Here is a 114,353-nt window from a genome sequence, read left to right on the forward strand (position 1 = left end):
CTATCGCCACGAGGACACCGAACTGCTCTGAACCGGGCCACGCCCGGCACAGCCTAGGCGATCGCCTGCTCGCTGGAGAACCTGTCCGCCAGGGCGGCCTGCAAGGCTTCGGCGATGCTGGTCGGATTGAACTTCGCCAGGAAACCATCTGCCCCCAGGGCCAGGCCCTTGTCCCGGTTGGAGGACTCGGACATGGAGGAGTGGAGCAATACCTTGACCCCGTCGAAGCGCCGGTCGGCCTTGATCTGGCGGGTCAGCATGAAACCGTCCATTTCCGGCATTTCGATGTCGGTGATGATGAAGGGCATGGTCGTCTCGATCTTGCTGCCCGACGCCTCGGCGGCCTTGGCGATGGCGTCGAGGCGCGTCCAGGCCTCGCGGCCGTTGATCGCGAATTCGGAATTGAGGCCGAGCTTGTCGAGGATTTGTTGCAACTGGTTGCGGGCGAAGGCACTGTCGTCGGCGAAGAAGACCTTAAGGCCCGGCGGGAACGGGCGCTTGGCGAAGGCGGTGGTGGGAAGGTCCACCACGTCGCTCTTGCCCGAAATCATGTGCAGGATCTGCTCAACGTCGAGAATGGACACCAGGCGCCCGTCGGCGAGTTCGGTGACGCCGGTCACCTTCGAGTTGCCGGACAGCATGTCGGGCGGCTGATGCACGTCGCTCCAGTGGATGCGGATGATGGTTTCCACCGACGACACCAGGAAGGCCTGGGTCGAATGGGAAAACTCGGTGACGATCATCAGCGGCGTCGTTGCCGGCGGCGGATTGCCGGTCAGGGCGATCAGGTCGATCACGGGCACCAACATGCCCCGCAGGGAGGCCATGCCACTGACGAACTGCTGGCTTTGCGGCGGCTGGGTGATTTCCACCCGGGGCATGACCTCTTTTACCTTGAAGACATTAATGCCATAAGTGACATCGGAACCCACCTTGAAGAGGAGAAGTTCCATGCGATTGGTGCCCGCCAGGTTGGTGCGGGCATCCACCGAGTCCAGAAGGTTCTGGTCGCGGCCGGAGGTGGTCGGCAAGTGCGCTGTCATCATCGTTTCCCTGAGGTAAGCCTTTTGCAGGGCCTTAAGCCCAGTATAGTCACGCTCCGCCCCGGCCATGGCCGGGGGACGTAAACTTCGCCCCACGCCGCCCTTCCGCCCACGCCCCATGACGTTTGCCACCCTCGGCCTGACCGAACCCCTGTTGCGCACCCTGGCCGACCTCGGCCAGCAAATCCCGACCCCGGTCCAGGCCAAGACGATCCCTGTCGCGCTGGCGGGCCACGACGTGACGGTGCAGGCGCAAACCGGCAGCGGCAAGACCGCCGCCTTCGCCCTGCCCCTGCTGCAACAGTTTCTGGGCAGGGGCGACGCCCTGGGCAGCAATGAAGTGCGCGCCCTGGTGCTGGTGCCCACCCGGGAACTGGCCCGGCAGGTGGCCGAGCAACTGCGCCAGTACGGCCGCCAGCTGCCCCTGCGCCTGGTGACGGCCCACGGCGGCGTCAGCATCAACCCGCAGATGATGGCCCTGCGTCCCGGCGCCCACGTCCTCGTCGCCACCCCCGGGCGCCTGCTGGACCTGCTGGCGCACCGGGCCCTGGTGCTGGATCGCCTGTCCCTGCTGGTGCTGGACGAGGCGGACAAGCTGCTCGACCTGGGTTTCGCCGACGAAGTCGGCGCCCTGCTGGCGCAACTGCCGCGCCAACGCCAAAGCCTGTTTTTCTCCGCCACCTTCCCTCCGCCGGTGCGCGAGCTGGCCGCGCGCCTGCTGCACCAGCCCCGGCACATCGAGAGCGCGGCCAACGCCGCCAACTCGCCCGACATCCGCCAGCGGGCCATCGTCGTGGACCCGTCGCGGCGGACCCAGCTGTTGCGCCACCTACTCCAGACCGAAGCCTGGCGCCAGGCCCTGGTTTTCGTCGCCAGCCAATACGCCTGCGAACTGGTCGCCCACAAGCTGGGCCGGGCCGGCATCGAAGTCGCCGCCCTCCACGGCGGCCTCAGCCAGGAACGCCGCAACCAGGTGGTGGCCGACTTCCGCGCCGGCCACCTGACGCTGCTGATCGCCACCGACGTGGCGGCCCGGGGCCTGGACATCGCCCAACTGCCGGTGGTGGTGAACTACGACCTGCCCCGCGCCACGGCGGACTACATCCATCGCATCGGCCGCACCGGACGAGCGGGCGCACCGGGGCTCGCCATCAGCTTCCTCGACGCCGACAACGAGGGGCATTTCCGGCTGATCGAAAAACGCCAGGACCAACGCCTGCCCCGGGAACAAATACCCGGTTTCGAACCGACGCTGGCGCCGACCGTGCGGGCCGACCGCGCCCCGGCCCTGGCCGACAACGATCCCAACCACCCGGCCAACGGCGGCATCAAGGGCAAGCGCAAAAGCAAGAAAGACAAGCTGCGGGAAGCCGCGGCCCGCAACGGACCGGCGCCGACGACGGAAAGCGAACCGGCATGAACGCAGCGGACGACAGCACGCCGGGCCGCCGCATCTGGGTGGATGCCGACGCCTGCCCGGTGGCGGTGAAGGAAATCCTGTACCGGGCGGCGCAACGCACCCGACTGGTCCTGATCCTGGTGGCCAACCAGTGGTTGAAGGTGCCCGCCTCGCCCTATATCCGCGCAGTGCAGGTACCCCAGGGCTTCGACGTGGCCGACCGCTACATCGCCGAGCGGGTGGCGCCCGGCGACCTGGTGATCACCGCCGACATTCCCCTCGCCGCCGCCGTGATCGAACGCCAAGCCCTGGCCCTCAACCCGCGCGGGGAGCGCTATGACGGCAACAACATCGGCCAGTTGCTGGACCTGCGCAATTTCATGGACACCCTGCGCGCCAGCGGCGTGGACACCAGCGGCCCCGCCGCCTTTAGCGCGGCGGACCGGCAAGCCTTCGCCAAACAATTGGACCGCCTGCTGGCGGCCAAGTGAATGCTGCGACGGATCTCAGCGCACCCGCAGCAGGCGGGCGTTGAGCACCATGTTTTCCAACACCAGCTTGGCGATGGTGGCTGCTGCCATCAACTCCCGGTCTTCCACCGGCAGGTGGCGGTAGGCCCCCGAGTCCAGCAACTCCGCGACGTTAACGCAGGCCAAGCGGCGCAGGTCGTCCTCGTCGAAAGGCAGGTCCGCGTAATCGATCGGGTCTTCCGACTCGATCTCCAACAACAGGTCCAACAATTCCTTGGTGCCCATGCCGTCGCCCTCCATGACCGGATGGGCAAAGTATGCCCGTCCCGGAAAAAAACAAAAGACGATGACGGGGCCTTTGCCCGGGCAAATCCGCTTTTTGCAACGGCCCCCGGCTAGGCGGTGCGGGCCTCGCTGAGGGTGCGCAGCAGGCGGTCGAAGCGGTCGCCGGCCAGGGAGACGCCATCGAGGATGTTGTCGTCCAGTTCGTCCTCGAGGATTTCCTCGCTATCGAGGCCGCTGTCCCCGCCATAGCCCATGCGCTGCATGGTGCCGCGCAGGCGGTCGGCGAGGAACAGGGCCAGGGCGCGGAAGAAGCGGTGGCCGAAGGCCGGGTCCGCCGCCAGTTTGGCCTCCAGGGCCTTCTTGTCCACCTCCAGCACCACGCACTCGCCCTCGGCGGCCACCGTGGCGGAAGGGGGCGCCCGGTCCACGAAGGACAGTTCGCCGATCAACTCGCCGGGGCCGACGCTGGCGATGTGGCCCAGCCCCTTCACGGTGATGCCGAGCCGTCCCTCCAGCAACACGAACAGGGACTGCACCGGCTGGCCCTGGCGCACGATCGCGGTGCCGGCATCGATGCGACGCTTGATGCCGTTGCGGGACAACCAGTCCACGTCCATGTCGTCCAACTGCCCCAGGATGTAAAGCACCTTGCGCATGACACAACTCCTTCGCTAAAAAACCTGACGCCGCGCCAGTTCGGCGAACACGCCGCTGCCCGCGCGCAACTCCGCCACCGTGCCGCTTTCCACCAGCCGTCCCTGACTCATCACCAGCACCCGATCCACCGATTCGATGGTGGTCAGCCGATGGGCCACCACCAGGCGGGTGATGTTGAGGGTCTTCAGGCTTTCGGTGACGATGGCCTGGGTGCGGTTGTCCAGGGCGCTGGTGGCCTCGTCCAGGATCAGGATGCGGGGCTTGCGCACCAGGGCGCGGGCGATCATCAGCCGCTGGCGCTGACCGCCGGAGAGGGTGCCGCCCCCCTCCATCAACACCGTGTGCATGCCCATGGGCATGGCCCGGATGTCCTCGTCCAGGCCCACCAGGCGCGCCGCTTCCCAGGCATCGGCAAGGCTTGCCTCGTCCTGGCCGACGATGTTGCTCAACACGCTGCCGGGCAGGATGCGGCCGCTTTGCAGCACCACCGCCACCTGGGCGCGCAGGGCGTCCAGGTTGAGGCGACTGGCCGGCTTGCCGTCGAAAAAGATTTCGCCCTGGCTCGGATTCTCCAGCCCCAGCAGCAGCCGCAACACCGTGGACTTACCGCTGCCGGAAGGCCCCACCAGGGCCGCGAACTCCCCGGCGCGCAGGGTGAAGGACAGATCCTGTACCACCGGCGCCGCGTCGGCCTGGTAGGCGAAGCTGACCCCGGCGAACTCCACCGCGCCGTCAAGCACGCCGGGGGAGCTGCGCCCCGCCTGGTTTTCCGGCGGCGCCTCGAGGATGGGCTTGGCCCGCTCATAGAGGGGCAGGGCGCCGAGGGTGGCGGTGAGGCTTTGCACCAGATGGGTCATGGCGCCGAGGAACTGGCCATAGGCCGCCTGGAAGGCCAGGAAGGAACCGGCCCCCAGCATCTTCACCTCGCCCTCGCTGTCCACCAGGGCCTTGAGGGCGGCCTCGGCGGCGGTGCTTTTCATCAGCCAGGCCACCGCGGCGAAAATCGCCACCGTCGCCAGGGGCGGGAACAGGGCCTGGAACACCGCCTGGTCGGCGGCGAGTTTCTGGGCGCGGACGAAGCGCCGCTTCTGGTCGGCGTAATGGCCGGCCCAGGCACCCACGGCGCGGTCCTGGGCCGCCGCCACCTTGAGCTTGGTGACCCCGGTCACCAGTTGCAGCACCAGGCCTTCCACCTTGCCGCGATTTTCCGCCTGGGCCCGCTCGTGGCGCAGTTGCAGGATGGTGAGGGCGACGGTCACGGCCAGGGAAACGACGGTCAGACCCACCGCCACCAGGGCGAGGCGCACGTCGTAGGCGAACAGCACGCCCAGGCTGACGAAGGAAAACACGCCCCCCACCAGGGCCGCCACCGACGAGCCGGCCAGCAGCTGGCGGATGGCCTGAACGCCGAGCACCCGGTCCGACAGGTCCCCCGCCGTGTATTGCTTGAAGAAGGTGGCGGGCAGGCGCAACAGACGGTCGAACAGGGCGGACTGGAGGCCTGCGTCGAGACGGCCCTCGATGCGCAGCAGGGCCACGCCCTTCACCAACTCGAAGGCGCCGGTGCACAGGGCCGCCGCCACCAGGCCGCCCACCAGCACCGCCAGTTGTCCCCGGTCGGCGGCGGGAATGATCTCGTCCACCAGCAGGCCGGTGCCCACCGGCACCAGCAGGGCGAGCAGGGCCGCGGCCAGGGATAGAACCAGGAAACCCTTGAGGTCGGGCAGGCTGGCGCCCAGGCCCAGGTGCAGCAGGCTGCGCCAGCGCAGCCGACCGTCGGGCAGGCGCGGATAGAGCATCACGCCGTCGGCGGCCAGGGCGAGCGCGCTGACCTCGTCCACCTCGCCGCCCTGGTCCGTGGCCGGATTCCACCAAGTGTAGCCACCGCCGGCACGGGGCAGCAGGGCCACCGGCTGGCGGCTGTCCTGGGTCCAGCCCAGCAGGGCGCCGCTTTCCCGTCGCCACCAATCGCCCCGCAGCAGCACGCCGCGACTGCGCAGACCCGAGGCCTTGATCAAAATGTCGAGACGACTGCCGCGCAGGTAACGCAATTCCTCCAGTCCCGGCTCGCGCACCTCGACGCCGACGTTGTCCGCCACCCGGCGCAGGGCCTGGAGCAGGGCATCGCCGCCGGCGCTGGGCAGGTTGACGCGGGCCTGGGGCAGCACCGCGTCCACCAGTTGACCGAGGCCGCTGGACAGGGCGGCGCGGGAACGCTCGGCGCGACGTTGCAGGCGGTCCGCCTGCTGGGCACGGCGCCGAGCCACGAGGCGTTGCACCAGGATGGCCGCCAGGCCGTGGAAGTCGGCCAGGGCCGCGACCACGTCGGCCCCCAGAGCCTCGCTGCCACGCAACTCCAGCTCCGCCTCCTCGGTGGCCTGCAACCAGAGGCTGGGTCCCAGGGGCAGGGGGGCGCTGCCGGCTTCACGCAGAAAGTCCACATCGTCGAGCAGGCGCAAACGGCCCCGGCTGACGCGGCACCACAGCAGCCGTTGGGCGCTGCCCACCAGCACGCCGTCCTGGGGCAGCAACAGGCTGCCCTCGGCGGCGATGCGGTCGCAGCGCAGCACCGGCGCCTCCTGCAAGGGCACCATCAGGGCTTGCAACCAGGCGTCGATATCCCGTGGCGCGGGCGCGGCCTCGGCGGCGATGCGGCAGGCGAGGCCGCCCACGGCAATAACGCCAACGTTTTCCGCGTCCTGGCTTGCCAGGGGCAGGGGGAAGAACACTTGGCCCGGCCCGACCCGCAGCAGGAACACCCGGGCACCGTCGCCGCGACCAGCGTGCACCGGCACGGCGAAGAGGTCCACGAAACCCTGTTCGACCCGCCAGGGATGATCAGCCTGCCACAGGGCCAGGGGTTGGTCGGCGTTCAAAATGATCGTGCTCATCAGCGGCCCGCCCGGATCAAGTCGGCATAGGCCCCGTCCCGGGCCACCAGGCTGTCATGGTTGCCCCGCTCCACCACGCGGCCATGGCGCAGGACGATGATCTCGTCGCAGTCGCGGATGGTGGACAGGCGGTGGGCGATGATCACGCAAGTGCAGCCGCGCCGGCGCAGGTTGTCGTCGATCTGTTTTTCCACCACCGGATCGAGGGCGGCGGTGGCTTCGTCCAGCACCAGGATGGAAGGATCACCCACCAGGGCCCGGGCCAGTTCCAGGCGCTGGCGCTGGCCGCCGGAAAAGTTCATGCCGCCCTCGGCCACGGCGGCGCCCAGGTGGCCGGGCCGGGCCATGATCTCGGCGTGGATCTCGGCATCCTTGAGGGCCTGTACCAGGGCCGCCTCGGGCACGCTGTCGTCCCACAGGGTGAGGTTGTCGCGCACCGTGCCCTCGAACAAAAAGATGTCCTGGTCCACGTAGGCCACGGAATTGGCCATCAGGTCGGGATCGATCTCCGCCACCGGTCGACCGTCGATCAGCACCTCGCCCTGCCAGGGCCGGTAGAGACCGCAGAGCAGGCGGCCCAGGGTGGACTTGCCGCTGCCGGAAGCGCCCACCAAGGCCACCCGCATGCCCGGCGCCAGGCGCATGGCGAAGTCGCTGACCAGGGCGTCCTCGCAGGGGTTGTAGCCGAACACGATGTCGCGCATTTCCACCCGGCCCTCCAGCCGCGCCACGCCGGCCTGGGCGACAGGAGGCTTGGGTTCCGGCTGACCGAGCACGTCGCCGAGCCGTTCCAGGTCGCTGGTCACCGCCTGCAAGCGGCTGCCCAGGCCCACCAGGGACGTCATGGGGCCGGTGAGGGAGCCCATCAGGGTCTGGATCGCCACCAGGGAACCGATGGACAACTCGCCGCCGATCACGCGCAAACCGCCCAGGCCGAGGATGGCGGCGGTGGTCAGGCTGGAGAGCAGGGCCGGACTGGCGTTGAGCATGCCGTCCTGGAAACCCAGTTCCTGCTGGGTGCTCAGGGCCTGGGCCTGGTAGCCGCTCCAGGCGGCGAAGGCGGCATTCTCGCCGCCGCCCACCTTGAGGGTTTCGATGGTGACGATGGTGCTGGCCGTGGCGCCGAGCAACTTGCCCTGATCGTTGGCCAGCTTGCGATTGAGGTCGGTGCGACGGCGCGACGCCAGGCGCAGCAGGGCGATGTTGGCCAGGGTGGCGGCGACGCCGAGGCAGGCCAGGGTCAGGTCGTAGCCGGCCATGGCGATGACGTAGAGCAGGGCGGCGGACAGGTTGAACAGATTGGTGGACAACTCGCCGGAGAGCAGTTGCGCCACCCGCTCGGTGGCGGCGAAGCGGTTGGCCAGGTCGCCGCTCTGGCGCGGCGTGAAGAACTCCTGGGGCAGGCGCAGCAGGCGGCTCAGGTAGCGGGTCGCCATCACCGTGGACAAGCCGGCCTGGAGCCGCACCAGGGCGTGGCGCTGAAACCAGGTCAGCGCCGTCTGGAACAGACCGGCGGCCAGCAGGCCGAGACAGAGGGGAACCACCCAGGTCTTCATCTGCTGCACCAGCACCTGGTCCACGAATTGTTTGGAAAGGGCGGGAATGACGATGCCAGGCACCGCCAACATGATGGACAGGGCCGCCACGTAACCCAGGGTGCGACGCGCTTCGCCCAGGTGATCGAACAACTGCCGCCAACCCCGGGGCGGCTGGCCGCCGGGCTGGAACTCGGGCCCCGGCGTAAAGGCCAGCACCACGCCGGTGAAGGATTCATTCAGCTCCGCCAGATCCACCTGGCGCGGCCCCAGGCTGGGATCGTTGAGGTAGGCCTTGCCGCCGACGATGCCCTCGAACACCAGATAGTGGTTGAAGTTCCAGTGGATGATGGAGGGCAGGGGCAGGCTGGCGAGCTGTTCCGGTTCCTTCTTGAAACCCTTGGCGTTCAGCCCGTTCACCCGCGCCGCCTTGAGCACGTTGGAGGCCTTGCTGCCGTCCCGGGACACGCCGCATTCCAGGCGCAACTGTTCGAGGGACACCCAGCGCCCGTGGTAGCCGAGGATCATCGCCAGGCTGGCGGCGCCGCATTCGGCGGCCTCCATCTGCAACACCGTGGGCGTGCGCACCCGCGTTCCGCCCTCGCCCTTGGCGCCGAGGTTCAGCCGCGCGCGCTGCCCGCCCAGGAAAGCGACGATGGCGTTCGCCGCGCCGCGCAGACGCTCAATCACCGCTGAACACCTTGCGCAGGAAGGGCAGCACCAGCTCGATGGGACGTTGCTCGCGCACCGTGATGGCGGCATCCACCGTGGTGCCGGTGGTCAGTTCCACCTCGGCGCCCCGGCCCGAGGTCCAGGCGTAGCCGCTGGGGGTATCGGCCGGGGTCAAGTCGATGCGGGCCTCGTAGGGCGCGCCGGACTTGGCGTAACCCGCCACCAGGCTTTCGTTCTGCACCACGGCGGCCATGCCCTGCTGGGTGGCGGGGAAGGCGGCCACCTGGGTCACCTTGCCCAACAACATGCCGGACTCTTCCTTCTTCACCGTAGACGGCGCCACCCGGGCCACCATCGCGGTCTTCACTTTCTTGCCGTGCTCGGTGGGAATGTAGACCACCGCCTGCAAGCTGCCGCCCCGGGTTTCAATCCCCACCAGGGGCTGGCCGGTACTCACCACGGCACCGTCGGCCACCTTGATTTCGGTCACCCGGCCATCGTCGGGGGCCAGCACCTGGGCCGACTCACCCAGGGTCGTTTTCAATTCCTCGGCCCGGTGGCGGGCCTCGGTGGCGCTGTTTTCCTTGCGCGCCAATTCACTGTCCATGGCGGCCTGGGCCGTGGCCTCTTCCGCGCTGAGGGAAATCAACTGGGCCTGGGCCTCCGCCGCCTCGCGCTTGGCCTGGCTTAGTTCGTTGCGGGTTTCCTGGATGCGCTCCGCCGTGGCGAAGCCCATCTGCAACATCTCCTGACGGTTGGCCACCTGCTTTTCCAAGTAGGCGATGCGGGCCTGGGCCGAAGCCAGTACCTGCTTGAGGGCCGTGGCGCGCTGACGCAGGGTGTCGCGCTTGAAGGCCAGTTCCTTTTGCAACTGGGCGCGGCTGCGCGCCAGGTCCTTGTCCAGTTCCGCCGCCATGGTGGTGGCGTGGGCCAGGCGCTGTTCCGTTTCCACCTGGCGGATGGTGGCCACCGGCTGGCCCTTGCGTACCCGTTCGCCGAGCTTGACCGAGACCTTTTCGACAATGCCGCTGGCGGGGCTCATGGCCGCCACCACGCGGCCCCCTTCCGCCACCAGAATGCCCTTGGCCGGCACCGAGGTGGGAATGCGGCCGAAGATGCCCCAGCCGAGGACGAACACCAGGATCAGGGCGAAGGCCGCCAGGGCCAGCCAGGAACGCGGATCGGCGATGGTGACCAACTGGTCCAGCTGGTCGGGGGAGGACAGCCGCTCCAGGGCGACCTTGCGGAACAGGCGATCTTGCAGGTTGGCAGACATGGGGCTTTCCTATTCCAGCTCGGCGCCGAGGCCGAACCAGTTGCTCCGGGCCCGTTCCAGGTGGCGGGCCGGATCGTGGATGGAGACCGGCAGATCGAGCCGGCGGGCGGTGAGGGCGCCGGTGGCGGCGATCAGCTGAAAGGCCGCCACCACCTCGTCGCGACGGGCCTGGGCCAGGTTCACCTGGGCGTTGAACAGTTCCTGCTCGGCGTTGAGCACGTCGAGCAAGGTGCGGGTGCCCATGCGCTGGTACTCGGCCTGGGCACCCTGGTAGGCCACTTCATTGGCCTTCACCGAGGCCTCGAAGCTGCCCACCCGCGCCCGCGCCGTGAGCAGGCCGTTCCAGGCGGTGAGGGCACCTTGGCGGGCGGCCCGGCGGGTCGCCTCCAATTCCTCGCGACGCTGCTCGACACCGAGGGCGCTGCCGCGGATGCGGGCCTGCTGGGTGCCGCCGGCGAAGAGGGGCATGGTCAGTTGCACGCCGACCTTGCGCTCGAAATAGTCGTCCACCCCCACCGCCGAATTGGTGCTGCGACTGCCTTGGGCCTGGAGGCTGATGGTGGGCAGCAGGGCGGCCCTGGCTGCGTCGTTGCTGGCCTGGTCGGCGGCCACGTTGCGTTCCGCCGCCACCACCGCCGGCGCTTCCGTCACGGCCCGCTGCACGGCCTCGGCCATGGAAGCGGGCAGCAGGGGCAGCTTGGCGGGAAACACCAGGCTGCCCGGCGCCTGGCCGATCACGGTTTCATAAACCGCCTTGGCGGTATCGAGGGACTCCAGGGCCACGTCCAGGTTGGCCTGGGCGTTGGCGCGCCGCGCCTGGGCCTGGGCCAGGTCGGTGCGGGTGGACAGTTGACGCTGGAAGCCGGCCTCGGCTGCCGCCAACTGTCGTTCCAACACCTCGGCGTTGCGCCGGCTGTGGGCCACCACGGCTTCCGCTTGCAGCACGTCCATGTAGGCCTGGGCCGCCGTCAACAGAATGTTCTGTTCATTGCCCAGCAATTGGGCGCGGCCGGCCATGACCCGTTCCTCCGCTGCCTTGATGGCGTTGTTGGCCTGGCCGAAATCGAACAGGCGCTGCGTCAGGGAAATCGTGTTCTGGCGGCCGTCCAGGGTGGTGAGGGTGGTGTCGTTGCCGCTGCGGATGCGGCTCGCGGTGCGGCCCGAGGTGGTGCTCAGGCTGAGGTTGGGGCGCCAGGCGGCCACCGCCTCGGCCACCGATTCGTCGAGTACGCCGACGCCGAGACGGCCGGCGCGCAAGCTGGGGTTGCTGGCATAGGCCACGGCCAGGGCCTCGCTCAGGGTCTCGGCGCGGACCGCCGTCCCGCTTGTCGTCAGGAACAGAACAACACAGACAAAAAAACCGAAACGACGCATGAGGTGAAACCCGGATCGGAGACCGATGAAAAAAACAAAAGCCCGTGCAAGGTTTTTGCACAGGCGACGGGCAGGAAACCCTATTCCGGACAGACTGGCTTGCGCCAGTCGACCGCTAGGAGATCGGGTTCACCCAATCTTCACATCGGCTGACGTTTTCATCCGGCTTGTCGGCGTCGAGCCGGCGGCCACTTTTTCAAGCTGGCTGTCGCTCAACTCGCCGTCCTTTTCCGGGATCGGCTGGATGTCCTGCTGGGGTTCAATCTTGTCGTTCATGGTCTGTTCCTTTTGGCTGCTATCGGCCGGATGAAGGGCAAGCCCTCCATTCCAGCCCCATGGAAAACGCAGGGAATGCTCAGTCCCGACGCTTGCCTTCGAGACTGACGGGCCCACGGATCTGGCTGCTGGTGCCCGCGGCGACCTGCTCCAACTGAGCATCATCCAGCTCACCATGGATTTGTGCAGGCACTTCCACTTCCCCTAGCTTGGTTTTCTCTTCATTGTTCATGACCATCACCTGATCCAAAATTATCCGTGGTGCCTAGTAGTGATTCTTGTGTTTGGCATAGTGGCCGCCACTACCCCCTGCGGCGACTTTTTCAAGTTCGCTGTCCTTTAACTCGTCATCCTTCGCCTCGATTTCATGGTCCAGCGTCGGTTCCGCGGGCTGCTTGGTTTGGTCCTGTTGATTCATTGTTTTCCTTTCGCGCTTTCCATGGGTGATAGTGAAGGCTTACCGGGGATGACGGTCGCCATTTTTTTGGGCCGTCGATAATCTGCCGACAAAATGTCAGCCTCAGTTCATGTTCTTGGGAAGGTTGCTACTGCTGGGGCCATGGGACATCGGTGTCGAGCCAGCGGCGACTTTTTCAAGCTGGCTGTCGCTCAACTCGCCGTCCTTTTCCAGCATCGGTTGGATGTCCTGCTGGGGTTCAATCTTGTCGCTCATCATCTTTCCTTTCAGCGCTTAGATGGAACCAATCACGCGGCGGCGATGGACAGCAGCCACCTGCACCACTGGCCATCACTTCCAATATTCACGCATTTTTTTGTCTGCCGCTCGCTGCTCAGGCAGCACAGTAGAGCCAGCAGCCACCTGCTCCAACTGGCTATCGCTCAACTCGGCCTTGTCTTGGGATAGGGCCTTGCTTGCTTGTTCTTCTTGCAATGCGGATTGGGGCTTTTGGTTCATGGTCATCGCTCCTATGGTGCCGATGGCGTCAGTTGCGGCGGGCAAAGTTGTCGCTGGCCTTGGGATCATTGCTATCCAAAGGCGTGGCGCAATTGGGCCGGGAACCGGCGGACACCTTTTCCAATTGGCTGTCGTTCAATTCGCCGTTGATCTGGGGCTGCTCAGGCAGGGTCTTGGTTTGTTGCTCATTGCTCATGACTGCTCCTTGTTGCCGTAAAAATAGAAAACTCATGGGGGGGCTTAGCCGCCGTTGTTGCCGTCGGAGCCGCACTTCTCTACGCCATAACGATTCACGTAGCAGGTCGGGGTCTGGCCGCCGCTGGCACCGGCGGACACCAGTTCCAGGTCGGCGTCGGACAATTCGTCGTTGGCCGCCTCGGCACCGATCACCGGCGGCAACACCAGCACGCAACGGTCGTCGCTCTCCTCGATCACCTCCAGCTTGACCCGGGGATCCCAGTTCACGCCGAGGAATTCCTTGAGGGCACCCTTGGGGTCGGCCTTGAGGGCGGCGCGGAAACGCAAATCCTGCTGGGCCTTGAACAGGATGGCCCGTTGCACCGACAGGCGGTTCTCCAGCAGTTTTTCGGGATTCAGTGACAACATCGTTCAGCTCCTTGTGGGCCCGGTGGGGAATGCATCAGGGATCACACGACGGCCGCGCTGTAACACAAAAATCCGCGAAAGCCGGTATCGTAGAACCCTGCGTTTTGACTGGGACCGATTCTGCGCAGCCCACGTCACAGGATCGTCACAGGCCGCCGTTGCTGGCATTGAAGGGCATGAAACACATCACACAAAGAAGCATCTTGCGCACGCTGGGCGGCTGGCGCTTGGAAATCGACGGATCACCCGCGGCCGGTCCCGGCTACCGCAAGGGGCGCGGCCTGCTGGCGTTTCTCTCCCTGGAAGAGGGCTGGCATTCCCGGGAAAAACTCGGCGACCTGCTCGCCATCCGCTCCCCCGGCCACCTGCGCCAATTGCTCTCCAACCTGCGCGGCGCCCTCGACCTGCCCGACGGCACCGCCGGCCTGCTGGTGGAACACAACCTGGTCCGCCTCAATCCCGACTATCCCCTCTGGCGGGACACCGCCCTGTTCCTCGCGCCGCCGGCCAACGGCAAGACCGACGCGGCCACCCTGGCCTTGCTCGATGCCCAGATCGACCTGTACGGCGGCGAATTCCTCCACGGCCTGACCCTGCCCGACTGTCCCGACTTCGAGGAATGGGTGGAAACCCGGCGCAACCAATGCCAGCGCCACGCCGTTTCCCTGCTCGACCAGGCCCGGCGCCTGGCGGAAGGCAGCGGCCAGAGCGAGCGTGCCCTCGGCTACGCCCGCCGCCTGGCGGAGCTGGACCCCTGGAACGAAAACGCCCAGCGCCAGGTGATCCGCCTCTTGGCCCTGGCCGGCAACACCGCCGCCGCCCTGGCCCAATACGACGATTGCAGCCGCATGTTGGAGCGGGAGCTGGGCGTGGCCCCCGATGTCGAAACCGAGGACCTGGTAGCCCGCATCCGCGCCGGCAAGCTCCAGGACGAGCAGGCCCCGGCGGCGGTGGCGACCACCGAGCGGCGCCTGGTGACGGTGCTCTGCTGCGACCTGCACCTGCCCGACGCCGAGGACGTGGACCTGATCGCCGAAACCCTGGCGCCCCTGCGTCAGCGCTGCCAGGCCCTGATCGCCGAGGCCGGCGGACACCGCATCGTCAGCCAGGGCAGCCGCCTGCTGGCCTACTTCGGCTTTCCCCTGGCCCGGGAAAACGCCGCCCGCCACGCGGTCCAGGCGGCCCTGGCCATCGTGCGCGAAACGCCCGCCGGCGTGGGCTTGCAACTGGGCGTCCATAGCGGCCCGGTGATCGTCGATGCCCGCGCCGGCGAACCGGACATCGCCGGCGTCGCCTCGTCCTGGGCCATCGCCCTGGCCGAGGCCGCCGCCCCCGGCAGCCTGTCCATCAGCGAGCCCACCCGCTGCCTGGTGCAGGGCTACTTCCATTGCCAGGCCCTGGGCGACCTGTCGTCGCGCCAACGGCGCGACCGCCTGCCGGCCTACCGCGTGCTCGGCGAAACCGGCGCCGTCACCCGCCTGCAAAGCCGTTCCGAACTGGGCCCCCTGGTGGGCCGCGAAACGGAACTGGCCGAGTTGTTGAGCCTGTGGCAGGAATCCCGCCAGGGCCGCCATCCCAGCCTGTTGATCCGGGGCGACGCCGGTATCGGCAAATCGCGCCTGGTGCACAGCCTCATCGAGCGCCTCGGCGACGAGGCCCACGACCTGCTGGAAATGCGCTGCCACCCCGAGTTCAGCCAGACCCCCTTCCATCCGGTGCTGACCCTGCTCTCGGCCCGCTTCGGCTTCGCCCGCGCGGACGACGACCGGCAGAAGCAAGACAAGATCGCGGCCTACCTGGCCGGCGTCGCCGCCATCGTCCCGGCGCCGGAGGAAGCCCTGGCGCTGCTCACCGACGTGTTGCACCTGCCGCCGCCGGCCAACGCCGCCGTGCTCGACCTGCCGCCGCAACAGCGCAAGGAAAAGACCGGCGAGCTGTTGCTGAGCCTGATCCAGGGCCTGGCCCACGACCGCCCGGTGCTGCTGATCCTGGAGGACCTGCACTGGTGCGACCCCTCCACCCTGGACCTGCTCACCCGCCACGTCCATCGCAAGTTCGGCGCCCCCGTGCTGACCCTGATCACCACCCGCCCCGGCCTCGACTGGCAAGCGGCGGACGCCATCCTCGATCTGCCGCCCCTGGCCCCCGACGACACCGGCGCCCTGGTGCACCACCTGGCGGGCAACCTGTCGCCGGCCGCCCAGGCGCGCATCGTCGCCTGGTCCGACGGCATTCCCCTGTTCGCCGAGGAAATGGCGCGCATGGCCGCCCCCGACCACGATGGCGCCCAGGACACGCCCCTCACCCTGCAAGAACTGCTGGCCTCGCGCCTCGACGCCACCGGCCCGGCCAAGGCCACGGCACAACTGGCCGCCGCCCTCGGCCGCGAGTTCGACACCGAGTTGTTGAAGCAGGTCTCGCCCCTCTCCGCCGAGGCGGTGGACCAGGACCTGGCGCGGCTCCTCGGCAACGGCCTGATCCTGCCCCTGGCCCCCGGCGCCCACCAGTTCAAGCACGCCCTGATCCAGGACGCCGCCTACCAATCCCTCGCCCGCAGCCAGCGCCAGGGCCACCATCGCCGCATCGCCGAGGTCCTGGCGGCGGATGGCGGACAGGACGCGCCGCCGGAAGTCCTGGCCCGCCACCTGACCCTGGCCGGCGACCTGCTCGCCGCCATCCCGCAGTGGCTGCGGGCGGGCCGCTGGGCCGCAGCCCACTCCGCCAACCAGGAAGCGGCGGACCACTTCGAGCAAGGCCTGGCCCTGGTGGCGCAACTACCCGCCTCGGAACACCAGGTGCGGCTCGAATTCGCCCTGCAAGAAGCCCTCGGCACCCTGCGCGTGGCCCTGCTCGGCTACGGCTCCCAGGGTGCCCGCGACTGCTTCGCCCGGGCCGAGGCCCTGAGCCGCGAAGTGGGCGACGACGCCGCCTCCTTCCCGGTCATGTTCGGCCTCTGGCAGGGCGGCCGCTCGGTGAACCTCACCGCCGCGCCCCTGGAATTCGCCGCCCGCCTCGACCGCATCGCCCAGTCCTCCGGCGATCCGGCCCACCGCCTGGTGACCGACTACGCCTACGGCAACAACCTGTTCTGGCTGGCCCGCTACGACGACGCCCGGCACCACCAGGAAAGCGCCCTGGCGGCCTCCGACCGGGTCAGCGGCAACCACCTGATCGCCCACTACGGCGAGGACTCGCGCATCCTGGCGCGCAGCTTCCTGGCCTGGACCCTGTGGTTCCAGGGCCATGCCGATCAGGCCCGACAACAGATGGAACGGGCCATGGCCGACGCCCGCGCCGGCGGCCACGCCCACAGCCTCGGCTTCGCCCTCACCTTCGCCGCCGTGCTCAACCGCCATCTGGGCCTGCCGGCGGAAACCGCACGGCTCTGCGCCGAGCTGGGCCAGTTGGCGGAAAAGCACGGTCTCTCCCTCTGGCTGGCGGCGGCGGCCACCGTCGGCGGCTGGGCCCGGGTGGCCCTGGGCGACCCGGAAGGCCTGCCCCCCATCCTGGCCGGCGTCGCCGCCTCGCGGGTGGCGATGCGCCTGGTGGAAGCCACCTTCCGTTCCTTCCAGGTGGACGCCCAACTGCGCCTCGGCCAGCACGCCGAGGCCCTCGCCGGGGCGCGGGAAACCATTGCACTGGCCGAATCCTACGAGGACGTCTACCTCCTGCCCGAGCTGCTGCGGCTCCAGGCCAACGCCCTGGCCGCCCTGCGGCCCGACGACGACGAAGTGACGGCGCTGTTGCGCCAAGCGCTGACCACCGCCCGCCAGCAGGGTGCCAAGATCCTCGCCCTGCGCTGCGCCTGCGACCTGTGCACCGTGCCCGCCACGCCCGCCGAGGACGCCCAGGACCTGCTCGCCGCATGCCGCGCCGAATGCCGCGAAGGCGCCGACACGCCGGACCTGCAACGGGCCGACGCGCTGCTGGCCACCGTACCGGGCTGAACACCGTCCGGCCATTTGCGAAGATCGTCCCGTCTCCCTGCGCCTGATGCGCGAGGGAGTGGCCTGGCCCTTGGGGCTTGCCAGCGCTGGAGACTTTCTCCCCCCTCACCCCTGCCCTCTCCCGCGAGGGGAGAGGGGGCGTGCTTGCCATGACTGTCACACTCGGTTCCCTCTCCCCTTGTGGGAGAGGAACAGGGTGAGGGGAAGCCGCCTTGGCAGGTCACGATGTCTTGGGCATCGCTGACTCCCTGGGTACCCGTTCGTGCTGAGCGTAGCCCGCGCAGCGGGCGAAGTCGAAGCACTTGGCCCTTAGACTTCGCCCATCCTGAGTTCGGGCGAAGGGCCCGGGGCGGACGCTGACTTTAGGCGGAGGAATATGTCGTTCCCCTGTTTTCCATTGCCAGGATCGCCGCCGCCACCGCGACGCTGATCACGGCGCGCCGGGGTGAATCGCCCGAGGTTGTGATGGATTTGTGATAGCCCTCCCGTAGGCTGTTCCCTCCCCATCTTCCACCGCTCCGTCGCCGTGATCGCCGACACCACCTACACCATCGCCCCAGTGCGCCAGCGCGACGGGCGCCTGGCCGCCCTGACCTACCCCCGCTGGCGCAAGGTCCTCATGCCGGACGCCAACGCGGAAGACACCGGCCTGCGTCCGCCCTTCGCAGCGATCGCCGCCTGGGACAGCGACACGCCGCTGGGGCTGGCCCTCACCATCCACGACGCACAATGGCCGGCGGCGCGGCTGGCGTCCGTCTTTGTCGTGCCCGCGCATCGCCGACGCGGCATCGGCCTGGCCCTGCTGGCGGCGGTGGAGCAATACCAGCGCGAGCAGGGCAAGGGCGAACTCATGGCGCTGCACACCGACGGCCTGCCGGCCCGCGTCGCCTTCGAGGCGCTGCTGCGGGCTGGCGGCTGGGACGCGCCGCAGCTGTACCGCTTACGCCTGGCGGGCCGCGCCGACTGGGTGACGACGGCGGAACGGGACTGGGCGCCCATCCTCGCCCGCTTGCAGCGTCAGGGCTGGTCGGCCACGCCCTGGGCGGCGGCGGACGAAGCCGACCTGGCCCGGGTGGACGCCCTGGCCGCCACCGCGCCGGAGTTGATGCGGCCCCTGCCCGACCAGCCGCGCTATGAAGCCAGCAGCCTGCTGCTGCGCCGCCGGGACGAGGTGGTGGGCTGGATTCAGGCAGTGGAGGAAATCCAGCCGCGCCACATCCTCTACCCGGTGGGCTACGTCATCCCCGAACTGCAACGCAGCGCCTGGCTGGTGGCGGGCCTGGTCGCCGCCTGCCGGCGCCAGATGGACGCCCTCGGCGGCGACAGCGTCTGCCACTACGAAACCGCCGCCGACAACAAGGCCATGCAGGGCATCATGCTCAACCGCCTGGCGGATCGGGACGGCCTGCTCACCATCGACCGCCAATACGAGAGCCGAAAAATCCTGGCATGAAGCCGCGTCCGGTCGTCACGCCCACCATCCTCCAATTCGAAGTCAGCGAATGCGCCCTCGCCGCCCTGGCCATGCTGCTGGGCCACCAGGGCTGCGCCGTGGGCCTGGAGGAACTGCGCCAGGCCGCCGGCGTCTCCCGCGACGGTATGCCCCTGCCCCGACTGCGAGCCCTGGCAGGCCACTACGGCTACCGGCTGCGGGTGTTCCGCCGCGAGCTCGACGACCTGCGCCGCGTGCCCCTGCCGGCCATGGTCTTCCTCAACTTCAACCACATGGTGGTGGTGGAGGCGGCGGACGACCGAGGCCTACAGATCAACGACCCAGCCGGCGGGCCGCGTCCCATGACCTGGGACGAAATGGACCGGGCTTTCTCCGGCCTGGTGCTGACCCTGGAACCCGGCACCCTGGCCCGGCGCCAGCCAAGCCAGGCCGTGCCCTGGCCCCTGCCCTGGCCCGCCCCCTGGACCCTGGCCGCGCTGACCGCCTTGTTCGGCGCCACGGCGCAAGCCCTGGCCGTGGTCAGCGCGGGCGCCGCTCAAGCCGGCTATCTCGCCGCCGCCGCGCTGGGCCTGGTCGCCACCCTCGCCGCCCTGCTCTGGGGCCGCGACCAATTGCGCCGCCGGGGTCGGGACTGGGCCTGGCGGCGACTCGCGGCCCAAGGGCCGGCCTATCTGGTGCACCGTTCCGCCGCCGTGCGCCTCAGCCTGCTGGCCGCCCCCGGCGCCCTGGCCGACCTGTGCGGCGGCGCGGCCGGCCACAGCCTGTTGGCGCTGCTCGCCGGCCTGCCGCCCCTGGCCGGGCTGGCCTGGCGCGCGCCCTGGGCGGCGGCCCTGGTCGGTGCCGCGCTGCTGGCCTTGGGCCTGGCCCAGCGACACCTTCACCTGCACCGGCGCAGCCCCTGGCGCCGCGCCCAGAGCCAAGGCCAGACCGAGGGCGTGCTCGGCCCCCATGAACTCGCAGTGCTGGAAACCCTGCAACTCTCCGGCCACGACGAGGACGCCCTGATCCGCCAATGCGGCGCCATCGCCCGGGGCAGCGAAGCCAGCCACGACGGCAACCGCGTCGCGGCCATCGGCCACGCCCTCACCCTGGGCGTGGCGGCGGCGCTGCTGGCAGCCACGGCCATGCTCTCGCCGGCGGCGGAACGATGGGCCAACCTGGCCCTCACCGCCCTGGTGCTGGCGCCCTGGCTTTGGCTGGACGACCTGTTCCAGGCCCGCCTCGCCCTGCCGGCGCTGCACGCCGCCCTGGCCGACCTGGCCGCGCCGCCCCTGGCCGCCGACGGCGTCAGGCCCCTGCCCATCGTCGGCCGGCTGGCCCTGGTGAACCTGAGTTTCGGCTACGGCCAATTGACGGCGCCCCTGTTCGACCAGCTCAACCTGGACGTGGCGCCGGGCCATTGTCTGGGCGTGGCGGGGCCGCCGGGCAGCGGCAAGACCACCCTGGGCAAATTGCTGGCGGGCAACCTGACGCCCCGGTCGGGCCTGGTGGCCGCCGGCGGTCCGGTGCTGCGGGTGGGCAGCGAGCCCCTGCTGTTCGCCGGCAGCGTGGCCGACAACCTGCGCCTGTGGCAAGAGGGTTTCGCCGACGCCGAATTGGACGACGCCCTGGCCCTGGCCGGCCTGACGGCGGAAGTCGCGGCCAGGGGAGGCCTCGCGGCGACGGTGGAAGAGGGCGGCCACAACTGGAGCGGCGGCCAGCGACGGCGCCTGATGCTGGCCCGGGCGCTGCTGCGCCGACCGGCGATCCTGGTCATCGACGAAACCCTGGACGGCGTCGACCAGGACAAGGAAGCCGAGATCCTGCGCCGCCTGCGGCAACGGCACATCACCGTGGTGTTGATCAGCCAGCGCCGCCTTTCCCTGGCCCACTGCGACGAACGGCTGTGGCTGGGCGCGGCGGACCAGGGTGCCGAGAGCCCCGCCGCAAACGACCCCACCGAAGCGAACAGCGCCAGCGCCGCCCAGCCCCCGCTGCCCGCCGAACCCGTGGACCCAGCCGTGGACGATCCCCTGGCCCAACCCCTGACCGCCGCCGCCCGCGCGGCCCTGGCCGGGGCGGCGGCGCGCCTGGGCGTGACCTTGCCGGCCCTGCCCGACCATGCCACCCTCTCCAGCGCCGCCGCCAGGGCCGGCCTCATGCTGCGCCCCCTGGCCCTGGGCGGCGAACCCCTGCCCGCCGATCCCGGCCTGCCCCTGCTGGTGCTGGACGAGGACGGTTGGCGCCACCTTCCCCCCGGCAGCCACGTGCAGTCGTCATTGGACAGCAGCGCGCGCTACTACGGCGTGCATCCGCGCCACGGCGCGGCGCGGCTAGCCACCGCGCAGGAAGCCTGGGGCGCGCTGGCGGCGGCCATCGCCCAATGGGGCGGCTGGCTGCTGGTGGCCTGGCTGTTGGCCGCGCCGTCCCTGCCCGGCCTGCTGGCGGCGGTGATCGCCGTGGCCCTGGGCAGCGCTTGTCGACAACGCATCGCCACCCGCTGGGACCTGTTGCTGGCCTTGAGCCATGGCGCCAAAACCTGGCACCGGGCCCTGGGCTGGTCGGCCCACTGGGTGCATCAACGTCCCCTGGGCCTACTGGCGACGGCGGTGGCCGGCGACACAAATCTGGCCCGGCAACAGCCGCCGCGCCGGCAGCAACGCCTGGTGGATGCCCTGGCCTTGACGGCGGCCCTGGCCCTGCTCGGCATCCAGGCCGCGCCCTGGCCGGGGCTTTTGCTGCCTTGGCTGCTCACCGTCCTGGTCGCCCAGGCGGCCCTGGAACGGCGCGAGCAGCAAGCCCGGGACGAAGGCGAGGACGCGCGGATCGGCGCCAAGCGCTTCCTCCGCCTGGTGGTTGGCGGCCTGGCGGAGTTCCGCGCCCTGGGCGCCGCCACGTCCCTGCACCAACAATGGCTGGCGCGCAGCGCCGCCGCGGACCGGGCCGACACCTGGCGTCAGGCTTGCCTGCTGGGCCGCCGCGCGCTGCGTTTGTTTGCGCCCCTGGCGGCGGCCTTGCTGGTGACGACGAGCCCAACGGCAACGGCGTCCCTCGCCGCCCTGGCGGCCCTGGCCGCCGTTGCCGCCGGACAGCTGGGGGAAAACCTCGGCGCCCTGGCCGAGAACCGCCGCCAAGCGCGGCGCTGGGCCGCCGTCCTCAACGGCCCCGACGAGGCCGGTCCCCAGTCGGCGCCACCAGGCCGCCAGACGCTGACCTTGCGCGACGTGCATTTCGCCTACGACGGCCGCCCCGTGCTGGAAGGCATCAACCTCAGCCTCGCCCCCGGCGAGGTGGTGGCGCTGACGGCCCCCACCGGCAGCGGCAAGACCACCCTGCTGCGTCTGCTGCTGGGCTTTTATCCGCCCCAGCGGGGTTGCGTCACCTACGGCGGCCAGTCCCTCACCGACCTCGACCGCCGCGCCCTGCGCCGGGATTGGGGCGCCGTGCAGCAGGACGAAACCCTGCCCGCCGGCCTGCTGCGGCAAGTGCTGGGCGGCCTGCACCCGGGCGCCACGCGCCGCGCCTGGCACGCGGCGGCCCAGGTGAATCTGGCGGCGGACATCGCCGCCATGGCGATGGGCATGGCGAGCCCCAGCCACGCTGATCTGCTTTCCACGGGACAACAACAAAAGCTGCTGCTGGGCCGCGCCCTTGCGCGCCTGCCGCGCCTGCTGGTGTTGGACGAAGCCCTCTCCGCCCTCGACGACGCCAGCCGCCGCCAAGTGCTGGCCGCCGTGCGCGCCCAGGGCGCGAGCTGCGTGGTGGTGACCCACGACCCGGACACCCTGGCCCTGTGCGACCGGCAATGGCTGTTGCGCAAGGGACGACTGGAAACCCGCGCGACGCAAAGCGCCAGCGCCGACAGCGACGTCGCGCCGAGGGATGCCATGACGGATGCCGTCACTGAGGCCGCCACCACGGCCCCCACCATGCCGCCAGCCCTGGCCGACCCCGACGCCGACCACCCACTCTATCGTCGCCGCGCCTTGGCCCTGGCCGACAGCGGCGCCCGCCTCGACCAGGCACCCCGCTTGCCGCCCTGGCCGGCCCTGGCCTTGGCGAGCTTATTGCTGGGTGTGTTGCATGGCTGATCCCTTCGCGCTCCTCGCTGTCGCCGCGCTGGTGGCTGCGCCTTTCGTGGCCGCCGCCATCCTCGCCTTCGCCGCCGCCGCCAAGGCCATCAACGCCCGCCCGGCATTGGCGGCCCTGATCGAACTGTGCCCCTTCCTGCCGCCGGCCCTGGCGCGGGCAATGTTGTTGCTGCTGGTCGCCACGCAAGGCGGACTGGCCCTGCTGCTGGTGCTGGCGCCCTCGGCTTTTGTGGCGGCGTGTGCCTTGCTGTTGCTGGTCGGCCTGATGAGCCTCAGCCTCGCCGCGCGCTGGCGCGGTGTGCGCAGCGATTGCGGCTGCTACGGCCGCTTTGCCTGGCTCGGCCCGCGACTGGTGTGGCTGTTGGATGGCGTGCTGCTGTTGTGCCTCTCCGTCGCATTGCTCAACCTTGATCGGCTGCCTAGATTGACCACCCCATCCATGGCCTGGCTGATCGCCGTCGTCTGCGCTGGAGCTTGTGCGGCCCTGACGGCGCAGTCCTTGCGCCTGGGGCGGCTGTGGCCGCGTCCACCGTTCCTCAGCGGCGCCCCCTGGCCCGCCCTGGCGAATCACGCCGGGTTGCGCCCCGGCAATGCGGGGGAGCAATACACCGTTTTCCTCAGTGAAAGCTGCGCCCAGTGCGGCCGCATGCTGCGGGTGCTGCAACTGGCGCGGGAAATGAATCTGCTGCCGGACACCCGGCTGGTGATGAGCGAGGGGCAGTCGCTCTATGACAATCCGTTTCCCCTCACGCTGTTGCCGCCAGCCCGCTTCAACCGACTGGTGGACAGCGTGCCCCTGCTGGTGGTGAATCGCGGCGACAAGGTCGAAGCCCTCTGGCCCGGCCAGCTACCGCCCGCCCTGGTGGAGCAAGTGCGGCAAGGCCGCGCCAAGCAAAAAGAAAAAACTCAGGCCGCGCCGCCGGGGTGATCGTCATCAGCCTTCGCCGCAGACGACACCGTCACCGTCTCCACCAACAACACGTCCTTGCCCTCCCGCACCACCACGGCCTCGCCTTCAATCACCTCGCCCCCATCGGTCGCCCCCGCCGCGTCCTGGGCTTGCGCCATCTGCGCCGCCATGGCCTGCTGCCATTGCTTCATCTTCCAACGTAAATAGAACCACAGGCCGGTGCCAAGCAAAAGCAAAGCGGGGATCAGTACCAGGGAGAACATGAAGGCCAGGGTCAACGCCGTCGCCGCGACGATGAGGGAGAGGAGCTTGGCGAAGAGGGTGGGTTGGTTGGGGTTGGGAGTCATTGGAAGAGATTCAGAATAAGAAACATCAGAGGAGAACGCTCTAAAAGAATGATCATCTTGAGAGTGGCCTTTCTTTTATTGTTCGATTTAGAAATTTGAGAAAAATCTAGACTTCAGTAAGCGCCTATGCACTTGCTGCCGTTTGATCGAGAGCTACTGTGCTTTTGCTGTCAGCTAGAAGTGCTGCTGGTGAGCCATAAATTTAGTTTACGTGGTGACAGGCTCATGACGTAAGCCAGAGGCGAATAAAGGGAATAATTTTGTTTTTTATCGAAATAAAATAGTTAATGTGATACATTAATATATGTAAGTTGGGTTTGAGAGACTCGTTATGATTGAGGCCATGCGCTACGAAGAATTCAAGCGGCAGCTAGGGAAGGCAGGGGTTACTGCCCGCGAGTTCGGTGAACTCGTCAAGCTTCACCCGAAATCAATCACCAACTACTCACAGCGGGGAGAAGTGCCCTCACATCTAGCTGTTATTGTGACGTTGATGGGCGAAATGGCGGAGCATGGAGTGGATTTCAGGAGCGCGCTGTCCCGCATCCAGATCGCTCCTAATAAACCGCGTGGCGCTGTGGCTAAAGGGCGATTTGGTGGAAACAAACAAACTAGCTGAATACGATTCGTTGGCTTTAGCACATAAGTCCAACCCTAATCTCATCGATAGCCGCCTGGGACGCATCGACTGGAGCTTTGCCCGCCGGGCCAAGTCGCCGAGCATTGAAGCAATTCATCCTTATCCCGCCAAGTTTATCGGCGACATTCCTCGTGCATTGATTGAAACGCTTCCCATACCTCGCGGTACTGCTGTACTTGATCCATTCTGTGGATCAGGAACATCGCTTATGGAGGCACAACGGGCTGGTCTCAATGGTATTGGCATTGATCTCAATCCGATTGCTTGCCTAATTTCGCGCGTCAAGACATCCCTTTTGCCCGGAGGATTTGCAGAGGTAGTACAGCAGGTCATATCAAGTGCCCGGAACATCCAGTCGTTGCCCGCACCAGACATTCCAAACGTCGATCATTGGTTCAAGCCTGATGTGCAGACTGCTATTGGGGCACTGGCACAGGCGATTGCATGCCCGGCATACGCTTCATGGCACGATCAACTCCGACTTGCTCTTTCAAGTATCTTGGTCCGTGTCTCAAACCAAGATAGTGATACGAGATACGCCGCCGTCGAAAAAAACGTGGCGTACAAGGATGTGTTCGACGCATTTAGTCTTGCCGCATCCAAACTTGAGAAAGCACTTTTGGATCGCACATGGACATTGCCAGAAACTCATGTACTCGAAGCGAATACTCTTGAGGTCCTCCCGTCTGAAATCCCGATGGACGTTGGATTGGTGGTGACATCTCCTCCATATCCCAATGCTTACGAGTATTGGCTATATCACAAGTACCGTATGTGGTGGCTTGGCTTTGATCCAATTACAGTGAAAGAAAAAGAGATTGGTGCTCGCGCACATTTCTTTAAGAAGGACCACCACACTGCCAAGATGTTTGTGGATCAGATGAAGGGAACATTTGCGCTGATCAATAGCGTGCTAGTTAAGGGTGGCTACGTTTGTTTTGTTGTCGGCAGATCGAAGATACACGGGGAAATCATCAATAACGGCGACATCATCTATCAAGTTGCTACAGAAGTTGGTATGGAACCAGTATCCCGATTTGAGCGCGTAATCAGCGCAACTCGTAAATCTTTCAATCTTTCTCATGCAAACATCAAGACCGAGACAGTTCTTGTGTTTCAGAAAATTTAAACACCAAATGCAACTTGCTTGGCATAACTACAAATACTACCCCTATGAGAAAGATCTGGCTCTACGGGAAATTAAAAGTCTGCTGTCCCCCGCTAGTATCCAAGTTGCCGAGGATGTAGTTCAATTGGAACGCCCAACGCGTCCCGATTTAGCGAGCAGGTTGGTCTATTTCTCCGCAGCATCCCAAGATGGTGTTCCGCCAATTCAAACGCAACAAAGCCTTCTTGAGCGTGTGAATGGTAACGGAGTAAGTCGCCAGTCCACAAGATATTCCGCGCATGGCTTGCACGAATACAAAGGCAAGTTCAATCCTCAATCAGCTAAGGCAATGCTGAACATTTTCGATGCCCAACCTGGGCAACTGGCACTTGATCCGTTTTGCGGAAGTGGCACGTCCTTAGTAGAGTGCGCACACATGGGAATTAGCTCTGTGGGCACCGACATCAATCCGATGGCGGTGTTCCTGGCGAACGCAAAGCTGAAATCGCTAGGGATGCCCGCAAAACAACTATTGGCATCTGCAATACAAAGCATCAAGGTCGCAAGGCGCTCGCGGGCAGTACCGAAACTTGCGGGGGAGCGCGGCGAATACCTTCGATCATGGTTTCCTATGGAGTACCTTCCTGCAATCGAAAGGCTGCGGCAGTCAATTGAAGATAACGCTGGAGACGGTGCCCCGATACTCTTGGCTCTGGTATCCAATCTATTGCGCGACTATTCATTGCAAGAACCGCATGATTTACGTATTCGCCGCAGAACTTCACCATTTCCTGAGATGCCATTCCTTGATGCTTACGAGGATGCGGCACGAACTTATTTCACTCGGCTTGCTGATGCGCAGCAGACCCTTGGCGTGGCTGACCCGGATTCAAAAGCTATCCATGTTGATTGCAAGAAGGCCGATAACCATCCCAATCTTCAACCTGAGTCATTTGATCTTGTGCTGACAAGTCCTCCATACGCAACCGCTTTACCGTACATCGATACACAAAGGTTAAGTCTTGTTTGGCTCGGACTGCTTCCCCCTTCTGACATTTTGACCCTAGAAGCGGAACTCGTTGGCAGCCGTGAAATTCGAGGGAGAAACAAGAAGGAATTATTGCAAGCACTTGAGGCTAACGAGGCCATGCTGCCAGAACGCGAATACGAGCTTTGCGTTCGATTACAAAACACGCTTAGCGGTGATGATGGGTTCCGGCGACAAGCCGTCCCGCGCCTACTCTATCGGTACTTTGCCAGTATGGCTGACGCATTTTCTTCTATCAGAAGATTAACGAAGCCGAACGCGCCTTTTGGGTTAATCGTGGGTGGCAACCATACTGTACTTAGTGGTAGGCGGTTCGATATTGATACGCCGGCTCATTTGGCGAACATCGCTACTACCCGAGGTTGGCAGTATGTGGAAACCATCCCACTCCAGGCTTACCAACGCTATGGGCTGCACATGAATAACGCAACCAGCACGGAGGCTCTGGTCATTCTTCGTTCCCAAGAGACATAGGAACGATTACCAGCTCGGCGAAAAACCTGATGGCAGCCAGCAAGCACTTTTCCCGACAAGCTGTTTTGCGGTCTTTGCTCCATTGAAAAGCGCATCCGCGCTTGCATAGAGTGCCGATGTCCTCTCTAAGAAAGACAGTCGGAACGTTGGAGCTGCTGCGGTTGGCCATTCAAGAAACGCTAAATCACCGGCCTTTGGTTCAATCCATTTGTTCTTGGCTATGGCTAGGGCAATATCGCTGACTGCGGACTTAACAACGACAAGCCGGATATTCTGACTCGACTTTTCCCCTGCTATGTATCCATATGCCTGAACACTTGTAGCTGTTGGGGCGGCCGTTACGCTTCCGCCATTAGCAGCAACATATCGTGCTTGAATATCGAAATTGGCCCACGGGCGACTCCAATCGCCACCTACGCCAAACCGTAGACTAGGAACTGTAGGGATGGGCAATGTAATGTTGTTAGTTCCAATTTTTCCAGTAAATAGCCGGTCGCTATCCTTTGTAAGCGTAATTATGATACCTACCGCATGCTCAGGTAGAGGTGTTCCCGAGAGCGCATTTGTTCCTAATGTTGGTGCCGTGGCAGTTGGATCAAAAAGGAAATACGCAGGGAAACCTGGCTTACTCTCCGACTGCTGATTAGCGACCGTAGCAACTGCAACAACGGGATATGCAGCGGCCTGAGAAGCGGCAATTGGCAGTGGCGTACCACTCGAGGGAATAGAAGGCAGTTTGCACAAGGGTTGCAATCTATGTTGCGCTAGCTTACCCGCTTTATCGCCTTTCCCTGTAGATGCTACTTTGGGTTGAGGTGCAAGAGCCAATATGCCATTCGCTACAAGATCATCGAGAACCTGAAGGCTGCTCACGATAGTCATACCTTTGCGCGCCTCAGAAAACCAACTATCAATTGCAGCTGCAATTTGCGATAGCTGTTGAGGATCATCACCTTCACGCGTATCTAGCGCTATACCGGCCTCCACATGGACAGACAACCCGCGAGTGGTCAAATTCGCTGACCCAACGAATGCCGCTTCTGATCCGTCATGACGTCGAACGTGATACGTTTTTGGATGGAAAAAGCCGCCATTGAAACTTACAACGCCGAGTTGGGCGCCGCTTCTCGGAATTCCAAGAAGCGTAGCAAGGCCCGTTACGTCGTCTCGTAGTGTGCACCCATCATTCGATCCGATAAGGATCTTAGTTGGGAGGTTCAGCTCGGTGCCTTTAGCTAGAGCTGGAATAAGAAGACCAACACCCTCAAGCGAAAAGAAACCAGTTTGAACGCGTAGCTCAGATATCGCCTCGCTGAGAGCATTTTCCAACCAGTACGCTAGAGTATTGCTGGCAAGCCGTGATCCGGTGTCAAGATACTTCACGCTCCCCATGCCCCTGAGTCAGTAATTCCGGGACGCTAACTTTAAGTGCGCGCGCAAGAACTTCGAGAGTATTCAAAGTGATATTGCGCTCTTCACGCTCTACCGAACCAATATAGGTTCGGTGGAGATCGCAAAGGTCGGCCAACTTTTCTTGCGAATAACCATGGGTCTTGCGAAATCTACGTAGATTTTCCGCAAGGACTGCTCGCAGTGAAGGGCCTGGGCGTCGAGGCATCGTCGGAACATATTAATTGGAATCATAATTGTTTCTGACCGATGACTATAAATCGACAGACTATGAGTAGCGGTTATGCCGCTAAGATGGCCCAATTAGCAGAGGTTTACCTGGCTGCTAGCACTTCCCTTTGTACGACTGCTACATAGCATAGCTCTGGAAATATGGATATTTTCTTGCTTGATGTCCCGGTGCACGATTTCTTGCGCTACCAGGAACATTACGACGTTGACCTGTTGCTCATTTAAGGAGAGAACCTCAGCATCGGGGATATTTGCCAAAACCTTGTAGGTTCTCATTCATCATGAGAGCTCCATACAAATCGATCAGCTGGATACGTTTTCGATTACGAGAAGGAACCGTCTGAATTTCCCGCCCAATTGGATAATCCTACGAGTTCCGCACGTGATGCATTGGCGCCCATTTTACTGCCTAACTGAAGCTCCGAAGGCCGCACGCCCATCAAATCGGCCAGAAACCTCCTGAGCTCATCCGTCACCGCATAAACCGCCAACCGCGGCGGCATGACCGTGTGACCCCGGATCGGAAAAATTCCCACCTCCGCAAGAAGATTGCCGAGCTTTTTGGAGCTGGTCCGCAAGCTGGCCGCCATATCCCGCCGATACACATGGGTCTGCCGGAACCGCTCCACGTCCTCGATCCGTACCCGGGACCCCAACTCCCGTGCGTTGCCCAGCTTCTCCGCAGAGACATAGCCGTTCTGACACAGCCAGTAGGCCATCTGTTGTTTGATAGCGAGATACCGAGCCATTTCCGGGATCGTCATCCAGGTCAGCTTGCCCTTGTTCAGACCCGACCACCAGGTTTTCAATTGCGCCCGATCGAAGACCCAGCCGGACAAGCCGACCACTCCTTCCAATACAGACTGGGGTTTCACGCTTCCCGACTTCACCACTTCCACCAGCGTGGCCACATGTTCCGTGGTCCATGTCCAGTACCGCAAAACATGGCCCAGGGCCACCTGATGTTCCTCGGGGATCGTTTCCACCGGCAGACCCTCGGTCAAGGCGAGCAGGGCTTCCACTTCGTTCCGCGGAACACACCAGGGCATGGGACCCCGAGGCGCTACCCGTCTGGCGGTGGGAAACAGCAGCTTCAGGATGCGGCGCATGCGCAGCTTCCCCAGCCCCAGCATCTCCATCGCCGTGTTCATGGTGATCTCGTTGTCGAGCTGGGCCAGTACCCCGTCCAACTGGTCCCGCCGCACCACCATGAACTGTCGGCCAGTGCTGCTCACGGATTCCTGCCCTTCAAGGAAACCATCCCGCACCATGGCCCGCAGCTTGTTGGGCGACACGCCGATCTCCCGGGCCGCCGCCTGGGCGGGGATCCATTGGGCCTTGGCCAAGAGCTGCTCTGCCAGACGATTGCGCTTGCTCAGGCCGCCTTTCCAGTGCTGGCTCAGCCATTGCTCGAAGGCATCCCGCACCGGACTGAAGGCAGCCTCCGACAGACCTTTGTACAAATAATAATGGGCCTGCTTGAAAGCCCCCTTGAGCCCTACCTTGTCCCCCTCCACCAGACCCTGCATCCGGGTCCAACTGTTCTCGAAGGCCTGGGGCCACTGGACCAGGATTTCTGCGGCCAGGGAGGACACCGGCCAGGAAGCCTGCATCGAGAAGGCCTGCCGGAGTTTCAAAGGCTTCGGCCCGGAGATGGGATCCATGTAGCCGCCCAGGTAACGCACCAGGCGCTGCACCTGTTCGAGATTCATCCCGCTCAGGACGGGGAAGTCCTCACCGGTGTCCCGGCCCAGCAGTCGGTTCTCCAGGTACCCGGCCAGACGCAGAACGCTGTCCGGTGCGGATTGGAGGTTTTCTTGTCGAAGGTCGGCGCCGCAGGGGCAGCGTAGTAAGTGCTCCCGGCGCCAGGGTATCGGCTGGCCGCAGGAGGTGCACTGGTCCACCAGCCACACCCCATGGTGGGGGCAGGCGTCATGGAACATGAGTTCCCAACTGGCCTGCCACACCGGTGCCTCCATCAAACATTGCGGACAAAACCGCGCCAGCCGTTGGTTCCAGATCCGGCCCTTGTCCTGGACCAGCTCCGCCATGCGGTGGACGTGGGCGTGGAGGTCCGGGTCCAGGGCTGCGCTGGGCAACAGATGGTTCTGCTGGAGCCAGACCGGGGCGTAGCGGGCCCCCAGTTGTTTCAACTCATGCAGGCTAAGGCAATTGGCTTCGGCCAGGCGCAGCAAATAGCCTTGGGGGCCTTCGCTGCGGCCCGGGGTGGGACGGACCAGGAGGTCGGGAATGGTGAGGGGATCACTAAAAGGGGGTCTGATGTCGTTCATTTCGGGTTTCCTTTGGAGAGGTTCATGCCGAGTTTTCTGGCGACGGGGGAGCCGACGAGGTCCTGGCGGGTGTGGAGTTGGAACACCTCGCCGGGTTTGTCGAGGGCACGCAGGAGGGATTCGGGATGGAAGGGATTGAGCCGTTCCGGCACGTCCCGCCAGACCCGATTCCGAAAACCTGCCGCCAGGGTGTCCAGGTCGAGGCGGTCCAGTCCGGCACTGGCGGCCACGGAGACCGCTCCCTCCAGGATCTTGATCACATAGTCCATGAGGCCGTAGCTGCCCACATGGATGCGCCGGGCCAGGTTGCTTTCATACAAGGGGGTCTCGGGCGGGATGGGCAGGTAGGTACCTAAGGACTTCAGGACACCGCGGAACTCCTGGAAGTCCTCGTCCTGGTCGAAGGCAAAGGGCGCCACCCGGATCCGCGCAGAGAAACGCCTCGCCAACTGCTCATTGCTGTTCACCACCGCTTCCGCCGCCGGCAGACCACAGGCCACCATGCCCACCCTGGTGGCCTCGAGGAAGTTCTTCAGCCAGTCGGTGACATCCCGGAAGGCATTGAGACTCGGGGCGTAGAAAAGATGCTGGAACTCGTCGAGCAACACCATCTCCACCCCGCAGCGGATGAAGAGCTCATGGATACGGGCGGTCATTTCCGGGGCGGTGCCCCGGTGGGCCTTCTTGTAACCCAGAGCTTCCAGGATGGCGCTGGCCAGACTGCGACTGGTGGGTGAAGAAGGTACCGAGACCAGCAGTACCGGGATATGGGTGCGTTCCGTTTCATGGACCCGCGGAAAACTGTCCAGATAGGCCCGCACCATGGTGCTCTTGCCCGCCCCGGAGGGACCGGTCAGTAGCAGGCCACCGCCGACACTGTGCTTGCGCCGGCGCACATGGAGTTCCGCCATGGCGTGCATGGCTTCCTGGTAGCGCCGGTGGGGCAGGGGATCCAGAACCAGCTTGAAGCCCTGGCCGGGGAGATCGGGATGGACCCGATCCCCAGGGGCATAGCGTGATAGGAGGGTGATCGGATCCATGGTCATGCTGCCTCCGCGTTGCCGAAGTCCGGCAGGTCGTCATCCAGGCCGGAGGGAAGATCCTCGGGTGGTTTCTGCTTGGCGGTCTTCACCGGCTTGCGCACATCGGCCAGGGGGTCGCCCCCTTGCAGCACGGCCTCCGAGTCGTGCATGGCGACCTTGGCGCCGGTCTTGCGGTGGCCCATCTTCTTGGCTTTGAGGGCTTCCTGGATCAGCTCCTCGATCTCGGCCTTGGCCTGCAGCAACTGCGGCGACAACACATGGTCACCAAAGCGCTTGCGGGCCCGTTCCCGGACCAGGCGATGGATTTGTCGGGGCAGGTCCTGGGCGTACTCCATGAGCTTGGCCGGGACCTTGAGGTACTCCTTGGTCACCGGATCGAAGACGTGGATGTGGGCCACCGTGTCCTCGTAGAACTTGATCTGTACGGGAAGGTTCTCCCCGGTACGGCGGCGCAGGACCTGGAGCAGCTCGGAGTTGTACTGAAGACCCTCCAGTTCGATGCCATAGTGAAACAGGGTGCGCTTGGCCGGGATACCGATAATTACCTCCAATTGCTGGGGATAGACCGGCAACTCAATGATGCGGCGGTCGGCGGATTGCAGCCATTTGTCGATGGGGCGGGCGCCGATGCCACGGTGGGTGGTGACGTTGTAGACCTCTACCATCCATTTGGTCATCAGATGGACCAGGCCTTCCATGTCGATGACGGCCATGTCCTCCGCCGGGTAGTCACCACGCTCATCCACCGAACTGAACACCGTCCCAGGCAAACGGTGGATCAAGCCCATGTTCATGGTGCGGAAGAAGCGTTCGATGGCCCCCTTATGCTGCGGAGTCTTGGACCCACAGAACAGCATCTGGATGCCCATCTCCAGGCAGGCGGACTCCAGAGCATCCGAATGAAGGTCGGTACCGTTATCCACCGCGATCAGCTCCGGGATGCCATGGGCCGGCCAACTGCCTTTGATGTCAGGAAAACGGGTCAGCCACTTGTCCTTGGGCAGGATGGACCGGCGCAGGCATTGAAGAACGCCATGACCGGAGGGCGCATTGAGGCTAATGTAGAAGCCCATCGCCATCCGGGAGTGATGGTCGATGGCCATGGTCAGCCAGGGGCGTCCCAGGGGAAGCTGGGTGATGTTGTCGATGACCAATAGGTCCAAGGGGGTGTGGTCGATCTCGATACGTTCGAGAACGCTACCGATCTTCACATTGCCCAGGGCCGCCCGGTATTTGATCCGGGCCGCTTCCGCCCCTTCCCGGGACTTGTCCACCAGGTCTTGTTGGAGATTCTCCAACCAGCGGTAGATGGTGGCTTGGGCCGGCCGCTTGATCCTTTCCTCCGTGGGCAGGCTGTTGTTCACCCCCTCGATGCGCCGGAACACTTCTTCCACCACCTTGAGCTTGGGCAGCTTCTGCAGGGTGAGATAGACCGTGGCCACCACCTCCTCGAAGATCTGGTATCGGCGCCTGGCCCGGGGACCGGTAGACGGCTTATTGTGGGGAACCAGGCAAGTGATGCTCTTGGTGTTCCGATACCGTCGCCACCAGGCTTGCACGGTGGAAGGTGAGGGCGGATAGCGATCCTCGATCTCCTTGGCGGCCTCCTCGATCAAAGATCGCCACTCCCGGGGCTGGTAGGGATTGGCCTCTGGATTGATCCTGTCCAGGTAGTGCTTGCGCCGCTTGGCCGCCTGCTGGTGGTTCTCTGGGTAGGTGCCCAGGTCCCGTGGAGCGGTGATATAGACGGCGTCCTTGGTGGAACCTAGAGACGCTTCATCGATCTCCCATTCATGGGAGAGCCACTTCTGGTGGAGTTCAGCGTCGCTGAGGTTCTGAATATCACCCTTGTCCGAGAGGAGTTGAATCTTTCCGGTAGCGAGACGCCGGGAGATTTGGTGGCCGATATTGGTCAGCGTCTCCACCAGACGCATGCCCAACTTAAAAGAGAAGCGATGCATGACGATCTCCTTCCGCTGTAGAAACAAGGGTGGCTGGGGTGATCTCTGCCGTGAGGTCGCAATGGAGCAGGCCGACGGCCAGTAGCCGCTGAGTGACCTCAATTCCCAAGATCGCCTCCGTGCTGGCCAGAGGGATGGGTGCATGCCCCAGAAGACGGGATAATTCCGCCAGGGAAGGCAAAGGTTCGGCAGTCACCTTTGTCCGCAGATAACTGAGCCGCCGCAAGTTGCTGCGTAGCGGTTCCTTCTGGCATTCCAGCTCGGTGACGATGCGAAACTGAATGGGCATCCCTTGGTAGTGGGTGGCAATGGCCCGATACTTCCCAACGATCTTGGGTTTGGCCAATGCGTGGGAATGCTTGGCTTCCAGATGGATGCGGGTTCCATCCAGCAGCACCGCTTCGAAATCGGGAAAGTAGTCCCGCATCTGTTCCCCGTCCCAGTACTGGATCAGGGCGGGTTGCTCCCGGTAGGACACAACTCCCGGGGAGTACTCCAGCAAGAGGGCGACATTCCCCTCCAGAATTGACTCACACTCAACCATGCGATTGAGCTTCGTGGACGGAATCCGCATCCGGAATCCCCGGCCACTGCGGGTTAGCGCGTTACGTGACAGCATCGTGTTTCTCCTTGGCGGCGGGCGACAGGAGTCCCTGCGACCACCGCGCATTTCAAGATTTTTAGAAAAAGAGAACCCGCGATCGGTGTAGAACCGACCGGTTTCTCAGAAAATCAGGGGGATAGGCCTTGACGCCTTAGGCAGGAGAGGACGATACTTTGCTTGTCTAAGGCAGTTAAGTATCGTTCTTGCAGCACCCCCCGAAGGGCAGGCCTCCGTGCTTGCCCTTTACATTTTGGGTGCCTCCTTCCCTTCGGATGGAGGGGGTGCCATACCGAGCAATTCGGATGGCACGGACAAAGACGCTGGCAATCTCAAGGCCAGCTTGATCAAGTGGATTTGGAGCGGGGTGAGCTGACCCAGTTGAGGTTCTAGCTCGTGGATCAGGCCGTATTCCTCTTCGCTTGCCTGCGGCGGTAGGGAGACCTGACGTCGGGAAAGCTTGAGGGCTCTTTGCAGATCAGCTTGCTCGGTTTCATCCAGGTTCAGGCCTTTGATCAGCCGGCGGATGAAATCTTCTTTGGGTGGGCCCTTCTCGCTACGTTCGATTGCCGATAGATAGCTTGGCTCGTAGCCGAGTTTATAGGCGAGCTCTTTCTGACGCAGTCCTCGACTATTTCGCAGCGACTTCAGATAACGGGAAAAAGGGCTCACGGCAATTCGGACAGATGATCATTTGACCCCTCCGAAAATATCATGACTTTTGCAGCAAAACAATTTTAACCCATTGATAATTAATGCATTATTTAATGCACACTACCGTTTTCCCAACGTTGGGACACAAGAATAAGTAGTCTGATGTGGGCATTAATAGAATTATTGCATTCAGATTAATTACGAATGCATAATTTGAATCTCTGGGGCCACTCAATCGTTCAGTGGCCTAAGATCAACGGAGAGGGCAATGTCCAAAGTTAGTTTGGAGCGCATTTCGAAAATTGTCAGTTTGATTCGATTGCGCGGTTCAGCTCCCAAGTCTTTTCTCAAAGAAAAACTTGAGATTTCAGAAGCCACCTTCAAACGTGATATCGAATTTCTACGCGATCGCTTTGGATGCCCCATTGAATGGGACAGAAGCAAGCGAGGATATGTCATCAACGATGATCAGGCGGGTGCAGGTAAGTTTGAACTTCCCGGCATCTGGTTCGACTCATCAGAAGTCGTTGCACTTCTGACAATGCTGCATCTCCTTGAAGGAATTCAGCCCGGCCTACTCGAAGACCATGTTGCTCCCATGAAGTCTCGGCTTCGGAGCATGTTGGCTGAAGGCACCTCATCCTCTCATCCTATCGAGAACAAACTTCGTCTGATCCATTTCGCGCCTCGTAAGGTTGAACCGAAACACTTTCAGCTTATCGCCAGTGGATTGCTCGAAGGGAAGCGTCTGCACTTGGAATACTGGAATCGAGACCGTAGGGAGAGTACTAAACGGGTCATTTCACCGCAGCAACTTGTTCACTACCGTGAAAACTGGTTTCTTGATGCCTGGTGCCACAGCAAGAATGCAATTCGTTCATTCGCTCTTGATGCAATCCAGTCCGTCCAGATTCTGGACGAAGGCGCCATCAGCATCAGCTCCACGCAGATGAAAGAGCATTTCAGGAGCGGTTACGGAATCTTCGCCGGCACTGCCAAACATCGTGCACGCCTGAAGTTCTCACCAGAACGCTCTCAATGGGTTGGAAAAGAGACTTGGCACCATGACCAGACAAGCTCTTACCTCGAAGATGGAAGCTATGTATTGGAAGTTCCTTACTCCAATGATCAGGAGCTGGTCATGGACCTACTTCGTCATAGCCCAGAAGTGGAAGTACTTGAGCCCCCCGAGCTACGGCAAAAACTTCATTCCTTGCTGTGCGATGCAATAACAAAAAATTCAATTCCTGAATTTAAGTAGCTCACTATTTGAGCTACTGAGTCAGCAATACTTGCTCCACGCCTGAAAAGGTTTAAACAAGGAGCAGTCAATGAAAATTCATCTCGCACATCTTCGTGAGCGCGCCCGCAATGGTGGGTGGATCAATTTTGCTGTTTTTGATGCACGATCATCTTCCGGCAGTCGCAGCGATAACGCCCAGCTTCTCGCTCAGCTAACCGCCAAAGCACGGGGCGCCAACCTCCAGGTCGACCAGTCTGCCCTCGCTTTCTCCAGCGGCGGCCAAGTTCAATTCTTTGGTAGCCCTCCCCTGGTGGACTACTTATCTCAAAGTGGGTTGCCCGGATGGACCCATACGATCGACGTCTAACAACACAGGAGTTCCAAATGGCTAAGAATCCCCCGATTGGTGACAACGCACGCCGCGGCGCCGTTCGTGATCGCTCTCAAGTCTTTAATCCCACCACAAACACCTGGGTCAAGCGTGACACGGGTACTGGTCAATTCATGGACCAAAAGAAAGATGGCGATCCGTTCAAAGGCGTCCGGAAGGAACATAAGAAGTGAATAGACCAACTCACCAGCTGGTTGCTGCAACTGCAGTTAGCCTTTACTTGGCTAACCAGGAAAGAACGACTGGTCCCACAAGCAAACCATTGCTCGGTGGCGCTGCGGCAGCGCTCTTAACGAACCTACCTGATTTGCTGGAGCCAGCGACTTCACCGAATCATCGGTCGTTTTTCCACAGTGTGGTGTTTGCTGCGGGACTTGTTGAGGGTTTTCGTCAGCTCAACAATTGGCAACCAGCAACTGATTTGGAAAAGTTTCTAAGGGGTGCGGGAATGTTGGCCATATCGGCATACCTGATTCACTTGGCTCTGGACTTCACAACCAAAAAATCTCTTCCTATTTTGAGCTAACGGAGTCATGGTCATGCGCGAAGCTTTCGATGAGTTTCTTGTAGTACTCGCCTATTCCACGAAGACCCAATTGGCTCTTCTATTTGGAATGGTATTTTTTGTCGGAACAATGCTCACAGGGGATTACTTCGCTAGCACCTTTGAAATTCACGGAAATCTTGCTCCCCTGACTGATGTAATCAGAGAAAAGATCGTTCATAAATACGACAAAGTTGCCTGGGTTTCGTTAGTAAGCTTTTTCTTGCTTGCTATCAAATGCTACAGGAAGGACCGCAAACGTCTGTTCAACTTCTAATGCTCTTGATCTGCTTACCACTAGTACTAGTCAAGCGAGAATGGCAATGGGAAAAATCTCGATTCGAAATGCATTTATCACCCTCGCCATTAGTTGCATCGTGGTGGGATTCGGGCTTGCAGCTTTCAATCTCATAAAAGGGAATTGGTTTTCCGCCGCCACATACGTATTGGTTGGCTTTCTTGCCGGAATCTATTGGTTCCCAGACCTAATTGAGAAAACATCTCCTCCACCAGAGTGGACAGCGGGTGCCATGGTCGCTGCACTTCTCGGCATCCTCTCGGTTCTGAACGAACATCCTGCATTCGACAAAGACAGGATAGACGGTCACAACCAAGCATTAGTAGCTTTCACTAACATTGAATCGTACTGCCACCCCAAGAGCCCGGAGCTCAATGCGCTGATGATCGAAGGGCTTAAAGCGTGTAGCCTCCAGAGCTATAGAGCAATGGTCGATGCCATTGGCCAACTCCAAAAGACGCAAACGCTCGGACCGACCCTTAGCATCATTGACGGCATCCATACTGCTGCCACGAAACCCAATGGTGATTGGTGCGCAGAAACATATCTTGTGACTCGGAATCTCTGCCCGTTTGCGTTCTCTGGGATGGAGAAAAGGTCAATCTCAGTGCTTGAGAAGAAACTTGATTAGACAGCAGCAGACAGCGTGTTACCTCTCGTCTGAGCACCTAATATGCAGATAAGCATAACGACTTGAATATCACACAAGCACTGGCCATTTGAAACTATGCAGCCATGGAGATTAACTTCATAGTCTCAAAGCAACATCCGGAAATGTCTCTTGTCAGCGTCAGATGACTTAAGGATACGGTACTCCATACCGCTGGCCACCGCGATTTGTTGGGCAAAATCTTTCTTAGCCTGAACCACCGCATCCTCAATCTGGTTATCGGCCTTTACCTCGACGATCACGTACTTCAAGCTACCATCCGGTTCTTCGCGCTGGAAGATGAAATCGGGGTAGTAGCTACGCACTGTGCGAGAGTCTGGATCTATGTATTGGATGAAGAAGTCGGACTGGCCGTGTGTCAGCATCCCGGTGAAGTAGATTTTCTTTACCCGCTGTTCACGCAGTAGATCCCAGAACAGCCAGTTCTCCGAGCCGGAGTCGAAGCAGTAGGTGTCGAGGTGGAAGCTCTTGGCTCGCTCTTCGTCTTTGATCTGCGCGTCGCCCATGCGAACAATCTTGTCTTTTGCCGCCGACACCTCGTAGTAGCCGTTCGGAGGCAGCTTGATCAGATCGACCTCGTGCTCCTCGGTTTGCTGCGACTCGTCCAGGTCGTAGAGCTGGCGGAACAAACGCGGGATGATCTCGTCGTAGAGCAGTTCGTTGAACTCGTTGGTGATGGCAACCAGTTCGTCGGTACCTTCTTTCGTCGCGTCAAGCAGATCCTCGATCTCCAGTGGGCTTCGGTTGAGATAGCGGGACACCTCGGCCACTAGTGACAGCCGTGAGAAGGCTCGCTTTTCCCGGCGTGATGTCAAATCCAAGGTACGACTACCTGACGCGCGCGCCGCGTCAGCAGCGGTCAAGCCATCTTGCTGCGTTTCGATCAGTCGGTACTTTTCGACCAGCGTGTTCCAGACTTCCTTATCAGCGCGGTCGATTCCCAGCGTCTGGCCAGGAACCAGTGCCTTCTCGCGCATCTGGTACTGCTTGCGCACGCGAACCAGCTTGATCTTGACCGGGGGCTCAACCACACGCACTTCCACGCGCTCCTTGTCCTTGCCTGTCTTTTGCAGCTCGTCGGCGCTGATGCGAAAGTTCTGCTGCAGCTCGTCGTTCAGCGTATTGAGGTTGTCGTCCGAGAGGAATATATGGCCGGTGTGCTGGGCCTGCCCGATTGCGCGTAGACAGCGCATCGTCGCCTGCAGTACAAACACCTTGGATTTGGGCTCGCGGAACAGGCCTACACCGAACAGCGAACGGCAGTTCCAGCCTTCCCGGCCCTTGTTGACCAGCAGGATAAATTGCTTCTCAGACCCGTCGGTGTCAAGCCGATTGAACTCGCGAATGTCGTCGTTGGTGGTGAGCTTGTCATCGCCTACGTTGACCAGGATGCGCGAGGTAGGAATGCCGTGCTTGAGCAGCGCACGCTCTACCGCAGGACGCAGTTCACCGGTCAGCTCGTCTATGGTGGCCGCGAAGAAAGCCAGCTTCGGGAGCAAGCCTTCCGGGCGTAGCTCGCCAGACTCCTTCAAAAAATTCTCGATGGCGATGTCGACAAACTCGTCGGTTCGAGTGTTGGCGTAGCCATGCAACATCACCTTTTTGAGAAAACCCTTGTCGATGGCTTCCTTCAGTCCGTAGGCGTAGACCACTTCAGGCAACACCTCGCGCCCCACGTAGGGCGTACCGGTGTAGTTGTAGCAGGCCACCACCCGCGTACCCGCCGCGCTCAGGCTGGCGGCCAGGACGTCGATGGTGGTGCGTAGGCTGGTGTCTGTTTCCTTGGCTCCGACACCCATGTCTTTGGCCAGCGCCTTGCCGAAGGCGTGATGGGCCTCGTCTACAAAGATACCCAACTGCTCCAGGCGGCGCAGCTTTTCGAAGCGCTGATTGGTGGTCAGTTCCCCTTCTTCCTCGGGCTGATCGAAATTGTAGAGGTCGGCGGCATCGGCATAGACACCGTTGGCGGCGAGGGTTTCGCCGGTCGCACCGAACAGCTTGTCAACAGAAGTCTTTTCCTTGTGTTGGCGTTTGAGGATGATCTTCTGCGTGTTGGAGACGATGATGTTGAAGCGCGAGCGATCCAAAGTGTCCAGCGAGGTACCGGCCTCCTCGAGGTAGTGGAAGCGCAGGTGCGTGGTCAGGAAGTTGACGTACTCCGGCGGCACGACACGAGTCATGTCGAAGGACTCGATTTCCTTCAGTGACTGCAACACCGTCTTGTCAGGTGCGAACACCAGCGCGTTGTGGCAGTAGCGCGCATCCTTCTCGAATTTGTTGCCGAGCAGGAACTCATAGAAGATGCAGGTCGCCATCAGGATAGTTTTGCCCGTTCCCATCGTCAGCGCGAAGATGTAGTTTGGGTAGGCGCGCGAGTTCTTACGCATCTTCTCAAACAACAGCTTGTACGAGCTCAGTTCCAGCTCGTCGGACTCCCCGAAGGAGAACATCTCCTGCCCGGCAGTGCCAAGGAAGGAGCCAAACTTTCGACCCTCGAACTTCCCGCTGCGCTCGTACCAAGCCCGGAAGACTTCTTCAACCTTGGCGTTGCCGAGGAACTCCTTGAGGAAAACATAGGTTTCCAGCGCCTCGAACTGCGGCTGACGGAGGAAGGCCTTTGTGTTCTTCTCCGGGTTATTGAAGTCGAGGAACTTGCGGGTCAGCTCCTTGTAGTTCTGCCGGATCGACCCTCGGTTGTCCTTGTAAAACTGCCAAAGGAAACGGAAGAAGGCGAAATCCAGCGACGCGCCGGCAGTGCTGGCCTGTGCAGTCGCGCGCTTAGTCGCCATTACTGACGCTCCCTTCCCAGGACTCAGACAGCAGGTCGGTAATCTTCACGCGGATAGTTCCCGCATCGCCCGGAACCTTGTACGCCCCCTTGACCATCTCGTTCTTGCCAGGGATGTCCAACACCGCCGGTTGCAGCACCGCGCCGTCGTAGTTCCAGTCGATAAGCACCGACTCGACCAGTTCCTTCCAGTCCTCGACCGATTCCTTTTGCAGCGAGAGCTTTTGCAGCAAGTTCATCGGGTAAAACTTCTCAATAACCAACTCGCCGTTGTTGATGACAACCTTGGCCTGCGAATCACGCTTGAATTCCAGATTGGCCTTGTCGCGCAGGATGTCCACCACCTCCACGTCGATCTTGAAGGGTTTTGCGGCCAGCTCTAGCTGCGCGGCCAAGTCTGGCTCGTGGCCCATACAGACAAGGGCTATCTTCTCTACCGGGCGGTTCGGGCTGTCGTTTTGCTTGCGCTCCCACGCCTTGTAGTCGAAACCCGCAATCAGCTCGTTCAGATCGGCGCGCGTAGCGATGCGGTTGACGGGCATGATTTTGACCATGCGCCCGTCCTTCTCGCCGTCGAAAACGGTGCTGAATTCAAGCTTCTGCACTTCCAACGCCTCGATCAGCAATTCCTTGGCTTGAACCGGGTTACGGAAGATGTCGTAGTGGTTGACGTTATGCAGTTCGAATCCGATGTAGTTCTTTGCCTCATCATTAAGCGTCTTCTGACGTAAATCTTCGGCAATACCAATTAACCGCTTTGCCGTCGTCTGGATTGCACCCAGATTAATGTCCGCGCCGATAAAGCGACGACTGAGTCGCATAGCTGCTGCTTGAGTTGTTCCTGAGCCCATGAAAAAGTCAGCTACCAAGTCACCTGGCTTAGTAAAAAGTGATATCACTCTATTCAGCAATTCAACAGGTTTCTGAGTCGGATACTTTGTATCATCAAGAGCCTGTGAATTCACTGGACGAATGTCATCCCAAAGGTTTTGCACTGGCCGGCCAGGGGTTTCGTCGAGATACTGTTTTCTCTGAATTCTTTGAGATTTATCCTCTGGGAAATAGAGTTTTCCGGCTCGCTCCCAATCTTCCATCGTCTCCCGAGAGAAAGCCCAGCCGTTCGCGGGCGACTGATAGCCTTTGTATTCATAAACGAGCGTTGGGCTGTACGACGGACTTGTGATCGCGTGAAGTCTATAGCGCCTTCCAGTTCCGTCTTCCTTGTAGACAAACTTAGAGAGTACGTATGGATCATCATCCTCGTAAGGAGTGAAGAGCGGAATAAATTGGTATTTATCAGAGTTTTTGGCGTAAATAAGCAGCGTGTCAGTAGATGCTCCTAGTTTGCGCGATTGGTTAAGTACTCCGGTACGACGCTTCCAAACAACTTCATTTATCAGCCGATCCACACCAAAAACCTCGTCGGCTATGCAGCGAAGGTGATGACTCTTTCTGTAGTCGCAGTGAACGACAAAAACCCCGCATTCGTTGAGCATCTCTCTGCAAAGCACAAGCCGCTCGTACATGAATTGGAGATATTCGTCATTGCTCCAAATATCTGAATACTGCTTCTCTTCGAAGCTATTCTGATCATTGTTTACTTGGTTATTTTTGAGGACGATCGATTTTTTGTAATCCGCCTTCGAATCAAACGGTGGGTCGATGTAGATCAGATCAACCTTTCCCCTGAACTGCTTCAGCAAATGGCTCATCACCTGAAGGTTATCGCCCCAGAAGATCTTGTTTCGCCAGCCATCCACCTCTTCTCCATGGACTTCTTTCAACTGTGCCGGGTAATACTGCGTCGAGGTAAACGGGCGTTTGCCGCGCCAGTTCAGCATCGGATAGCCCTTGATCGGCTCAAACTCGTACTTCTCGACGTCGGTGGTTGTGCCTTCGGGCGTGTCCAGTTGCAGGCTTTCCTGCGCGAGTGTGTTCTTGCTCATCAGTCGTTTTTCCTGAATTTCCAATTCTTTTTGTCGCAGTAAGCGCGTAAATCACATTCCAAACAACGCTTGGCCGGGCGTGCCGGAATCTTGTAGTCCTGCCGCTCTATGCGCGAAACGATGTCGTCGAAGCGTGCAATGGTCTTACCAATAGCACAGTCGTCTTTGGTGAAGGACACGTAAGGGTTTCCATCATCCTCGCCAGTGTAATAGAGGTGCATCCGGCTAACCTTCTGGCCGGTACGCTCCTCCACCAAATGGGCGTACACTTCCAGCTGGTGCTGGTACTGACGCAGGCGATCCCGATCCCTCTCCATGTCTGGCTTCTTCTCCGACTTAAAGTCGATGATCTCTACAGTGCCATGCTCACCCCGGATCAGATCTACACTACCCTTCAGAATGTACTTATCCTTGATGAGAGAAATCTCGACTTCAGCCTCTTTGATGCGATCCCAGTCATTTTTCTCTCGCTCGTAATAGCCCAGAACGTGTTTTTCCACCGCTTTTAACGTTTGCGGTGCAAGGTATTGGCGTTCGCGTTTGGAAAGGTACTGGTAGTTGATAGACATCCAAGATTGAATCTGATCGGGAGTGACAATTGCTTCTTCGCCACGAAGAACAGCCTTGTGGATGTCTTCAATTGTCTGGTGCACCAACGTACCAAACAATTGGGCACCGGCACGAATGGGATTGAACTCAAGTTCCTTGAAGAAGCGGTATTGCTCAGCGCAGTTTTCGAACACTGTAATGTGCGAAGTGAACGAGTATTCACGCTTGAGATTGATCTGTTTAACAGCCTCGAAAGTCAGTGCTGAGAGATCGACGTCACGCCAACTCGGCAGCTCGTAAAACAAACGATCGAAATACTTAGAGGGTGATCGGCCACGCCCTTGCCTCACTTGAGCAGCAAGAACCAGCAAGTTCTGGGCTCGAGAAAACGCAGTGTAAAAAAGCCGCCAAAAGTCGAAGTTCTTGATGTGGCCGAGCGGCTCGAAGCGTTCCTTGGAAAGGTAGCCGCCATTTTCCAGTAGTACGTCAAGTTCACTGTATTGCTTACGCGGCACAGCCTCCAGAGAGCCGCACACGACGACCGGAAACTCCAACCCTTTGGACTGGTGGATGGTCAGGAACGAGACGCAGCCCTTGGGTGCATACTCGGCCTCGTCCTCGTATTCGCCGATGCCGCCGTCCTGCAGGAAGCGCAGGAACTGGTTGAACAGGTCGCGCAGGTTCTTTTCCAGCCACTCGGGGTTAAGGACGCTGACGTAGTGCAGATACTCAAACTTGGTGAGCAGCTTGGAGAAGGTGCCAAGGTTGCGCGCTGCGCGTCCCTTGTCCACGCCTTGCACAGCCTCCTCAGTAAGAAAGCGCGAAAACAGTGGGAACTGCAGCAGTTGGTAGAACAGGCCTGAGAAGGAGTAGTCGGTGTTCTGCGTGAGTACGGCATGGCGCTTGGCCAGCGGACGCGCCCAGTCCAGCAGCGGTTTGTTTTCCGGCTTGCGCAGCTCGTCGATGAAGGGCTTGAAGCACTGATGATCGTAGAAGTCCCAAACGGGCAGCGTGACTCCTTCGGACCATGCCCGCACCTTGGGAAACTGAGGAAACAAGAAGATCAACGCGCCGATCATCAGGCGGATCTCCTCGCGCTCGAAGAACATGTTCGAGCGGGGCGAGAACACAGGCACGCCCTGCGATTCGAGGAAGCGTGCCAGTGCCACGACCTTGTCGTTCTTGACCGAGCGGAATAGGAATGCGACCTGATTCCAGTCGGAAAGCTGGCCCGAGTCCTTCAACCCGTTGAGGAAGGCCAACACCTCAGCGTGCCAATTGGTGGTGTCGTCCTTGTCGTCACTGGCAGCCAGCCGTACCGCCGTCGACAGGTCTGGGAAGTCACCCCCGCGCGGGACGATCTGCTTTGCGAAGCGAAACACGCGAGTGCCGTCGTCCCATACCTGCTCCTTCATCCACTCGTTGTAGAAGCGGATGATGTCCGGGTGCGAGCGGTAGTTGACGGTCAGCTTGACCTGCTTGCACTGCCCGTCGTTGAACAGCGCTGGAAACTCCAGGATGTTGCGGATGGTGGCACCACGAAAACGGTACAAACCCTGGTCGTCGTCGCCCACCACGCATAGATTGCGACGCTCGCCCGCCAGCAGCAGAAGGATGCTTTCCTGAATGGTGTTGGTGTCCTGATACTCATCCACCATCAAGTAGGTGAGCTTTTCGCGCAGTTGTGCCAACAACTCGGGACGTTTTTCCAGCAGTTGCAAGGCCTCGTACTGGATGCCTGAGAAGTCCAGCGAGTTGTACTCGTGCAACAGCTCTTGATACTTGGCGAAGCAGGTCGCCAACGCGCGGACTTCTGGTTCAGGGGCCTCTGCAAGCGTGGTTGCGTCGAGCGCTTCCTCGCTGACTTTGTTGAGCCACTTGAGCAAGTTCTCCGACTGCGTCCAGCGGCCCGTCTGGTCATCGCCCATGACCAAGTCAGCGTCTGGTAGCGCGCGGAAGTCCTTGATGTGCTGGTAGATGAAGTACTGCTGGTCGAACTGGTCGAACAGCGTGAAACTGCGTTTGAGCCGGGTGAACTCGCGGTAATCCTCCAGCAGCCGCAGGCAGATGGAGTGGAACGTACCGAGGTACATCTCGTTCAGGTTGAACTGGATGTCCAGTTCGGCGAGCCGGTTTGAAATGCGGGTGGTCAGCTCGCGCGCGGCCTTGTCGGTGAAGGTAACAACCAGCAGTGACTCGGGGGCGACTCCCTTGTGGGTAATGAGGTAGACAATCCGCTCAACCAGTGTGAAGGTCTTGCCCGAGCCTGGCCCAGCAATGATTAGTACCGGCCCATCGGTGGACTTTATGGCCTCAAGCTGTTGCTGGTTAGCTTTACTCTGAAGTTCTACATTTGTAGCACTCGTCATTCTTTCCTTGATATCCGTCCCGTCGTTCAGTCACGCCATGCCACCAATTTTTCCAAAAACAAATGGCCGCATAAATTATGCGGCCATTCTAAATAATTCTCATGAAATCTCGACTTTTGGGAAATATCTAGACTTCAGTGAGAACCTACAAACCTACAAAATTACACGTCAATGTTCTTCGCGTACAGCGCGTTGCTCTCGATGAAATTCCGCCGGGGTTCCACTTCGTCGCCCATGAGGGTGGTGAAGATTTCGTCGGCGGCGATGGCGTCTTCGATCTGCACTTTGAGCAGGCGGCGCACGGCGGGGTCCATGGTGGTTTCCCAGAGTTGCTCGGGGTTCATTTCGCCCAGGCCTTTGTAGCGCTGCTTGCTGAGGCCGCGTTCCACTTCGGCCAGCAGCCAGTTGATGGCTTGGGCGAAGCTGTCGGTGGGCGCGGATTTTTCGCCGCGCTTGACGTTGGCGCCGGGGCCGATGAGGCCGGCGATCAGTTGGGCGGTGCGGTGCAGTTGGGCCCAGTCGCCGGAGAGCAGGAAGTCGGGGTCGATCTTGGTGACGCGCTGGTTGCCGTGGCGCATGCGTTCGATGCGCAGTTGCCAGGCTTCCTTGCGTTCGTCGTAGGCGGCGACGATGTTCACTTCCTTGACGTGTTGGCGCAGGGCGTCGGCACTTGCCTGGGCGCTGGCTTCGTCGTCGAGCTTGAGGTCGATGACGTTGGCCAGCAAAGCATGCAGCACTTCGCTGTCGACGAAGTCGGACAGGCGCTTGATGATGGATTCGGAGGTGAGGTAGCTCTTGGCCAGCTCGCCCAGGGCGTCGCCCTCGATGACCGGCGCGCCGGTACGGGGGGTGAGTTGCGCGCCGTCCAGGGCCAGGGTCAGCATGTGCTGGTTGAGGGCGGCGTCGTCCTTGATGTACAGCTCGGTCTTGCCGTGCTTGATTTTGTACAGGGGCGGCTGGGCGATGTAGATGTAGCCGCGTTCCACCAGCTCGGGCAGTTGGCGGTAGAAGAAGGTGAGCAGCAGGGTGCGGATGTGGGCGCCGTCCACGTCCGCGTCGGTCATGATGATGATGCGGTGGTAGCGCAGCTTTTCGATGTTGAAGTCGTCGGCGCCGATGCCGCAGCCCAGGGCGGTTAGCAGGGTGACGATCTGTTCGGAGGAGAGCACCTTGTCGAAGCGGGCCTTCTCGACGTTGAGCACCTTGCCGCGCAGGGGCAGGATGGCCTGGAACTTACGGTCGCGGCCCTGCTTGGCGGAACCGCCGGCGGAGTCGCCCTCCACCAGGTACATCTCGGACAGGGCGGGGTCTTTTTCCTGGCAGTCGGCCAGCTTGCCGGGCAGGCCGATGCCGTCCAGCACGCCCTTGCGGCGGGTCATTTCGCGGGCCTTGCGCGCGGCTTCGCGGGCGCGGGAGGCTTCGACGATCTTGCCGCAGATGGTCTTGGCGTCGATGGGTTTTTCCAGCAGGTAGTCGGCCAGCTTTTGCGCGACCACTTCTTCCACCGCCGGGCGGGCTTCGGAAGACACCAGTTTCATCTTGGTCTGGGAAGCAAACTTGGGGTCGGGCATTTTGACGGAAAGCACGCAGGCCAGGCCTTCGCGCATGTCGTCGCCGGTGATTTCGACCTTGGCCTTCTTGGCGATTTCGTTTTCTTCGATGTACTTGTTGATCACCCGGGTCATGGCGGCGCGCAGGCCGGTGAGGTGGGTGCCGCCGTCGGACTGGGGAATGTTGTTGGTGAAGCAGAGCACCTGTTCCTGGTAGCTGTCGTTCCACTGCATGGCGACTTCAACGCCGATGGTGACGCCATCGGCCACCACGGCATCGCCCTGGGAGTAGAAGATGCTCGGGTGCAGCACGGTCTTGCTGCGGTTGATGTATTCGACAAAGCTTTGCACGCCGCCGGCGAAGGCGAAGAGTTCTTCCTTGCCGCTGCGTTGGTCCACCAGGCGGATGCTGACGCCATTGTTGAGGAAGGACAGTTCGCGCAGGCGCTTGGCGAGGATTTCGTAGTGGAATTCGACGTTGCCGAAAATTTCGTCATCAGCGAGGAAGTGCACTTCGGTGCCGCGCTTGTCGGTGTCGCCCAGCACCTTGAGGGGGGAGACTTCGAAACCGTCGCGCATTTCCAGAACTCGGTCCACGGGCACGCCGCGCTCGAATTCGATGAAATGCTTTTTGCCGTCGCGGCGCACGGTGAGGCGCAGCCACTTGGACAGGGCGTTCACGCAGGAGACGCCGACGCCGTGCAGACCGCCGGAGACCTTGTAGGAGTTCTGGTTGAACTTGCCGCCGGCATGCAGCTCGGTGAGGGCGATTTCGGCGGCGGAGCGCTTGGGCTCGTGCTTGTCGTCCATCTTGACGCCGGTGGGAATGCCGCGACCGTTGTCGGTGACGGAGATGGAGTTGTCGGTGTGGATGGTGACGACGATGTCGTCGCAATGGCCGGCCAGGGCTTCGTCGATGGAGTTGTCCACCACTTCGAACACCAGGTGATGCAGGCCGGTGCCATCGGAGGTATCGCCGATGTACATGCCCGGACGCTTGCGCACCGCTTCCAGCCCTTCGAGAATCTGGATGCTGTTTTCGCCGTAGCCGGGCGCGGATGTTTGCTCAGTCATGGTGTTTTACGCGATATCTAAGTGGTGCAAGAAAAACGAAGTCCCCGGCACGCCGGGGACCGAGAAGGTGCGACGGCGCCCGATCAAATGCGCATGGGCATCACGACGTACTTGAAGCGGTCGTTGTCGGGCAGGGAGAACAGGGCGCTGGCATTGGCGTCGGCGAGACGGATTTCGATGGTCTCGGCGCTGACGTTGTTGAGCACGTCGAGCAGGTAGGTGACGTTGAAACCCACGTCCAGGGTGTCGCCGGAATATTCGACTTCGATTTCTTCCTGGGCTTCTTCCTGTTCGGCGTTGCTGGAAATGATCTTGAGGCTGCCGTTGGACAAGAGCAGGCGCACGCCGCGGAATTTTTCGTTGGTAAGAATGGCGGCGCGCAACAGGGACTGGTGCAGCAAGGCGGCGGGCAGGCGCAGCAGCTTGGTGTGGTTCTGGGGAATGACGCGCTCGTAGTCGGGGAACTTACCGTCGATCAGCTTGGAGACGAACTCGATGTCGCCAAAGCGGAACTGCACCTGGGTAGGGGCGATGACGATTTCCAGGGGTTCGTCGTTGTCGGCCAGTTGGCGGGAGAGTTCCAGCACGGTCTTGCGCGGCAGGATGACTTCCATGCGCTCGTGGTGGTCGGGCAGGGCTTCGCTGGCGAAGGCGAGGCGGTGGCCGTCGGTGGCGACGACGCGCATTTCGTTGCCGTTCACCACCAGCAGCAAGCCGTTGAGGTAGTAGCGGATGTCCTGTTGCGCCATGGAGTATTGCACCAGGGCAAGCAGGCGCTTGAACTGCTTTTGCGACAGGGTCAGCTTGGTCTGCTGGCCTTCGGCACCGGCCATGCGGGGAAAGTCTTCCGCCGGCAGAGTTTGTAGGTTGAAGCGGCTCTTGCCGGCCTTGAGCTGGAGACGGCGGTCTTCGAAGTCGAGGCTGATTTCAGCGGACTCGGGCAGGGAGCGCAGGATGTCTTGCAGCTTGCGGGCGGCCACGGTGAGGGCCACTTTCTCGGGACCGACGGCCTGGGTGCCGGTCTTGATCTGGATTTCGATATCGGTGGCGAGGAGGGTGAGCCGCTCGCCGTCCTTTTCCATCAACACATTGGAAAGGATGGGGAGGGTGTGACGCTTCTCGACAATACCGCTGACAGACTGTAGCGGAGCCAGGATCTGGTCGCGGGGGCCTTTGAATAGAAGCATCGTTTAATTCTCCTTAGAAAACTGGTCATGGCGGCCAGGTCCGCCAGATTCTGAAAAACCAATGATTTCAGCAGTTTGATTAATGGGAAAGTCTATTGGAAAAGCGTGAAAACGACTGTGTCGAATTGAGGGGGGTTTGGGCAAATTCACAGTCACCACGGCCTAGCCCTTGATGGTCTGCAACAGCACGTGCAGATCGTTGTTGAGCTGGCTGTCCCGTACCCGGTAGTCGACGATGGTGCGGCAGGCATGGAGCACGGTGGTGTGGTCGCGGCCACCGAAGGCGTCGCCGATCTCGGGCAGGCTGTGGGCGGTGAGTTCGCGGCACAACCACATGGCCACCTGGCGCGGCCGGGCGATGGCCCGGGTGCGCTTGGGCGAATACATGTCGGCCACCTTGATCTTGTAATAATCGGCGACGGTCTTTTGGATCAGCTCGAGGGTGAGCTGGCGGTTGGTGGCGCCGATGACGTCTTTGAGGGCTTCCTTGGCCACGTCGATGCTGATGGGCTTGCCGTGGAAGCGGGCGAAGGCCAACACCCGGTTGAGGGCGCCTTCCAGCTCGCGCACATTGGAACGCAGGTTCTTGGCGATGAGGAAGGCCACGTCGTCGCAGACTTCGATGCGGGAGGCCTCGGCTTTTTTCTTGACGATGGCGACCCGCATTTCCAGCTCCGGCGGCTCGATCTGCACCGTGAGACCCCAGTCGAAGCGGGAGATCAGACGGTTTTCCAGGCCGTGGATATCTTTGGGATAGGTATCGCAGGTGATGATGATCTGCTTCTTGGCCTCCACCAGGGCGTTGAAGGCGTAGAAGAACTGTTCCTGGGTGCTGTTCTTGCCGCTGAAGAACTGGATGTCGTCGATCAGCAGCAGGTCCAGGCTGCGGTAGTAGTTCTTGAAGGCGTCGAAGGCCTTGTTCTGGTAGGCCTTCACCACGTCGGAAACGAAGTCCTCGGCGTGCAGATAGCGCACCTGGGCGCTGGGATTGGCGGCCAGCACCGCATTGCCGATGGCGTGGATCAAGTGGGTCTTGCCCAGGCCGACACCGCCATAAACAAATAGGGGGTTGTAGGACACACCGGGATTGACGGCCACCTGCTGGGCGGCGGCGCGGGCCAGGTCGTTGGCGCGGCCGGTCACCAGAGTGTCGAAGGTGAAGGTGGGATTGAGGCGGGACTTCTCGAAATTGGCATTGGCCACCGGGGCGGCCATCAGGGACTCCAGGGGAGCGCATGCCATCAGGTGGTTGCTGCCACCCGGTTTTTCCCCCGCGCCGGTTTCGGCCAGGGCGAGGAAATCCTCTTGTTCGGGGACGGTTTCTTTTTCAGCTCCAGCCCCGTTGCCGTCGGACAAGCCCAGGGATAGATCCACCGGCTCGCCATAAAAGGCTTGGCTCAGGGCTTCGATCTGACCAAGGTAGCGTTCGCGGACCCATTGCAGGACAAAACGGTTGGGAGCCAACAAGCGCAAACGCCGGGGATGGTCGCCATCGTCTTCCATGCGCAAGGTCTTGATCCAGGTATTGAACTGCTGGGAGGACAGCTCCTGTTCAAACTGGCTCAAGCAGGCGGACCAAAAATCGCTCATGTGTTGCTAAGTTCCTGAAAGTTCATGGTGATGCCCTGGCAGCCCAAGGGGCGGGTTAAACGCTCAACTGCCCGCTTGACTGCTAGATGAGGCGAAAATCAGCCAACCATCTCTCGGTTGAGTCGGCGCATTTTATCGGGTTAACGGAAAGTTATCCACAAGACAAATCGGGCGTTCAAGCCGACGGTTGAGGCCATCGGCGGATTGATCCGCGACCCAGGTCATCGACGTGAACAAGCCCTGGAAAACCCCGTGGCGGACTGTGGATAAGTCGCCGGTTTTACCCAAGCGAACAAAAGCTCCACAATTGTCCCCAACGCCATACCGTACTTACTCAGTGTTTTTTATTGTCGTAACTTTTTGAAAAATAAAAGACTAATGACTTATTCACAGGGACAGGGGTGCATTAGTTGTCAACAGAGGACTTTATAGATTCCTTAATTCAACAACAACTTCGAGCCAACTTCGCAGCAACCCAAAATCCTTGGACAGAAGGGAAAAACGGCGGACATTTCCTTGAAATTGTTGACAGTTCCTTCTGAAAAATATCTAATCGCGCGTTTTCTTTAGCCGGGGGATGCCTCCATGAAACGTACTTATCAACCTTCCGTCGTGCGCCGCAAGCGTACCCATGGTTTCCTCGTTCGCTCCCGTACCCGTGGTGGCCGTGCTGTTCTGGCAGCTCGCCGCGCCAAGGGTCGTCATCGTCTGAGCGTCTAAACGTCGGTTCCGATCCGGGGTGGCGGTCGACAATCGCTTCCGCCCCGTTCACAGGCTTCACCAAGCCTCTGAGTTTTCAGCGGTTTTCCAAAACCGCCGGGTGATCAGGGGAAAATTCTTCGATTTGCATTGGCGGCCATGTGCCGCTGCCGCAGGGGATTCGTGCGTACCCATGTTGCCCCGTCTGGGCTTGGTGGTGCCGAAACGATTGGCCAGGCGGGCGGTTTTGCGCAATCTGATGAAGCGCATCGCCCGCGAGGCTTTCCGGCGTTCCCTGGCCGACTTGCCCCAGATGGATTTGGTGCTGCGCTTGGCCCGTGGTCCGGGCAAGGAGGGCAAGTCCCTGTCCAGCCGCCCTGGCGATCCAGAATTGCGGCTGGCTTTGGCCGAGGATGTCATGGCCCTTCTACAAGCCTTGCCCCGATCGGGTGGCGGGGAACCGAAGCCGGCTGAACGGGTCTCTGACGCGTCATGAAGAATCCGCTGATCTATCCCTTACTCGTTTTGATCCGGTTTTACAAACTGGCGATCAGTCCTTTTCTCGGGCGCAGCTGCCGGTTTTATCCCTCCTGTTCCGAGTACACTCTCGAGGCTTTGCAAAAGCATGGCTTGGTCAAGGGATTGTGGTTGTCCGTCAAACGGATAGGTCGTTGCAACCCTTGGCACAGCGGTGGTTTCGACCCCGTTCCCTAATAATTTCCGCGCTGCGTTTAGCCCCATTGTCATAGGCGATTTCATGGACCACCGTCGTTTGATCCTGTTTGTCGTGTTCGGTTTTTCCCTCATCATGTTGTGGGATGCCTGGCAGAAGCACAACCACCCCCAAGCTCCCGCCATTGCGGCGCAGGCTGGTGCCAACGGCAGCAATGCCGTGCCCACTCCATCCACCAACAGCAATGCTTCCGCGCCCGTGGTGCCTGGCAGCCCTTCGGCGCAATCCATTGCCACCGGCCCCAAGGTCGAAGTCAAGACCGATCTGCTGCGGGCGGAGATTTCCGCCCAGGGTGGCGATCTGGTGCGCCTGGAACTGGAAAAGCATTTGGCTGACGGCGACGCCAAGAAGAATTTCGTCCTGTTCGATTCTGGCGAGCACCATATTTATCTGGGCCAATCCGGTCTGACCGGCGAGGGCCAGCCCAATCACAAGAGCCAGTGGCAGATCCTGCCCGGGGATACCGAGCTGAAGGACGGCCAGGACCAATTGGAAGTGAAGCTGGCGGCCAATGACGCGGCTGGCAACAAGGTGATCAAAACCTACACCTTCCATCGCGGCAGCTATCTGGTGGATGTTTCCTTCAGCGGTGCCAAGGCCGGCAATGCCTATTTCCAGATCGTTCGTGACGGCAAGGTGGAAAGCAGTGGCTACATGGGCGCCAGCACCTATACCGGTCCGGCCTTTTACACCGATGGCGAGAAGTTCCAAAAGACTTCCTTCGAGGACATCGCCAAGGACAAGGCCAAGCATGCCACTAAGGCCGACAACGGCTGGGTGGCCATGGTGCAGCACTACTTTTTCTCCGCCTTCATTCCCAAGGTCGGGGTGGAGCGGGAGTTCTACGCCCGCAAGGTGGGCGACCTCTACGCGGCGGGCGTGATTCTGCCCGTCAATGAAGGTCAGGTCAGCGTGCCGCTGTACGCCGGTCCCCAGGAGCAGGACAAGATCAAACAGATCGCCCCGGGCCTGGAACTGGTGGTGGACTACGGCTGGTTGACGGTGATCGCCGCGCCCCTGTTCTGGGTGCTGGAAATGCTGCACAAGCTCACCGGCAACTGGGGCTGGGCCATCATCCTGCTGACGGTGGGCGTCAAGGCCATCTTCTTCCCCCTGTCGGCGGCCAGCTACAAGTCCATGGCCAAGATGAAGCAGGTCGCGCCCAAGCTGCAAAAGCTCAAGGAAATGTACGCCGACGACCGGGCCAAGCTGAACCAGGAAATGATGGAGATGTACAAGAAGGAGAAGATCAATCCCTTGGGCGGCTGTCTGCCCATCCTGATCCAGATTCCCGTCTTCATCGCCCTTTACTGGGCCCTGTTGGGCGCGGTGGAAATGCGTAACGCGCCCTGGATCCTGTGGATCGCCGACCTGTCCAGCAAGGACCCCTACTACGTGCTGCCCCTGATCATGGGCGCCACCATGCTGTTGCAGACCAAGCTCAACCCGGCCCCGGCCGATCCGGTCCAGGCCAAGGTGATGCTGTTCATGCCCATCGTGTTCACCGGCATGTTCCTCTTCTTCCCCGCCGGCCTGGTGCTCTACTGGTGTGTGAACAACACCCTGTCCATCGCCCAGCAATGGCAGATCAATCGCATGATCGAAGGTGGCAAGAAAGTCGCCTGATAGCGTCATCGCCGCCGTCGCCACGGCTCCCGGTCGTGGCGGCATCGGCGTGGTGCGGGTCTCCGGTCCCGACCTGCTGAATTTCGCCGAGCGGCTTTGCGACCGCCGGCCCGCGGCGCGCCTGGCCACCCTGGCCACCTTCCGCGACGAACAAGGCGCGGCCCTCGACCAAGGCATCCTGCTTTATTTTCCCGCACCCCATTCCTTCACCGGCGAGGACGTGCTTGAGCTCCAGGGCCATGGCGGTCCGGTGGTCATGCAGTTGTTGCTGGCCCGTTGCCTCGCCTTGGGGGCCAGGTTGGCCGAACCCGGCGAGTTTTCCCGCCGCGCCTTTCTCAACGACAAACTGGACCTAGCCCAGGCCGAGGCGGTGGCCGATTTGATCGAGGCCTCGACCGCCGCCGCCGCCCGATCGGCCTTGCGCTCCCTCTCCGGCGACTTTTCCCAAGCTGTGCACAAACTTGTGGATAAGCTCATCGCCCTGCGTCTGCTAGTGGAGGCCACCCTGGACTTCCCCGACGAGGAAATCGACGTCATCCGGGATACCGATGCTGCCCAGCGCCTGCAAGATTTGATCGGCACCCTGGTCGATTTGCGCGACCGGGCCCGTCAGGGCAGTTTGTTGCGCAGCGGCCTCCATGTCGTGCTGGCAGGCCTGCCCAATGCTGGCAAGTCATCCCTGCTCAATCGTCTGGCGGGGGAGGAGCGGGCCATCGTCACCGACATCGCCGGCACCACCCGGGACGCCCTCAAGGAAACCATCCAGATAGAAGGGATACCCCTTCACATCATCGATACCGCCGGTCTGCGGGAGAGCGACGACCCTGTGGAAAAGATCGGCATCGAACGCAGCTGGCAGGAAATCGCCAAGGCCGATCTGGTCCTGCAATTGGTCGATGCCCGTAGTGGCATCACTCCCGCCGACCGGGTCGTGGCTTCCCGTTTGCCGGGCGGTGCGCGCCGGGTGGTGATCCATAACAAATGCGATTTGGCCAAGCAGGAACCCCGGCGTTGGGAGGAGGGCGGCAGTACCCATCTGGCCCTTTCCGCCAAGATGGGCCTGGGCATCGACCTGTTGCACGATCTGTTGCTGGAAAAAGCCGGTTGGCAGGGCCACGGCGAGGACGTGATCCTGGCCCGGGAACGCCATCTCGAAGCCCTGGCCGAGGCGGCCAGGCGGCTCGACCTGGCGCAAGGCCAGTTGGACCGGATCGAGCTTTGCGCCGAGGAACTGCGCCTGGCTCAGGACGCCTTGTCCCGTATCACCGGCGAATTCACCCCGGACGACCTGTTGGGGGAAATCTTCTCCCGTTTCTGCATCGGCAAGTAGTGGAACTCCTGTTCCTGGCCCTGGCGGCATTCACGGCGGGTTTTGTGGACGCGGTGGCCGGCGGTGGCGGGTTGATCCAGGTGCCGGCCCTGTTGGCCACTTTGCCCGGCGAATCCCCCGCGGTTTTGTTTGGCACCAACAAGGGGGCCAGCGTGTTCGGTTCCCTCAATGCGGCTTGGCGTTATGGACGCCGCATTGCCATTCCCTGGCGTCAGGTGGTTTTACCGGCAACCTTGGCCGCGCTCGTTTGCGCCTTTTGTGGTGCCGCGGCCGTGGCCTGGATATCCAAGGAAATCCTGCGTCCCCTGGTCTTGGTGCTGATAACCAGCGTGCTCGGCTACACCCTGTTCAAGCCGGACTTCGGCCGGATCCACGGCACCATGCCGGCGCGCCCCCTGCTGCCGGCCGTGTTGATTGGTGGCGTTATTGGTTTTTACGACGGCTTCTTCGGTCCCGGTACCGGCAGCTTTTTGATATTCGCCTTCATCCGTTATTTTGGTTTCGACTTCCTGCGGGCCTCGGCTTGCGCCAAGGTGGTCAACGTCGCCACCAATGTGGCGGCCCTGGCCTTTTTCATTCCCCATGGGCAGATACTTTGGCCGATGGCCTTGGTGATGGCGGTGTGCAACATTACTGGCGCCGGCTTCGGTAGTCGTCTGGCCTTGAAACATGGTGCCGGCTTCGTCCGTGGCGTGTTCCTGTTGGTGACCGGCGCCCTGCTGCTCAAGATCGGTTTCGATACCTTCTTCCCTGCTTGATCCCCCATGTTTCACATGAAACATCGAGGCGGGAGGGTGGCACTGGTTGGTTTTGTTTCATGTGAAACATGGGAACTCATCAAGGAGCAGCGGCCCCGGGTTCACTTTGGGAGTGGGGAGCGTATGATTGCGCCTCTTTTTTGAGGCGTGTTTTCGCTCTCTTCCTTAGGCAAACCCCATGCAGTTCCCCACCCGTTTTGATGTGATCGTGATCGGCGGCGGCCATGCCGGAACCGAGGCTGCTCTGGCCTCGGCCCGGACTGGCGCCAGTACCTTGCTGTTGACCCACAACATCGAAACCCTAGGTGCCATGTCCTGCAACCCGTCCATCGGCGGCATCGGCAAGGGCCATCTGGTGAAGGAAGTGGATGCCCTGGGGGGCGCCATGGCAGCGGCGACGGACGAAGCGGGCATCCAGTTCCGCATCCTCAATGCCTCCAAGGGCCCCGCCGTGCGGGCCACCCGGGCCCAGGCCGACCGCCAGTTGTACAAGCTGGCCATCCGTACCCGACTGGAAAACCAGCCCAATCTGACCATCTTCCAGGCAGCGGTGGACGATCTGATCGTCCACGGTGACAAGGTCACCGGCGCCGTCACCCAATTGGGCATCCGTTTCGATGCTGCCGCGGTGGTGCTCACCGCCGGCACCTTCCTCAACGGCTTGGTTCACGTAGGCCTGGAAAACTACCGCGCCGGCCGCTTCGGCGACCCCGCCTCCGTTTCCCTGGCTGACCGGCTGCGGGAACTCAAGTTACCCGTGGGTCGCCTCAAGACCGGTACGCCCCCGCGCCTGGACGGCAAGACCATCGACTATTCGGTGATGGAACGCCAGCCCGGTGACGATCCGGTGCCGGTGTTCTCCTTCCTCGGCAAGGCGGAACAGCATCCGCGCCAGGTGCCCTGCTGGATCACCCACACCAATGCCCGCACCCACGAGATCATTCGCGGCGGCCTCGATCGTTCGCCCATGTTCACCGGTGTGATCGAAGGGGTGGGGCCCCGTTACTGCCCGTCCATTGAGGACAAGATCCACCGCTTTGCCGACAAGGACAGCCATCAGGTGTTCATGGAGCCGGAAGGCCTGACCACCCACGAGATCTATCCCCAGGGCGTGTCCACCAGCCTGCCTTTCGACGTGCAACTGGCCCTGGTGCGCAGCATCCGCGGCCTGGAGAACGTGCACATCACCCGTCCTGGCTACGCTATCGAATACGACTACTTCGATCCGCGCCACCTCAAGGCCACCTTCGAGACCAAGCACATCCAGGGCTTGTTCTTCGGCGGCCAGATCAACGGCACCACGGGCTACGAAGAAGCCGCCGCCCAGGGTCTGCTGGCCGGGGTCAATGCCGCCCGCTACGCTCATGGCAAGGAAGGCTGGTCGCCCCGGCGCGACCAGGCCTATCTGGGGGTGCTGGTGGATGACCTGATTACCCGGGGCGTGGCCGAGCCCTACCGCATGTTCACCAGCCGCGCCGAGTACCGCCTGTCCCTGCGGGAAGACAACGCCGACCTGCGCCTGACCGAAGTGGGGCGCGAACTGGGTCTGGTGGACGACCTGCGCTGGGACGCCTTCAATCGCAAGCGGGACGCCGTGGCCAAGGAGGCGGAGCGCCTCAAGTCCACCTGGGTCCATCCCCGTACCCTGCCGCCGAGCGAGGCGGAGCGGGTACTGGGCAAGTCCATGGAGCGGGAATACAGCTTGTTCGACCTGCTGCGTCGCCCCGAGGTGAGTTACCAAAATCTCCTGACCCTGCCCAATGCCGGCGAACCGGTGACGGATGCGGCCGTGGTCGAACAGTTGGAAATCCAGGCCAAGTACCAGGGTTACATCGACCGCCAGGTGGAAGAAGTGGAAAAGGCCCAGGCCAATGAAACCCTGCGCCTGCCGAACGACCTGGACTACCGGGAGGTGCGCGGTCTGTCCATTGAAGTGCAGCAGAAACTCAACCAGTTCAAGCCCGAAACCCTGGGCCAGGCCTCCCGCATCCAGGGCATTACCCCGGCGGCGATTTCCCTCTTGTTGGTGCATTTGAAACGACGCAATCTGGCGGACAAGGTGTCCGCCGCGCCCGGGGCGGATGCGGCATGAGTCTGGAAAGCCAACTCCACGAGGGCATCGTGGCCCTCGGCCTGGATCTGGACGCCGCTACCGAAGCCAAGTTGTTGACCTATCTGCGCCTGTTGTCCAAGTGGAACCGCACCTACAACCTGACCGCCATCCGCGACGAGGCCGAGATGGTCAGCCATCATCTGCTGGACTCCCTGACCATGGTGCCCTACGTGCGGGAACTGGCTTCCTTGGCCGACGTGGGTAGCGGTGCCGGCTTGCCCGGCATTCCCCTGGCCATCGTCTGTCCCGGGCTGAAGGTGACGTCCATCGAGACGGTGGAAAAGAAAGTGGCTTTCCAGCAGCAGGCCAAGATCGAGCTTAGACTGGACAATTTCTCCCCCATGAGTGCCCGGGTGGAAAAGGTGCAGGGGCAGTTCCCCGCCGTGACTTCACGCGCCTTTGCCGAGTTGGCCGATTTCGTCAATTGGTCCGGTCATTTGCTGGCCCCTGGCGGACGCCTGCTTGCCATGAAGGGTGTTTATCCTGAGGAGGAAATCGCCCGCTTACCGGCGGACTGGATGCTGGTGGCGCGTCATGAACTCAAGGTGCCGGGCCTCGCTGCCCAGCGCCATTTGATTGTTTTGCAAAAGAATTAACAGGATTCAGGGAGAACATCGGGTGCATATTTTCGCCGTCGCCAATCAAAAGGGTGGGGTGGGCAAGACCACCACCACGGTCAATCTTGCCGCGGCCCTGGCCCTGCACGGCCAACGGACCTTGCTGGTGGACCTGGATCCCCAGGGCAACGCCACCATGGGTTGCGGGGTGGATAAGCAGGGCTTGCAGCAGTCGGTCTATCAGGTCCTGCTCGGCCTGTCGGACCTGGCCCAGGCGCGCCAGCCTTCCACCAGCAGCAACTACGAGGCCCGCTTCGACGTGCTGCCGGCCAATCGCGACCTGGCCGGGGCGGAAGTGGAAATGGTCAGCCTCGATCAACGGGAGATGCGGCTCAAGGCGGCCCTCAAGCAACACGAGGCCGACTACGATTTCGTCCTCATCGATTGCCCGCCGTCCCTGTCCATGCTGACCCTGAACGGTCTTTGCGCCGCCCACGGCGTGATCATCCCCATGCAGTGCGAGTACTACGCCCTGGAAGGCTTGTCCGACCTGGTGAACACCATCAAGAAAGTGCACGCCAACCTGAACCGGGACTTGAAGATCATCGGCCTGCTGCGGGTCATGTTCGACAACCGCAGCACCCTTTCCAAGCAGGTGTCCGACCAGCTGGAGGAGCACTTCGGCGACAAGGTGTTCAAGACCCTGGTGCCGCGCAACGTGCGTCTGGCGGAAGCTCCCAGCTACGGCATGCCCGGCGTGGTGTTCGACCGGGCCGCGAAGGGCGCCCAGGCCTACCTGGCCTTCGCCGAGGAAATGATCGAACGGGTCAAGAACTGGAAAGAGTAGGGACGACCTTTCCCCCAACCCCTTTCCCCAGGAAAGGGGCGACTATTTTGCCGCTGCCCGATGGGGCGACGCGATGGAGGTAACGAGATGAATCCACCGAAACTCAAGGGCCTGGGCCGCGGCCTGGATGCCCTGCTGGCCGCCAACAATTCCCCCGAGGGGAGCCGACAGGACAGCCTGCCGGTCGGCGCCTTGCAGCCGGGCAAGTACCAGCCCCGGACCCGCATGGATCCCGGTTCCCTGGAGGAGCTGGCGGCTTCCATCAAGGCCCAGGGCCTGATCCAGCCGATTTCCGTACGCCCCATCGGCAATGACCGCTACGAAATCATCGCCGGCGAGCGGCGCTGGCGCGCCAGTCAGATCGCCGGGCTGACCGAGGTGCCGGTGCTGATCCGGGAAATCCCGGACGACGCGGCCCTGGCCATGTCCCTGATCGAAAACATCCAGCGGGAAGACCTCAACCCCCTGGAAGAAGCCGCAGGTCTGCAACGCCTGATCGACGAATTCGGTATGACCCACCAGCAGGCCGCCGACGCCGTGGGCCGTTCCCGGCCCGCCGCCTCCAACCTGCTGCGCTTGTTGCAGCTGGCCAAGCCGGCTCAGGACATGTTGATGGCCGGCGACATCGAAATGGGCCACGCCCGTGCCCTGCTGCCCCTGCCCAAGGCGGAGCAGGGCAGGGTGGCGGCCTGGGTGGTGGACAAGGGTTTTTCCGTGCGGGAAACCGAGCGCATCGTCAGCCGCGAGCTCAATCCGCCGGCGGCCAAGGGCGGCGCCAAGGAACCCAGCCGGGACATCCTGCGCCTGGAGGAAGAACTGGCCGACAGTCTCGGGGCGACGGTGAAAATCGCCGCCAACCGCAAGGGCGCCGGCAGCATGACGATCCGCTTCGGCAGTCTCGACCAGCTCGACGGCATCCTGGCCCGGCTGGGCGTCGGCAAGGACTGATTCAGCTTTGCCGTTGGCCCAGGGCGCGCCACCAGCGCACCCAGCCGTGCAGGTATTCCGGCGCGGCGCGGAATAGCCAGAGGGCCAGGGCGGCATTGACCAGCCCGACCAGCAGCAACAGCGCGGGCACGGAGCATCCCGCCGCCAGCAGGGCCATGGCAGCCAGGGACGCCACCACCATGAACAGCGCGTTGAGGATGTTGTTGGTGGCGATCATGCGGGAACGGCGTTCTGCCGCCGTTCGGGTCTGGATCAGGGTGTAGAGCGGCACGCAGTAAAACCCGCCAAAAACGCCGATCAGGAGCAGGTCGGCAAGGGTGCGCAAACTGCCGGGCCGCGCCAGGACCGCACCGAGGTCAAGCAGCGTGCCGCCGGATGGTGCCGGGCTGGCCCAGTACACATCCATCGCAAACAGGCTCAGGCCGAAGGCGCCCAGGGGCACCAGGCCCAAGGCCAGTCCCTGGCGGGACAGGCGCTCACACAGCAGGGAACCGAGTCCGATGCCGACGGAAAACAGGGCCAGCATCAAGGTGACCAGGCTCTCGCTGCCGCCCAGGGCATCCCGGGCCAAGGCCGGAAACTGGGAAAGAAAGACGGCACCGTAAAACCAAAACCAGGAAATGGCCAGGATCGCCAGGAACACGTCGCGATTCTGGCGGGCGAGGCGCAGATTGCGCCAGGTTTCCGTCCAGGGATTCGGGTTGACCGCCAATTCCGGGGCGGCGGCGGCGGCGCGGGGAATGGCCCGGCTGCTCAGGTAGCCCAGCAAGGCCAAGGCCAGGCAAGCGCCCGCGGCCACCGGCGGTCCCCAGGGGCCCAAGGTCATGGCCAGACCGCCGAGCAAGGTGCCGAGCAAAATAGCGAGGAAAGTGCCCGATTCGACCAGGGCGTTGCCGCCCAGCAGCTCTTCCGCATGCAGGTGCTGGGGCAGGATGGCGTATTTGAGCGGGCCGAACAGGGTCGAGTGCAGGCCTAGCAGGAACAGGGCGGACAGCAGCAAAACCAGATTGGGCAACAGGAAGCCGGCGGCCGCCAGCAGCATGATGCCGATTTCCAGCAGCTTGACCAGGCGGATCAGACGCGACTTCTCGTATTTGTCCGCCAATTGTCCGGCGCTGGCGCTGAACAGGAAGAAGGGCAGGATGAACAGGCCGGCGCAGGCGTTCACCATCAGGCCGGGGTCGAGGCTGGTGAGATGGGCGCCCTGGAAGGCGATCATCACCACCAGGGCATTCTTCAACAGGTTGTCGTTGCAGGCACCGAGGAATTGGGTGAGGAACAAGGGCAGGAAGCGGCGACGGCGGAGCAGGGCGAATTGGCCGGGCATGACTCAGATTTCCGCGTTCAGGTAGTCCATGACCGCCCCCAGGGCCCCTTGCAGGAAGGCCTTGTCGATCCAGTAGAACACTTCCTTGCCCTCCTTGCTGCTGGCCAGCACGCCGGCTTCCTTGAGGATTTTCAGGTGGTGGGAAACGGCGGGGCGGGAGAGGGTGGAGGCTTCCGCGATCTGGGTGACGTTGAGCCGCTCGCCGCGGTCGAAGGTCAGCAGGATGCGCTGCCGCTGCTCGTCGCCGAGGGCGGCGAAGGTTTTGGTGACGTTTTTCCAGACGAGGGGGATTTCCCGGGCGTAGGCGAGTTTCATGGTGATGAGTTTAATTACTTAAACATGTTTGTCCAGTGGGGACTTGAGGAAAATCGTCATAAAAGCGCATGAAATGGGGGTTTGTAAGTTTTGTAAGAAAGCCAACAACATATGTCTTATATAGGACATGCAGGGAAAAGATAGGAAAAATTTCTCGGAAAATTTGACTTTGCGATGCCACGGCTATATATTCGCGGGCTTTTGGTGCTGGGCAATCACCGTATTGGTGCACGCAGCGGGCAAGCGATGCTGAAGTCAATTGGTCTGCAACTGGGTGTGCTGATGGTGGTGGCGGCAGTGGCCGGAGGATGGATTGGCGCGCAAGGCGCGATCTCCGCTCTGATCGGTGGAGCCTCTTACCTGATTCCGAACCTGCTTTTCGTCCTGCGCCTGAAAATTGCGGCCGCTAGCGGCCGTGCCAGTGCGGTCACCTTCTTTGCCGGTGAGTTCTTCAAGGTGGCCGCCACGATTGGAATTCTGATCGTTGCGCAAAAGTTTTACGACGTGCATTGGCTGGCCCTGCTCGTCGGGCTCTTCGCGGCGCTCAAAGCGAATCTTTTTGCATTCTTATTGAAGACCTGACCATGTCTATCGAAGAAGCTGGCACCCAAGTGGCCCACGAGGCCGCAGAACATGGCCCCACGGCGGGCGAATACATCGTTCACCACCTCACCCACAACAACGGCTCGGGCCATGCCCAGTCCAGCATCATCGATTTTTCGGTGGTGAACCTGGATACCCTGTTCTACTCCGTTACCCTCGGTTTGCTGACCATCCTCATTCTCTGGCTTGCCGCGCGCAAGGCCAGTTCCGACGTGCCCGGCCGCTTCCAGGGCGCCATCGAGGTGCTGGTGGAAATGGTGGCCGGCCAAGCCAAGGGCATCATTCACGAGGAAGAGTCCCGCAAGTACGTGGCACCCCTGGCCCTGACCATCTTCGTCTGGGTGTTCCTGATGAACGCCATGGACTTCCTGCCCCTGGACCTGTTGCCCAACCTCTTCCAGGCAGCTACCGGTAATCACCACGCCTACATGCGCGTCGTGCCCACGGCCGACTTGAACGCCACCCTGGGCATGTCCCTCGGCGTGCTGCTGCTGTGCCTCTACTACAACGTCAAGATCAAGGGTTTCGGCGGCTGGGTGCATGAGTTGTTCACCGCCCCCTTCGGCAGCCATCCCGTGCTGTATCCGGTGAACTTCGCCATGCAGCTGATCGAATTCGCCGCCAAGACCATTTCCCACGGCATGCGGTTGTTCGGCAACATGTACGCCGGCGAACTGGTGTTCATGCTGATCGCCCTGATGGGCGCGGCTTGGGGCGGTTCCGGTGCGACCGGTCCTCTGTTGATGTTCGGCCATATTCTGGCGGGTTCCATCTGGGCCATCTTCCACATCCTGATCGTTGTGCTGCAAGCCTTCATCTTCATGATGCTGGCGCTGGTGTACATCGGCCAGGCCCACGAAGGTCACTAAGCAATACGCAGCAACAACGTTTTCGCAGTCTTTGTTTTCAACCTTGTAGTTTTTACTTTTATTCAAAAGGAGTTGTCATGGAACACGTTCTCGGTTTCGTTGCTCTGGCCGCTGGCCTGATCATCGGTCTTGGTGCTATCGGTGCCTGTATCGGTATTGGCATCATGGGCTCCAAGTACCTGGAAGCCTCCGCTCGTCAACCTGAGCTGATGAACGCCCTGCAAACCAAGATGTTCCTGCTGGCCGGTCTGATCGATGCCGCCTTCCTGATCGGTGTCGGTATCGCGATGATGTTCGCCTTCGCCAACCCGTTCATCCTGAAGTAATCGTCTCCCTTAAACGCTTTTAAGGAGCGAATACCGTGAATCTGAACGCAACGCTGTTTGCCCAGCTGATTGTGTTCTTCGTGCTGGCTTGGGTCACCATGAAGTTCGTGTGGCCCCCCATCGTGAAGGCACTCGACGAGCGGGCAAAGAAGATCGCTGACGGGCTCGCGGCCGCTGACAAGGCCAAGACCGATTTGGCCCTCGCAGAAAAGAAGGTGGCCGAGGAACTGCGCAAGGCGCGGGAATCCGGTGCCGAACTGCGCAGTGGCGCCGAGAAGCAGGCCGCCAAGCTGGTGGAAGAGGCTCGCGCCGAAGCCGCCCGCATCGTGTCTGCCGCCCGTGAAGCCGCCGAAACCGAAGCCGCCGCCGCGTCGCAGCGCGCCAAGGAAAGCCTGCGCGAGCATGTGGCTCAGTTGGCCGTCGCCGGTGCAGAAAAGATTCTCCGCAAGGAAATCAATGCACAGGCCCACGCCGATCTGCTGGCCCAACTCAAGTCGGAGCTTTAATTCGCCATGGCCGAGAACGTCACCCTAGCGCGTCCCTACGCCGAGGCCGCCTTCCAGCTGGCCAAGGCTTCCTCCCTGGCCGCCTGGTCCAGTGCCCTGGGCAGCATGGCCGCCGTGGCGGGAACAGCCGAGATGCAGGAATGCGTCGCCAATCCCAAGCTGCAACCGGAACAACTGGCTCAGTTGTTCGTCGGCGTGGCCGGCAAAGACCTCGGCGCGGAACAGCAGAATTTCGTTCGCGTCCTGGTGGATAACGACCGCCTTACCGTCCTGCCCGAGATCGCTCAGCTCTTCAACGAGCTGAAGAACGCCCATGAAGGAGTGCGCGATGCCCAAGTGGAATCCGCCTTCGCCATGGATGACGCCGCTGTGAAGAATCTGGTGGCCGATCTCGAACGCAAGTTCCAGTGCAAGATCAACGCGACCGTGACGGTCGTGCCCGAACTGATCGGCGGTGTGCGCATCGCCATCGGCGACGAAGTGATCGATGCCTCCGTCCGCGGCAAGCTTGCTGCCATGGCCACCGCGCTAAAGAATTAGGAGCAATTCCATGAGTAACCTCAATCCGTCTGAAATCAGCGACCTGATCAAGAGCCGGATCCAGAACCTGCAACTCTCCGCCACCACCCGCAACGAGGGTACCGTGGTGTCGGTGACGGACGGTATCGTCCGCGTGCATGGCCTGGCCGACGTGATGCAGGGCGAAATGCTGGAGTTCCCCGGCAATACCTTTGGTCTGGCTCTGAACCTCGAGCGCGATTCCGTGGGTGCCGTGGTGCTCGGCGAATACGAACACATTTCCGAAGGCGATACCGTCAAGTGTACGGGCCGCATCCTGGAAGTGCCCGTCGGTCCCGAACTGCTGGGTCGTGTGGTCAATGCCCTGGGTGAACCCATCGACGGCAAGGGCCCCCTGAACAACAAGATCACCGACAAGGTCGAGAAGGTTGCGCCCGGCGTGATCTGGCGTAAGTCCGTGGATCAGCCCGTGCAATCCGGTCTGAAGGCCATCGACGCCATGGTGCCCGTGGGCCGTGGTCAGCGCGAACTGATCATTGGTGACCGTCAGACCGGCAAGACTGCCGTTGCCGTCGACACCATCATCAACCAGAAGGGCCAAGGCGTTAAGTGTATCTACGTCGCTATCGGTCAGAAGGCTTCCACCATCGCCAACGTGGTGCGCAAGCTGGAAGAGCACGGCGCCCTGGAATACACCATCGTTGTCGCCGCCTCTGCCTCCGACTCCGCCGCGATGCAGTTCATCGCTCCCTACGCCGGCTGCACCATGGGCGAATACTTCCGCGACCGCGGTGAAGACGCCCTGATCGTTTATGACGATTTGACCAAGCAAGCTTGGGCCTACCGTCAGATCTCCCTGCTGCTGCGTCGTCCTCCCGGCCGTGAAGCCTATCCCGGTGACGTGTTCTACATCCACTCCCGTCTGCTGGAACGTGCTGCTCGCGTGTCCGCCGAATGGGTGGAAAAGTGCACCAACGGCGAAGTCAAGGGTAAGACCGGTTCTCTGACCGCTCTGCCCGTGATCGAAACCCAGGCCGGTGACGTGTCCGCCTTCGTGCCGACCAACGTGATCTCCATTACCGACGGTCAGATCTTCCTGGAAAGCGACCTGTTCAACGCCGGTATCCGTCCCGCCATGAACGCCGGTATCTCGGTGTCCCGCGTGGGTGGTGCCGCTCAGACCAAGGTCATCAAGAAGCTCGGCGGCGGTGTGCGTCTGGCCCTGGCCCAGTATCGTGAACTGGCTGCCTTCGCGCAGTTCGCTTCCGACCTGGACGAAGCCACCCGCAAGCAGCTGGAACGGGGTCGTCGCGTGACCGAGCTGATGAAACAGCTCCAGTACGCTCCCCTGAACGTTGCCGACATGGCCGTTTCCCTCTACGCCTCCAACGAAGGTTTCATGGACGACGTGGATGTGCCTAAGATCCTGGCTTTCGAAAGCGCCCTGCATCAGTACATGAAGCAGAAGCACGCCGACATTCTGAACACGATCGAGACCACCAAGGATCTGAGCAAGGACACCGAAGCTGCCCTCAAGGCGGCGGTGACCGAGTTCAAGAAGTCCTGGGCCTGATCCTTAATTAACCTGAATTAAGGAGAACGATCATGGCCGTCGGAAAGGAAATCCGCACCAAGATCAAGAGCGTCCAGAACACCCGCAAGATCACCAAGGCCATGGAAATGGTGGCCGCATCCAAAATGCGCAAAGCGCAGGACCGGATGCGGTCGGCCCGCCCCTTCAGCGAGAAGATCCGCAAGCTGGCGGCCAACCTGTCCCAGGCCAACATCACCGACTACCGCCATCCTTTCCTCGGCAAGGGCGGCGAGGCCGAGGCGCCTAAGCGCATCGGCCTGATCCTGGTGACGACGGACAAGGGTCTTTGCGGCGGTCTCAACACCAACATCCTGCGCCTGGTGGTCAACAGCATGCGCCAGTGGGAAAAGGACGGCGCCAGCTCCATCAGCGCCACCTGCATCGGCAACAAGGGTTTTGGCTTCATGCAACGCATGGGCACCAAGATTGTTTCCCATGCGACCCAACTGGGGGACACTCCCCACCTGGAAAAATTGATCGGGCCCATCAAGGTCATGATCGACAGCTTCCAGGCCGGCGAGCTGGATGCCGTCTATGTGGCCTACACCCGCTTCATCAACACCATGAAGCAGGAGCCCGTGGTGGAGCAGTTGCTACCCCTGACGGGCGAGCGTTTGGGCAAGCCCAGCGGTTCCTGGGATTACCTGTACGAACCCGACGCCCAGGTGGTGATTGACGAACTGCTGGTGCGCTATGTGGAAGCCCTGATCTATCAGGCGGTGGCCGAGAACATGGCCTCCGAACAGAGCGCCCGGATGGTGGCCATGAAGGCGGCCACCGACAACGCCGGCAACGTCATCAAGGAACTGCAACTGGTCTACAACAAGGCACGGCAAGCGGCGATTACCAAGGAAATCTCGGAAATCGTCGGCGGCGCGGCGGCCATTGCGGGCTGATAGCGGGTTAACGGATTACTAAGCATTGAGGATATAACCATGAGCAACGGAAACATCGTCCAGTGCATCGGCGCCGTGGTGGACATCAAGTTCCCCCGCGAAGCCATGCCCAAGGTCTATGACGCCCTGGTTCTCGACGAAGCCAACCCTGGCAACGCCGAAGCCGGCCTGACCTTTGAAGTTCAACAACAGCTCGGTGACGGCGTGGTGCGTACCATCGCCCTCGGTTCCTCCGACGGCCTGCGCCGCGGCATGAACGTGAAGAACACCGGCGCCGCCATCAAGGTGCCCGTCGGTACCGGCACCCTCGGCCGCATTATGGATGTGCTGGGCCGTCCCATCGACGAAGCCGGCGACATTCCCTGCGAAGAGCGTCGCCCCATTCACGCCAAGGCGCCCAAGTTCGACGAGCTGTCTCCCTCCGTGGAACTGCTGCCCACCGGCATCAAGGTGATCGACCTGATCTGCCCCTTCGCCAAGGGCGGCAAGATCGGCCTGTTCGGCGGCGCCGGCGTGGGCAAGACCGTGAACATGATGGAACTCATCAACAACATCGCCAAGTCCTACGGTGGTTACTCCGTGTTCGCCGGCGTGGGTGAGCGTACCCGTGAAGGGAACGACTTCTATCACGAAATGGAAGACTCCAAGGTGCTGGACAAGGTCGCCATGGTGTTCGGTCAGATGAACGAACCCCCCGGCAACCGTCTGCGCGTGGCGCTGACCGGCCTGACCATGGCCGAGAAGTTCCGCGACGAAGGCCGCGACATCCTGCTGTTCGTGGACAACATCTACCGTTACACCCTGGCTGGTACCGAAGTGTCCGCCCTGCTGGGTCGTATGCCTTCCGCCGTGGGTTACCAACCCACCCTGGCCGAAGAAATGGGCCGTCTGCAAGAGCGGATCACCTCCACCAAGGTGGGCTCCATCACTTCCATCCAGGCAGTGTACGTGCCTGCCGATGACTTGACCGACCCCTCCCCCGCCACCACCTTCCTCCACTTGGACGCCACCGTCGTGCTGTCCCGGGACATCGCCGCGCTGGGTATCTACCCCGCCGTGGATCCCCTGGACTCCACTTCCCGCCAGCTTGACCCGCTGGTGGTGGGTGAAGAGCACTACGGCGTGGCCCGCAAGGTGCAAGCCACCCTGCAACGCTACAAGGAACTGCGCGACATCATCGCCATTCTGGGCATGGACGAACTGGCGCCCGAAGACAAGCTGGCCGTGACCCGCGCCCGCAAGATTCAGCGCTTCCTGTCCCAGCCCTTCAACGTGGCCGAAGTGTTCACCGGCTCCCCCGGCAAGATCGTGCCCCTGGCCGACACCATCAAGGGCTTCAAGGCCATTGTGGAAGGCGAGTACGACCACCTGCCGGAACAGGCCTTCTACATGGTTGGCGCCATCGAAGAAGCCGTCGAAAAGGCCAAGACGCTGCAATAAGGACGGCCGTCAGCCGGGCATCGCCAGCAGCAAGGCGGCGCCCGGCCCGACCTCCACACTAGGAGTCTGATATGGCTATGACCATTCATGTTGATGTTGTCAGCGCGGAAGAGTCCATCTTCTCCGGCTTGGCGGAATTCGTCGCCCTGCCCGGCGAGGCTGGCGAACTGGGCATTCTGCCCAGTCACATGCCGCTGATGACCCGCATCAAACCCGGCGCCGTGCGCCTCAAGCTGCCCCAGCAGGAAGCCGAGGAGTTGATCTTCGTCGCCGGCGGGCTGCTCGAAGTGCAACCGGAAACGGTGACCGTGCTGGCCGATACCGCCATCCGCGGTAAGGACCTGGACGAAGCCAAGGCCGCCGAAGCCAAGCAGAAGGCCGAGGAAGCCATGGTGAACCGTGGTTCCGAACTGGACTACGCCCGCGCTCAGGCCGAATTGGCCGAAGCCGTGGCCCAGTTGGCCGCCATCCAGCGCTTGCGCAAGGCCGGCCACTAAGCGGTTTACGTTTTGTTGCAATAGGAAAGGCAGCTTCGGCTGCCTTTTTTATTTCCTAAGTGGAATTACGGTTGTTCGCCGGGAAACTCTAGACTAGACTGTACAGTCCATTTTGTACCAAGTCTTCATGTCCTACTCCCCCGACGAAACCCATGTCCACGGCAATTGCCGCGCGAGATTGATCGAGGCTGCCGCCGAGGCCTTCCTGGAAAAAGGCTATCGCGCCAGCGTGGACAACATCGCCGCCAAGGCTGGCGTCGCCAAGCAGACCCTGTACAACAACTTCGGTAACAAGGAGGAGTTGTTCCGCGAGGTAGGCACGCGACTGGCCGACTCCCTGGCCGAGGAACTCTTTCTCGGCCGCGATGGTCTGGCGGAAACCCTTTACCGCTTCGGCCTGGAAATGCGCAATCGGGCTCTGTCGGACAAGGGCATCGCCATCTATCGCTCCTTCCACATGGAAAGCGCGCGGGTGCCGGAAATGGCCATGGCGATCCATGGCCGGGTGACGTGCCGCATCGTGGAAATCCTGTCGAGCTATCTGTCGGCGGCCATGGACCGGCAACAATTGCGGCGAGACGATCCCAAGTTCGCGGCGGAAATGTTGACCTCGATGTTGATCCACGCCGACCGTTCGCAACGGCTCGCGGGTGGCCCTCTTTTGTCAGATGAAGAAAACGCAGTGCGGACGCGCAAGATCACCGAATGCTTCCTGCGCGCCTACCGATTTGAATAGAACGGAAGATCCCCCATGGAGAAGAAAATGAAAAAACTGACGCTAGCCCTGGCCGTTTCGATCCTTTTCATCAACGGCTGTAGCAAGAGCGATGGCCAAGGCGCCCCCGCCGGCGCGGGCATGCCCCCGGCGGAAGTGGACGTGGTGACCATCGCCAGCGCCAGCGCCACCCTGACCCAGGACCTGCCGGGCCGCTTGCAGGCGATCCGCAGCGCCCAAGTGCGGGCGCGGGTGGAAGGCGTGGTGGAAAAGCGCCTGTTCGTCGAAGGCAGCGACGTCAAGGCGGGCACCCCGCTGTTCACCATCGATCCCCGCACCTACAAGGCCACCGTGGAATCGGCTCGGGCCGACGTCGAAGTCGCCAAGCTGACCGTTGATCGCTACAAGCCCCTGCTGGAAACCAAGGCCGTGAGCCAACAGGAATACGACCAGGCCGCTGCCAAGCTGAAGCAGGCCCAGTCCACATTGGCCAAGGCCGAACTCGACTATGAAAACGCCTCGGTGCCGGCCCCCATCAGCGGCCGCATCGGACGGGCCCTAGTGACCGAGGGTGCCCTGGTTGGCAAGAGCGAAGCCACGCAACTGGCGCTGATTGAGCAACTGGACCCGATCTATGCCAACTTCACCCAGTCCGGCGACGAATTGCTGCGCCTGAAGAAGGCCATCATGGCCGGCAAGCTGCAACAGACCAAGGAAACCAAGGTCGAGCTGTTGCTGGAGGATGGCAGCCTCTATCCCCTCAGCGGCAAGCTGCTGTTCTCCGACATGGCGGTGGACCCCAACACCGGCACCGTCACCCTGCGTGCCGAATTCCCCAATCCCAAGCGCGAATTGCTGCCCGGCATGTTCGCTCGCATCCGCTTCCCCCAGGCCAATATCGAAAAAGCCATCAAGGTGCCGCAACGGGCCGTGATGTCCGGTCCCCAAGGTCAGAGCGTGATGGTGGTGGATGGTGAAGGCAAGGTCGCGCCCCGTCCCATCAAGGTGGGCGGCATGAGCGGCAGCGACTGGATCGTGAACGACGGCCTGAAGGAAGGCGACCAAGTGATCGTGAACGGCCTGCAAAAAGCCAAGCCGGGGGCCGTGGTGAAGGCCGTGCCGTGGAATCCGGCTGCCGCCGCCAATGGCCCCGCAGCCACGGCCAATGCCGCGCCGGCTGCCGCAGCGGCACCGGCAGCAGCACCCAAGGCCGAACAGAACAAGGATGCGGCCGCGCCCCAGGGCGCCAAGCAAGGGAGCTAAACCATGCTGGCTAAATTCTTCATCGATCGCCCGGTGTTCGCCTGGGTGATCGCCCTAGTGATTCTCCTGGCCGGTTCGCTGGCCTTGAAAAAGCTGCCCATTTCCCAGTATCCGCAGGTGGCGCAGCCTTCCATCGCCTTCAACATCACCTATCCCGGCGCAAGTGCCGAGGTGATCGAGCAGACCGTCACCGCCCTGATCGAACAGGAAATGAACGGCATCGAGCACCTGCTCTACATGGAGTCCTCCTCCGAACTGGGGGTGGGTACCCTGACCCTCACCTTCGAGGCCGGCACCAACGTGGACGTGGCGTCGGTGGAAGCGCAAAACCGCTACAAGCGAGTCGAGGCCCGTCTGCCGGACGATGTACGCCGCCTCGGCGTGCCGGTGACCAAGCCCCAGCGCAACTACCTGATGTTCGTCATCCTGCGTTCGCCCGACAAGAGCAAGGACAACGTCGCCCTGGGCAGCTACGCCGCCGCCAGCGTGCTGGACCAGATCCGTCGGGTCAAGGGCGTGGGCGAGGCCAACCTGTTCGGCACCGAATACTCGATGCGGATCTGGCTCAACCCGGCTAAGCTCCACAGCTACAACATCTCCCCGAGCGACGTTTCCAACGCCGTCAAGGCGCAGAACATCCAGCTCGCCACAGGCGAACTGGGGCAAAACCCGGCCGCGCCGGGGCAGGAGCTCAATGCCGTCATCGTTGCCCGTAGCCGCCTGACCACTCCCGAGGAATTCGGCGAAATCCTGGTGAAGACCCAGCCCGACGGTTCCGCCGTCAAGGTCAAGGACATCGCCCGGGTGGAACTGGGGGCCCAGAGCTACGACGTCTTCGCCCGTACCGATGGCAGCCCCTCCGCCGCCATCGCGGTGCGGGTCGCCCCAGACGGCAACGCCCTGGACGTGGCAAAGGCGGTCAAGGCCCGCATGGGCGAACTGGAAAAGTACTTCCCCCCCGGCATCAAGTGGGAAGTGCCCTACGACACCTCCAAGTTCGTGGACATCTCCATCTCGGAAGTGGTGCACACCCTGTTCGAGGCCATGGTGCTGGTGTTCCTGGTGATGTGGCTGTTCCTCGGCAACCTGCGCGCCACGCTGATTCCCGCCGTGGTGGTGCCGGTGTCCCTGGTGGGCGCCCTGACCGGTTTGTACCTGCTCGGCTACTCGGTGAACGTGCTGACCCTGTTCGCCATGGTGCTGGCCATCGGCATCGTGGTGGACGACGCCATCGTGGTGGTGGAAAACGTCGAGCGGATCATGAGCGAGGAAGGCCTGTCGCCCCGGGACGCTACCCGCAAGGCCATGGACCAGATCATCGGCGCCATCATCGGCATCACCCTGGTGCTCTGTGCCGTGTTCGTTCCCATGGCCTTCTTCGGCGGCTCCGTGGGCGCCATCTACCGCCAGTTCTCGGTCACCCTGGTGCTGACCATGTTCTTCTCGGCGCTGATGGCCCTGACCCTGACCCCGGCCATGTGCGCAACCCTGCTCAAGCCGGCGGAAAAGGGCCACGTTCTGCCAGAGACCGGCGTGTTGGGCGTGTTCAATCGCTGGTTCACCCGCACCAGTGAGCGCTATCGCAACGGCGTCGCTCGCGTGCTGGGCCGACCCGGTCGCTGGCTGGTGGTGTATGCCGCCGTGCTGGTCGCCACCGGCTGGTTGTTCACCAAGCTGCCCGGCAGCTTCCTGCCGGACGAGGACCAGGGCTACTTCATCAGCATGATCCAGTTGCCGCCAGGGGCCACCCGCGAGCGGACCACCGAAGTGCTGAGCCGGATCGAGCAGTACTACCTGCAACAGCCGGAAGTGGACCACGTCATCGGCGTGCTGGGTTTCTCCTTCTTCGGTCGCGGCCAGAACGCCGCCCTGGTGTTCACCACCTTGAAGGACTGGGACGAGCGCAAGGCCAAGGAGCATTCGGTGCAGAGCCTGATCATGCGCATGAACGGCTTCCTCTTCTCCATCAAGCAGGCCTTCTCCCTGGCCGTTAACGTGCCGCCCATTCCCGAACTGGGGGCCATCGGCGGCTTCGACTTCCGCCTGCAAGACCGGGCGGGTATCGGCCGCGACAAGCTGACCGATGCGCGCAACATGCTGCTCGGTATGGCCAGCCAGAACCCTGTGTTGGTGGGCGTCCGGCCCGAGGGCCAGGAACCGGCGCCGCAAATCCAGTTGGACATCGACCGGGCCAAGGCCCGGGCCCTGTCGGTGGACCTGGGCAGCCTCAACGACACCCTGCAATCCACCCTGGGCGTGGGCTACATCAACGACTTCGTCCGCGAAGGCCGCATCCTGCGGGTGCAGATGCAGGCCGACGCCGACCTGCGTCGAACGCCGGAGGACATCCTCAAGCTGCCGGTGCGCAACACCCGTGGCGAGATGGTGATGCTGGGGGAAATCGCCAAGCCCAAGTGGATCATCGGCCCGCCCAAGGTGGACCGCTACAACGGCCTGCCCTCCTACAAGATCTCCGGCAGTCCGGCCCCCGGCCGCAGTACCGGCGAGGCCATGGATGCCATGGAAGCCATGGCCGCCAAGCTGCCGCCCGGCGTCGGCTTCGAGTGGTCCAGCACTTCCCTGGAGGAAAAGGTTTCCGGCAACCAGGCGCCGGGCTTGTTCGCCCTGTCCCTGATCGTCGTCTTCCTGGCCCTGGCCGCCCTGTATGAAAGCTGGTCCATCCCCTTCTCGGTGCTGTTGGTGGTGCCCTTGGGCGTGTTCGGTGCCGTGCTGGCCGTGCTGCTGCGGGGCCTGCCCAACGACGTGTACTTCAAGGTGGGCCTGATCGCCATCATCGGCTTGTCGTCAAAGAACGCCATCCTGATCATCGAGTTCGCCCGGGAGCTGAACGAGCGTGGCATGAGCGTCGTCGACGCCACTCTGGAAGCCTGCCGCCTGCGTTTCCGTCCGATCCTGATGACTTCCCTGGCCTTCATCCTCGGCGTGCTGCCTCTGGCCATCTCCAGCGGTGCCGGCGCCCAGAGCCGTCACGCCATCGGTACCGGCGTCATCGGCGGCATGATCGGCGCCACGGTACTGGCGGTGTTCCTCGTGCCGGTGTTCTTCGTCGTCGTCCGTCGCTTCTTCCCCGGCCATCCCCGCCACCATGCCGATACCCCGCCGACAACCTCGACTACCCAGGAGACCCACCATGACTAAGCACTCCATGACCGGGCTCACCGTCAGCGTGCTGGCCGCCGCCGTTCTCAGCGCGTGCAGCCTGGCCCCTGACTACACCCGCCCCAATCTGGCGGTGGACAACCAGTGGCCGGAGGGCGTCAATCCCGCCGGCGCCCGGGCCGTCGCCAACCTGGATTGGCACGACCTGTTCCCCGATCCCCGCCTGCAAGCGGTGATCGAACTGGCCCTGGCCAACAACCGCGACCTGCGCATCGCCGTCGCCCGGGTGGACGAAGCCCGTGGCCTTTACGGCGTGCAGCGGGCCGACCGCTTCCCCAACGCCGATCTGTCCGTCGGCCGCACCGCCTCGCGCAGCCCCGCCGCCATCACCGGCGCGGCGAAGGACGTGCAGGTGAACCGCTACGACGGCAGCCTCAACCTGCTTTCCTTCGAGCTGGATTTCTGGGGTCGCGTCGCCAACCTGAGCGAGGCCGCCAAGGCCAGCTACCTTGCCACCGAGGAAGCCCGCCGCACCGTGCGCCTGGGCCTCATCGCCGACGTGGCCAACGCCTACCTGACCTTGCAGGAAATGGAAGAGCGGGCCGCCCTGGCCCGGGATACCGTGCGTGCCCGCAGTGAAAGCCGCAACCTGATCGCACAGCGGCGGGAAGTGGGCATCGCCAGCGACCTGGATTTCCTCACCGCCGACGGCGCCCTGGAGTCCGCCAAAGCCGACCTGGCCGCCATCGAGCGTTCGCGCCTGCAAGCCGGCACCGCCCTCGCCGTCTTGGTGGGCAGCGCCCTGCCCAAGGACCTGCCGGCGGCCAAGCCCCTGGCGGAGCAAGGCATCCGCGCCGACCTGGCGGCGGACCTGCCGGCCGAGGTGTTGCTGCGCCGGCCCGACGTGCGTGGCGCCGAGCAGCAGCTGATCGCCGCCAACGCCAACATCGGCGCGGCGCGGGCCGCCTTCCTGCCCAAGATCGTGCTCACCGGCGCCTTCGGCAGCGCCAGCCCGCTGTTGTCCGGTCTGTTCAAGAGCGGCACCGAGGCCTGGAGCTTCACCCCCAGCATCCACCAACCCCTGTTCGACTGGGGCCGCAACAGTGGCAACCTGGACGTGGCCGAGGCACGCAAGGTGGTGGCCGTGGCCACCTATGAAAAGACCATCCAGACCGCCTTCAAGGAAGTGGCCGACCTGCTCGCCGCCCGGGACACCCTGGTGGAACAACTGCGGGCCCAGGACGCCAACCGCGCCAGCCAGGAAGAACGGCTGAAGCGGGTCGAAGCCCGTTACAAGGCCGGCATCGCCAGCAACCTGGAACTGCTCGACGCCCAGCGCGACAGCTTCACCGCCCAGCAGACCGCCGTCCAGGTGCGGCGCCAGTTGCTGGCCACCAGCGCCCAGCTGTACAAGGCCCTGGGGGGCGGCGACGAGGCGACACCGAAGAGCTGAACCTATTCCAGTGGGTGACGTAAAAAAGCCGGGCCATCCTTAGGGGTGGCCCGGCTTTTTTGTGGATTTGCTAGTGAGTTGTTTGACAAAATGATGCTATGTGAATTTGATGTATCTTTGTGGTGCAGTAAGTTACATCGCCTCAGTCCGACTTCAATATATCGCTTACTTCGCACTAGAAAATTAGGGAGAGTTTGATGGACGAAACAGTATTTTTTGAGAGTAATAACGTCAAAGTTACGAACAGCCGGTTCATTGTTGGTAATCAAACATATGCAATGGCCGCTGTAAGTTCAGTCAAGGTCACAACGACAGACATTACTCCTCCCAAAACTTTTCCGTTAATTCTTATTGTCGTCGGTGCAATCTGGCTTCTTGCTGCTCTCTCTGGTAATAGCAGTGCTAGTTCGTTTCTTTGGTCAATTGGGTTGATTGCTGTTGGGATTTTTTGGTTTCGTTCTATTAAACCGATTTTCGAACACAAAATAATCCTTACGACATCCTCTGGCGAGGCAACGGCACTAACTAGCAGAAACGATCAAGATATAAACCCTGTCGAGAAGGCATTGAATGACGCGCTCGTTTTCCGGGGTTAAAGTCCCAACCTTTCGCCAAGTCTCGCTTCTTTGTCCGGCAGCACATCAGTGAGTTATAGCTTGCAAGGGCCGTTGAAAAGCTGATTTATTCTTGCTCCGCCAAGCCCAAATTCCGCTGCTGATCCACCAACAGCGTATGCACCCGACGGCTGTCGGCGCGCAGCACGGTGATGCGCACGCCGTCCAGTTCCACCACTTCGTTGCGCTTGGGCAGGCGGCCCAGGTGCTGGATGACGAGGCCGCCGATGGTGTCCACGTTGTCGTGGGCCAGGGAGGTGCCGAAGGACTCGTTGAAGTCGTCGATCTCGGTGACGGCCTTGACCCGGTAGCGGCCCAGGTTGTCGAGGACGATGTTGCCGGCGGCTTCGTCGAAGTCGTACTCGTCCTCGATGTCACCGACGATCTGTTCCAGCACGTCCTCGATGGTGACCAGGCCGGCGACGCCGCCGTATTCGTCCACCACCACGGCCATGTGGTTCCGGCTGGCGCGGAATTCCCGCAGTAGCACGTTGAGGCGCTTGGATTCGGGAATGAAGATGGCGGGGCGCAGGGTGTCGCGCAGGTCGAATTCCTTGCCGGCGAAGTAGCGCAGCAGGTCCTTGGCCAGCAGGATGCCGACCACATCGTCCTTGTTCTCGCCGATGGCGGGAAAGCGCGAGTGCGTCGCTTCCACGACAAACTCGGCGATCTTCTCGGGGGAATCGTTGATGTCGATCACGTCCATCTGGGCGCGGGGCACCATGACGTCGCGGACGGTCGTCTCGGACACGGCCAGCACGCCCTCCATCATGGAGAGGCCGTCGGCGTCCAGGAGGTTGCGCTCGAAAGCGCCGTGCAGCAGTTTGAGCAGTTCTTCCCGGTCCTCCGGCTCGTGGAGCAGCAGGGCGGAAAGGCGTTCGATCAGCTTGAGCTTGGGTTTACTACTGGAAGGGTCCATTCTGGTCAGGGTTGATGGGCGATGGGTAAGGGCAGTGGTTGGACTGTCATTACCGATCACGCATCGTCCCGTCCTTGGTTATTGGTAAGGGTCGGCTATGCCCAATCGAGCAAGAATCGTGCGTTCCTTGGCTTCCATGGCCTCCGCGTCCGCCGCTCCGGTTTCGTGGTCGTAACCATGCAGGTGGAGTATGCCATGCACGATCATGTGGGCGAAATGGTCGGCCACCGTCTTGCCCTGTTCCTTGGCTTCCCGCAGCACCACGGGGAGGCAGACCACCAGGTCGCCGAGCACCTTCGGTGCGGTCTCGTAGACAAAGGACAACACGTTGGTGGCGTAGTCCTTGCCCCGGTAGTCCCGGTTCAAGGCCTGGCCTTCCTCGGCGCCCACGAAACGGATGGTCACCTCGGCGGGCCGTTCCAGGCTGGCCTGCACCCAACGGCGAAGGCGAGGCCGGGAGGGTAGGTCATCTCCGTTACAGGCATATTGCACTGCCAACGACAGGCGGTGCAATACGCCTGCGGTAGTAGGCCTACCCCCGGTCCCCCTTTTCAGGGAAGGGGGAGCGCTGGCGCTCCCCTTTAGGGAATTGGACGACCCTCCCCTCGCCCCCCTCCCCGGGGGAGGGGACGATTGATTAGCCGCCTTGGGGCGGGAGGTGATTTTGGTGAGGCGCGGTTGGGTCTGTGTTGCGGCGTGATCAGTGACTGCAGGCGGTTTTACCCTAGCCCCTAGCCCCTTGCCCCTTGCCTTCGCCGTGTCAGGATTTTTCGCCATGTTGCTCGTAGGCGGCGACGATGCGGGCCACCAGGGGGTGGCGCACCACGTCGCTGGCGTCGAAGTCGGTGAAGGCGAGGCCGCGCACCTCGGACAGGATGCGGCGGGCTTCCACCAGGCCGGACTTCTGGCCCCGGGGCAGGTCCACCTGGGTGGCGTCGCCGGTGATCACCGCCTTGGCGCCGATGCCGATGCGGGTGAGGAACATCTTCATCTGCTCGGGCGTGGTGTTCTGCGCCTCGTCGAGGATGATGAAGGAACGGTTCAGGGTGCGGCCCCGCATGTAGGCGAGGGGGGCGATTTCGATGTGGCCCTTTTCGAACAGCTTGGTCACCTTGTCGAAACCCATCAGGTCGTAGAGGGCGTCGTAAAGGGGGCGTAGATAGGGGTCCACCTTCTGGCTCAGGTCGCCGGGGAGGAAGCCCAGCTTTTCGCCGGCTTCCACGGCGGGGCGGGTGAGGACGATGCGTTCCACCTGGTCGCGCTCGAAGGCGTCCACGGCGCAGGCCACGGCCAGGTAGGTCTTGCCGGTGCCGGCGGGGCCAATGCCGAAGGTGATGTCGTGTTCCTGGATCTTGCGCAGGTATTCCACCTGGTGGGCGGTGCGGCCGTGGAGGTCGCCCTTGCGGGTGACGAGTCCGGCGGACGGGGTTTCCATGCGCGCCTTGTTGGCCAGCTCCACCAGGCCCAGTTGCACCGCGTCGATGGATAGGGGCGCTTCGCACAGGTCGTAAAAGTGACGCAGGGCCGCCGCGGCGTGGCGGGCGTTGGCCGTGTCGCCGCTGACCCGGCAGACTTCGCCACGGCGGGCGATGGCCACGTCGTAGGCGGTTTCGATCTGGCGCAGGTTTTCGTCCAGGGGACCACACAGGTTGGCCAGCCGGGCGTTGTCCACCGGGCGGAAGGCCACCTCAATGGGGCGCGGGTGGCGGACGGGTTTGGCGGTGTCGCTCAAGGTGCGGGCTGGGACGGGAAAGTGGAAAGGGCAAGGGGCCGATTGTAGCCGCTCAGTCCTTGATCACCAGTTCGCCGCGCAGGCTGTGGGGCAGGGCTTCGGTGATGCGCACCTGGACGAACTGGTTGATCAGCCGCTCGCCGCCGGCGCCGGCGGGGAAGTTCACCACCCGGTTGTTGTCGGTGCGGGCGGCCAATTCCGTTTCGTCCTTCTTCGCCCGACCCGTCACCAGCACCCGCTGCACCGTGCCCACCATGGCCTTGGAAATTTCCATGGCCTGTTCCTCGATGCGCTTTTGCAGGCGGGCGAGGCGAGCGCTCTTCACTTCGGCAGGCGTGTCGTCGGCCATCTCCGCCGCCGGGGTGCCGGGACGGGGGCTGTAGATGAAGGAGAAGCTGGTGTCGAAGCCCACCTCGTCGATGAGCTTCATGGTCTTTTCAAAGTCCTCGTCGGTCTCGCCGGGGAAGCCGACGATGAAGTCCGACGAGAGGGACAAATCCGGCCGCGCCGCGCGCAGCTTGCGGATCACCGACTTGTATTCCAGCGTGGTGTAGCCCCGCTTCATGGCCGCCAGCACCCGGTCGGAACCGGCCTGCACGGGCAGGTGCAAATGGGACACCAGCTTGGGCACCTTGGCAAAGGTGTCGATGATGCGCTGGGTCATCTCCCGAGGGTGGGAGGTGGTGTAGCGGATGCGCTCGATGCCGGGCATCTCGGCGATGGTCTCGATCAGGAAGGCCAGGTCGGCGGCGCCTTCCTCGTCCCCCAGCTTGCCCCGATAGGCATTCACGTTCTGGCCCAGCAGGGTCACTTCCTTGACGCCCTGTTGGCTCAGGTTGGCGATCTCCGCCAGGATGTCTTCCATGGGTCGGGAGACTTCCTCGCCTCGGGTGTAGGGCACGATGCAGAAGGTGCAGAACTTGGAGCAGCCTTCCATGATGGAAACGAAGGCGGTAGCGCCTTCCACCTTGGCGTTGGGCAGGGCGTCGAATTTTTCGATCTCGGGGAAGGACACGTCCACCTGGGCCTTGCCCGTCTCGCGCCGGGCGCCGATCAACTGGGGCAGGCGGTGCAGGGTCTGGGGGCCGAACACCACGTCCACATAGGGCGCCCGCTCCACGATGGCCGCGCCTTCCTGGCTGGCCACGCAACCGCCCACGCCGATGACGAGGTTGGGGTTCTTCTGCTTCAAGTGCTTGACCCGCCCCAGGTCGTGGAACACCTTCTCCTGGGCCTTTTCCCGCACCGAGCAGGTGTTGAACAGGATGATGTCCGCCTCTTCCACGTTGTCGGTCTTCACCGCATCCTCGCCCTGGGCAAGGATGTCGGCCATCTTGTCGGAATCGTATTCGTTCATCTGGCAACCGAAGGTGCGGATGAAGACTTTCTTGGTCATGGGAGTGCTGCCACTGCGGGAGGGGAAGGGGCTGAATTATAAGGGGGTTGGCTATAATCCCGGCCGCGATTGGTGAGGGGGTTCCGCAAGGGAAAACCCTCATGGGAACACGGTGAAATTCCGTGGCGGGCCCGCCGCTGTAACCGGGGACGACGCTTGCACGATGCCACTGGGCCCTGCCCGGGAAGGCGCAGGCGAAGGACGATCCGGGAGCCAGAAGACCGACCTTTCGTTGTTCCTCCACCCGCCGTGACGGTGGACCGCCCTGGACCCGCGGCCTCGCCCCACGGTTGTAACCGGAGACGAATCGGTGCATTCCTTCAAGATCAAGGCCGTTGATCGCGGCCTCGGCGTCGACCTGCAACGCAAGATCGACCAAAAAACCAAACCCCTCGGCGCCCTCGGCCAACTAGAAACCCTGGCCCTGCAACTGGGCCTGATCCAGGGCACGCTGAGCCCCCAGTTGTCCAAGCCCCACATCCTCGTCTGCGCCGGTGACCACGGTGCGGCTAAGGCCGGCGTGTCCGCTTATCCCCAGGACGTGACCTGGCAGATGGTGGAAAACTTTCTCGCCGGCGGCGCGGCCATCAATGCCTTCTCCCGCCAGCATGGCCTGGGCCTGGTGGTGGCCGATGCCGGCGTGGCCCACGATTTCGGCCGGCGCGAGGGCCTGGTGGATGCCAAGATCGCCTACGGTACGGCCAACTATCTCGAAACTGCCGCCATGACGGTCGAACAGTGCGACGCCGCCCTGGCCAAGGGCGCCGCCATTGCCCGCGACCTGGCCGCCCAAGGCTGCAACGTGCTCGGCTTCGGTGAAATGGGCATCGGCAACACGGCCTCGGCGTCCTTGCTGACCCATTGCCTGACGGCGCTGCCCCTGTCCGCCGTGGTCGGGCGCGGTACCGGCCTTGACGATGCCGGCGTGGTGCGCAAGCGCGCCCTGTTGGAGCAGGCCTTGCTGGCCTGGCCGGAACGGCCCCAAATCAGCCACCTCCCCGGTGAGGGAGAGGACGGGAGGGGGCGGAGGTCCTGTGCCCAGGTGGGCGAGCATGCTTTGAGTGTGCTTGCCCGCTTTGGCGGCTTTGAAATTGCCATGTTGGCCGGCGCCATGTTGGCCGGGGCGGAGGCCGGCATGGTGTTGTTGATCGACGGCTTCATCGTCACCAGCGCCCTGTTGGCGGCCATCGCCCTGGTTCCCGAGGTGCGCGACTACTGCGTCTTTTCCCATTGTTCCGACGAGTCCGGCCACCGTCTGCAACTCGACCACCTTGGCGCCAAACCCTTGCTGCAACTGGGTTTACGCCTGGGTGAGGGGACCGGCGCGGCCTTGGCCTGGCCTCTGTTGGCCTCCGCCAGCGGCTTTTTGCGGGACATGGCCAGCTTCGAAGCCGCCGGCGTGAGCGAGAAATCCGCCTGATCGGCGGGTTTTTTCCATTGTCCTAGCCCCAGGCACCGATACAATGTGGCCCTTTCCACTTTCGGATCAAGGATTAAGCCTATGAGCCAGTTCGGCCACTTTGCGCATCTCGACGTGTTGTTGGCGGAGCCATCCGCCATGCAGGCCCGGGTCATCGCCCATGCCTGCCAGGAGTTGGGCATCCTGCGTCTGCGCACGGTGGACGGCGGCAAGGCGGCCCTGACGGCCATGGCCGAGGTCAAGCCCGACGTGGTGATCAGCGCCCTGTATCTGCCCGACATGTCCGGCACCGAGCTGATCCAGACCATGCGCGACCAGCCGGAGCTGGAGAACGTGGCCTTCATCCTCGTCTCCAGTGAAACCCGGCCCCAGGCCCTGGATCCGGTGCGCCAGTCCGGGGTCTGCGGCATCCTGCCCAAGCCCTTTACCCCCGAGCAATTGCGCAAGGCCCTGTTGTCCACCGTGGAGTTCCTCACCGAGGACCAGTCCGCCGTGGGCGACTTCGAACCCGAGACCCTGCGCGTGCTGCTGGTGGACGACAGTCCCAACGCCCGCAAATTCATGCGCCGGGTGCTGGAGAACCTGGGGGTGGAGCATTTCGTCGAGGCCGAGAACGGCCGGCAGGCCGCCGCCATCCTGGGCGAAACCATGGTGGATTTGGTGGTGACCGACTACAACATGCCGGAGATGGACGGCCGCGAATTGGTGGACTTCATCCGCAACCAGAGCTGGCAACGTTCGGTGCCGGTGTTGATGGTGACCAGCGAAACCAACAACGGCCGTCTGGCGGCGGTGGAGGAGGCCGGCGTGTCCGGCATTTGCGACAAGCCCTTCGAGCCCGGCGTGGTGCGGCGTTTGTTGGGGAAGATCCTGAACGATCGCTGAGCCGATGGTCGTGGGGGAGTTGCGGGTTTTTCTCAGCGCCATCGGATTCTTCACCCGATTGCCGGTGCCCGCCTGGGTGGGCCATTCCGCCGCCGGCCTTGACCAGGCGGTGCGCTATCTGCCGCTGGTGGGTGTCCTGGTGGGTCTGGCCGGCGCCGCGGCCACCGAACTGGCCGCCCTGTTGCTGCCGCTGAATCTGGCGGTGCTGCTGGGCATGGCGGCCACGGCCTGGCTTACCGGCGCCCTGCACGAGGACGGTTTCGCCGACGCCTGCGACGGTTTCGGCGGCGGCTGGGACAAGGACCGTGTACTCGCCATCATGAAGGATTCCCGCCTGGGCAGTTATGGCGCCATTGGCTTGGTGTTGCTGCTGTTGGGGAAGTACCAGGCCCTGCTGGCCATCGACGACGAGCTTGAGCTGTTTGCCGGCGCCTTTGACGAGGGTTGGTCCACCCTGCCCTTTGCCCTGGTGGCCGGCCACGGGGTGTCGCGCCTGGCGGCTCTGGCAGTGATGGCCCGCCTCGACTACGCCCGGGAAGGGGAGGCCAAGGCCGCCGCCCTAGCCCATCGCCCCGGTCCGGTCAGCTTGGCGTGGGGGGCGGTCTGCGGTCTCGCGCCCTGCCTGTTCCTGCCCCGTTATTCCGTGGCCTTCGCCCTGTTGTTGGTGGCCGCCACCACGGTGCTGGCGCTGCGCTATTTCCGCCGCCGCATCGGCGGCTATACCGGGGACTGCCTGGGCGCCGTGCAACAGGGAACGGAACTGCTGTTCTACCTGGGCCTGCTGTGCAGCTTTACCTGGTAAGACATCCCCGGCCCCAGGTGGCGGAAGGGGTTTGCTACGGTAGGAGCGACCTGCCCCTGGACCCGGCGGCGGGTTCCGCTGCGGCCCTCGCCATTCTGGTTCAGCAGCTGCGCGCGCGGGTCCCTTCCCATGTCGCCTGTTACGCCAGTCCCCTGCAACGTTGCCGGGTGTTGGCCGAGGCGCTCCATCCCCGGCCCCGTTTCGACGCCCGCTTGCAGGAAATGGATTTCGGCGCCTGGGAGATGCGGGCTTGGGAGGCCATTCCCCGCGCCGCCCTGGATGACTGGGCGGCGGAGCCCCTGGATTTCGCCCCTCCCGGCGGCGAATCGGTGGCGCGAATGCGGGGGCGGGTACTGGCTTTTTTGCGGGAACAAAGAGAAGCGGAGGCGCTGCTGCTGGTGACCCACGGCGGCGTGATGAAAATCCTGGCGGGCATGGCGGCCGACGAACCGGTGGAAACCTGGTTGGGTCGCCGCTTTGCCTACGGCGAGCTGCTGTCCCTGACCCTGGACCCGGAGCGGCTCGGCGGCGATGGCGATGGGCTCTGGCAAAATGCCGGCCATGACTGAATCCTTTTCTCCGGATCGACTGCGCCGCGCCCTGGTGATCAAGTTGCGCCACCATGGCGACGTGCTGCTCACTTCGCCGGTGATCTCGGTACTCAAGGCCCAGGCCCCCCAGTGCGAGATCGACGCCTTGATCTACGCCGACACCGCGCCCATGCTGGAGGGCCATCCCGACCTGGCCCGGCTGCACGTAGTTGACCGGCGTTGGAAAAAGCAGGGTCTGCTGGCTCAGGCCCGAGCCGAGTTGGCCCTGCTGGGCGCCCTGCGCGAGCGCCGCTACGACTTGATCATCCACCTCACCGAACACCGTCGCGGCGCCTGGTTGACCCGCCTGCTGAGGCCCCGCTGGAGCGTGGCGCCGCGCCTACGGCAGCGGGGAAATTTCTGGCGCGACAGCTTTACCCACTTCATCAGCTACCCCAACCATGCCCTGCGCCACACGGTGGAAAAGAACCTGGACGGCCTGCGTCGGCTCGGCATTCATCCCGCGCCCGAGGCACGTCGCCTGACCCTGGTGCCTGGCGCCGAGGCCGAGCAGCGGATAGAGGGCTTGCTGATCCGTCATGAGCTGACGGCGGGCAACTTCATCCATATCCACCCCGGTTCCCGTTGGCTGTTCAAGTGCTGGCCGCCGGAACGCATGGCGGACCTGATCGACCAGCTGCACTTCAGCGGTCATCCCATCGTGCTTACTGGCGCGCCGGAAGCCAACGAACAGGCCATGATCGAACAGATCAAGGGACGCGTGCACGTACCGGTGGTGGATCTGTCGGGCCAGTTGAGTCTCAAGGAACTGGCGGCCCTGACCCGGCGCGCCAAGCTGTTCGTCGGCGTGGATTCGGCGCCCATGCACATCGCCGCGGCCATGGAGACCCCGGTGGTGGTGCTGTTCGGACCCTCCGGCGACAAGGAATGGGGGCCCTGGATGACTCGCCACCGCATCGTCACCAGCCATCACAGCTGCCGTCCCTGTGGCCGCGATGGCTGCGGCGGCGGCAAGGTCAGTGATTGCCTAGTCACTCTGCCGGTGGAGCGGGTGGTGGTGGCTTGCCACGAACTGTTGATGGGATCGGCGTGAGCGCACAGGGCACTCAGAGCACTCAGCGGCCATGAAGCTCGCCATCGTTCGTCAGAAATACACCCCCTTCGGCGGTGCCGAGCGCTTTGTCGAACGGGCCTTGACGGCCCTGGTCGAGCGGGGTCTGGATGTCACCATCATCACCCGCCAGTGGCGCGGGGAACGGCAGGCGGGGCGGCAGGTGCGTCTCTGCAATCCCTTCCACCTCGGTCGATTGTGGCGGGACGCGGGATTTTCCCGGGCCGTGCGGCAGATCGTCGCGAGCGGGGAATTCGACCTGGTGCAGAGCCACGAGCGGATTCCCGGTTGCCACATCTATCGCGCTGGCGACGGGGTGCATGCCACGTGGCTGGAATTGCGGGCAAGAACCCAGTCGCCTCTGGCGGCCCTGTTCACCCGCTGGCACCCCTGGCACCGCTATGTGCTGCGGGCCGAAGCACGCATGTTCCGCCACCCCGATCTGCGGGCGGTGATCTGCAATTCGCGCATGGTGAAGGACGACATCGTCCGCCGCTTCGGCGTGGCGGAGGACAAGCTGCACGTGATCCACAACGGGGTAGACCTGGCGTATTTCCACCCGGGTCTGCGCGCCGAGCATCGGGAACGGACCCTTGCCGAACTGGGCATTCCCGCCCAGGCCAAGGTGGTGCTGTTTGTCGGTTCCGGTTTCGAGCGCAAGGGCCTTTTCCCCTTGTTGCACGCCGTGGCTGGCCTGGCCGATGTGCATCTGCTGGTGGTGGGCAAGGACCGCAAGCTGGCCCAGGCCCGGCAGTTGGCCGCTACCCTGGGGCTGGCTGGGCGTAGCCATTTTCTCGGTGCCCGCACCGACGTGCGGCCCTATTACGGCGCCGCCGACGTTTTCGCCCTGCCCACCCTGTACGATCCTTTTCCCAACGCCGTGCTGGAAGCCCTGGCTTGCGGTCTGTCGGTGCTCACCTCGCCGGGTAGCGGGGCGACGGAACTGGTGGACGCCGCCTGCGGCCGGGTGGCGGATGCCCTGGACAGCGGGCAGCAAGGGCGTGCCCTGGCGGATTTGCTGGCCCTGGCGTCGGATAGCGCGACCCAGGCGGCCCGGCAACGGGCGGAAACCTGTAGCGCCGAGGACATGGCCGCGCAGTTGTTGTCCCTCTATTCCCGTCTGGTTTAGGGCGTAAACGACGGGCGGGGGAGGGTGGCCCCGATATAATGGCCTCCCTTCGTTGTTTCCCCCGTCATGGCGACACCTTCTTCCTCTTCCGACCACCGTCGTTCCGCAGAACTCTATCGCCGCCTGCTCGGCTACGTGCGCCCCTATTGGCGGACCTTCGTCTTCGCCTTGCTGGCCATGGCGGCGGCGGCGGCCACCGAACCCCTGTTCCCTGCCTTGATGAAGCCCCTGCTCGACGGCAGTTTCGGTGCTGGCAGCAGTTGGGAATTGTGGACGCTACCCTTGATGATCGTCGGCGTATTCATGCTGCGCGGTTTGGTGGGGCTGGTGGCCGACTATTCCCTGTCCTGGGTGTCCAACAAGGTGGTGCTGGACTTGCGCAACGCCATGTTCGGCCGCTTGGTGCAATTGCCCACCAGCTATTTCGACAACCAGTCCTCCGGCGTCGTCATGTCCCGCATTGCCTACGACGTCACCGGCGTGACCGGCGCCGCGACCGGCGTCCTGACCACCATGGTCAAGGACACCCTGGCGGTGGTGGGTTTGCTGGCTTGGCTGATCTACCTGGATTGGATGCTGACCCTGGTGGCCCTGGCCATGATCCCCCTGATCGCCTTGGCGGTGCGTGGCTTCAGCAAGCGGCTACGGGAAACCAGCCGCGCCCTGCAAGCATCCATGGGCGACATCATGCGGGTGCTGGACGAGAGCATCGAAGCTCACAAGGTGGTGAAGATCTTCGGCGGCCAGGAATACGAAAAACGCCGTTTCCTCAACGCCAATGCCGCCCAGCGCGGCTACGCCATGCGCGGCACCCTGGCTGCCGCCGCCCTGGGGCCTATCGTTCAGACCTTTGCCGCCATCGCCTTGGCGGTGATCATTTCCCTGGCCCTGCACCACTCCCGCGACGAAGGTGCGACCGTGGGCGGTTTTGTTTCCTTCATCACCGCCATGCTGATGCTGTTGGCGCCGCTGAAGCGCCTGACCGACGTCAACGCCCCCTTGCAACGGGGCTTGGCGGCGGCGGAAAGCGTGTTCGCCTTGATCGACGAGACGGTGGAAGACGACAGCGGACACGAGACCTTGGGCCGTGCCCAAGGCGATGTGAATTTCGAGCAGGTGGTTTTCCGCTACCCCGGTGCCGAGCGCAATGCCCTCGATGGCGTCAGCTTCCATATCAAGCCGGGTGAAACCGTGGCGTTGGTGGGCTCATCGGGGAGCGGCAAAACCACCTTGGCCAATCTGATGCCCCGCTTCTACCATGCCCAGGGCGGCTGTATCCGGGTGGACGGTCATCCCCTTGAGACGCTGACCCTCAAGAGCCTGCGGGCCAACATCGCCCTGGTGAGCCAGGACGTGGTGTTGTTCAACGATACCGTTGCCGCCAACATCGCCTACGGTGTGCTGGCGGATGTGAGCCGCGAGCAAATTCGCGAAGCCGCCCGTGCTGCCCATGCCCTGGACTTTATCGAGGCGATGCCCGAGGGTTTCGATACCGTGATCGGCGAGAACGGCGTCAAACTTTCCGGCGGTCAGCGTCAGCGACTTGCCATTGCCCGTGCCCTACTCAAGGATGCGCCCATTTTGATTCTGGACGAAGCCACCTCGGCCCTGGATTCCGAGTCGGAGCGCCAAGTCCAGGCGGCCCTCGACGTGCTGATGAAAAGCCGCACCACCCTGGTGATTGCCCACCGCTTGTCCACCATCGAGAAAGCGGACCGGATTTTGGTCATGGCCCAGGGGCGCATTGTCGAAAGCGGCACCCACGACGAGTTGCTGGCCCACGCAGGCGTTTACGCCCGGCTCCAGCATCTGCGTGAGGACGGCACTGTCACTGTGGGCGAACAATGACCGACGGTGTGGTCCAGTTGGAAGCCCCGCAACGCTTGCTGGTGATTATCGTCGCCCGCATCGGCGATACTTTGTTGGCTACCCCGGCGATCCGGGCTCTGGCTAAACGTTATCCGACGGCCCGAATCACCGTGCTGGCACATCCGCAGCGAATTGCCTTGCTGCGGCATCTTCCCTTTATTCATGAGCTGGCACCCATTACCAAGCATCGGGCAATCTGGCAGGGTCATTTTGCACGTTGGCTTGGTCGATCGTTCGATGCCGCTTTGGTGTTTGGTCATGATCAACCCTTGCTGGCCTATGCTCGGCGGGTGGCGCGCTATGTGGTGACCGAGGCCGACGAAGCCGTGACTTCGGGGCGCACGGGTTGGTTGTTGGTGCCGTCGACGGCGGGTGCCGAGCATGCGGTTATCCATCGCCTGCGCTGGGCGGCTGCTGTGGATGCGCCAGCGGATGGCAGACAACTGGCATATGGGGTGACAGCCGAAGAGCGTACTGAGGCAGGCCAGATGCTGGCGGGGTTGTTAGGCCCTCGCCAGGCGCCAGTGCGGTGGCTGGGGTTGCAACTGCAAAGTTTTCCCACCAAGGCCTATCGGGATTGGCCCGTCGGCCATTTTCATTCCTTGTTGGAAAAACTGTTGCCTGCCCAGCCTGATCTGCGCGTGGTGGTACTTGGTGACAGGGCTTCCGCCCAAGCGGCTCAGATCTTGGTTGCGGCATTTCCCGAGCGAGTGTTCAGTCTTGCTGGGCGCCTGGCTTTGCGTCAGACGGCAGCCGTCATGTCTCAGTTGAGTGTCTATTTGGGCGTTGATACCGGCCCTACGCATTTGGTTGGCGCTCTGGGTGTTCCGATGGTGGCCCTCTATCACTGCAAGCATCCGGGGCGGTATTTGGCGCCCTTGGATCATCCAGCTTTGACGGTCATCGAACACCCCGCTTCCATGGCGGAATGTGGTGAAGATCGCACCATGGCGGAGATTTCTGTGGCTCAGGTTTATCAGGCCCTCAGTCCGTATCTGGGCTTAGCGGCAAACGGCGGCGTGGCGGCATGATGGCCATGCACATTTTGCATACCGAGTCTTCTTGCGGCTGGGGCGGCCAGGAGATTCGTATCCTGACCGAAGCCGAGGGCATGGTGCGACGGGGCCATCGGGTGACCCTGATTTGTCCCGAACAAGCCCCTATCAGCGCGGCTGCCCGGCAGCGGGGTTTGACCGTGGTGAACTTGCCCATTGCTCGCAAGTCCTGGCGTGGTTGGTGGGCGTTGCGTGCATGGTTGGCCCGTCATGGTGCCGAGGTGACGGTGATCAACGCGCACAGTTCCACGGATACCTGGATGGATGCCTTGGCCTGTGCAACGCTGCGTCGGCCTCCACCGTTGGTGCGGACCCGTCACGTGTCTTCCCCCATCCATGACAATGGGCCGACCCGTTGGTTGTATCAACGGGCATCCCGACATGTGGTGGTGACCGGAGAAGCGTTGCGCCAGCAGCTTCATCGGGACAACGGTTTTGCTTTGGAACATATGACGTCGGTACCTACCGGCATTGATCTTGGCCGTTTTCAACCGGCGCCGCGGTCTGCCAGCCGAGCCGACCTGGGCCTGAAGGAAGCACCGACCCTGGGTATTCTCGCTACCTTGCGTAATTGGAAGGGGCACGCTTATTTGCTGGAAGCCTTCGCTGCACTGACCAAAGACTTCCCCCAATGGCGACTGTTGGTGGTGGGTGATGGCCCTCAGCGCGCCAATCTGGAACGCCAGGCAGCGACGTTGGCACTCACGGAGCGGGTTGATTTCGTCGGCAACCAGGAGCAGGTGCAGCGCTGGTTGAACACCATGGATCTTTTCTGTCTGCCCTCCTATGGGGACGAAGGGGTGCCTCAGTCCATCATGCAGGCCATGGCATGTGCCTTGCCAGTGGTGAGCACACCGGTAGGGGCTATTGCGGAGGCAGTAGTGGATGGGGAAACGGGACAGATGGTGTCGCCCCGGGACAGTAATGCTCTGGCCCAAACATTGGGAACGTTGATGGGCGATGAGGGACTGCGGCAAGTCTATGGCGCTGCGGGTTTGCAACGGGCCCAAGCGCGATTCGGCATCGATCGCATGCTCGATGCGATGGAGACGGTCTTTCTTCGTTATGGTCGGAGGGCCGGCTGATGTGCGGTTTTGCGGGCTTTTTCATGGCACCCGGTGCCCCATTGCGCAGCCCGCAACAAATGGCCGCCATGGTGGCCCAGCTGCGTCAACGCGGCCCCGATGCTCAGCACGGGGTGGCCTGGAACGCTGAGGATCAGCGGGTTGAGGATCATCCCCTGCCCCTGGCGCCTGCCCGCAGGGCGTTGCTCCATGCGCGGCTGGCCATCATTGATCCCACACCTGAGGCCGATCAACCCATGGTCAGCGATGATGGGCAGGTCTGGCTTTGCTACAACGGCGAGGTTTATGGCTGGGAATCCGCTGCCCGGCGTTTAGTCGCCGATGGCCAAGTCTTCCGTACCCGTGCCGACACGGAATTCATTTTGCGCGCCTATTTGCAATGGGGCTGGGAGAAGACCCTGGCCCAATTGCGGGGCATGTACGCCATTGCACTTTACGACCGTCGGATCGGCAAGGTTTTCCTTGCCCGGGACGCGATGGGCAAGAAACCCCTGTTATACCGGGTGGCGGAGCATGGGGCTGATCGTGGATTGATTTTCGCCTCCACGCTGCGGGCATTGCTGCCTGCTTTGACGAGTAATTGGCAATTTTCTCCATCCGCCATCGACGCCTATCTGGCTCATCGCACTATTCCCGCACCCAATACCGTGGTGGAAGGGGTGCAACGTCTGCCGAATGGGCATTGGGCTGTCTATGATTTGGCCACCCACCATCTGAGCCTACATGCCCAGCCAGCCATCGAACCGCGGCAGGGGGACTGGCAGGCCAGTCTGGATGAGGCGGTTGGTTTACGTACGGTTGCGGATCGACCGGTGGGTCTGTTCTTGTCCGGTGGTGTTGATTCGGCGGTGATTGCCTCCCGTCTGGTGGCGCGAGGGCAAAAGCTCAAGGCTTTCACAGCGGCTTTTCCCGGCTCCAGCCTGGATGAAACAGCAGCGGCGACCCGCACGGCTACCCTGTTGGGGCTGGAGCACGAAGTTGTGCCCGTACCGACAAGCATACGGGATGATTTTCCGGCGATTGTCGCCGGACTGGATGAACCGTTTGCCGACCCTTCAGCGATTCCGCTTTGGTATTTGGCCCAGGCGGCAACCCGGGAAGTGAAGGTCGTCCTGTCCGGCGATGGCGGGGATGAATTGTTTGCCGGATATAAACGCTATCGTCAGCATCTGCGCAGTGCCTGGCGACGGGGATTGCGTTGGCCCATGGCGTGGAAACCTGCCTTGGAGGATCGTGGCTGGCCGAAGTTGCGGCAGGAATTGGCAATGGATTGGCGGGAGGCTTACTGTCTTCGCTTTTCCGGATTTTCCCCAGCCCAGCGTTGCTTCCTCCAGCTCGGACTGACTTCCTTGCCAGCGACCCATTGGCGTCTGCCACCGCAAGACCCATCCCCTTTGGCATCTCTCTTGGCGATTGATATGGCCAATTATTTGCCAGAATACATTTTGCGCAAGGCCGATCTGACCACCATGGCCCACGGGCTCGAATGTCGCTCTCCCTTGTTGGATACTGATTTCTATGCCCATGTGCTGGCCTTGGCTCCGACGCAGCGTTTCACTCAACCGGCCAAGCAATTATTGGCGACGGTGATGCCACCATCGCTTGCCGAGGCTTTGTTTTTAGGAAAGAAACATGGTTTCAATCCCCCCTTGGAAAACTGGTTGCGTGAGGATCTGAAAGATCGATGTGAGGGGTTGGGCGTGCGTCTGTCGCAATTGGCACCGGATAATTTCGATGGCATTGCCGTCGACCGTTTTATTGAAGCCTACCAGCAAGGTAACGATGCCTTGGCGGAAGGTGTTTTGCAATTACTGTTGCTTGATGAGTCGTTGAGGCAACTGTCTGCTTTTTGTCGTCAACCCACCTGAGCAAGCTACGCGGAAGTCAGACCATGAAGATTGCATTTATCGATGTAACGGTCACCGTGAGCTATGGTGGCATCCAGACCGCCGTCTGGGAATTGGCGCGGGCACTTTACGACGCAGGTCATCAGGTCGATGTTTTTGGTGGCGAGGGGAACATTCGTCCGGAACTACAGGGTCGGTCGATCGGGGTAAAGGTTTTTCCCTTCACGCCCCGAGAAAAAGTTTTCGATCTGGGCTCCCGTTTTCGCCGAATTGTCGAGAGATGGACCTTTGCGCAGCAGGCGAGGCAAACGGTGATCGATGGTCAATACAACTGGGTGATATTGACCAAGCCATTCGATTTCTTCTGGCCCCGTTTGATGCCAGAGGGGCATTCCACCCGTTTTGCTTTCATGAGCGGTGGTACGGATTTCTTCCGGGGTGACAGGTATCTTGCTAAAAGAGTTGATGCCTGGGTCGCTTGCAGTCATTTCAATGCTTGGCAAATCCAGCATCATTACAAGCGCTTCCCTGATGTCATGTTCAATGGTGTGGATGTCAGTCGATTCACTCCTCAAGCGAGTGGTTCTGTTGGCGATGAGCGGGCTGCCTTGCGTCGCGGATGGGGAGTCGTTGATACCGATGTTTTGTTTGCTTTTGCTGGGCGCCTGGTGGGCTGGAAGGGCTTGTCGGTGGCGGTTGAAGCGATGGCTTCAGCGGTGTTGGCTACCCTGCCAGCCAAATTGTTGATTGTGGGGGCTGGCAGTGATTTACCGCGTCTGCGCGAGAATGCTGCGCGCTGGAATCTGGGAGATCGCGTCATCTTTCAGGAGCCCGTATCCCATCAGCGTTTGCCCGACCTGTATCGTGCGGCCGATGCGGGGGTCTTCCCCAGCATCGGTGATGAGGCCTTTGGTATCACTGTGGCTGAGGCCATGGCCTGCGGTTTACCTGTTATCGCCAGCCATATTGGCGGGATTCCCGAGGTAGTGGGGAATGAGGGCAGTTGCGGTTTCTTGGTACCGCCAGGCAAGCCAGGTGCGTTGGCCACAGCTATGGCGCGGTTGGTTCAGGATTCGGCTTTGAGAAAAAAGCTCGGCTTGTCAGCCCGCGAGCGCATCGTTGCACAATTCACTTGGCAAGATGCCGCTAAACGTCTTTTGGCTGCCTTATCGGAAAGCCGCTGAGATGAATCTGCTCTACCTTGATATCCATCCGGTGCCTGACATCCAGCCAGAGTCTTTACAGATTCTGCAAACCTGCGATGGGTTGGCCGCGCAAGGGATAAAAGTAACGCTGGTAACGCCCCAGGCACACCAAGACGCCGAAACCATTCTGGGCCGTCCCGTTGCGTCAGGATTAACCTTGCGGGGTTTGGCCGTACCCTGGATCAGTCGTCACTTGTTCCCCCGATCATCCCGCTGGTTTTATCGTGCGTGCTGCCGTGAGGTTCAGCGCTCGAAGGCAGATGTGGTTCTGGTGCGCAATTTGAAACTGGCAGAGGCTCTGCTGGCCAGTGGCATCGATACCCCACTGGTTTTCGAGACCCACGAGATTTTTGCTACGACCTACGCCGAAGCTCATCCCCATCCCAACGCCAGACAACAACGAAAGTTGCGGCAGCTGACGCAACGGGAACAGTGGGTTTATGAACGGAGTGCAGGTCTGATCGTCCTGACGGAATTGCTGCGGGACGATATTCACCATACTTATCCCACCCAGGCACCGATCTGGGTGGCACCGGATGGCGTCGACTTTTTCTTGGCAGATAATGCGCGCCGTTCTCGTCCACCCAATGTCCCCCCGATCGCCTTGTATCTCGGCAGCTTGCATCCTTGGAAAGGGGTGGAGACGGCCCTGCGTGCGTTGCCTTTAGTCCCCAACATGGTTCTGCATATTGCCGGTGGCACGGAGTCTCGTATCAACGAACTCCGGACCTTGGCGGCATCGTTGGGTATTGAGCATCGAGTGAAATTGCTCGGCCCGGTGTTTCCTGGCGAACGTTTTCGTTTAATCAATGACGCCGATGTTTGCCTTTTGCCCCTTGCCCAGACGAGTATTGGCGCGCGTTATACCTCTCCATTGAAGCTGTTCGAATATATGGCCATGGGGAAGGCCATCGTGGCTTCCGACCTGCCCTCATTGCGAGAGGTATTACGACCGGGTGTCAATGCTTTGCTAACGCTACCGGGGGATGCACAAGCACTGGCAAAGGAATTGACCCGTTTGTCAGAGGATATGAAATTGGCCGAGGCACTGGGAAAGCAGGCGTTACTCGATAGTCGCCGCTATGGATGGCAGAACCGGGCAAAGGGTATCGCTGGTTTTCTTGACGTGCTGCTCAAGGGGAAAGAGCCGTTATGAGTGTCGGAATGTTTTCAAACGGCGGGACTTGGCGGCTAAGTTTGCAATGGTTGCTGCTTTCTGGCCTGTTGTTCGTGTGGTCAATACCGGGAACGCTTGCACTCCGCAATCTGCTCATCGTTGCCTTGGCACTCAGCTTGGATTGGCGGCCCTTACTTTCTTTGAAGGGGTGGCGGGAGCTGCCAGCCGCCATGTGGGCTATTGGTGGATTGACGCTGGGAATTTTGCTCCATAGTCTGATCTTGTCATCGGATACTCAGTGGTCACTCCGAGAGTTTTCCGGGCAATGGCTTAAAGCTTTGTTGCTGTTGGTAATGGGGTTCCTGCTTGCCAGGCAGGCTGCTCAATCAGATCACAAAGACAGATTGTTAGGGCTGGTTGCTGCATTGCTCTTCCTACCCGTGATGCTAACGTTGTTGGATGCCTGCTGGTTGTGGTGGCAAGATGGTGCCATTCCTTTTGGCATTGCCCGATTGACGGGCAGTCGCACGGGAACCAGCTATCTCAATAATTTGCTCCTGGCTTTCCTTGCGACGGATTTGCTTGTGCGCGCCTGCCGAAATGATAGGCCTCTGCTGCCTTGGCCGCTGCCATGGGTCTTGGTCGTGGGAATTCTGGGGGTCTTGTGCTCATGGTTGCTGGCGACCCGCAATGGCAACATCGGTATTTTGTTCTTAGCGTTCTCATCTCTGCTGCTTTATTTGATTCATCATTGGCAGCAATTACCTAAACGACGTTTGATGGCCTTTGTTTTACTCAGTGCCGCGGTTTTGGTGATTTTTATCTTGGTGAGTTATCGGACTGATGCGCGTTGGTCCCGTTTCTTGGAAACGGTACCAATGGCTTGGGACATTGACCATGATGATGCATGGCGCAAGCCTCTCAATGAGACGAACCAAATGCCGACCCTGGATGACGGCGAAACTGCAGAAGGCTCGGCCTATCTACGGCTCGCGTTGATTCATTCGGGCCTTCGTTTGGTGGCGGAATATCCCTTGGGCGTTGGCTATGGGCGCACTGCCTATGGCCATGCCATGACGCTGCATTTCGGCGAGTCAGATACAAGGCATAGCCATAGCGGTTTGCTTGATTGGACCTTGGGGTTGGGCATTCCAGGTCTATTGTTCTGGTTATGTGTGCTTGCCCTGCTGTTTCGTCATGGGTGGCGGGCTTGGTTCCTGTGGCGCAGCCCGGGTGGGCTGCTGTTGATTTTCCTTGTCAGTGGTTTTTTTGGACGCTCATTGCTTGATAGCAATATGCGGGACCACATGCTGGAAATGGCATTCTTTTTCTTCGGCCTGCTTTTAGCCCCTGTTGCCGAACAGCAGAATCAAGCATGAAAAGTTGTTGGCAGATCAACTTGCAAACCGGCTTTGGGGGTGGCGAGGCCTATACCGTTTTTCTGACCCATGCACTTGAGGCTTGTGGCGTTGTATCCAACATCGTGATTTCTCAGCAGGCACAGTCATGGCAGCATGTACTACCAGCATCGACACGGCTTCATAAGGTCGTAACCGCAGAGCAAATACCTGCGCTGCTGCCTGCCGAGAAAAGTTGGATATTGAGTCACGGTGGCTTATCGGCAAGCATTGCACAGCATCTTGCTAACCGGCACTGCCTCACTGGTATTGCTCACATGCCTCTGTATGGTCGGCGTGCAGACGGGTTTGTTCATCATCAGCGTGTCTATGGAGTGTCTGCTTACGTCAGAGACAGTCTGCTTGCTTTTTTACGGGCTGACCAAGTGTATCCAGAACCTCTTTACGGTATTGCTCGCATTGATAAGTCCTCGGCGACGACGACAGTTCTGCGTCAGCAATCTCGTTACGATTGGGACCAACGAAAGGTGAGGGATCGTCTATTGTGCTGGCTGGAGCCGTTGATAGAACCATTAGTATCTCGGCCACTTTGGCATAAACGAGACGGCATCACCCTTGGTATTGTTTCGCGGCTAACACCAATTAAACAGTTCCCTTTGCTTTTTTCCTTGTTAGTGCCCAAATTATTGGCGCGTCCTGAATTTAATCTGGAAATTTTTGGAGCCGGCGGCTACGCTTCCGTTCGTGACTTATCTCGTGTGCTTGCACCATTGGGCAAGCGAGTGCGTTATTGGGGGCACCAGCAAGATGTCAGGGCTGTTTACGAGGAACTTGACTACATGCTGACGGGTTTGCCTGAGAAGGAGGCGCTAGGCCTGAACGTTATTGAGGCGCAAGCATGTGGTTTACCCGTATTAGCAATTCAGGCACCACCATTTAACGAGACTGTGTTGCCTGGGCAAACGGGCATACTTTATCGTGATCCTCGTGAAGACAATGGCACTGACTTCTTGCGCGTTTTGGACGTAATCGCGGCCAAAACTAATTTCTTTAGCAGTTCGTTAGAAATTCAACATCACCTTGAGCGTTTTACGGCCGATGCGTTTCGCAACCGTATTCGTACTTTACTGTCAGACTCGCCACTATCTTTCTTGGCTGCGCAATCATGAAGCTGAGCATTTCACCAAACCCGAAATTCCTGATTATTCGTCGGGACAATATCGGTGATCTTGTTTGTACGACACCGCTCATTCGACGGTTACGGGAAAATTTTCCCGATGCGACGATTGATGCTTTAGTGAACAGCTACAACGAACCGGTGCTGGAAAATAATCCAGATGTGAACGGGGTGTACGCCTATACCAAAGCCAAACATCGGCCGAAAGGGAAAACAGTACTTGGCGTGTACTGGGACCGGCTGAAATTGATTTTCCATCTGCGGCGGAGTCAGTATGACTTTGCCATTGTTGCCAGCACGCATTTTCTGCCCAAGCCACTGGCATTGGCACGTCAAGTGCGCCCGCGACATATTGTTGGTTTTGTTGAAGGAAAACATCCGGCAGAGCGATACATAGATGTGCCAGTTCCCTATGTGAAGGACCGACCGATGCACTTAGTGGAAGAGTTGTCGGCTCTATTACAGCCCTTAGGGATAGAGGGTGGGGTGATGCCACCTATGCGTGTATTCGCGGCTTCGGAAGAGATAGCTATTGCTCGAGCAAGGCTCATGGCGCAAGGTTGGCTGCCGAATAAAAAAACAGTGGCGGTCCACATTAGTGCTCGAAAGGTGCCGCAGCGCTGGCCAACTGAGAATTTTGTGGCATTGATGAAGACCTTAAGAGCGGAGTTCGATGTTCAATTCATACTATTTTGGTCGCCAGGAAATGAAGATAACCCCTTGCACCCCGGAGACGACCAGAAAGCTTTGTTGATACAAAATGAGGCTCAGGGCATGCCTCTTTATCCTTTTCCCACTCATACGTTGAAAGAATTAATCGCGGGACTATCGTTGTGTGAAAGCGTGGTGTGTTCGGACGGAGGGGCGATGCATTTAGCAGCGGCTTTAGGTAAGCCGATCGTTTGTCTTTTTGGAAACTCAGATGCAACCGTTTGGTATCCGTGGGGAGTGCCTCATCGTCTTCTCCAAAAGACAAGCAGAAGGGTAAGTGATATCTCCAAAGATGAGGTTTCGGATGCTTTCAAAGACCTAATCGCTTACTCTTGAAAATAAGATATCAATTTGCACTATGTTTCCATTTTTCCTGTGGATCTCACATATAGCAGTAGGTGTGAATCCAAGATTGCGATAGGTTTCAAGGTAGTCGCCAATATTGGGGGCGCCTAGATTGTATTCAGTAAATGGGGTTTCACTAAGTAAGAGTTTGGTGTTCGCTAAGACAGAACTACCTCCTTTAAGAATATCAAGCTCTGAACCCTGAGTATCGATCTTTACAAAGTCAGGTAGTGGAATTTGATGCTCTTTGACTATGTCATCAAGTCGCAACGTTCTCAATTTTTTCTCTTCATACTGCCCCGACCAAGTTTTTTCTTTGTAGAAAGAGTCCCCGGTCCCATCCCTAGAGAAGAAAATTTTCTCTTCACTTTTGTCGGAAAGAGCGCAAATTTGATACCAATATCCCGTTTTTTCGAGATGGGGTTTCATTGCGGGGTTGGCTTCAAAAAGATAAATTTCCGATTTCGGCATCATGTTTTTAATTTCATGTGCCCAAGTGCCTTGGTTGGCGCCGATATCATAGATGGTCTTAATATTCCCTCTGCGATATTCCTGCATGAGATGTTCTTTTAAAGAAGCTCGTAAACAATAATTTTCGTGATTCTTTCGTAGTCCCCAGCCATAAAATCGACGCAGCAAACCAGACATGAGTTTTCCTTTAGTTTTTGTTGATGAGTAAGCGAATCAGTGGGCTATGTCCCAGTTGTTTCCTGTTCCTACCTCGGCCAGTAACGGCACTGAGAGTTTAGCCACGCGGCCCATCAGATTTGGCAATTGTTGTCGAATTTCTTGGAGCTCGCTTTCAGGCACTTCCAGTACCAGTTCGTCATGGACCTGAAGAATCATCCGTGAGCGTAGTCCACTGGCATCCAGCCAGCCTTGTACGGCAATCATGGCCATCTTGATCAGGTCCGCCGCCGTGCCCTGCATCGGGGCATTGATGGCGGCGCGTTCTGCGCCTTGGCGGCGGCCCACGTTGCTGGATCTGATTTCCGGCAGCCAGAGGCGGCGGCCAAAGACGGTTTCCACATAGCCCTGTTCCCTGGCCGCTTGGCGGGTTTCTTCCATGTAACGGGCGACGCCGGGGTAGCGGGCAAAGTAGCGTTCCATATAGCTGGCGGCGGCGCCTCGCTCAATGCCCAGTTCCTTGGCCAGGCCGAAGGCACTCATGCCGTAGATCAGACCGAAGTTGATGACCTTGGCGGCGCGGCGCTGGTCCGGTCCTACCTCAAGCGGTGTGATACCGAAAATTTCCGCCGCCGTGGCCCGGTGCACATCCTCGCCCTGGGCGAAGGCTTTGAGCAGGCCTTCGTCGCCGGAGAGATGGGCCATGATGCGCAATTCGATTTGCGAGTAGTCGGCCGAGACGATGACATGGCCGGGGGGCGCGATGAAGGCCGAGCGGATGCGTCGTCCTTCCGCCGTGCGGATGGGGATGTTCTGTAGGTTGGGGTCGCTTGAAGCCAGTCGTCCTGTGGCGGCGACGGCTTGGGAGAAACTGGTGTGCACCCGGCCCGTGGTGGGGTTCACCATCTTGGGCAGCTTGTCGGTGTAAGTGCCCTTGAGTTTGTTGAGGCTACGGTGCTCCAGCAACAGCTTGGGTAGGGGATAGTCCTCCGCCAGTTGGGTGAGCACTTCCTCGTCGGTGGAAGGACCACCGGAGGGGGTCTTCTTTACCACCGGCAGGCCCTGGTGGTCAAAGAGGATCTCCGCCAGTTGCTTGGGAGAGGCCAAATTGAAGGGCTGGCCCGCCAGGGTGTGGGCTTCCTGTTCCAGTTGCAGCAGGCGGCGGCCCAGTTCGTCGCTTTGTTGGGCCAGGGCGAACACGTCGATCAGTACGCCGGTGCGTTCCATGCGATAGAGCACTTCCGCCACGGGGAGTTCGATGTCCCGGTAGAGCTTGTCCAGGGCAGGAATGGCTTTTAACTGCGGGGTCAGCACATCGTGCACGCGCAGGGTCACGTCGGCATCTTCGGCGCCGTATTCGGTGGCTTTTTCCACGTCCACCTGGGCGAAGGAAATCCGCTTTGCGCCCTTGCCGGTGAGGTCGTCGTAGCTCAGGGTGGCCAGACCGCAATGGCGAGCCGCCAGGGCGCCCAGGTCGTGGCTCTTGTCGCTTTCCAGCACGTAGCTTTGCAGCAGGGTGTCCTCGGCAATGCCGCGCAGTTCGATGCCATGGTTGGCGAACACGTGGCGGTCATACTTGAGGTGCTGGCCCAGCTTTTTGTGCTCGGCGGATTCCAGCCAGGGTTTCAGTTTGACCAGCACCTCATCCAGGGGCAATTGGTCCGGCGCGCCGGCATAAACGTGGCCCAGGGGAAGGTAGGCGGCTTCGCCGGCCACGGTGCTGAAGGAAATGCCCACCAAGCGGGCCACCATGGGGTCGAGATCGGTGGTCTCGGTATCCAGCGCGGTCAGGGGTGCGGCGCTGATCTTGGCGATCCAGGCGTCCAGCAGATCCCAGCTGTCGATGCGGACGTAATGCTTGCAGTCGTTCACTACCAAGGTAGGCGCTGGCGCCACCTCTTTGGCGGCGTAGGGCTGGGCCGGCGAAACAGAGGGTTGCAGGGGCGCCATGCCCCCGTTCTGTACTTCCTTGAGCCAGGTCTTGAACTCCAGGCGGCCGTAGAGTTCGGCCAGGGCCGTGTTGTCGTGGTCCTTGGGTTGCAATTCGGTGAGCTGCAGCGGCAAGTCGAGGTCGCAGGCGATGGTGACCAGCTTCTTGCCCAGGGGCAGGAAGTCCAGATGCTGGCGCAGGTTCTCCCCCACCACGCCCTTGATCTCAGCGGCGTGGGCCACGATCTCGTCCAGACTGCCGTATTGGGCCAGCCACTTCACGGCAGTCTTGGGGCCTACCTTGGCGACGCCGGGCACGTTGTCCACGGTGTCACCCATCAGGGCCAAATAGTCCACGATGCGTTCTGGCGGCAGGCCGAACTTGGCCTCCACCCCGGCCGGATCGAGCACTTCGTTGGTCATGGTGTTCACCAGCCGGACATGGCCGTTCACCAACTGGGCCATGTCCTTGTCGCCGGTGGACACCACGCATTCGATGCCGCTATCGGTGGCGTGGCGGGCCAGGGTGCCGATCACGTCGTCGGCCTCGACGCCGTCAATCATCAGCAAGGGCCAGCCCAGTGCCCGCACGCAATCGTGCAGGGGCTCGATCTGGACGCGCAGATCGTCGGGCATGGGCGGGCGGTTGGCCTTGTACTGGGGATACCAGTCGTCGCGGAAGGTCTTGCCCTTGGCGTCGAACACCACCGCCCGGTAATCTGCCTTATAGTCGGCCTCAAGGCGGCGCAGCATGTTGATCACGCCATAGACTGCTCCTGTCGGCTCGCCGGCGCGGTTGCGCAGATCGGGCAGGGCGTGGAAGGCGCGGTAAAGGTAGGAGGAACCGTCGACAAGCAGGAGCCGGGTCATGCCGTTTCCTTGGCCGTTGAATAAATGGGCGAAAGCGGAACCGCGCGGTGCGCGGTGGCGACGGAAACGGAACACATAGCGAGATGGAGAGAAGAATGAACGTCAAGGACAAGCTGCCCAAGTCGCAGCAGGAGGCAGCGCCGATCAAGGGCATGTCGTCCGCCCGGGAGGCCTGGCGAGTGTTCGGGATTATGGCAGAGTTCGTCGAGGCCACCGAACGCCTGGCCGAGGTGCAGCCGGCGGTGTCCATCTTCGGCAGCGCCCGGGTCGCGCCGGACTCGGACTACTACCGCTTGGCGGAAACCATCGCTCGCCAATTGTCGGACGCCGGCTTCTCGGTGATCTCCGGCGGCGGCCCCGGCATCATGGAGGCGGCCAACAAGGGCGCCTACGACGGCAAGGGGGTCAGCATCGGCCTCAACATCCAATTGCCCCAGGAGCAACACGCCAACCCCTACCAGGACGTATCCCAGACCTTTCGCCACTTCTTCGCCCGCAAATACATGTTCGTCAAGCTGGCGTCCGCCTACGTGGTGATGCCCGGCGGCTTCGGCACCCTGGACGAATTGATGGAGGCCCTGACCCTGATCCAGACCCGCAAGTCGCCCCGCATCCCGGTGATCCTGGTGGGTGGCGCCTTTTGGGGCGGCTTGCTGGACTGGTTCCGCGACCGGCTGGTGGCCGAGAAGATGATCAATCCCGAGGACGTGGATCTGATCCAGGTCATCGACGATCCCAAGGCCGTGGTGGAGGCCATCTTCAGTCATTACGAAACCCGTGGCTTCCTGCGCCTGCCCGAGGAACACGAATTGCTGCTGAACCTGTGAGCCTTGCCTGTGGATTCAATCGGCGTGAATGGGTCGTGCTGCCGGCAGCATTTTCCTGTCTCCAGCCACCGATTCCGCTAGAATCCACCAGTCCTTTCAAGGAATTCCCATGCGCCTCCTGCCCCGTTTTTGCCTGCCCCTGCTGCTGACCGTTCTGGTCCCGGCGGCATTGGCCCAGACGCCGAAAAACCTGCAACCCCTGCCCGAGGTTCCCCCGCCGCCGCCCGGCGTCAATCTGGACGCCGATCTGGAGCCCCAGGTCACCATCACCCGCAAGGGCGAGGACCAGGTGGAGGAGTACCGCATCAACGGTCAGCTCTACATGATCAAGGTGACCCCGGTGAATGGCCCCACCTACTACCTGGTGGACGAAGAGGGCAAGGGCACCTGGGCGCGGCGCGACAACCTGGGTAGCAACGTGCGTCCGCCCATGTGGCTGATCAAGAGCTGGTGAGCCATGACTGAAGGCCCCGTGGTGTCCGTGCAGCAGGGCGGCGAAATCCGCGACGAGATCCAGAAGGTGGCCCCCGAGCGGGCGCTGGAATGGTTCAAGGCGGGTTGGCGCATGTTCCGCGCCGTGCCCGGGATCTGGGTGCTGATCGCCCTGGCGCTGCTGCTGCTCAACATCCTCATCGGCATCCTGCCGCCCCTGCTGGGCGGCGCGGCTGCCGCCATCCTCATGCCCCTGGTGGGCGGTGGCCTGATGGCCGCCTGCGCCGCCCAGGATCGGGGCGAGGCCTTGCGTTTCGATTACGTCCATCTCGGTTTCCGCGAAAACACCGGCCCCCTGGCCACCCTGGGTGGCCTGCTGCTGCTGGGTTTCCTGTCCAGCAGCGCGATTGCCTTGCTGTTGGGCGGTGTCGGCGCCCTGCTCGGCAGCCTGGGCAGCACCGGCCTGGGGGCCGTGCTGGCCCTGGGTAGCCTGCTCCTGGCCGGCTTTGCCATGCTGGCCATGTTGATGGCCCTGACCATGGCGGCCTGGTTCGCCCCGGCCCTGGTCATGCTCTCGGGGCGTAGCCCCAAGGACGCCCTGCGCGCCAGCTTTGTCGCCTGCGTCAAGAACTGGCTGCCCTTGCTGCTCTACGGCATCCTGCTCTGGCTGCTGCTGGCCCTGTCTCTGCTGACTGCCGGCCTCGGCCTGCTGGTGCTGCTGCCGGTGGTGGCGGGCTCCGTTTACCAGTCCTTCCGGGAAATCTTCGACTAATCCATGCAGGCCCGTCGTCTCCCCGCCCGCCACGGGTTGCTCTGGTTGCTGGCGGGCTTCGGCCTGTTGCGCCGCAATCCGCCACTGCTGATTTCCCTCACCCTGGGTTATTGGCTGTTGTTCGCCCTGTTGCTGCAAGGCTTGCCCCTGATGGGCTCCCTGCTGCTGCCCCTGTTTCTGCCCCTGGTCACCCTGATCATCGCCAACGGCAACCGGGCCGTGGCGGAAGGCCGGGCCAAGCCCATGAGCCGCCAGGTCTTGCTGGCGGGCATCGACCTGCGCCACCGTTCCCTGCTGCAACTGTGCGGCCTCAACCTGGCCGCCTCGGCCCTGGCGGTGCTGGTCAGCGCCTGGCTGCTGGGGGATGTCTTCGACAGCGGTGACGCCCTGCAAAAGGATCCTGGCGCCCTGCTGCTGCTCATGGGCGAGTTGCTGCTGATCACCTCGCCCCTGCTGCTGGCGTTCTGGTTCTCGCCCCTGCTCACCGGCTGGGACAGCGTGCCCGCGCTCAAGTCCTTGTTCTTCAGTCTGGTGGCCTGCCTGCGCAACTGGCGCGCCTTCGCCGTCTATGGGCTGGCGGCGGCGGGCATCGGCGTGGTCGTGCCTTCCCTGTTCATGGCCCTGTTGCTGACCCTGGCGCCCGACGCCGCCCAGGTCCTGTTCACCGTGCTGCGCATGGCCTTCCTGCTGCTGCTCGCCCCGGCCTTGATGGCGGGCGCCTACCTGGGCTACCGCGACATCTTCAGCCATGAGTGAAGCCCGCCCCGGCCCCCTGGGCATCCTCGGCGGCACCTTCGATCCGGTACACAACGCCCACCTGCGCCTGGCGGAGGAAGCCCGGGAACGGCTGGACCTGGCCGGCGTGCTGCTCATTCCCGCCGGCCTGCCGCCCCATCGCCAACCGCCCCAGGCCGCGCCCAACCAGCGCCTGGCCATGGTGCGCCAGGCCGTCGCCGCCAATCCGGCCCTGACGGTGGACGCGGCCGAGATCGAGGCCACCGGTCCCAGCTACACCGTGCCCACCCTGGAGCGCTTGCGCCGGGAACACGGTGACCGGCGTTCCCTGGTGCTGCTGCTGGGGGCGGACGCCTTCCTCGGCCTGACCACCTGGCACCGCTGGCAGGACCTGTTCGGCCTGGCCCACATCGCCATCGCCACCCGGCCCAGCCATGTGCTGGAGCCCGATCACATGGCGCCGGCCCTGGCCGCTGAATTCGTCGCCCGCCAGACCCGCAGCGCGGCGGACCTGGCCGCCAGCCCGGCGGGGCGCATCGTTCCCTTCGGCATCACCCCCCTGGACATTTCCGCCACCGCCATCCGGGCCGCTCTCAGCACCGGTCGCAGCGCCCGCTATTTGCTGCCGGACGGGGTTCTCGACTATATTTCCCTCCATCGGCTCTACCAGCCATAAACCTATAAAAATCACCGACATGGATATACGCAAGCTGCAAAAGATCGTCGTCTCCGCCCTGGAAGACATCAAGGGCGAGGACATCGAGGTCATCAACACCACCAAGCTCACCTCCCTCTTCGACCGCATCGTCATCGCCACCGGTAACTCCAACCGGCAGGTGAAGGCCCTGGCCAACAACGTGGTGGTCAAGGTCAAGGAGGCCGGCGGCGAGGTGGTTAGCAGCGAAGGCGAGGACGGTGGCGAATGGGTGCTGGTGGACCTGGGCGACATCGTGGTCCATGTCATGCAGGCCAACGTCCGCGCCTACTACAACCTCGAGGAGCTCTGGCAGGCCAAGCCGGCGGGGGCCAAGAAGGGTAAGGCTGCCGACGACGAGGATGGGGACAGCCCGGCACCCAAGCGCAGCCGTGCCGTCAAGACGAGCGCCAAGGAGACGCCCGCCGCCGCCAAACCGGCCAGGAAAGCGCCGGCCAAGACCGCTGCTGGTGCCGCGCCCAAGACTGCGTCCAAGGCCACGCCCACCCGGCGCCGAAAAGTGCCCGCCGCCGAGTAAGCGTGAAGCTTTACATCGCTGCCGTCGGCACCAAGATGCCGGCTTGGGTGAACGAGGGCTATGCCGAGTTCGCCAAGCGCATGCCGCGGGAACTGCCCCTCGAATTGCTCGAAGTGAAGGCCGAACCCCGCAGCGAGGGCAAGCCCGTGCCGGCCATGATGGCGGCCGAGGCCGAGCGGCTGCGGACGGCCCTGCCGAGCCGTTGCAAGCTGATCGCCCTGGACGAACGGGGCGCTGAATTGACCACCCGCAACTTGGCGGAACGGGTCGAGCGCTGGATGGCGGAAGGCGACGACGTGGCCTTTCTGGTCGGCGGTCCCGACGGCCTCGATCCCGGCCTCAAGGCCCAGGCCGCCGAGCTGGTGCGCCTGTCCGGCCTGACCCTGCCTCACGCCCTGGTGCGGCCGCTGCTGGCCGAGGCCCTGTACCGGGCCGTGAGCGTGCTCCGCAATCATCCCTACCACCGTGAATGACATGACGTTGGAACCCCGCATCTATCTTGCGTCCCGCAGCCCCCGCCGGCGGGAATTGCTGACCCAGATCGGCCTGCGCTTCGACTTGCTGCTGTTCCGTTCCGGCAGCCGCCGCGACGAGGAGGTGGACGAAACCCCCATGCCCGGCGAGGATCCCGAGGACTACGTGGTGCGGGTGGCCCGGGCCAAGGCCAATTTCGGCCTGCGGGTGCTGAACATGCGCCACCTGCCCCTGCGGCCGGTGATGTCGGCGGATACCACCCTGGACCTGGACGGCGAGATCATCGGCAAACCCCGCGACGAAGCCCATGCCCGGGAAATCCTGGCCCGCCTTTCGGACCGCAGCCACCGGGTGTTGACGGCCGTGGCCGTGGCCGACGGCCAGCGCATCGAACACCGCCTCAATATTAGCGAGGTCCGTTTCCGCAAGTTGGACGAGGACGAAATCCGCCGCTACGTCGCCACCGGCGAGCCCATGGACAAGGCCGGTGCCTACGGCTTGCAGGGCCGCGCCGCGATTTTCATCGCCGAAGTGAAGGGTTCCCCTTCCGGTATCGTCGGCCTGCCCCTGTGCGACATCGCCCTGTTGCTCAAGGGATTCGGTTTGGTGCCGTGATGAAAGGGATGGCCCCGTCGTTTTGACGGGCCGTCCCGTGTCGAACTATCGCAGGACAAGGGGGCGGCATCGCCCCCTTGTCTTTACCGCCGGCCCCGGGCCTTGAGTGCCTGGGCCCTGAGAATTGCCCGCCATTGCTACGGAAACGCCATGACCGAAACCTTCCTCGTCAATTTCACCCCCCAGGAAACCCGCGTCGCCCTGTTGCAGCAGGGCGTGGTGCAGGAACTGCACATCGAGCGCACCGGCAGCCGAGGCATCGTCGGCAACATTTACCTGGGCAAGGTGGTGCGGGTGCTGCCCGGCATGCAGTCGGCCTTCATCGACATCGGCCTGGAGCGCACCGCCTTTCTCCACGTGGCCGACATCCGCGATCCCCGCAACGGCGACCACGACAATCGACCCATCGAAAAAATCCTCAGCGAGGGTCAGCACCTCATGGTCCAGGCCCTCAAGGACCCCATCGGCAGCAAGGGCGCCCGCCTGTCCACCCAGATTTCCGTGGCCGGCCGGCTGTTGGTTTACCTGCCCCACGACAAGCACATCGGCATTTCCCAGCGCATCGGCGACGAGGACGCCCGGGAACGGTTGCGGGCCCGCATCCAGGCCCTGGTGCCGGCGGACGAGAATGGTGGCTTCATCGTCCGCACCATGGCCGAGGATGCCAGCGACGAGGCCCTGGCCGCCGACATCGCCTACCTGCGCCGCTTTTGGGGCGAAATCCGCCATCGGGCCCAGACCGGCAAGCCGCCCGCCGTGCTCTACGAGGACCTGACCCTGGGCCAGCGGGTGCTGCGCGATCTGGTGACCCACGAGACCACCCGCATCCTGATCGACTCCCGGGAGAACTTCCAGAAGATTTCCACCTTTGCCCAGGAGTACATGCCCCAGGTGGTGCCCCTGCTCGAGCACTACACCGGTGAACGGCCCCTGTTCGACCTGCACGGGGTCGAGGCGGAGATCGAAAAGGCCCTGGCCCGCCGGGTCGAGCTCAAGTCCGGCGGCTACCTGATCATCGACCAGACCGAGGCGATGACCACCATCGACGTCAACACCGGCGGCTACGTCGGCGTGCGCAACTTCGACGACACGGTGTTCAAGACCAATCTGGAAGCGGCCCAGACCATCGCCCGGCAACTGCGGCTGCGCAACCTGGGGGGCATCATCATCGTCGATTTCATCGACATGGAATCCCCCGAGCACCGCAAGGACGTGCTGGAAGAGCTCAACCGTGCCCTGGAAAAAGACCACACCCGCATCACGGTGAATGGCTTCACCGCCCTGGGCTTGGTGGAAATGACCCGTAAACGCACTCGGGAATCCCTCGCCCACATCCTCTGCGAGACCTGTCCCACCTGCGGCGGCCGGGGCCAGATCAAGACCGCCCAGACCATGTGCTACGAAATCCTGCGGGAACTGCTGCGGGAGGCGCGCCAGTTCAACGCCCGGGAACTGCGCCTGGTGGCCGCGCCGGCGGTCACCGACCTGTTCCTGGAGGAGGAATCCCAGTCCCTGGCCATGCTGTCGGACTTCATCGGCAAGCCCATTTCCCTCCATGCCGAGTCCAGCTACGGCCAGGAACAGTTCGACATCGTGTTGCTTTAAGTCCACTGACATTCATAAGTTTGAAATAAATATTGCTTTTGGGTATTGCATTCCATTTGAGAATGTTCTATAACTCTAGTCATAGTACTTAGGTTATACGTACGAATGAGGAAAACCGAGGTGGGTCAACGGATAGCCCCGGTCTTTCAAATATCAAATAACGATAGCAATCCCGGGAGTTCATTATGTCCATCGCTAAACGCCTGCTGATCCTCGTGGCCTTGTCGGCCGGGTCGCTGCTGCTGGTTTCCGTGCTCAACCTGATCCAGATGGAGCGCGTCTATGACAAGGCCAATTTCGGCAACATCAACGTGGTGCCCAGCATCCTGGTCCTTGACCAGACCCTGTTGGAGTTCAACCGCCTGCGTATCCGCACCTACCGCCATCAGCTGCTGACCGACGCCAAGGCCAAGGCCGATCTCGATAAGGAAATCGTGAAGGCCAAGGAAGAAATCGAAAAGGGTTTCAAGGCCTATGAGCCCTTGGTCATGAATGAAGAAGACAAACGTCTGCTGGATGCGGAAAGGGGTTATTTCTCCACCTACATCAAAGCCAATGACGCCTTGCTCGAAGCTTCGCGCCAGAATCACACCGAGGAATTCGTGAAGCGGATCGGCGAGGCCACTACATCGGCCAAGAAGCTGAGTGAGATGCTTGAAGAGCACATGGACTTCAACCGCAAATTGGGCGAAGCCACGACGAAGGAAGCCGCTGACACCAAGACCATGACGCTGTGGGTGTCGATCCTGGTGTCCCTGGCCGCATTGGCGAGCGTGGCCTTCATCGGTCTGCAAATCCGCGCCAATCTGGTGAAAAACCTGAACGAGGCGAACGAGCTAGCGGGCCGCATCGCCAAGGGCGACCTGACGGCCAAGAGCATGGCCATGACTTCCAAGGATGAAATCGGCCAATTGATGCTGTCCATGGAAACCATGCGCAAGGACCTGGCCAGCACCGTCAGCCAGATCGTTTCCAGCACCGACGAGCTGGCTTCTTCCGCCGGCCAGTTGTCCACCGCCGCCCAACAGGTGTCGGTGAGCACCGAAAGCCAGGCCAATTCCACTTCTTCCGCCGCCGCCGCGGTGGAGGAACTGACGGTCAGTATCGACCACGTGGGCAGCAGCGCCGACGACGCCAACGACCGGGCACGGGAAGCCGGCACCATGGCCGATGAAAGCGGCCGCGGCGTCAGCGAGGCAGCCCGTCAGATTGACGAAGTGGCCCAAAGCGTGGAACACACCGCCCAACAAATCCAGTCCCTGTCTGAACAAGTGCAGAAGATTGGCAACATCACCATCGTGATCCGGGAAGTGGCCGACCAGACCAACCTGCTAGCCCTGAACGCGGCCATTGAAGCCGCCCGTGCCGGCGAGCAAGGCCGTGGCTTCGCCGTGGTGGCCGACGAAGTGCGCAAGCTGGCGGAACGCACCACCAGTTCGGTGCAGGAGATCAGTTCCGTGATCGGTACCATCCAGACCGGTGCCGAAGCCGCCGTCAGCAGCATGCAGTCGAGCCGCGAGGTGGTGGGCCATGTGGTGTCGGCCGCCCAGGCCGCCAGTGCCTCCATGGAAGGCATCCGCTCCGCCACGGAAACCGTGCAGTACGCCATTTCCAATATTTCCGAGGCCCTGCGCGAGCAACGGGGTGCCTCCACCGACCTGGCCAAGAACGTGGAATCCATTGCCCAGATGTCCGAGGAAAACTCCGCTTCCGTTTCCTCCGTGGCGGAAACCGCACATCGCCTGGCATCGGTGTCTGATACCCTCAAGGCCAGCGTGGCCGGCTTCCGGCTGTAAATCGGGACAATAGGAGCGCGATCATGAACCGGGCCGTCGAACGCATACTCAACGTCCTGCGCCGGGCGCCCGGTCTCTCCAAGGAAGAGATCGCCGAGCAGGCCTACATCAGTGTGAACACCCTGTCCGGCGGTGGCTACCTCAAGTCCATGCGCCAACAGAAGCTGATCTTCATCTCCGGCTGGCGCCGTAACGGCGCCGGGTCCTTCACCACGCCGCTCTACAGCGTGGGCGGCAACGCGGACTACCCGAAGCCGGTGGTGACCGATGAAAATCGGGAAGCGCCGGGCATGGCCCGCTTGCTGGAAGTGATCAAGCAGTACGGTCCCATCGATTACCACCAGGCCGCCAAGTTGTCCGGCCTGGCGGTAAACACCGTGAAGAACAGCAAGTACCTGGACGCCCTGATGACCCAGGGCAAGATCCACATCAGCGGCTGGCGCCGGGCCTACCGCAACGGCCCCATGCGTCCCGAGTACAAGCTGGGCAACGAACCCAACCAACCCCGGCCCCTGGCCCACACGGCGGCGGAAAAATCCCGCATCTACCGTTGGCGCAAGGACGTGGCGGCCAACGCCGCCAGCTTTGCCGCCCAATTCGGCGTCAAGGAGAGCGTCCGCCGCTACGCCGGACAATGAAGGTTTGACAAGGCCCGGTCCCCTCGGTAGCCTTGCTCACTGTTGCGCCACTTTGAACTCAGCTTGCGGGCGCTTAATAAATACGGCTAAAGCGAGACAGGGAAAGCTTCCACCCGGTCCGCCATCGCCGACCGGGTTTTTTGTTTCATGAGCACACAGACTTCCGAACAGACCGGCGTCGGTATCGTCACCTCCCGCCGGGCCCATTTCGACCAGCCTCTTGCCTTGCGTAGCGGCGCGGTGCTGCCGGCCTTCGACCTGGTGTTCGAGACCTACGGCCAGCTCAACGCCGACGCCAGCAACGCCATCCTGGTCTGCCATGCCCTGTCCGGCCACCACCACGTGGCCGGCACCTACGCCGACCAGCCGGACAACGTGGGTTGGTGGGACAACATCGTCGGCCCCGGCCGTCCCCTGGATACCGACAAGTTCTTCATCGTCGGGGTGAACAACCTGGGCGGTTGCCATGGGTCCACCGGGCCTTCCAGCATCAACCCGGCCACGGGCAAGCCCTGGGGGGCGGATTTTCCTCTCGTGGCGGTGATCGACTGGGTGCACGCCCAGGCCCGTCTGGCCGACCATCTGGGCATCCGCCAGTGGGCCGCCGTCGTGGGCGGCAGCCTGGGCGGCATGCAGGCCCTGCGCTGGACCATCACCTACCCCGAGCGGGTGCGCCACGCCCTGGTGATCGCCTCGGCACCCAAGCTCACGGCCCAGAACATCGCCTTCAACGACGTGGCCCGGCAGGCCATCCTGACCGATCCCGATTTCCACGGCGGCCACTACTACGAACACGGCACCTATCCCCAGCGCGGCCTGCGCCTGGCGCGGATGCTGGGGCACATCACCTATTTGTCCGACGACCAGATGGACGAGAAGTTCGGCCGCCGCCCCCGCAACGGTTCCTTCAGCTTCGGCTACGACGTGGAGTTCGAGGTGGAGTCCTACCTGCGCTACCAGGGTGACAAGTTCGCCGGCTATTTCGACGCCAACACCTATCTGTTGATGACCAAGGCCCTCGACTACTTCGACCCGGCCCGGGAAGGGGCGGGCGACCTGGCCCGCGCCCTGGCCGTGGCCAAGGCCAAGTTCTTCGTCGCCGCCTTCACCACCGACTGGCGTTTTTCCCCCAGCCGCTCCCGGGAGATCGTGAACGCCCTGGCCAAGAACGACCAGGACGTCTGCTATGCCCAGTTCGACTGCAACTACGGCCACGACTCCTTCCTCATGGCCGATCCCGACTACCACGCCGCCGTGGCGGCCTATATGCAGCGCGTCGGCGCGGAGGTGGGCGCATGAGCTTGATCAATCGTTCCGACTTCGACGTTATCGCCGGCTGGGTCCAGCCCGGTGAGCGGGTCCTGGACCTGGGCTGCGGCGACGGCTCGCTGCTGCGCCGCCTGATCACCGAACGCGGCGCCCGGGGTTATGGCGTCGAGCTCGATAGCGCCAGCGTCCGCGCCGCCATCGGCAACGGCATCAACGTCATCCAGGGCAATCTGGAAGAAGGCCTGGCCGGTTTCACCGACGACGCCTTCGAGCACGTGGTGCTGTCCCGTACCCTGCAAACCGTGCGCAACACCCAGGGCATCCTGCGGGAAATGCTGCGGGTGGGTCGGGAGGCGGTGGTGAGTTTTCCCAACTTCGCCTATTGGAAGAACCAGCTTTCCCTGGTGGAAAAAGGCCGCATGCCCGTCTCGGAAGACCTGCCCTACCAGTGGTACGACTCCCCCAACGTCCGCTTTTTCACCATCAAGGACTTCGAGGCCCTGTGTGCCGACATGGGATTCGTCATCCGCGACAGCCAAGTGCTGGACGAAGCCGGCCAGTTGGTGAAGGAAGAGCCCAATTACCTGGGCAGCCTCGGGGTCTACCGGCTCGCCCGCAGGGGCTGATTCCCGCCACGCCGGCGGCATGGGCGTGTTTGTCCCCGGTCGCCCGGGGTGCGCTGGGCGGGATGAAATAAACCTTGTCGAATTAGACAGTTGACGTGATTTCTTAAAATGTCGACTGGCTATTACACTGTACTTAAGTTATAGTCTCGCGATCGCTTTCTCGCTCAACAAAGGAGCTGCATCGTGAACGGGTTTAACTCCCTACGGATTGCCACCCGCATGCAAATGCTGGTGGGGCTGACCCTGGTCGGCTTATTGGTATTGTGTCTTGTCGCCCTGTTCCAGCTGAAGGGCAGCATGCTGGAAAACCGCAAGGACAAGATCAAAAGTCAGGTGGAAACGGCGGTTGGGGTGCTCGCGCATTTCCACAAGCTGTCCAAGGACGGCAAGCTGAGCGAGGACGAAGCCAAGAGCGCCGCCAAGGAAACCCTGCGTGCCCTGCGCTACAGCGGCAATGAGTACTTCTTCATCTACCGCACCGACGGCGTCAATTTCCTGTTGCCCGTCAAACCCGAGTTCGAAGGCCAGAACAAGTGGGAACTGAAGGACAAGGTGGGCAAGCTCTTCATTCAGGAGTTGATCGGCGCCAGCACCAAGGGCGGCGGTTTCGTCGACTACATGTGGGACCGCAGCAAGGACCAGCCGCCGGAGCCCAAGCTGGCCTATTCCCATCCCTTCGAACCCTGGGGCCTGGTGGTGGGTACCGGTGTCTTCATCGACGACATCGACAAGGAATA

105 protein-coding genes and 1 riboswitch (2 of these 106 only partly in view) are annotated in these 114,353 nt (G+C 61.9%); of the genes, 69 read left to right on the forward strand and 36 right to left on the reverse strand.

Annotation, left to right across the window (positions count from 1 at the left end; translation table 11 throughout):
• Window positions 1–31, forward strand: the final stretch of a protein-coding gene (locus tag ACYQ2U_RS05805) for a cupin domain-containing protein (protein ID WP_459949408.1). It extends 326 nt beyond the left edge of the window; 31 of the gene's 357 nt are visible here — the last part of the coding sequence; the start codon falls outside the window, past its left edge; its stop codon occupies window positions 29–31.
• Between the two features lie 22 nt (window positions 32–53).
• On the opposite strand, the gene ACYQ2U_RS05810 is transcribed toward ACYQ2U_RS05805, so the two are convergent.
• Window positions 54–1,046, reverse strand: a complete 993-nt coding sequence (locus ACYQ2U_RS05810) for a chemotaxis protein (protein ID WP_459949409.1) — start codon at window positions 1,044–1,046, stop codon at window positions 54–56.
• Window positions 1,047–1,161: 115 nt separating this feature from the next.
• Here ACYQ2U_RS05810 and ACYQ2U_RS05815 point away from each other — a divergent pair, with 115 nt between their 5' ends.
• Together ACYQ2U_RS05815 and ACYQ2U_RS05820 are read left to right on the forward strand one after the other, a co-directional pair.
• Complete coding sequence (locus ACYQ2U_RS05815) at window positions 1,162–2,463, forward strand: DEAD/DEAH box helicase (RefSeq protein ID WP_459949410.1); 1,302 nt, start codon at window positions 1,162–1,164, stop codon at window positions 2,461–2,463.
• On the forward strand, window positions 2,460–2,933 hold the full coding sequence (locus ACYQ2U_RS05820; protein WP_459949411.1) for a YaiI/YqxD family protein: 474 nt from the start codon (window positions 2,460–2,462) through the stop codon (window positions 2,931–2,933). Before ACYQ2U_RS05815 ends, ACYQ2U_RS05820 begins: the two co-directional genes overlap by 4 nt.
• Before the next feature lie 15 nt (window positions 2,934–2,948).
• On the opposite strand, the gene ACYQ2U_RS05825 is transcribed toward ACYQ2U_RS05820, so the two are convergent.
• The 13 genes from ACYQ2U_RS05825 to ACYQ2U_RS05885 all read right to left on the reverse strand — a co-directional run bounded on the left by ACYQ2U_RS05825 (window position 2,949) and on the right by ACYQ2U_RS05885 (window position 13,400).
• On the reverse strand, window positions 2,949–3,197 hold the full coding sequence (locus tag ACYQ2U_RS05825; RefSeq protein ID WP_459949412.1) for a hypothetical protein: 249 nt from the start codon (window positions 3,195–3,197) through the stop codon (window positions 2,949–2,951).
• A gap of 110 nt (window positions 3,198–3,307) precedes the next feature.
• The gene (locus ACYQ2U_RS05830; RefSeq protein ID WP_459949413.1) at window positions 3,308–3,853 is read right to left on the reverse strand and encodes a cyclic nucleotide-binding domain-containing protein; all 546 of its coding nucleotides are present in this window, start codon (window positions 3,851–3,853) and stop codon (window positions 3,308–3,310) included.
• A gap of 15 nt (window positions 3,854–3,868) precedes the next feature.
• Entirely contained in the window at window positions 3,869–6,745 is a 2,877-nt protein-coding gene (locus ACYQ2U_RS05835; RefSeq protein WP_459949414.1) for an NHLP bacteriocin export ABC transporter permease/ATPase subunit, read from the reverse strand.
• The gene (locus ACYQ2U_RS05840) at window positions 6,745–8,970 is read right to left on the reverse strand and encodes an NHLP family bacteriocin export ABC transporter peptidase/permease/ATPase subunit (protein WP_459949415.1); all 2,226 of its coding nucleotides are present in this window, start codon (window positions 8,968–8,970) and stop codon (window positions 6,745–6,747) included. Before ACYQ2U_RS05840 ends, ACYQ2U_RS05835 begins: the two co-directional genes overlap by 1 nt.
• Window positions 8,963–10,228, reverse strand: a complete 1,266-nt coding sequence (locus ACYQ2U_RS05845; protein ID WP_459949416.1) for an NHLP bacteriocin system secretion protein — start codon at window positions 10,226–10,228, stop codon at window positions 8,963–8,965. Before ACYQ2U_RS05845 ends, ACYQ2U_RS05840 begins: the two co-directional genes overlap by 8 nt.
• 9 nt (window positions 10,229–10,237) lie before the next feature.
• Window positions 10,238–11,602: a TolC family outer membrane protein gene (locus tag ACYQ2U_RS05850; RefSeq protein ID WP_459949417.1), complete on the reverse strand. Its 1,365-nt coding sequence runs from the start codon at window positions 11,600–11,602 to the stop codon at window positions 10,238–10,240.
• A gap of 129 nt (window positions 11,603–11,731) precedes the next feature.
• Complete coding sequence (locus ACYQ2U_RS05855; protein ID WP_459949418.1) at window positions 11,732–11,878, reverse strand: hypothetical protein; 147 nt, start codon at window positions 11,876–11,878, stop codon at window positions 11,732–11,734.
• Window positions 11,879–11,957: 79 nt separating this feature from the next.
• Window positions 11,958–12,110 (reverse strand): hypothetical protein, encoded by a 153-nt coding sequence (locus ACYQ2U_RS05860; RefSeq protein ID WP_459949419.1) that lies wholly within the window; start codon window positions 12,108–12,110, stop codon window positions 11,958–11,960.
• Window positions 12,111–12,143: 33 nt separating this feature from the next.
• Window positions 12,144–12,296: a hypothetical protein gene (locus ACYQ2U_RS05865; RefSeq protein WP_459949420.1), complete on the reverse strand. Its 153-nt coding sequence runs from the start codon at window positions 12,294–12,296 to the stop codon at window positions 12,144–12,146.
• A 102-nt stretch (window positions 12,297–12,398) separates the two neighbouring features.
• Entirely contained in the window at window positions 12,399–12,551 is a 153-nt protein-coding gene (locus ACYQ2U_RS05870; protein ID WP_459949421.1) for a hypothetical protein, read from the reverse strand.
• Window positions 12,552–12,626: 75 nt separating this feature from the next.
• On the reverse strand, window positions 12,627–12,794 hold the full coding sequence (locus ACYQ2U_RS05875) for a hypothetical protein (protein WP_459949422.1): 168 nt from the start codon (window positions 12,792–12,794) through the stop codon (window positions 12,627–12,629).
• A 28-nt stretch (window positions 12,795–12,822) separates the two neighbouring features.
• Complete coding sequence (locus tag ACYQ2U_RS05880; RefSeq protein ID WP_459949423.1) at window positions 12,823–12,990, reverse strand: hypothetical protein; 168 nt, start codon at window positions 12,988–12,990, stop codon at window positions 12,823–12,825.
• A gap of 44 nt (window positions 12,991–13,034) precedes the next feature.
• Window positions 13,035–13,400 carry a hypothetical protein gene (locus ACYQ2U_RS05885; RefSeq protein WP_459949424.1) on the reverse strand — a complete coding sequence of 122 codons (366 nt, stop codon included), beginning with the start codon at window positions 13,398–13,400 and terminating at the stop codon, window positions 13,035–13,037.
• 176 nt (window positions 13,401–13,576) lie between these two features.
• Between ACYQ2U_RS05885 and ACYQ2U_RS05890 the strand changes: the two genes are divergently transcribed.
• The 4 genes from ACYQ2U_RS05890 (at window position 13,577) to ACYQ2U_RS05905 (ending at window position 23,798) form a co-directional block, all read left to right on the forward strand.
• Window positions 13,577–17,347 carry an AAA family ATPase gene (locus ACYQ2U_RS05890; protein WP_459949425.1) on the forward strand — a complete coding sequence of 1,257 codons (3,771 nt, stop codon included), beginning with the start codon at window positions 13,577–13,579 and terminating at the stop codon, window positions 17,345–17,347.
• Between the two features lie 526 nt (window positions 17,348–17,873).
• Complete coding sequence (locus ACYQ2U_RS05895; RefSeq protein WP_459949426.1) at window positions 17,874–18,800, forward strand: GNAT family N-acetyltransferase; 927 nt, start codon at window positions 17,874–17,876, stop codon at window positions 18,798–18,800.
• A complete protein-coding gene (locus ACYQ2U_RS05900; protein ID WP_459949427.1) occupies window positions 18,797–22,870 on the forward strand; it encodes an ATP-binding cassette domain-containing protein in 4,074 nt (1,357 codons plus the stop codon). Before ACYQ2U_RS05895 ends, ACYQ2U_RS05900 begins: the two co-directional genes overlap by 4 nt.
• Window positions 22,863–23,798, forward strand: coding sequence for a MauE/DoxX family redox-associated membrane protein (locus ACYQ2U_RS05905; protein WP_459949428.1), 936 nt, complete (start codon window positions 22,863–22,865; stop codon window positions 23,796–23,798). Before ACYQ2U_RS05900 ends, ACYQ2U_RS05905 begins: the two co-directional genes overlap by 8 nt.
• Here ACYQ2U_RS05905 and ACYQ2U_RS05910 read toward each other — a convergent pair.
• On the reverse strand, window positions 23,777–24,127 hold the full coding sequence (locus ACYQ2U_RS05910) for a hypothetical protein (protein ID WP_459949429.1): 351 nt from the start codon (window positions 24,125–24,127) through the stop codon (window positions 23,777–23,779). The genes ACYQ2U_RS05905 and ACYQ2U_RS05910 overlap by 22 nt on opposite strands.
• 343 nt (window positions 24,128–24,470) lie before the next feature.
• Between ACYQ2U_RS05910 and ACYQ2U_RS05915 the strand changes: the two genes are divergently transcribed.
• Genes ACYQ2U_RS05915 through ACYQ2U_RS05925 form a run of 3 tightly spaced genes read left to right on the forward strand, consistent with a single transcriptional unit; the run spans window position 24,471 to window position 27,397 of the window.
• Window positions 24,471–24,746, forward strand: coding sequence for a hypothetical protein (locus ACYQ2U_RS05915; protein ID WP_459949430.1), 276 nt, complete (start codon window positions 24,471–24,473; stop codon window positions 24,744–24,746).
• Entirely contained in the window at window positions 24,724–25,896 is a 1,173-nt protein-coding gene (locus ACYQ2U_RS05920) for a DNA methyltransferase (RefSeq protein WP_459949431.1), read from the forward strand. Before ACYQ2U_RS05915 ends, ACYQ2U_RS05920 begins: the two co-directional genes overlap by 23 nt.
• Before the next feature lie 7 nt (window positions 25,897–25,903).
• Complete coding sequence (locus ACYQ2U_RS05925) at window positions 25,904–27,397, forward strand: DNA methyltransferase (protein WP_459949432.1); 1,494 nt, start codon at window positions 25,904–25,906, stop codon at window positions 27,395–27,397.
• Window positions 27,398–27,403: 6 nt separating this feature from the next.
• On the opposite strand, the gene ACYQ2U_RS05930 is transcribed toward ACYQ2U_RS05925, so the two are convergent.
• The 7 genes from ACYQ2U_RS05930 to ACYQ2U_RS05960 all read right to left on the reverse strand — a co-directional run bounded on the left by ACYQ2U_RS05930 (window position 27,404) and on the right by ACYQ2U_RS05960 (window position 35,606).
• The gene (locus ACYQ2U_RS05930) at window positions 27,404–28,780 is read right to left on the reverse strand and encodes a phospholipase D-like domain-containing protein (RefSeq protein WP_459949433.1); all 1,377 of its coding nucleotides are present in this window, start codon (window positions 28,778–28,780) and stop codon (window positions 27,404–27,406) included.
• Window positions 28,767–29,015, reverse strand: coding sequence for a helix-turn-helix domain-containing protein (locus ACYQ2U_RS05935; protein ID WP_459949434.1), 249 nt, complete (start codon window positions 29,013–29,015; stop codon window positions 28,767–28,769). Before ACYQ2U_RS05935 ends, ACYQ2U_RS05930 begins: the two co-directional genes overlap by 14 nt.
• A gap of 346 nt (window positions 29,016–29,361) precedes the next feature.
• The gene (locus ACYQ2U_RS05940) at window positions 29,362–31,329 is read right to left on the reverse strand and encodes a TniQ family protein (RefSeq protein WP_459949435.1); all 1,968 of its coding nucleotides are present in this window, start codon (window positions 31,327–31,329) and stop codon (window positions 29,362–29,364) included.
• Window positions 31,326–32,375: a TniB family NTP-binding protein gene (locus ACYQ2U_RS05945; protein ID WP_459949436.1), complete on the reverse strand. Its 1,050-nt coding sequence runs from the start codon at window positions 32,373–32,375 to the stop codon at window positions 31,326–31,328. Before ACYQ2U_RS05945 ends, ACYQ2U_RS05940 begins: the two co-directional genes overlap by 4 nt.
• A complete protein-coding gene (locus tag ACYQ2U_RS05950; protein ID WP_459949437.1) occupies window positions 32,372–34,333 on the reverse strand; it encodes a transposase family protein in 1,962 nt (653 codons plus the stop codon). Before ACYQ2U_RS05950 ends, ACYQ2U_RS05945 begins: the two co-directional genes overlap by 4 nt.
• On the reverse strand, window positions 34,314–34,952 hold the full coding sequence (locus ACYQ2U_RS05955) for a TnsA endonuclease N-terminal domain-containing protein (RefSeq protein WP_459949438.1): 639 nt from the start codon (window positions 34,950–34,952) through the stop codon (window positions 34,314–34,316). Before ACYQ2U_RS05955 ends, ACYQ2U_RS05950 begins: the two co-directional genes overlap by 20 nt.
• A 228-nt stretch (window positions 34,953–35,180) precedes the next feature.
• Window positions 35,181–35,606 carry a helix-turn-helix domain-containing protein gene (locus tag ACYQ2U_RS05960; protein ID WP_459949439.1) on the reverse strand — a complete coding sequence of 142 codons (426 nt, stop codon included), beginning with the start codon at window positions 35,604–35,606 and terminating at the stop codon, window positions 35,181–35,183.
• 250 nt (window positions 35,607–35,856) lie between these two features.
• Between ACYQ2U_RS05960 and ACYQ2U_RS05965 the strand changes: the two genes are divergently transcribed.
• The 6 genes from ACYQ2U_RS05965 to ACYQ2U_RS05990 all read left to right on the forward strand — a co-directional run bounded on the left by ACYQ2U_RS05965 (window position 35,857) and on the right by ACYQ2U_RS05990 (window position 38,695).
• On the forward strand, window positions 35,857–36,849 hold the full coding sequence (locus tag ACYQ2U_RS05965; protein ID WP_459949440.1) for a helix-turn-helix transcriptional regulator: 993 nt from the start codon (window positions 35,857–35,859) through the stop codon (window positions 36,847–36,849).
• 70 nt (window positions 36,850–36,919) lie between these two features.
• The gene (locus ACYQ2U_RS05970; RefSeq protein WP_459949441.1) at window positions 36,920–37,198 is read left to right on the forward strand and encodes a hypothetical protein; all 279 of its coding nucleotides are present in this window, start codon (window positions 36,920–36,922) and stop codon (window positions 37,196–37,198) included.
• Between the two features lie 17 nt (window positions 37,199–37,215).
• Complete coding sequence (locus tag ACYQ2U_RS05975) at window positions 37,216–37,395, forward strand: hypothetical protein (RefSeq protein ID WP_459949442.1); 180 nt, start codon at window positions 37,216–37,218, stop codon at window positions 37,393–37,395.
• Window positions 37,392–37,748, forward strand: a complete 357-nt coding sequence (locus ACYQ2U_RS05980) for a metal-dependent hydrolase (protein ID WP_459949443.1) — start codon at window positions 37,392–37,394, stop codon at window positions 37,746–37,748. Before ACYQ2U_RS05975 ends, ACYQ2U_RS05980 begins: the two co-directional genes overlap by 4 nt.
• A gap of 13 nt (window positions 37,749–37,761) precedes the next feature.
• Window positions 37,762–38,043, forward strand: coding sequence for a hypothetical protein (locus ACYQ2U_RS05985; protein WP_459949444.1), 282 nt, complete (start codon window positions 37,762–37,764; stop codon window positions 38,041–38,043).
• A gap of 46 nt (window positions 38,044–38,089) precedes the next feature.
• The gene (locus tag ACYQ2U_RS05990) at window positions 38,090–38,695 is read left to right on the forward strand and encodes a hypothetical protein (protein WP_459949445.1); all 606 of its coding nucleotides are present in this window, start codon (window positions 38,090–38,092) and stop codon (window positions 38,693–38,695) included.
• 125 nt (window positions 38,696–38,820) lie between these two features.
• Here ACYQ2U_RS05990 and ACYQ2U_RS05995 read toward each other — a convergent pair whose 3' ends face one another.
• The 6 genes from ACYQ2U_RS05995 to dnaA form a co-directional block, all read right to left on the reverse strand.
• Window positions 38,821–41,523, reverse strand: a complete 2,703-nt coding sequence (locus ACYQ2U_RS05995) for a TnsA endonuclease N-terminal domain-containing protein (protein WP_459949446.1) — start codon at window positions 41,521–41,523, stop codon at window positions 38,821–38,823.
• Complete coding sequence (locus ACYQ2U_RS06000) at window positions 41,513–43,468, reverse strand: site-specific DNA-methyltransferase (protein ID WP_459949447.1); 1,956 nt, start codon at window positions 43,466–43,468, stop codon at window positions 41,513–41,515. The genes ACYQ2U_RS05995 and ACYQ2U_RS06000 overlap by 11 nt, the downstream gene beginning before the upstream one ends.
• Window positions 43,468–46,386, reverse strand: a complete 2,919-nt coding sequence (locus tag ACYQ2U_RS06005) for an ATP-dependent helicase (RefSeq protein WP_459949448.1) — start codon at window positions 46,384–46,386, stop codon at window positions 43,468–43,470. Before ACYQ2U_RS06005 ends, ACYQ2U_RS06000 begins: the two co-directional genes overlap by 1 nt.
• Before the next feature lie 161 nt (window positions 46,387–46,547).
• Window positions 46,548–49,010 carry a DNA topoisomerase (ATP-hydrolyzing) subunit B gene (gene gyrB, locus ACYQ2U_RS06010; protein ID WP_459949449.1) on the reverse strand — a complete coding sequence of 821 codons (2,463 nt, stop codon included), beginning with the start codon at window positions 49,008–49,010 and terminating at the stop codon, window positions 46,548–46,550.
• A gap of 83 nt (window positions 49,011–49,093) precedes the next feature.
• Window positions 49,094–50,197 carry a DNA polymerase III subunit beta gene (dnaN, locus tag ACYQ2U_RS06015; protein WP_459949450.1) on the reverse strand — a complete coding sequence of 368 codons (1,104 nt, stop codon included), beginning with the start codon at window positions 50,195–50,197 and terminating at the stop codon, window positions 49,094–49,096.
• Between the two features lie 162 nt (window positions 50,198–50,359).
• A complete protein-coding gene (gene dnaA / locus ACYQ2U_RS06020; RefSeq protein ID WP_459949451.1) occupies window positions 50,360–51,787 on the reverse strand; it encodes a chromosomal replication initiator protein DnaA in 1,428 nt (475 codons plus the stop codon).
• Between the two features lie 585 nt (window positions 51,788–52,372).
• On the opposite strand from dnaA, the gene rpmH reads away from it, so the two are divergent.
• From rpmH to ACYQ2U_RS06070, 10 genes are all read left to right on the forward strand, one after another.
• Entirely contained in the window at window positions 52,373–52,507 is a 135-nt protein-coding gene (rpmH, locus tag ACYQ2U_RS06025) for a 50S ribosomal protein L34 (RefSeq protein WP_084300507.1), read from the forward strand.
• Between the two features lie 19 nt (window positions 52,508–52,526).
• Window positions 52,527–52,982 (forward strand): ribonuclease P protein component, encoded by a 456-nt coding sequence (rnpA, locus tag ACYQ2U_RS06030; RefSeq protein ID WP_459949452.1) that lies wholly within the window; start codon window positions 52,527–52,529, stop codon window positions 52,980–52,982.
• Entirely contained in the window at window positions 52,979–53,200 is a 222-nt protein-coding gene (gene yidD / locus ACYQ2U_RS06035; RefSeq protein WP_459949453.1) for a membrane protein insertion efficiency factor YidD, read from the forward strand. Before rnpA ends, yidD begins: the two co-directional genes overlap by 4 nt.
• A 43-nt stretch (window positions 53,201–53,243) precedes the next feature.
• Window positions 53,244–54,845, forward strand: a complete 1,602-nt coding sequence (gene yidC / locus ACYQ2U_RS06040; RefSeq protein WP_459949454.1) for a membrane protein insertase YidC — start codon at window positions 53,244–53,246, stop codon at window positions 54,843–54,845.
• On the forward strand, window positions 54,826–56,175 hold the full coding sequence (gene mnmE, locus ACYQ2U_RS06045) for a tRNA uridine-5-carboxymethylaminomethyl(34) synthesis GTPase MnmE (RefSeq protein WP_459949455.1): 1,350 nt from the start codon (window positions 54,826–54,828) through the stop codon (window positions 56,173–56,175). Before yidC ends, mnmE begins: the two co-directional genes overlap by 20 nt.
• On the forward strand, window positions 56,175–56,933 hold the full coding sequence (locus ACYQ2U_RS06050) for a TSUP family transporter (protein ID WP_459949456.1): 759 nt from the start codon (window positions 56,175–56,177) through the stop codon (window positions 56,931–56,933). The genes mnmE and ACYQ2U_RS06050 overlap by 1 nt, the downstream gene beginning before the upstream one ends.
• 178 nt (window positions 56,934–57,111) lie before the next feature.
• Window positions 57,112–59,025, forward strand: coding sequence for a tRNA uridine-5-carboxymethylaminomethyl(34) synthesis enzyme MnmG (gene mnmG, locus ACYQ2U_RS06055; RefSeq protein WP_459949457.1), 1,914 nt, complete (start codon window positions 57,112–57,114; stop codon window positions 59,023–59,025).
• On the forward strand, window positions 59,022–59,642 hold the full coding sequence (rsmG, locus tag ACYQ2U_RS06060) for a 16S rRNA (guanine(527)-N(7))-methyltransferase RsmG (RefSeq protein WP_459949458.1): 621 nt from the start codon (window positions 59,022–59,024) through the stop codon (window positions 59,640–59,642). Before mnmG ends, rsmG begins: the two co-directional genes overlap by 4 nt.
• Before the next feature lie 22 nt (window positions 59,643–59,664).
• Entirely contained in the window at window positions 59,665–60,450 is a 786-nt protein-coding gene (locus ACYQ2U_RS06065; protein WP_459949459.1) for a ParA family protein, read from the forward strand.
• Window positions 60,451–60,537: 87 nt separating this feature from the next.
• Window positions 60,538–61,398 carry a ParB/RepB/Spo0J family partition protein gene (locus ACYQ2U_RS06070; RefSeq protein ID WP_459949460.1) on the forward strand — a complete coding sequence of 287 codons (861 nt, stop codon included), beginning with the start codon at window positions 60,538–60,540 and terminating at the stop codon, window positions 61,396–61,398.
• A gap of 1 nt (window position 61,399) precedes the next feature.
• On the opposite strand, the gene ACYQ2U_RS06075 is transcribed toward ACYQ2U_RS06070, so the two are convergent.
• Together ACYQ2U_RS06075 and ACYQ2U_RS06080 are read right to left on the reverse strand one after the other, a co-directional pair.
• On the reverse strand, window positions 61,400–62,725 hold the full coding sequence (locus tag ACYQ2U_RS06075) for an MFS transporter (RefSeq protein ID WP_459949461.1): 1,326 nt from the start codon (window positions 62,723–62,725) through the stop codon (window positions 61,400–61,402).
• Between the two features lie 3 nt (window positions 62,726–62,728).
• Window positions 62,729–63,040 (reverse strand): ArsR/SmtB family transcription factor, encoded by a 312-nt coding sequence (locus tag ACYQ2U_RS06080; RefSeq protein ID WP_459949462.1) that lies wholly within the window; start codon window positions 63,038–63,040, stop codon window positions 62,729–62,731.
• A gap of 246 nt (window positions 63,041–63,286) precedes the next feature.
• Here ACYQ2U_RS06080 and ACYQ2U_RS06085 point away from each other — a divergent pair, with 246 nt between their 5' ends.
• The 14 genes from ACYQ2U_RS06085 (at window position 63,287) to ACYQ2U_RS06150 (ending at window position 77,437) form a co-directional block, all read left to right on the forward strand.
• The gene (locus ACYQ2U_RS06085) at window positions 63,287–63,622 is read left to right on the forward strand and encodes an ATP synthase subunit I (protein ID WP_459949463.1); all 336 of its coding nucleotides are present in this window, start codon (window positions 63,287–63,289) and stop codon (window positions 63,620–63,622) included.
• Between the two features lie 2 nt (window positions 63,623–63,624).
• Entirely contained in the window at window positions 63,625–64,512 is an 888-nt protein-coding gene (gene atpB / locus ACYQ2U_RS06090) for a F0F1 ATP synthase subunit A (protein WP_459949464.1), read from the forward strand.
• Between the two features lie 77 nt (window positions 64,513–64,589).
• Window positions 64,590–64,838: a F0F1 ATP synthase subunit C gene (atpE, locus tag ACYQ2U_RS06095; protein ID WP_145770385.1), complete on the forward strand. Its 249-nt coding sequence runs from the start codon at window positions 64,590–64,592 to the stop codon at window positions 64,836–64,838.
• A gap of 35 nt (window positions 64,839–64,873) precedes the next feature.
• Window positions 64,874–65,344, forward strand: a complete 471-nt coding sequence (locus ACYQ2U_RS06100) for a F0F1 ATP synthase subunit B (protein WP_459949465.1) — start codon at window positions 64,874–64,876, stop codon at window positions 65,342–65,344.
• A gap of 6 nt (window positions 65,345–65,350) precedes the next feature.
• Window positions 65,351–65,884: a F0F1 ATP synthase subunit delta gene (locus ACYQ2U_RS06105; protein WP_459949466.1), complete on the forward strand. Its 534-nt coding sequence runs from the start codon at window positions 65,351–65,353 to the stop codon at window positions 65,882–65,884.
• Window positions 65,885–65,894: 10 nt separating this feature from the next.
• Window positions 65,895–67,436: a F0F1 ATP synthase subunit alpha gene (gene atpA / locus ACYQ2U_RS06110; RefSeq protein WP_459949467.1), complete on the forward strand. Its 1,542-nt coding sequence runs from the start codon at window positions 65,895–65,897 to the stop codon at window positions 67,434–67,436.
• 32 nt (window positions 67,437–67,468) lie between these two features.
• Window positions 67,469–68,353, forward strand: coding sequence for a F0F1 ATP synthase subunit gamma (gene atpG / locus ACYQ2U_RS06115; RefSeq protein WP_459949468.1), 885 nt, complete (start codon window positions 67,469–67,471; stop codon window positions 68,351–68,353).
• Between the two features lie 39 nt (window positions 68,354–68,392).
• Window positions 68,393–69,793, forward strand: a complete 1,401-nt coding sequence (gene atpD / locus ACYQ2U_RS06120; protein WP_459949469.1) for a F0F1 ATP synthase subunit beta — start codon at window positions 68,393–68,395, stop codon at window positions 69,791–69,793.
• Window positions 69,794–69,864: 71 nt separating this feature from the next.
• A complete protein-coding gene (locus ACYQ2U_RS06125; protein WP_459949470.1) occupies window positions 69,865–70,290 on the forward strand; it encodes a F0F1 ATP synthase subunit epsilon in 426 nt (141 codons plus the stop codon).
• 127 nt (window positions 70,291–70,417) lie between these two features.
• On the forward strand, window positions 70,418–71,026 hold the full coding sequence (locus tag ACYQ2U_RS06130; RefSeq protein ID WP_459949471.1) for a TetR/AcrR family transcriptional regulator: 609 nt from the start codon (window positions 70,418–70,420) through the stop codon (window positions 71,024–71,026).
• A gap of 27 nt (window positions 71,027–71,053) precedes the next feature.
• On the forward strand, window positions 71,054–72,268 hold the full coding sequence (locus ACYQ2U_RS06135; protein ID WP_459949472.1) for an efflux RND transporter periplasmic adaptor subunit: 1,215 nt from the start codon (window positions 71,054–71,056) through the stop codon (window positions 72,266–72,268).
• A gap of 3 nt (window positions 72,269–72,271) precedes the next feature.
• On the forward strand, window positions 72,272–75,427 hold the full coding sequence (locus tag ACYQ2U_RS06140) for an efflux RND transporter permease subunit (protein WP_459949473.1): 3,156 nt from the start codon (window positions 72,272–72,274) through the stop codon (window positions 75,425–75,427).
• On the forward strand, window positions 75,420–76,841 hold the full coding sequence (locus tag ACYQ2U_RS06145; RefSeq protein ID WP_459949474.1) for an efflux transporter outer membrane subunit: 1,422 nt from the start codon (window positions 75,420–75,422) through the stop codon (window positions 76,839–76,841). The genes ACYQ2U_RS06140 and ACYQ2U_RS06145 overlap by 8 nt, the downstream gene beginning before the upstream one ends.
• A gap of 197 nt (window positions 76,842–77,038) precedes the next feature.
• Window positions 77,039–77,437, forward strand: a complete 399-nt coding sequence (locus tag ACYQ2U_RS06150; RefSeq protein ID WP_459949475.1) for a DUF6232 family protein — start codon at window positions 77,039–77,041, stop codon at window positions 77,435–77,437.
• An 85-nt stretch (window positions 77,438–77,522) separates the two neighbouring features.
• Here ACYQ2U_RS06150 and ACYQ2U_RS06155 read toward each other — a convergent pair whose 3' ends face one another.
• The 4 genes from ACYQ2U_RS06155 to miaB all read right to left on the reverse strand — a co-directional run bounded on the left by ACYQ2U_RS06155 (window position 77,523) and on the right by miaB (window position 81,502).
• Entirely contained in the window at window positions 77,523–78,374 is an 852-nt protein-coding gene (locus ACYQ2U_RS06155) for an HlyC/CorC family transporter (protein ID WP_459949476.1), read from the reverse strand.
• Between the two features lie 78 nt (window positions 78,375–78,452).
• A complete protein-coding gene (gene ybeY / locus ACYQ2U_RS06160; protein ID WP_459949477.1) occupies window positions 78,453–78,887 on the reverse strand; it encodes an rRNA maturation RNase YbeY in 435 nt (144 codons plus the stop codon).
• 247 nt (window positions 78,888–79,134) lie between these two features.
• A complete protein-coding gene (locus ACYQ2U_RS06165) occupies window positions 79,135–80,106 on the reverse strand; it encodes a PhoH family protein (protein ID WP_459949478.1) in 972 nt (323 codons plus the stop codon).
• Between the two features lie 52 nt (window positions 80,107–80,158).
• The gene (miaB, locus tag ACYQ2U_RS06170) at window positions 80,159–81,502 is read right to left on the reverse strand and encodes a tRNA (N6-isopentenyl adenosine(37)-C2)-methylthiotransferase MiaB (RefSeq protein ID WP_459949479.1); all 1,344 of its coding nucleotides are present in this window, start codon (window positions 81,500–81,502) and stop codon (window positions 80,159–80,161) included.
• Window positions 81,503–81,555: 53 nt separating this feature from the next.
• Window positions 81,556–81,746, forward strand: a riboswitch (cobalamin riboswitch).
• A gap of 66 nt (window positions 81,747–81,812) precedes the next feature.
• Between miaB and ACYQ2U_RS06175 the strand changes: the two genes are divergently transcribed.
• The 15 genes from ACYQ2U_RS06175 to ACYQ2U_RS06245 all read left to right on the forward strand — a co-directional run bounded on the left by ACYQ2U_RS06175 (window position 81,813) and on the right by ACYQ2U_RS06245 (window position 99,160).
• On the forward strand, window positions 81,813–82,922 hold the full coding sequence (locus ACYQ2U_RS06175; RefSeq protein ID WP_459949480.1) for a nicotinate-nucleotide--dimethylbenzimidazole phosphoribosyltransferase: 1,110 nt from the start codon (window positions 81,813–81,815) through the stop codon (window positions 82,920–82,922).
• Between the two features lie 81 nt (window positions 82,923–83,003).
• On the forward strand, window positions 83,004–83,807 hold the full coding sequence (locus ACYQ2U_RS06180) for a response regulator (RefSeq protein ID WP_459949481.1): 804 nt from the start codon (window positions 83,004–83,006) through the stop codon (window positions 83,805–83,807).
• A 4-nt stretch (window positions 83,808–83,811) separates the two neighbouring features.
• A complete protein-coding gene (locus ACYQ2U_RS06185; RefSeq protein ID WP_459949482.1) occupies window positions 83,812–84,609 on the forward strand; it encodes an adenosylcobinamide-GDP ribazoletransferase in 798 nt (265 codons plus the stop codon).
• On the forward strand, window positions 84,591–85,178 hold the full coding sequence (locus tag ACYQ2U_RS06190) for a histidine phosphatase family protein (RefSeq protein WP_459949483.1): 588 nt from the start codon (window positions 84,591–84,593) through the stop codon (window positions 85,176–85,178). The genes ACYQ2U_RS06185 and ACYQ2U_RS06190 overlap by 19 nt, the downstream gene beginning before the upstream one ends.
• Window positions 85,171–86,253 (forward strand): putative lipopolysaccharide heptosyltransferase III, encoded by a 1,083-nt coding sequence (rfaQ, locus tag ACYQ2U_RS06195; RefSeq protein WP_459949484.1) that lies wholly within the window; start codon window positions 85,171–85,173, stop codon window positions 86,251–86,253. The genes ACYQ2U_RS06190 and rfaQ overlap by 8 nt, the downstream gene beginning before the upstream one ends.
• 31 nt (window positions 86,254–86,284) lie before the next feature.
• A complete protein-coding gene (locus ACYQ2U_RS06200; RefSeq protein ID WP_459949485.1) occupies window positions 86,285–87,400 on the forward strand; it encodes a glycosyltransferase family 4 protein in 1,116 nt (371 codons plus the stop codon).
• 66 nt (window positions 87,401–87,466) lie between these two features.
• Window positions 87,467–89,248, forward strand: a complete 1,782-nt coding sequence (gene msbA / locus ACYQ2U_RS06205) for a lipid A export permease/ATP-binding protein MsbA (protein ID WP_459949486.1) — start codon at window positions 87,467–87,469, stop codon at window positions 89,246–89,248.
• On the forward strand, window positions 89,245–90,300 hold the full coding sequence (locus tag ACYQ2U_RS06210; RefSeq protein WP_459949487.1) for a glycosyltransferase family 9 protein: 1,056 nt from the start codon (window positions 89,245–89,247) through the stop codon (window positions 90,298–90,300). Before msbA ends, ACYQ2U_RS06210 begins: the two co-directional genes overlap by 4 nt.
• On the forward strand, window positions 90,297–91,409 hold the full coding sequence (locus tag ACYQ2U_RS06215; protein ID WP_459949488.1) for a glycosyltransferase family 4 protein: 1,113 nt from the start codon (window positions 90,297–90,299) through the stop codon (window positions 91,407–91,409). The genes ACYQ2U_RS06210 and ACYQ2U_RS06215 overlap by 4 nt, the downstream gene beginning before the upstream one ends.
• The gene (asnB, locus tag ACYQ2U_RS06220; protein WP_459949489.1) at window positions 91,409–93,277 is read left to right on the forward strand and encodes an asparagine synthase (glutamine-hydrolyzing); all 1,869 of its coding nucleotides are present in this window, start codon (window positions 91,409–91,411) and stop codon (window positions 93,275–93,277) included. The genes ACYQ2U_RS06215 and asnB overlap by 1 nt, the downstream gene beginning before the upstream one ends.
• A 23-nt stretch (window positions 93,278–93,300) precedes the next feature.
• Window positions 93,301–94,440 (forward strand): glycosyltransferase family 4 protein, encoded by a 1,140-nt coding sequence (locus ACYQ2U_RS06225; RefSeq protein ID WP_459949490.1) that lies wholly within the window; start codon window positions 93,301–93,303, stop codon window positions 94,438–94,440.
• 1 nt (window position 94,441) lies between these two features.
• On the forward strand, window positions 94,442–95,617 hold the full coding sequence (locus tag ACYQ2U_RS06230; protein WP_459949491.1) for a glycosyltransferase family 4 protein: 1,176 nt from the start codon (window positions 94,442–94,444) through the stop codon (window positions 95,615–95,617).
• An 8-nt stretch (window positions 95,618–95,625) separates the two neighbouring features.
• Window positions 95,626–96,957 carry an O-antigen ligase family protein gene (locus tag ACYQ2U_RS06235; RefSeq protein ID WP_459949492.1) on the forward strand — a complete coding sequence of 444 codons (1,332 nt, stop codon included), beginning with the start codon at window positions 95,626–95,628 and terminating at the stop codon, window positions 96,955–96,957.
• On the forward strand, window positions 96,954–98,105 hold the full coding sequence (locus tag ACYQ2U_RS06240) for a glycosyltransferase (RefSeq protein ID WP_459949493.1): 1,152 nt from the start codon (window positions 96,954–96,956) through the stop codon (window positions 98,103–98,105). The genes ACYQ2U_RS06235 and ACYQ2U_RS06240 overlap by 4 nt, the downstream gene beginning before the upstream one ends.
• Window positions 98,102–99,160, forward strand: a complete 1,059-nt coding sequence (locus tag ACYQ2U_RS06245) for a glycosyltransferase family 9 protein (protein ID WP_459949494.1) — start codon at window positions 98,102–98,104, stop codon at window positions 99,158–99,160. Before ACYQ2U_RS06240 ends, ACYQ2U_RS06245 begins: the two co-directional genes overlap by 4 nt.
• Here ACYQ2U_RS06245 and ACYQ2U_RS06250 read toward each other — a convergent pair.
• Window positions 99,143–99,817 carry an FkbM family methyltransferase gene (locus tag ACYQ2U_RS06250; protein ID WP_459949495.1) on the reverse strand — a complete coding sequence of 225 codons (675 nt, stop codon included), beginning with the start codon at window positions 99,815–99,817 and terminating at the stop codon, window positions 99,143–99,145. The genes ACYQ2U_RS06245 and ACYQ2U_RS06250 overlap by 18 nt on opposite strands.
• Before the next feature lie 36 nt (window positions 99,818–99,853).
• Complete coding sequence (gene polA, locus ACYQ2U_RS06255; protein ID WP_459949496.1) at window positions 99,854–102,595, reverse strand: DNA polymerase I; 2,742 nt, start codon at window positions 102,593–102,595, stop codon at window positions 99,854–99,856.
• A 95-nt stretch (window positions 102,596–102,690) separates the two neighbouring features.
• Between polA and ACYQ2U_RS06260 the strand changes: the two genes are divergently transcribed.
• From ACYQ2U_RS06260 to ACYQ2U_RS06325, 14 genes are all read left to right on the forward strand, one after another.
• A complete protein-coding gene (locus ACYQ2U_RS06260; protein ID WP_459949497.1) occupies window positions 102,691–103,422 on the forward strand; it encodes an LOG family protein in 732 nt (243 codons plus the stop codon).
• A gap of 109 nt (window positions 103,423–103,531) precedes the next feature.
• Window positions 103,532–103,876 carry a DUF2782 domain-containing protein gene (locus ACYQ2U_RS06265; RefSeq protein WP_459949498.1) on the forward strand — a complete coding sequence of 115 codons (345 nt, stop codon included), beginning with the start codon at window positions 103,532–103,534 and terminating at the stop codon, window positions 103,874–103,876.
• 3 nt (window positions 103,877–103,879) lie between these two features.
• A complete protein-coding gene (locus ACYQ2U_RS06270) occupies window positions 103,880–104,626 on the forward strand; it encodes a BPSS1780 family membrane protein (protein ID WP_459949499.1) in 747 nt (248 codons plus the stop codon).
• 3 nt (window positions 104,627–104,629) lie between these two features.
• Window positions 104,630–105,382, forward strand: a complete 753-nt coding sequence (locus ACYQ2U_RS06275) for a BPSS1780 family membrane protein (protein ID WP_459949500.1) — start codon at window positions 104,630–104,632, stop codon at window positions 105,380–105,382.
• Window positions 105,375–106,037: a nicotinate-nucleotide adenylyltransferase gene (gene nadD, locus ACYQ2U_RS06280; protein ID WP_459949501.1), complete on the forward strand. Its 663-nt coding sequence runs from the start codon at window positions 105,375–105,377 to the stop codon at window positions 106,035–106,037. Before ACYQ2U_RS06275 ends, nadD begins: the two co-directional genes overlap by 8 nt.
• 19 nt (window positions 106,038–106,056) lie before the next feature.
• Window positions 106,057–106,593: a ribosome silencing factor gene (gene rsfS, locus ACYQ2U_RS06285; RefSeq protein WP_459949502.1), complete on the forward strand. Its 537-nt coding sequence runs from the start codon at window positions 106,057–106,059 to the stop codon at window positions 106,591–106,593.
• Between the two features lie 2 nt (window positions 106,594–106,595).
• Window positions 106,596–107,066, forward strand: a complete 471-nt coding sequence (gene rlmH / locus ACYQ2U_RS06290; RefSeq protein WP_459949503.1) for a 23S rRNA (pseudouridine(1915)-N(3))-methyltransferase RlmH — start codon at window positions 106,596–106,598, stop codon at window positions 107,064–107,066.
• Between the two features lies 1 nt (window position 107,067).
• Window positions 107,068–107,682, forward strand: coding sequence for a Maf family protein (locus ACYQ2U_RS06295; protein WP_459949504.1), 615 nt, complete (start codon window positions 107,068–107,070; stop codon window positions 107,680–107,682).
• Window positions 107,683–107,832: 150 nt separating this feature from the next.
• On the forward strand, window positions 107,833–109,287 hold the full coding sequence (gene rng, locus ACYQ2U_RS06300; RefSeq protein ID WP_459949505.1) for a ribonuclease G: 1,455 nt from the start codon (window positions 107,833–107,835) through the stop codon (window positions 109,285–109,287).
• A 185-nt stretch (window positions 109,288–109,472) separates the two neighbouring features.
• Window positions 109,473–111,083 (forward strand): methyl-accepting chemotaxis protein, encoded by a 1,611-nt coding sequence (locus tag ACYQ2U_RS06305; RefSeq protein WP_459949506.1) that lies wholly within the window; start codon window positions 109,473–109,475, stop codon window positions 111,081–111,083.
• Between the two features lie 23 nt (window positions 111,084–111,106).
• Window positions 111,107–111,721, forward strand: coding sequence for a winged helix-turn-helix domain-containing protein (locus tag ACYQ2U_RS06310; protein ID WP_459949507.1), 615 nt, complete (start codon window positions 111,107–111,109; stop codon window positions 111,719–111,721).
• Window positions 111,722–111,868: 147 nt separating this feature from the next.
• Complete coding sequence (gene metX, locus ACYQ2U_RS06315) at window positions 111,869–113,020, forward strand: homoserine O-succinyltransferase MetX (protein WP_459949508.1); 1,152 nt, start codon at window positions 111,869–111,871, stop codon at window positions 113,018–113,020.
• Window positions 113,017–113,616: a methionine biosynthesis protein MetW gene (gene metW / locus ACYQ2U_RS06320; RefSeq protein ID WP_459949509.1), complete on the forward strand. Its 600-nt coding sequence runs from the start codon at window positions 113,017–113,019 to the stop codon at window positions 113,614–113,616. The genes metX and metW overlap by 4 nt, the downstream gene beginning before the upstream one ends.
• Before the next feature lie 183 nt (window positions 113,617–113,799).
• Window positions 113,800–114,353 carry the 5' portion of a methyl-accepting chemotaxis protein gene (locus ACYQ2U_RS06325; protein WP_459949510.1) on the forward strand. The gene runs 1,075 nt beyond the window's last position, so only the first 554 of its 1,629 coding nucleotides appear in the window; the start codon lies at window positions 113,800–113,802; its stop codon lies beyond the right edge, outside the window.

It is taken from the genome of Denitratisoma sp. agr-D3, assembly GCF_054658675.1.

Coding starts and splice junctions, on each gene's coding strand:
- ACYQ2U_RS05810 (WP_459949409.1), bottom strand. CDS start 1,046: ATGATGACAGCGCACTTGCCGACCACCTCCGGCCGCGACCAGAACCTT.
- ACYQ2U_RS05815 (WP_459949410.1), top strand. CDS start 1,162: ATGACGTTTGCCACCCTCGGCCTGACCGAACCCCTGTTGCGCACCCTG.
- ACYQ2U_RS05820 (WP_459949411.1), top strand. CDS start 2,460: ATGAACGCAGCGGACGACAGCACGCCGGGCCGCCGCATCTGGGTGGAT.
- ACYQ2U_RS05825 (WP_459949412.1), bottom strand. CDS start 3,197: ATGGGCACCAAGGAATTGTTGGACCTGTTGTTGGAGATCGAGTCGGAA.
- ACYQ2U_RS05830 (WP_459949413.1), bottom strand. CDS start 3,853: ATGCGCAAGGTGCTTTACATCCTGGGGCAGTTGGACGACATGGACGTG.
- ACYQ2U_RS05835 (WP_459949414.1), bottom strand. CDS start 6,745: ATGAGCACGATCATTTTGAACGCCGACCAACCCCTGGCCCTGTGGCAG.
- ACYQ2U_RS05845 (WP_459949416.1), bottom strand. CDS start 10,228: ATGTCTGCCAACCTGCAAGATCGCCTGTTCCGCAAGGTCGCCCTGGAG.
- ACYQ2U_RS05850 (WP_459949417.1), bottom strand. CDS start 11,602: ATGCGTCGTTTCGGTTTTTTTGTCTGTGTTGTTCTGTTCCTGACGACA.
- ACYQ2U_RS05855 (WP_459949418.1), bottom strand. CDS start 11,878: ATGAACGACAAGATTGAACCCCAGCAGGACATCCAGCCGATCCCGGAA.
- ACYQ2U_RS05860 (WP_459949419.1), bottom strand. CDS start 12,110: ATGAACAATGAAGAGAAAACCAAGCTAGGGGAAGTGGAAGTGCCTGCA.
- ACYQ2U_RS05865 (WP_459949420.1), bottom strand. CDS start 12,296: ATGAATCAACAGGACCAAACCAAGCAGCCCGCGGAACCGACGCTGGAC.
- ACYQ2U_RS05870 (WP_459949421.1), bottom strand. CDS start 12,551: ATGAGCGACAAGATTGAACCCCAGCAGGACATCCAACCGATGCTGGAA.
- ACYQ2U_RS05875 (WP_459949422.1), bottom strand. CDS start 12,794: ATGAACCAAAAGCCCCAATCCGCATTGCAAGAAGAACAAGCAAGCAAG.
- ACYQ2U_RS05880 (WP_459949423.1), bottom strand. CDS start 12,990: ATGAGCAATGAGCAACAAACCAAGACCCTGCCTGAGCAGCCCCAGATC.
- ACYQ2U_RS05885 (WP_459949424.1), bottom strand. CDS start 13,400: ATGTTGTCACTGAATCCCGAAAAACTGCTGGAGAACCGCCTGTCGGTG.
- ACYQ2U_RS05890 (WP_459949425.1), top strand. CDS start 13,577: ATGAAACACATCACACAAAGAAGCATCTTGCGCACGCTGGGCGGCTGG.
- ACYQ2U_RS05900 (WP_459949427.1), top strand. CDS start 18,797: ATGAAGCCGCGTCCGGTCGTCACGCCCACCATCCTCCAATTCGAAGTC.
- ACYQ2U_RS05905 (WP_459949428.1), top strand. CDS start 22,863: ATGGCTGATCCCTTCGCGCTCCTCGCTGTCGCCGCGCTGGTGGCTGCG.
- ACYQ2U_RS05910 (WP_459949429.1), bottom strand. CDS start 24,127: ATGACTCCCAACCCCAACCAACCCACCCTCTTCGCCAAGCTCCTCTCC.
- ACYQ2U_RS05915 (WP_459949430.1), top strand. CDS start 24,471: ATGCGCTACGAAGAATTCAAGCGGCAGCTAGGGAAGGCAGGGGTTACT.
- ACYQ2U_RS05925 (WP_459949432.1), top strand. CDS start 25,904: ATGCAACTTGCTTGGCATAACTACAAATACTACCCCTATGAGAAAGAT.
- ACYQ2U_RS05935 (WP_459949434.1), bottom strand. CDS start 29,015: ATGCCTCGACGCCCAGGCCCTTCACTGCGAGCAGTCCTTGCGGAAAAT.
- ACYQ2U_RS05940 (WP_459949435.1), bottom strand. CDS start 31,329: ATGAACGACATCAGACCCCCTTTTAGTGATCCCCTCACCATTCCCGAC.
- ACYQ2U_RS05945 (WP_459949436.1), bottom strand. CDS start 32,375: ATGACCATGGATCCGATCACCCTCCTATCACGCTATGCCCCTGGGGAT.
- ACYQ2U_RS05950 (WP_459949437.1), bottom strand. CDS start 34,333: ATGCATCGCTTCTCTTTTAAGTTGGGCATGCGTCTGGTGGAGACGCTG.
- ACYQ2U_RS05955 (WP_459949438.1), bottom strand. CDS start 34,952: ATGCTGTCACGTAACGCGCTAACCCGCAGTGGCCGGGGATTCCGGATG.
- ACYQ2U_RS05965 (WP_459949440.1), top strand. CDS start 35,857: ATGTCCAAAGTTAGTTTGGAGCGCATTTCGAAAATTGTCAGTTTGATT.
- ACYQ2U_RS05970 (WP_459949441.1), top strand. CDS start 36,920: ATGAAAATTCATCTCGCACATCTTCGTGAGCGCGCCCGCAATGGTGGG.
- ACYQ2U_RS05975 (WP_459949442.1), top strand. CDS start 37,216: ATGGCTAAGAATCCCCCGATTGGTGACAACGCACGCCGCGGCGCCGTT.
- ACYQ2U_RS05985 (WP_459949444.1), top strand. CDS start 37,762: ATGCGCGAAGCTTTCGATGAGTTTCTTGTAGTACTCGCCTATTCCACG.
- ACYQ2U_RS05990 (WP_459949445.1), top strand. CDS start 38,090: ATGGGAAAAATCTCGATTCGAAATGCATTTATCACCCTCGCCATTAGT.
- ACYQ2U_RS05995 (WP_459949446.1), bottom strand. CDS start 41,523: ATGGCGACTAAGCGCGCGACTGCACAGGCCAGCACTGCCGGCGCGTCG.
- ACYQ2U_RS06000 (WP_459949447.1), bottom strand. CDS start 43,468: ATGAGCAAGAACACACTCGCGCAGGAAAGCCTGCAACTGGACACGCCC.
- ACYQ2U_RS06005 (WP_459949448.1), bottom strand. CDS start 46,386: ATGACGAGTGCTACAAATGTAGAACTTCAGAGTAAAGCTAACCAGCAA.
- gyrB (WP_459949449.1), bottom strand. CDS start 49,010: ATGACTGAGCAAACATCCGCGCCCGGCTACGGCGAAAACAGCATCCAG.
- dnaN (WP_459949450.1), bottom strand. CDS start 50,197: ATGCTTCTATTCAAAGGCCCCCGCGACCAGATCCTGGCTCCGCTACAG.
- dnaA (WP_459949451.1), bottom strand. CDS start 51,787: ATGAGCGATTTTTGGTCCGCCTGCTTGAGCCAGTTTGAACAGGAGCTG.
- rpmH (WP_084300507.1), top strand. CDS start 52,373: ATGAAACGTACTTATCAACCTTCCGTCGTGCGCCGCAAGCGTACCCAT.
- yidD (WP_459949453.1), top strand. CDS start 52,979: ATGAAGAATCCGCTGATCTATCCCTTACTCGTTTTGATCCGGTTTTAC.
- yidC (WP_459949454.1), top strand. CDS start 53,244: ATGGACCACCGTCGTTTGATCCTGTTTGTCGTGTTCGGTTTTTCCCTC.
- mnmG (WP_459949457.1), top strand. CDS start 57,112: ATGCAGTTCCCCACCCGTTTTGATGTGATCGTGATCGGCGGCGGCCAT.
- rsmG (WP_459949458.1), top strand. CDS start 59,022: ATGAGTCTGGAAAGCCAACTCCACGAGGGCATCGTGGCCCTCGGCCTG.
- ACYQ2U_RS06070 (WP_459949460.1), top strand. CDS start 60,538: ATGAATCCACCGAAACTCAAGGGCCTGGGCCGCGGCCTGGATGCCCTG.
- ACYQ2U_RS06075 (WP_459949461.1), bottom strand. CDS start 62,725: ATGCCCGGCCAATTCGCCCTGCTCCGCCGTCGCCGCTTCCTGCCCTTG.
- ACYQ2U_RS06080 (WP_459949462.1), bottom strand. CDS start 63,040: ATGAAACTCGCCTACGCCCGGGAAATCCCCCTCGTCTGGAAAAACGTC.
- ACYQ2U_RS06085 (WP_459949463.1), top strand. CDS start 63,287: ATGCTGAAGTCAATTGGTCTGCAACTGGGTGTGCTGATGGTGGTGGCG.
- atpB (WP_459949464.1), top strand. CDS start 63,625: ATGTCTATCGAAGAAGCTGGCACCCAAGTGGCCCACGAGGCCGCAGAA.
- atpE (WP_145770385.1), top strand. CDS start 64,590: ATGGAACACGTTCTCGGTTTCGTTGCTCTGGCCGCTGGCCTGATCATC.
- ACYQ2U_RS06105 (WP_459949466.1), top strand. CDS start 65,351: ATGGCCGAGAACGTCACCCTAGCGCGTCCCTACGCCGAGGCCGCCTTC.
- atpA (WP_459949467.1), top strand. CDS start 65,895: ATGAGTAACCTCAATCCGTCTGAAATCAGCGACCTGATCAAGAGCCGG.
- atpG (WP_459949468.1), top strand. CDS start 67,469: ATGGCCGTCGGAAAGGAAATCCGCACCAAGATCAAGAGCGTCCAGAAC.
- atpD (WP_459949469.1), top strand. CDS start 68,393: ATGAGCAACGGAAACATCGTCCAGTGCATCGGCGCCGTGGTGGACATC.
- ACYQ2U_RS06125 (WP_459949470.1), top strand. CDS start 69,865: ATGGCTATGACCATTCATGTTGATGTTGTCAGCGCGGAAGAGTCCATC.
- ACYQ2U_RS06130 (WP_459949471.1), top strand. CDS start 70,418: ATGTCCTACTCCCCCGACGAAACCCATGTCCACGGCAATTGCCGCGCG.
- ACYQ2U_RS06135 (WP_459949472.1), top strand. CDS start 71,054: ATGAAAAAACTGACGCTAGCCCTGGCCGTTTCGATCCTTTTCATCAAC.
- ACYQ2U_RS06140 (WP_459949473.1), top strand. CDS start 72,272: ATGCTGGCTAAATTCTTCATCGATCGCCCGGTGTTCGCCTGGGTGATC.
- ACYQ2U_RS06145 (WP_459949474.1), top strand. CDS start 75,420: ATGACTAAGCACTCCATGACCGGGCTCACCGTCAGCGTGCTGGCCGCC.
- ACYQ2U_RS06150 (WP_459949475.1), top strand. CDS start 77,039: ATGGACGAAACAGTATTTTTTGAGAGTAATAACGTCAAAGTTACGAAC.
- ACYQ2U_RS06155 (WP_459949476.1), bottom strand. CDS start 78,374: ATGGACCCTTCCAGTAGTAAACCCAAGCTCAAGCTGATCGAACGCCTT.
- miaB (WP_459949479.1), bottom strand. CDS start 81,502: ATGACCAAGAAAGTCTTCATCCGCACCTTCGGTTGCCAGATGAACGAA.
- ACYQ2U_RS06180 (WP_459949481.1), top strand. CDS start 83,004: ATGAGCCAGTTCGGCCACTTTGCGCATCTCGACGTGTTGTTGGCGGAG.
- ACYQ2U_RS06185 (WP_459949482.1), top strand. CDS start 83,812: ATGGTCGTGGGGGAGTTGCGGGTTTTTCTCAGCGCCATCGGATTCTTC.
- rfaQ (WP_459949484.1), top strand. CDS start 85,171: ATGACTGAATCCTTTTCTCCGGATCGACTGCGCCGCGCCCTGGTGATC.
- ACYQ2U_RS06200 (WP_459949485.1), top strand. CDS start 86,285: ATGAAGCTCGCCATCGTTCGTCAGAAATACACCCCCTTCGGCGGTGCC.
- msbA (WP_459949486.1), top strand. CDS start 87,467: ATGGCGACACCTTCTTCCTCTTCCGACCACCGTCGTTCCGCAGAACTC.
- ACYQ2U_RS06210 (WP_459949487.1), top strand. CDS start 89,245: ATGACCGACGGTGTGGTCCAGTTGGAAGCCCCGCAACGCTTGCTGGTG.
- ACYQ2U_RS06215 (WP_459949488.1), top strand. CDS start 90,297: ATGATGGCCATGCACATTTTGCATACCGAGTCTTCTTGCGGCTGGGGC.
- asnB (WP_459949489.1), top strand. CDS start 91,409: ATGTGCGGTTTTGCGGGCTTTTTCATGGCACCCGGTGCCCCATTGCGC.
- ACYQ2U_RS06225 (WP_459949490.1), top strand. CDS start 93,301: ATGAAGATTGCATTTATCGATGTAACGGTCACCGTGAGCTATGGTGGC.
- ACYQ2U_RS06230 (WP_459949491.1), top strand. CDS start 94,442: ATGAATCTGCTCTACCTTGATATCCATCCGGTGCCTGACATCCAGCCA.
- ACYQ2U_RS06235 (WP_459949492.1), top strand. CDS start 95,626: ATGTTTTCAAACGGCGGGACTTGGCGGCTAAGTTTGCAATGGTTGCTG.
- ACYQ2U_RS06240 (WP_459949493.1), top strand. CDS start 96,954: ATGAAAAGTTGTTGGCAGATCAACTTGCAAACCGGCTTTGGGGGTGGC.
- ACYQ2U_RS06245 (WP_459949494.1), top strand. CDS start 98,102: ATGAAGCTGAGCATTTCACCAAACCCGAAATTCCTGATTATTCGTCGG.
- ACYQ2U_RS06250 (WP_459949495.1), bottom strand. CDS start 99,817: ATGTCTGGTTTGCTGCGTCGATTTTATGGCTGGGGACTACGAAAGAAT.
- polA (WP_459949496.1), bottom strand. CDS start 102,595: ATGACCCGGCTCCTGCTTGTCGACGGTTCCTCCTACCTTTACCGCGCC.
- ACYQ2U_RS06260 (WP_459949497.1), top strand. CDS start 102,691: ATGAACGTCAAGGACAAGCTGCCCAAGTCGCAGCAGGAGGCAGCGCCG.
- ACYQ2U_RS06265 (WP_459949498.1), top strand. CDS start 103,532: ATGCGCCTCCTGCCCCGTTTTTGCCTGCCCCTGCTGCTGACCGTTCTG.
- ACYQ2U_RS06270 (WP_459949499.1), top strand. CDS start 103,880: ATGACTGAAGGCCCCGTGGTGTCCGTGCAGCAGGGCGGCGAAATCCGC.
- ACYQ2U_RS06275 (WP_459949500.1), top strand. CDS start 104,630: ATGCAGGCCCGTCGTCTCCCCGCCCGCCACGGGTTGCTCTGGTTGCTG.
- nadD (WP_459949501.1), top strand. CDS start 105,375: ATGAGTGAAGCCCGCCCCGGCCCCCTGGGCATCCTCGGCGGCACCTTC.
- rsfS (WP_459949502.1), top strand. CDS start 106,057: ATGGATATACGCAAGCTGCAAAAGATCGTCGTCTCCGCCCTGGAAGAC.
- ACYQ2U_RS06295 (WP_459949504.1), top strand. CDS start 107,068: ATGACGTTGGAACCCCGCATCTATCTTGCGTCCCGCAGCCCCCGCCGG.
- rng (WP_459949505.1), top strand. CDS start 107,833: ATGACCGAAACCTTCCTCGTCAATTTCACCCCCCAGGAAACCCGCGTC.
- ACYQ2U_RS06305 (WP_459949506.1), top strand. CDS start 109,473: ATGTCCATCGCTAAACGCCTGCTGATCCTCGTGGCCTTGTCGGCCGGG.
- ACYQ2U_RS06310 (WP_459949507.1), top strand. CDS start 111,107: ATGAACCGGGCCGTCGAACGCATACTCAACGTCCTGCGCCGGGCGCCC.
- metX (WP_459949508.1), top strand. CDS start 111,869: ATGAGCACACAGACTTCCGAACAGACCGGCGTCGGTATCGTCACCTCC.
- metW (WP_459949509.1), top strand. CDS start 113,017: ATGAGCTTGATCAATCGTTCCGACTTCGACGTTATCGCCGGCTGGGTC.